The organism is Nocardioides sp. NPDC023903 (assembly GCF_040639295.1).
In the GTDB taxonomy this organism is placed as follows: domain Bacteria; phylum Actinomycetota; class Actinomycetes; order Propionibacteriales; family Nocardioidaceae; genus Nocardioides.
Genome location: NZ_JBEZZS010000011.1, coordinates 1 through 110,027, shown reverse-complemented (window position 1 = coordinate 110,027; position 110,027 = coordinate 1). Strand labels below are relative to the sequence as shown.

Below are 110,027 nucleotides of genomic sequence, written 5' to 3'. Positions count from 1 at the left end.
TTGCCCTTGGTGGTGAGCCGGGCCGAGGTGTAGCCGCTCCCGCTCTGGCGAGCGGTGATGACCAGGTTGCCGTTGCCGTCGAGGGCGGAGTTGTCGCGGGAGTCGGTGTAGGTCTGCAGCTCGTTGTTGCCCCAGCCCCCGCCTCCGGTCTCGAAGTTCCAGTTGGCGCCGTTCGGGGCGCTGCCGGCCGGCCCGTCGAACTCGTCGGACCAGGTCAGGGCGGCCGCCTCGACGTCTCCGGTGCGGGGTGTTGCGCCGCCGGCATCGGGGCCGGGCACGGCGGCCGGCGCGGCCAGCGGGGCGACCAGGACGAGAGCCAGAGCGGCGGTCGCCGTGAGTGTGGTGCGGATGGTGCGGATCCTCGAGCTACGCATCGAAACGCTCCTTCATGGGGGTTAACTGTAAGGCGACCTTACTGTTATTTGCCGTCCGGCGGAACGGAAACGCCGGGCGACGTCCGGTCACCGCGAGAACCCGCTCGATGCGCTCTAATTGGTGCCCGGAGCGGGGCCATCCGGGGGCCCTGCAGGTGAGGTGATCGCATTGGCACGGGATCCATACAGGCCACGGACGCCGATCATCGGCATGACGATGGTGTTCCTCGCGTTGGCGATCGTCGGGGTGACGGCATACCTGCATCTCGGCTGGTGGTCGCTGATCGGCTACGCCGTCGCGGCCGTCGTCGCCGTGATCGGCGGATGGCTGCTGTTCAAGGACGTGCCCGAGCCACCTCACTCCGGAACGGGAGCGAGCCGATGACCGACACCGAAGACCAGACCAGCGGCCCGGCCAGCAATCAGGTCAGCGGCCTGACCGACGAGGACGAGGGCTACCACAAGAGCCTCAGCCCGCGGCAGCTGCAGATGATCGCGATCGGCGGCGCCATCGGCACCGGGCTGTTCCTGGGAGCGGGCGGCCGCCTCCATGAGGCCGGGCCGGGCCTGTTCCTCGTCTACGCCCTCTGCGGAGTGTTCGTCTTCCTCATCCTGCGCGCGCTCGGCGAGCTCGTGCTGCACCGGCCGTCGTCGGGATCGTTCGTCTCCTACGCCCGGGAGTTCCTGGGCGAGCCCGCCGCGTTCGCCGCGGGCTGGATGTACTTCCTGAACTGGGCGATGACCTCGATCGTCGACGTCACGGCGATCGCGACGTACATGCACTTCTGGGGCACGTTCGAGGTCGTCCCGCAGTGGGTGATCGCGCTCGTCGCGCTCGCGGTCGTGCTCTCGATGAACCTGATCTCGGTCAAGCTCTTCGGCGAGCTGGAGTTCTGGGCGGCGCTCATCAAGGTGGTCGCGCTGCTGGGGTTCCTGGTGCTCGGGATGATCGTGCTCGCGAGCGGTGAGGAGCTCAACGGCCAGGAGACCGGGATCGGCATGGTCATCGACAACGGCGGGCTGTTCCCCGTCGGCGCGCTTCCGCTCGTCATCGTGATCTCCGGCGTCGTCTTCGCGTACGCAGCGGTCGAGCTCGTCGGCACCGCCGCCGGCGAGACGGCCGAGCCGGCGAAGATCATGCCCCGGGCGATCAACTCGGTGATCGCCCGGATCGCGGTCTTCTACGTGGGCTCGCTGGTGCTGCTCGCGCTGCTGCTGCCCTACACGTCCTACCGGGCGGACGAGAGCCCGTTCGTGACGTTCTTCGACCAGCTCGGGATCGCGAACTCCGGCACGATCATGAACCTCGTGGTCCTGACCGCGGCGCTCTCCTCGCTCAACGCCGGCCTCTACTCGACCGGGCGCATCCTGCGGTCCATGGCCATGAGCGGGAGCGCGCCGACCTTCACCGCGCGGATGTCGAGGAACGGGGTGCCGTTCGGCGGGATCCTGCTCACCGGCAGCATCACGCTCCTCGGCGTCGGCCTGAACGCGATCGTGCCGGGGCAGGCGTTCGAGATCGTGCTGAACATGTCCGCGCTCGGCATCATCGCGTCCTGGGCGACCATCGTGATCTGCCAGATCCAGCTCTACCGGCGCTGGAAGAAGGGCCTGATGTACCGGCCCGAGTTCCGGCTCTGGGGATCACCGTGGACCGGCTACGCCACCCTCGCGTTCCTCGCGACCGTGCTCGTGCTGATGGGCTTCGACTACCCGATCGGGACCTGGACGCTCGCCACCCTGGTGATCATCATCCCGGCGCTGATGATCGGCTGGCGGCTCGTCCGCGACCGCGTCCAGCAGATCGCCCTCGAACGCGAGGGCTACACCGGCGCGATCCCGATCAGGGCGGAGCGTCCGCGCTCCGACGAGGACGGACCGAGCAGCTGATCCTGGTCAGGCGACCGGACCCTCGCCGAGCGTCACGGTGACGGTGTGGGCCTCGCCGGCGGCATCGGTCCAGCTGACCGAGATCTCGTCGCCGGGCTCGTGGTCGCCGAGGACCGAGGTGATGTCGTCGATGCTCGCCACGGCGGTCCCGCCGACCGAGGTGATCGTGCTGCCCTCGGTGATCCCGCCGGCCTCGGCGGCACCGTCCTCGACGACACCGACGACCAGCGTCGACCTGGTGGTGTCGACCTGCACCCCGAGCGCGGCGGCCGAGCCACCGATCTCGACGTCGCCCGACTCCTCCCCGGCGAGGATCTGGGCGGCGATGTCGAGCACGGTGTCGATCGGGATGGCGTAGCCGGAGATCTCCGCTGAGCCTGAGGTCGCGGCGACGTTCATCCCGATGACCTCGCCGTCCTGGTCGAGCAGCGCGCCGCCGGAGTCGCCGGAGACGACATCGGCGTCGGTCTGGATCAGGTCGCTGAGGTCGGAGGCGGTGCCGTCCTCGTTGTTGACGGTGATCGCGGTGCTCGGGTCGGTGACCGTGCCGCCGGCGGCCGAGAGCGAGCCCTGGCCCTCGGCGTTGCCGACCGCGGTGACCTCCTCGCCCTGGGCGGCGGCGTCCCGGTCGGTCGCGACCGTCGAGAGCCCCGAGGCGTCCTCGAGCTGCAGCACCGCGACGTCGTGGACGTCGTCGTAGCCGAGGACCGTCGCGGCGTACGTCTCCCCCGTGCTCGGGTCCGTCACGGTGATCGAGGTGGCGCCCTCGACGACGTGGTGGTTGGTCACGACGATCCCGTCGCCGGTGATCGTGAGCCCCGTGCCCGCGCCCTGCCCGCTGCCGTAGCCGACCGCGGTGTTGATCAGCACGACCCCGGTCGACTCTGCCTCGGTCGCCGGCTCGGAGTCGACCGTCGAGGTGCCGAGGCTCTGCCGGTAGGGGGCCACGAGCCCGCCGCCATAGGCGCCGTCGTAGCCGTAGCCATAGCCGTACCCCGAACCGGACTCAGCTGCGTACATCCTGGTGGCACCGACCGCGGCCACCGCGAGGGCCGGGGTGGCGAGCGGGATCGCGACCAGCGGGATCGCCAGGGCGGCGACGAGAGAGCGACGAATACGGCGGGAGCTGGACATCGGGTCCTCCTTGAGGCGGTTGATGCCTCAAGATTCCGCCCGCCCGCTGTGGGCTTCCTGTGAGGAAGGCACGGACTGGCTGGGAATGTCAGCGCGGCTCGGAATGAAGCTGCGCCGGATGGGGTACCTCTGGGCATGCCCGAACCCACCCCACAGCAGGTCGGCGGTACCCCGTCATCAGTCGCGGGCGCGCAATGCGTCGGCGCCGAGCTGAGCGATCGGATCCAGCCTGGTGACCTCCCGGGTCTCCAGGTCGACCATCACCGCGGTGTCGGCGGGCACCGGGGTCCAGCCGGGCTGATCAAGCCCACTGGAGACGATCTCCAGGCCGTAGTCGGTCCGGCGGTAGTCCATCGCGAAGTACTCCGTGGTGTGCCGCGGCGGGATGTCGCCCTCGTCGTCGAAGAGCTCGCGCAGCGCGCGCAGGGGCGAGTCGGCACGCGAGTTGATGTGGATCGCGAACATGTGCGTCCGGGTGAGCATCAGCGCGTTCAGGCTGCATCGCGGGAACTTCTGGACCAGCGTGGCCAGCGCTCGGGTGACGCCCTCGGCCTCGTCGCCGTACTTCTCGACGTTCTGGTGCACGAAGTGGAAGTAGCGCTCGCTGTCTGTGTCGCCGCGCAGCCGCATTCGGGACTCCGGGGTCAGCAGCGCCTCGAGATCGGCGATCGGCGAGATGTGGCCGTTGTGCGCGAACGCCGCGCCGTCGGTCAGGAACGGGTGCGTGTTCTCCGGACGTACGTCGAGCCCACCCGTCGCCCAGCGAAGGTGCACGAAACCGGCGTGGGAGAGCGGGGCCTCGACGAGCCTGCGATAGGTGTCGTCGATGTCCGCCGAACGCGGCGAGCTCGTCGTACAGGTGCCCTCGGGCGTGTGCCAAGACATCCCCCAGCCGTCGGAGTGCACGGTGGTGAGCGAGGTGAACGCGGCCAAGCCCTCCTCCCCGAGAAGGTCGGCTACGGCACACGGGGACTCGGTCACATATCCGAACAGGCGACACATCGTCGAGTTGCTCCTTCCAGAGGCAGGTGTGAGCAGTGAAGAGCCACTATTCGAGCAGTACCCATCACCAGCTCAGGACAGTCGGCGTCGAGGAGGAGCTCCTCCTCGTCGACGCCGAGACGGGCGCACCGCTGTCAATGGCCAGCGAGGTGCTGCGGGTAGCGAGGCAGCACGGCGACACCGAGGTCGAAGCCGGTGAGGCCGGTGGCTCGGTGGGGCCGGAACTGCAGGAACAGCAGGTCGAGACCGACACTCCGGCGGAGGAGTACCTCGGGCTCCTCGAGCACGACCTGAGGCGGTGGCGCGACAAGGCGCGCGCGGCCGCGTCCGAGGTGGGCGCGCTGACCCTGGCCAGCGGCACGACCCCGTTGCCGGTGCGTCCCCGGACCTTCGACAGCGAGCGCTATGCGGCGATGACCGAGCGGTTCGGGCTGACCGCCACCGAGCAGCTCACCTGCGGCTGCCACGTGCACGTATCGGTCGACTCCGACGACGAGGCAGTGGGGGCGCTCGACCGGATCCGCGCCTGGCTGCCGGTGCTGCTCGCGGTGAGCGCCAACTCGCCCTTCTGGCAGGGCGGCGACTCGGGCTACGCGAGCTACCGGTCCCAGGCGATGACCCGGTGGCCGACGAACGGTCCGACCGAGATCTTCGGCAGCGGCCAGGCGTACGCCGATCACCTGCGCCGGCTCGTCGACACGGGGGTCCCGCTGGACGAGGGCATGGCGTACTTCGATGCCCGGCCGTCCCGCCACTATCCGACGCTCGAGATCCGGGTCGCCGACGTCTGCCTCGACTCTCGCGACGCCGTGCTCGTCGCGGCGCTGGCGCGGGCGCTGGTCGAGACCGGCGCGAGGGAGTGGGCCGAGGGCAGGCCGCCAGATCCCGTTTCGGTGGCCGTGCTCCGGCTCGCCATGTGGCAAGCCGGCCGGCACGGAATCAACGGCGATCTGCTCGACCCGCAGACCCACCGCCCGAGGCCGGCTCGTGAGGTGGTGGATCTCCTGCTCGAGCACATCGGCCCGGCGTTGCGTGACACCGGAGACCTGGTGCGCGTCGAGAAGGGCATCGGCCGGATCTTCACCAGCGGCACCGGCTCCTCGACCCAGCGACGGATCCACGACGAGGAGGGTCGTCTTGACCGAGCAGTGGTCCGACTGGCCGAGCTCACCTGAGTTTTCCACCCCTGAACAGGAGGCACCTGCTGTCATGATCCGCTTCGGTCATCTCGACATCGACTTCGACGATCGCGTGCTCACCCCGCGTACCTGGACCGTGCGTCAGTCCGAGTGGGCGGCCAAGCTGGCCGCGGAGCTGCCGGACGGGCCGATCCTCGAGCTGTGCTCCGGCGCCGGCCAGATCGGCCTGCTCGCGGCGGCGCTGACCGGCCGCCGCCTGGTGTGCGTCGACGCCGATCCGGTCGCCTGTGAGTTCGCCCGGGCCAACGCCGAGCGCGCCGAGCTGGCGCACCTGGTCGAGGTACGCGAGGGCAGCATGGAGCAGGCGCTGGACCCGGACGAGCGCTACTGGCTTGTGATCGCGGACCCGCCGTGGGTGCCGACGGCCCAGGTCGAGCGGTACCCCGAGGATCCACTGATGGCGATCGACGGCGGCGCCGACGGGATGCTGGTCGCCGAGATGTGCCTGGCGACGACCGCCCGGCACCTCTCCCCCGGCGGCGCGGCTGTCCTCCAGCTCGGCACGACCGGTCAGTCCGATCGCGTGCTGGAGATGGTCGAGGGCAGCGACCTGACGATCGAGGAGGTCCGCGACTCCGCCGGCGAAGGAGTGCTCGTGCACATCGCCCGGGCACCGCGGCCGAGCATGTCGGATCCGGCTGTCGGGTACCGGACGGCCTGAGGGAAAGGTGGGCGTAGATGCTGCCGAAGTCGCGTGGCACCCTGAGTGCCGCTGTGTTCACCGCGCTGCAGAGCGGCGCGACCGCTGACCTGGAGCCGACTCCGGAGTCAGCGGAGGACGCCCAGATCGCTCTGTGGGCGCTCTACGAGCTCCACTACCGGGGCTTCGACGAGGTCGATCCCGACCTCGAGTGGGACGCGGACCTGCTGCGTCTGCGCCGCGGTCTGGAGAGGTCGTTCGAGGCCGAGCTTCGTCGGCGCTGGGAGCACAGCGGCTTCCAGGAGGATCGCGAGCTGGACCTGCCCGGTCTGGTCGCCCGGCACGACGGACCGTCGCTGGCGCGGTTCGTGCAGCGCCGGGCCGACCGGGAGCAGGTGCTCGAGATCCTGAAGCACCGCTCGCTCTACCACCTCAAGGAGGCCGACCCGACCAGCTGGGTCATCCCCCGGCTCGACACCCGGCCCAAGGCCGCGATGATGGAGATCCTCTTCGACGAGTACGGCGACGGTGACCCGAACCGGCTCCATCACCACCTCTTCCGCCGCGGCATCGAAGCGGCCGGTCTGCGTACCGACCACGCCTGCTACGTCGACGAGGCGCCGCTCGAGATCCTCGAGATGAACAACGCGTTGTCGCTGTTCGGGCTCCACCGCCGGCTCCGCGGAGCGGCGCTCGGCCACTTCGCCGCGTTCGAGTCGACCAGTTCGGTGCCGTCGCGGCAGCTCGCCCAGGGCCTGCGTCGTCTGGACTTCCCCGAGGAGATGGCGGCCTACTACGACGAGCACGTCGAGGCCGACTCCGTCCACGAGCAGGTCGCCGTGCGTGACGCGTGCGGCGCCTTCGTCGAGGAGAACCCGAGCGAGCGGGACCAGGTCTTCCTCGGTGCGTTCACGTGCCTCGACCTGGAGGCCCGCTACGCCCGGACGATGCTCGACCATTGGGGTGCCTCATGACCGACTTCGAGCACGCCTCGATCGTGATGTGCCCGGCCGGGCCGATGCTGCTGCGCGGGAAGCACGAGATCCAGGACGCCGACGGAAACATCCACCACACGGTGCGCCCGGTCAGCGCGGTGTGCATGTGCGGCGGGTCCGCGATCAAGCCCTGGTGCGACGGTACGCATCGGCTGCTGGCCGCGAAGGCGCGCGACAGCGACGAGACCAGCCGGTGAGAGGAGCCCCTGGTGGTCCGACTTCGTCGGGTCTCGACGGAGGAGCCGGGGTGGACCCGCCGTCGCGCGGGTCGCGGCTTCGTGTACCTCGACGACTCCGGTGACCGGTTGCCGGAAGAAGCGGTCGAGCGGATCCGCGCCCTGGTCATCCCTCCCGCCTGGGAGGACGTCTGGATCTGCCCTCGTGAGAACGGGCATCTGCAGGCCGTCGGGACCGATGCGGCCGGCCGCCGCCAGTACCTCTACCACCCCGAATGGCGGGCGAAGCGCGACCAGGAGAAGTTCGAGCGGGTGCTGGAGCTCGGGGCCGTTCTGCCCCGCGTACGCGAGCGGACGGAGCGGGACCTCACCACCGCCGGGATGAGCGATGCCCGAGCATCAGCGCTCGCGGTGCGCCTACTGGACCTGGGGTGCTTCCGGATCGGCAGCGACGCCTACGCCGACGAGAACGGTGGGTTCGGCCTGACGACGCTGGAGCGTCGCCACGTACGCAAACGGGGCGACGCCTACGTCTTCGACTTCACCGGGAAGTCCGGCGTCCACCACTCCATCAGCATCGACGACCCGATCTCGGTAGACGCGATCGCGCAGCTACGTCGCCGCCGCGCCGGTTTCGAGGAGCTCCTCGCCTACCGGCAGGGCCGGCGCTGGCAGCGGCTGACACCTGCCATGGTCAACGACTACATGCGCGAGCTGAGTGGCCTGGAGGTGTCGGCGAAGGACTTCCGGACCTGGCACGCCACCGTGCTCGCGGCGCTCGCGCTGGCCGAGGACCCGCACGCCGCGGGGCGCTCGACCCCGACCGCCAGGTCTCGCCGTAAGCAGCAGGTCGCGGCGATCAAGGAGGTCGCGGAGTACCTCGGGAACACACCGGCGATCGCCCGCAGCTCCTACATCGACCCGCGCGTGCTCGAGCTGCACGAGCAGGGCTGCACGATCCGCGTACGCGACGGCGTGAGCAAGGACCCACAGGCGCGCCAGGCCGCGGCCGAGCGCGCGGTCCTGCGCCTGTTGACGAAGGACACCTGAGGCGCCGGGCCAGGCGTACGACCCGGGTCAGCCCTCGATCCCGGTGGTGTCGTGGGAGGAACCCACCGGCTTGCTCTCGGGTGATCCGCGTTGCCTGAGGTAGATCGAGAGGACGGCCATGGAGCCGACCGCCAGGAACTCCGACTGCCAGTTCTGAAGGGTGCGCGCCCAGAAGTCCGAGTGCGTCAGATAGGACGCCCAAGAGATCGGGTCGCGGAGCTGTCGCAGCCTGGACTCGTTGTACGAAGCCCACCCCGCCACCGACTGGACCAGCCAGGACAGCAGGAAGATAGCCCCCATGGTGATGCCGAGAGACCGGGAGTAGAGCGCGGTCCGCAGACCGCCGGCCCGGGCCAGCTTGGGCGAGTCAGGACGGGCGTACGCTCCGACCTTCTGCCTCTCGTCGGACTCCTGACCGGCGTCCTCGAGCGGCTTGGACTCCGGGGAGCCCCGCTGCACCCACCAGACGGTCAGCATGACGTAGAGCAGGAACTGGAGATACTCGCTCTGCCAGTTCTCCGTCACGTCCACGGCGAAGCTCGCCGAGGTCAGATAGCCGCCCAGCGTGATCTGGTGGAGACCGTCGGCGAACAGCTCGTCGTTGAGCTGGTGCCAGCCGGCGATGGCCTGACCGGCGAGGCTGGCCAGGAAGAGCGCCCCGAAAGCGAGGCTCAGTGAGTTCTCTCTGAGGAACCGGCGCATCGAGGCTCCTCACCCGTGCCTCAGCGCGAGGACGAACGTGTAGATCAGTCCGATACCGATGACCGCCAGGTAGGCGACGTACATGACTCGCATCTCAGCCTCCGTGCAGGGCGCAGTCGTAGGGCTTGGGCTGCTGCGGCGTACAGCCGGCCGCGAACATCCGCCAGCCGTCGGCGAACCGGGTCAGGAACAGGGTCTCGCCCTGGTAGCGCACCTCGGCCATGGTCCCGAAGACGTCCACATCGTCCGGGGCACCCGGAGCGGACAGATCCTCCTCGGCCAGCGCGCCGTCGCAGGGCAACTTGGCGGCGGACTCCAGCTCGGATCTCGTCTCCGGGGCCAGCAGCGCGCACGCCTGAGCCCAGTCCTGGGCGTCGACCGCTTCATAGAAGGTGGCGGCGCTGTCGCGCACCGCCTCGTCCTGTCCCGAGCCGCATCCGGTGAGGACCATCGGGAGGAGCAGCGCCAACGCCGTGAACCACCACCGCATGCGGACCCCTCAGTCGTGGGCGGCTCGTGCCGCGCCCGCCTCCGTGGCCTCACCGCTGGTCTGCAGCTGGCCGCCCTGGTCCTCGAGGTGGGCGCGTACGAACCAGTGGAAGAGCTCGAGCTGCTCGGTCTGACCGATCAGGATGTCCTGGGTCACCAGGTCGATGTCGTCGAGGGTCTTGATCGCCTCTCGGTAGGAGCCGATCACGCCCTGATAGGTGACGTCGAGGGCGGCGAGGTGCTCCTGGGTGGTGGCCCGGCCGATGCTGTAGTCGTTCCACTCCCGCTCCTCGACCAGAGCGCCCGGGGTGCCTCGCGGGGCACCGCCCAGGGTCGCGATGCGCTCGGCGAGCGCGTCTGCCATCGCGCGTACCGCGTCGACCTGCGGGTCGATCATCTGGTGAACCGCGATGAAGTGGGGTCCCACGACGTTCCAGTGCACGTGCTTGAGGGTGAGCTGGAGGTCGTTCGTCGCATGAAGGCGCGACTGCAGCAGGCCGATGGTCGTCCGCGCAGCATCCTCGTCGAGGCCCGGGATCGTGTAGTGCAGCTTGTCGGTCGTCATGTCGCAAGCGGTACCCATAGCCGCCCGATTCATACAAGTACACGGGTGCGAATAAACTTCTCCGCGTGTCCGCACTTCTGAGCTCGCCGTCTCGTGTCTACCGGATCGTCGCCACCGCCGAGGCGGTGACCTGGGCCGGGCTGCTCAGCGGCATGTTCCTGAAGTACGTCACCAAGACGACCGAGCTGGGAGTCAGCATCTTCGGGATGCTGCACGGGATCGTGTTCATCACCTACTGCGTGACCACGATCGTGATCGCGATCGACCAGCGCTGGTCGCTCGGCCGGCTCGTCGCCGGTCTCGCCTCCTCGATCCCGCCGTTCCTCACGCTCTGGTTCGAGCGCTACGCCGAGCGCCGCGGCCTGCTCGCCCCGGCGTGGCGACTGATCGACGAGTCCCCCACCCGCTCGCTCGAGCGTCCGCTCGCGTGGCTACTCCGCAACCCGGTCCGCGGCCTGGCCGCCGGCCTCGCGAGCGTCGCCGCGATGACCGTGGTCGCCCTCATCGCCGGGCCGCCGGTCGGCTGAGTCCTGGCCGCACCGCGCGGCCGAATCAGTGCGCGGCGTCTGCGATCTGGACCTCGCCGCGGCGTACGACCTCCCCGCAGGCCTTGCAGGCCAGCACGGGGTGAAACTCCGAGCCACAGGAGTGCTCGAACCTGGCCGGTGGGCCGTCCTCGCCGGCCAGGTGACGATCGCCGAACTCGCGCATCGTCTCGATGATCGGCGCGAGCGAGCGCCCGAGGTCGGTCAGGTGGTACTCGAACCTCGGCGGGCGCTGCTCGTACTGGACCCGGGTCACCAGTCCGTGGGCCTCGAGCCTGCGTAGGCGGTCGGTGAGGATGTCGCGCGGGCCGCCCGTGAACCGGGCGATCTCCTCGAACCGGCGACTCCCGAGAAACAGCTCGCGAACGACGAGCAGGGTCCATTTGGAGCCGACGAGCTCGAGCGTCCGCGCCACCGAGCACTCACGTACCTGCGTCATCATGGTTCGATCCTAATCGAGTTGGAAAACCAAACCAACCCGAGTACGTTGGAAAAACCAACTCATCACGGAGCGGCGCCCGCGCCGTCGAACAGGAGAACCACATGCCCACTCTCGCGAACGCGGTCGTCCTGGTGACCGGAGCGAACGGCGGCCTCGGCACCCACTTCGTCAACCAGGCGCTGGAGCGCGGCGCCGCCAAGGTGTACGCCGCGGCCCGCAAGCCCCGCGATTGGAACGACCCGCGCATCGTGCCGCTGAGGCTCGACGTGACCGACCACGACTCGGTCACCGAGGCTGCTGCGGCAGCTGGAGACGTCACTGTCGTCATCAACAACGCCGGTGCCTCCAACGGCGCCAGCGTGACCGGTGACCTGGGCGCGGCGCGCGACCTCTTCGAGACCAACTTCTGGGGAGCGCTCGACGTCACCAACGCCTTCCTCCCGTCGCTGCGCGCCAGCAAGGGGGTCGTGGTCAACGTGCTCTCGGTCCTGAGCTGGTACGGCGTCGGCGACGCCTACAGCGCCACCAAGGCCGCCCTGTGGTCGGCGACCAACACCCAGCGCCTCGCGCTGGCGGGTGACGGCATCCATGTCGCGTCGCTGCACCTGGGCTACACCGACACCCCGATGACGGCCGGCATCACCGACCCGAAGAACGATCCGGCCGACGTGGTCCGCAGTGCCTACGACGGCCTCGAGGCCGACGCGTACGAGATCATCGCCGACCAGATCAGCGCCGACGTCAAGGCCGGCCTCGCCCAGCCGATCGAGGCGCTCTACCCGCAGCTGGCCCGCTGAGCCACGCACAGGAGACGCTGATGACCCTCGAGTTCGACGCCTTCTACCTGCCGACCGACGAGGACGGAACGTACGAGTCGACCGCGGCGACGGCCAGCCCCTGGGACCAGTCGTTGCAGCATGGCGGCCCTGCCGCTGCCCTGCTGGCCCGGGCGATCGAGTCCGTACGCTCCGACCCGGCCCTGTCCATCGCCCGATTCACGGCCGACATGCTCGGCGGCATTCCTCAGGGGACCATGCGCGTCGAGGCGAACGTCGTGCGGCCGGGTCGTCGGGTCGAGCTCATCGAGGCCTCGCTGTGGGCAGGCGACCGGCTCGCCGTCAAGGCGAGCGCCTGGCTGATCCGGTCCACGCCCGGGTCGACCCGCGATCACTGGCGTGAGGAGAAGGTTCCCGCCATCCCGGCGGCCTCCTCCGAGCGCTTCTTCGACGGAGTCAGCCCGGACTGGGGCTACGGCCGTGCCATCGACTGGCGGTTCATCAGCGGGGGTTACGAACCCGGTCCGGCGACGGTCTGGGCGCGCCTGCGCGTCCCGCTGGTCGCCGGTGAGCAGGCCTCCCCGGTGCAGCGTCTCCTCACCCTGGCCGACTCCACCAACGGCCTGTCCGGCTCCCTGCCGATGAGCTCGTGGTACTTCATCCCACCGACCGTGACCGTCACCATCGAGCGACCGCCCGTGAACGAGTGGATGCTGCTCGACGCCCGCAGCACCATCGGCCCGGACGGTATCGGCCTGGCTCAGGGCGACATGGCCGACGAGCACGGCACCTTCGCCAAGGTCGCGCAACCTCTGATGGTCGCGCCTCGCTGAGCCCCGCTCCAGCACGTTCGCCGTTCCGACCCGACTCGCAACCCACCGCTTGAACGAGAAAGAGGACCACCATGCCGAACGCCTTCATCGTCGACGCCGTCCGTACGCCCGTAGCCAAGGGCAAGCCCGGCGGCGCCTACTCCGAGATCCACGCCGTCGATCTCCATGCGCACACGCTCGCCGCGCTGGTCGAGCGCACCGGCATCGACCCGGCCGTCGTCGATGATGTGATCAGCGGCGCGGTCGGACAGGTCGGCGAGCAGTCGGGCAACACCGCCCGCTGGGCCCTGCTCGGCGCCGGATTCCCGGAGTCGGTTCCCGGCGTCACCGTCGACCGGCAGTGCGGCAGCTCGCAGCAGGCGCTCCACTTCGCCGCGCAGGGCGTGATCGCCGGCGCGTACGACGTGGCCATCGCCTCCGGCGTGGAGTCGATGAGCCGCGTTCCGATGGGGTCGCAGTTCGCGGGCAAGGACTTCTACGGCAGCAAGGTGAACGCCCGCTACGACGGTGGCCTGGTCCTCCAGGGCATCTCGGCCGAGCTGATCGCCAACAAGTGGGACCTCTCCCGCGCCGAGCTGGACGAGTTCGCGGCGGAGTCGCACCAGCGGGCCGCGGCGGCGTGGAAGAACGGACACTTCGACTCGCAGGTCACCTACGTCAACGACCTGCGCGTCGACGAGACGATCCGCCCGTCGTCCACGGCCGAGTCGCTCTCGGGTCTTCGACTGGCCTTCAAGGACGAGGACTCCGTGGCCAGGTTCCCCGACATCGACTGGCGCGTCACGGCCGGCAACAGCTCGCCCATCAACGACGGTTCCGCCGCGCTTCTGGTCGCCTCCGAGGAGGCCGCCGCGCGCCTCGGTCTGACCCCGAGGGCACGGGTCCACTCCTTCGCGGTCGCCGGAGACGACCCGATCTTCATGCTCACCGGCATCATCCCGGCGACCCAGAAGGTGCTGGCCCGCGCCGGACTCTCCATCGACGACATCGACGCCTTCGAGGTCAACGAGGCATTCGCCTCCGTCGTACTCGCCTGGCAGAAGGAGACCGGTGCCGACCTCGCCAAGGTCAACATCAACGGCGGGGCCATCGCCATCGGGCACCCGCTGGGCGGGTCCGGCGCCCGGCTGATGACCACGCTGCTGAACAACCTGGAGCAGACCGGCGGCCGCTACGGGCTGCAGGTCATGTGCGAGGCCGGCGGACTGGCGAACGCCACGATCATCGAGCGGATCTGAGCGGCCATGACCCAGGACACGACCCAGGACACGACCCAGAACACGAGCTCCGAGCAGCCCCGAGCCGTGCGCGAACGCACCTACTCATGGGCCGACCCACAACTCTTCGCCACCGCCGCCCGGGAGCTCGACGGGCTCGACTTCTTCAAGCAGCTGGGAGACAGCGAACTCCCGCCGCCGCCGATCAACGCGACCCTCGGCATGGCCCTGGTCGAGGTCAGCGACGGCCGGGCCGTCTTCGAGCTCACGCCCGAGGAATGGCACTACAACCCGATCGGCACCGTGCACGGCGGCATCCTGGCGACCCTCGCCGACTCGGCTCTCGGGTGTGCGGTCCACACCAAGCTGAAGGCGGGCACCGGCTACACGTCCCTCGACCTGACCATCAAGTTCACCCGCGCAGCCACGCTCGACAGCGGCACCCTCACCTGCGTGGGACGCGTCGTGACCATCGGGCGCCGCGCCGCGACCGCCGAGGCCGAGATCACCGACAAGACAGGTCGCGTCATCGGTCACGCGATCGCGACCTGCCTCATCATGTCGGGGAGCTGACCGCTTCCGCGGCCGTACGTCAGCTGTCGGCGTGCTGATCGAGCGTGCGCTTCAGGTCCTCCTTGCCCTTGTCCCCGACGGGGATGTCGGCGTTGGCGGCCTGGCGGCGCAGCTCGTCACGGCTGATGTCCTGGGGCATCTCGCCGAGATGCTCCTGCCGGCTCTTCAGGAAGGCCTTGCCCAGCTCGGCGCGACGGGCATCGTCGAGACGGTCGCGAATGCCCGGCAGCACGGTGCTCTCCTCCTCCTCGACGTGATGGGAGACCGCCTCGACCACCTCCGCCAGCTTGTCGCCGTACTCCGTTGAATAGGGGTCGCACTCGCTGAGCTCGGCGAGGAGGCGGTCTGCCAGCAGGTGCTCCTCCTGGCTGTGCGCGACGTCCTCCGCCTCCCCCGCCTCGTCCCGGGCGACCGGGTAGACCTCGGCCTCCTCGGCGCGGCTGTGTGCGGCCAGGAGGGTCACCAAGATCGGGGTCAGCCCGGCACGTACGTCCGGATCTCGCTGAAGCTTCTCGAACAGGCTCTCCACCTCGCGGTGGTCCTGCATGATCAGGTCGGTCACGTCTTCGGACACGGCAGCTCTCCTCTGTGTTGAAAGGGATCCGGCGTTGGAAGGGATCCGGCGTCCACCGGTACCCCCGAAGACGCAGAATCAGCCTCAGTCAGGGGGCTCGTCGACGACGTGCACGGCCGCTTCCTCGGCCGAGGCGCCGGCCCCGTCGATGCCCTCGTCGTGCCCGATGAGCTTCCCCTCGTCGTCCTCGCGCACGCCCTCGTCGGGGCTGGTGAGCCGACCGGCACGTGCCTCGCCCACCTCCCCGGTCACCGGCCCATCGAGGATGTCGGCGTCGGCCTCGGCCTCGGCCTCCTCCCAGACCTCCGGCTCCTCCTGAGCGCGCCGTTCGTCGATGGTCTCCCCCTCGATCTCCTCCCGCGGCGTCACGCCCTTCGCGGTGACACCGCGCGGCCGCTCGGGCGGCGAATAGCCCTCGTCCAGGACATCGTCGACACCACGGTCGTCGAGGGTGTCCTCCGGCTGAAGCTGCTCTTCACTCATGACTCGACCGGTAACCCCCGACACGACCTCCCATGCTCCGCGAGTCGGTTGGTTCGTACGTAACCTGGTTCAGGGAGGCCGTGCTCGACCTGCAACGCGACGAATCGGGGCGACGTAGCTATGACTGCCGACCTTGCCTACGTGGTGATCGGCGCCAGCCTGTTGCTGGCCATCGTGCTTCCCGACCTCCTCAACCGGTGGGCGATCTCGGCTCCGATGGTGTTGGTCGGTGTCGGGATGCTGATCGGGCTCACGCCGCTCCCCGACGGTCTGCCGCTTGACCCGCAGACCAATCGGGTCGCGATCGAGCACGCCTCCGAGCTGGTCATCATCGTGGCTCTGATGGGGGTCGGCCTGGCGCTGGACCGGCCGCTCGAGCTCCGCGATCCGAGGACCTGGCGCCGGTGGTCGTCGACCTGGCGGCTGCTGGCGATCGGGATGCCGATCACCATCGCCGCCATCGCGCTTCTCGGGTGGGCTGCCGGACTGGCACCGGCTGTGGCGATACTCCTGGGCGCGGCGCTGGCGCCCACCGACCCGGTGCTCGCCTCCGACGTACAGGTGGCCGGCCCACAGACCGGTGACCACGAGGTCGATGAGCGCGACGAGCTCCGGTTCACCCTCACCTCGGAGGCGGGTCTGAACGACGGCCTCGCCTTCCCGTTCGTGTACGTGGCGATCCTGCTCGCCACCGAAGGAGCCGTCTCGAACTGGGCGCTGGAATGGGTCGGCTTCTATCTGCTGGCCAAGATCGTGATCGGCGTCCTCGCCGGGCTGGTGGTGGGGAAGGTCCTCGCCTACATCGCCTTCCGGTCCAGCAGCCGGTCTCTGCGCGTGGCCGAACGGGGTGAGTCGCTGCTCGCCCTCGCGGCTCTGATCGGGTCGTACGGCGTCGGCGAGGTTCTCGGCGGCTACGGGTTCCTCTCCGTCTTCGTCTGCGCCATGGCCTTCCGTTCGGCCGAGCGCTCACACGACTACCACGCAGCCATGCACGAGGTGGCCGAGCGGCTCGAGCGCCTGCTGACTCTCTTCGTCCTGCTCGTCCTCGGGATCGCGCTCACGCGGGGCCTGCTCGAGGCTCTCGACTGGCGTGGGATCGCCATCGGGCTGGCGCTGATCCTGGTGGTGCGTCCAGCGGCGGGGATCCTGGCCCTGGCGCCGTGGCCGGGCCGGGGAGGGCGCACCTCGCCCCTCACCCGGCACCAACGCTGGGCCACGGCGTTCTTCGGTGTCCGCGGGGTCGGGTCCATCTACTACCTCGCCTACGCCGCGGGGCAGGACGAGGCGCTGGCTCAGGACTGGTTGTGGTCGACGGTCGCCTTCACCGTCGTCGCCTCGGTGCTGATCCACGGAGTGCTCGCCACCCCGGTGATGGCACGCGTCGATCCCGTCCGGGGATGACGACGAGGTTCGTACGTCAGGCAGGGCCGCCTTCGCCGCTGTCGGCGGCGAGCAGGTCGACGTCGACGTCCTCCTGACGCGAGATCCGGTCCGTCACGAGCTCCTGCTGCTCCTCGGTGAGGGTCACCCCGGTCTCGTGCAACGCCTTGGCCAGCTCGTCCCGGATGGTTCCCTCGGGCGCGGTCTCCTGCCATGCGTTCACTCGTTCGACCACACCCTGAAGTGCCTGTACGCGAGCTTCGTCCTGGTTCATCTCAGTCATCTGCTCGCGGTACCCGACCCGGTCGAGGTCATGCAGGGTCGCGCTTGCGCTGGTAGTGCCGTGCGACGCGGGCACGGTTGCCGCACTCCGCCGAGCACCACTCCCGCCGGGAATGGCTTCGGTGGAAGTAGAGGACGCACCCGGGCCCGCCGCAGGCCCGCAGCCCTTGGCCGGCCAGCAGGTCTGCCCCCTCGAGCGCCAGCGCGGCGAGCTCCCGCCGGAAGGGGCTGGCGCCGTCCTCCTGCCAACCGCGGCTGAAACCCTGACCCTCGTGGCGCAGCACCGGCGTGCAGTCCGCCAGGAAGCTGTTCGTCACGGCCACCGCCGTCTCGATTTCGACGTCCGCACTCACCGCTCCTCGGCGATCATCGTGGGTTGCGTCGGCGGCGAGTCGGCGCAGCGCGTCCCGGAGCTCTCTGGCCAGGGCGAGGTCGGACTCGTCGAGTTGACCGTCGCCGATGCCCGCCCGCTCCGCCCACAGCTGCAAGTGACCGAGCGTCTCGAGCGAGTCATGCACGCTGGTTCGGTCGGCCCAGACGGTGTTCATCAGACGTACCGCCTTCGGCTGCGTCAGATAGAGGACAGGTACGTCGTCCATCGCAACCTCCTCATCCGGCATCTAGGAACGCGCCTCGGCGAGCTCGGCCTCGAGCCGCGCGACCTGTCCGGCCAGCTCCTCCACCGTGTTCCTCACCACGTCCAGCGGCACCAGCTTCGGGATGTGCTGGCGACAGTTCCAGTCCAGCGCCTCGATCTCGATCAGCACGGCGCGTTCCACCTTCGCGTTGTAGTCCGGAGGGACGAGCGAAGCGACCAGCGCGGCATCGTCCTCAGGCTCGACGACGCGCGCTCGCCCGAAGATCTTCATCCGGGCCTGGTGCAGGTAGTCGATGAGGAAGAGGGACACCCGCTCGTCGTGGTCCACGTTGCCCCGAGTGATGTACTGCCGGTTCCCGCGGAAGTCCGCGAACCCCAGTGTCTGCTCATCGAGCACCCGGAGGAAGCCGGGCGGCCCGCCACGGTGCTGGACGTACGGCCAGCCGGTCTCGCTGACCGACGCGATGAAGAAGCTGTCCCGCGACTGGATGAAGTCCGCCTCATCGGCGCCGAGACGATCGGAGCCGTCCCCGGAGGCAGCCATCCGGGCGTACGCGTCGGCGCTCCCGTGGGCGGCTTGGTGACTGGTCACGAGCGGCGTGAAAGCCACCTGTGCGTAGTGCCCGGTCATGCGGTGTTCCTCTCGTCGAGGGCCGCCCGAGCGGCTGTGGTTCTAATGCTTATGAAGGTAAGAAGCATTAGAACCGCAGCGGTATTCCCGTCGACAGGAGACTTCTCCGATCAGCGGTCAGCCGGCAAAGGCGGCGCGGCCCTGCATGGCGGAGGGGCCGAGGTCGCTCTTGGCGAGCGGCTTCTGGTCAGCCACCGCTTCCGTCCAGGCCTCGGTGCTGGCGACGGCGGCGAAGTTGGAGTGCAGGAGGACGAGCAGGGTCTGGTGGAGCTGGTCGGCCGAGACCTTGCCGGCCTCGTTGGCCAGGTGGATGGCACCGCTCGCGTCGGAGAGGATCTCGGCGGCCAGGCCGAGCTCCTCGGCACTCACCGCCGTGGCGATGTCGCAGTTGTTGGTCATGAAGCCGACGATGGTGATGGTGTCGACACCCTGCTCTGCCAGCCACTCGGCGACGTCGGTGCCCGCGAAGACGCTGCTCTTGTCCTTGGTCACTCGCTTCCAGGACGGCTTGAGGCGCCGCTCGATCTCGGAGTGCAGAGACCAGCTGGGGCTCCCGACAGCGAAGACCGGAGCGTCCTCGGGCAGCTCGTGCCGGACGACGACCACGGGAAGGTCCTCGCGGTCGGCGACATCGAGCGCGGCCACGATGTTGGCGAGCGCCTGCTCCCGGTCCGGGGACTGGATCTGCAGGATCCCGTCGAAGTACTCCTGCTGGACATCGACGACGATCAGGGCGCGGCGGGGCGTGGTCATGGCTGGATTCCTCTGTTCGGGGTGGCGTTGGCCTTCCCCTTCACTCTGGCCGATCCTCGGCGGTATCGTGAGTGGCACAAATGACGACTTACGATGAGATCGGGCCAGGATGCGCATCGCCGTACACGCCTTCGACGGCATCACCATGTTCCACCTCGCCGCACCCTTGATGGTCTTCGGCGAGGTCGGCCGCCTGGGCCTGGCCGAGGGGTGGGATCCCGTGGTGTGGACCGAGAACGGGCGCGGCGTACGAACGGCCGAGGGGCTGCGAGTCGACGACGTCGCGGGCCCCGATGTCGTCGAGGACGCGGAGCTCGTGGTCCTGCCGTCGTGGCCGAGCGACCTCCCGCCAGCCAGTGCCGCCCTGACCGGCAGGATCCGCGCAGCGCAGACGCGGGGCAGTCGAGTCGCAGGCCTGTGCCTCGGTGCGTTCCCCGTGGTCGACAGCGGCGTCCTCGACGGAAGAGATGCCGTCACCCACTGGGGCGCGGTCGACGAGCTGGCCCGCCGGCGCCCGGCCGTCACTGTCACTCCGGCAGCGCTCTACCGCGACCACGGCGACGTACTCACCTCAGCCGGCACCGCATCAGCCATCGACGCCTGCCTGTCGATCGTACGCACGCACCTCGGCTCCACCGCGGCAGCCACCGTGGCCCGCCACCTCGTGGTCGCACCCCACCGCGAGGGCGACCAGGCCCAGTACGTCGACCGCCCGATGCCCGAGTCAGGAGGCGTGGGCGACCTAGGACCGACGATCGACTGGGCCCTCGCCCACCTCGACGAACGACTCCACGTCGACGACCTAGCAGCCCACGCCCGGATGAGCCGGCGCAACTTCACCCGCCGCTTCGCCGAGGTCACCGGGACCACACCCGCGCGCTGGGTCCTGACTCGCCGCCTCGACGAAGCGCGCCGTCTTCTCGAGACCACGACCTGGCCCATCACCCGCATCGCCGAGGCGTGCGGGTTCAGCAGTGCCGTGACGTTCCGGCAGAACTTCGCCACGGCGTTCGCAACGACGCCCACCTCCTACCGCAGGCGGTTCGCCCCCTCTGCCGATGCGGCGATCTCTAAGCGCACCACGACGCCCTTCGAGGTCGGGGTGTTGCTGCCCTCGGCAACGCTGTCGAGCGGCACGAGCACGTTGGTCTCCGGATAGTACGCAGCCGCCGAACCCCGGCTCGCCGGATAGGCGACGAGCGTGAACCCGGGGGCGCGCCGCTCGACACCGTCCTCCCAGACCCCGACGATGTCGACGCGGTCACCGTCGGCCAGACCCAGCTCGGCGATGTCGGCCGGGTTGACCATCACGATGCGGCGGGCGTTGTGAATGCCGCGGTAACGGTCGTCCATGGCGTACGGGATGGTGTTCCACTGATCGTGCGAGCGCAGCGTCTGCAGGATCAGATGACCCGGCGGGGCCTGCAACCACGTCAGGTCGTTGCGCGTGAAGACGGCCTTGCCGCTGGGCGTGCGATAGACACCGGAGTTGACCGGGTTCGGGAGAACGAAGCCGGTCGGATTCTTGATCCGCTCGTTGAAGTCCTCGAACCCCGGCACCACTCGGGCGATCCGATCGCGGATCCGGCCGTAGTCCGCCTCGAAGTCCGCCCAGCGGATGCCGTACCGGCCGCCGATCGTGGCCTGCGCCAGGCGCGAGATGATCGCGACCTCGCTGAGGAGATGCTCCGAGGCGGGCTGGAGCTTGCCGCGGGTGCCGTGCACTGAGCTCATCGAGTCCTCGACGGTGACGAACTGCTCACCACTGGACTGGACGTCGATGTCGCTGCGGCCCAGCGTGGGCAGGATCAGCGCGGTCTCCCCGACCACGGTGTGCGAGCGGTTCAGCTTGGTGGAGACCTGGACCGTCAAGCGGCAGTTCCTCAACGCGGCCTCGGCGACGTCGCTGTCCGAGATCGCCCGGACGAAGTTGCCGGCCACGCCCACGAAGACCTTCGCCTTCCCGTCCCGCATCGCCCGGACACCGTCCACCGAGTCATACCCGTGCTTGCGTGGTGGGTCGAACCTGAACTCGGCGCCCAGTGCGTCGAGGAAGGAGTCGGGCATCTTCTCCCAGATGCCCATCGTCCGGTCGCCCTGCACATTGGAGTGACCCCGGACCGGGCAGACCCCGGCCCCGGGCTTGCCGATGTTGCCCCGCAGCATGAGGAAGTTGACCACCTCGCGGATCGTCGGCACACCGTGCTTGTGCTGGGTCAGCCCCATCGCCCAGCAGACGATGACCGAGCGGCTGGCCAGCACCTGCTCGTGGACCGCCTCGATCTCCTCGCGGGTCAGGCCGGTCGCCTCGAGCGCAGTCTCCCAGGTGATCGTGCGGGCGTGCTCGGCGAAGGCGTAGAACCCGGTCGTGTACTCCGCGATGTACTCCCAGTCCAGCACACCTCCACCCTCGGCCCGGTCGGTCTCGAGCAGCCGACGGTTGAGCATCTGGAACAGCGCGAGGTCGCCGCCTGGGCGGATCTGCAGGAACTGATCCGCGATCTGGGTGCCGCGACCCACCACTCCGCGGGCCTTCTGCGGGTTCTTGAACCGCATCAGTCCCGCCTCGGGCAGCGTGTTGACCGCGATCACCTTGCCGCCCCGCTGTTTGGTCTCCTCCAGCGCCGACAGCATCCGCGGATGGTTCGTGCCCGGGTTCTGGCCAACCACGAACACCAGGTCCGCGCTGTAGATGTCATCGAGCTGGACGCTGCCCTTGCCGATCCCCAGCGTCTCGTTGAGCGCCGAGCCGCTCGACTCATGACACATGTTGGAGCAGTCGGGCAGGTTGTTGGTGCCGTACGCGCGGGCGAAGAGCTGGAGCAGGAACGCGGCCTCGTTGTTGAGCCGGCCGGAGACGTAGAACATCGCCTCGTCGGGAGAGTTCAGGCCGTTGAGCTCCTGAGCGATGGTGTGGAACGCGTCCTCCCAGGTGATCGGCTCATAGTGCGTCGCACCTGGCCGCTTGACCATCGGCTCTGTCAGCCGGCCCTGCTGGTTGAGCCAGTAGTCCGACTTCCCGTCCAGCTCCGAGACCGGGTGACGCGCGAAGAACTCGCGCGTCACCCGGCGCGACGTCGCCTCGTCGGCGATGTGCTTCGCACCGTTCTCGCAGTACTCGTTCCGGTGCCGGCGACCCGGCTCGGGCCACGCACACCCCGGGCAGTCCATCCCGTCGGCCTGGTTGAGGTTCAACAGCGTCAACGCCGTACGCCGCACCGATGTCTGCGTCAGCGAATACTCGATCGCCTTCCGCACCGCCGGCACGCCGGCGGCCCAGGTCTTCGGCTCGGTGACGCTGAGTGCGTCCACCGGTTCTTCCACGGCGTACGAGCCGTTAGCGTCTTGTTTCACCTCAACCGTTCCTTCGCGACTCGAGCTAGCTGGCCGACAACTCGGTGTCCTCGTCATCGGCCGATTCGTCGGCGGGCGCATCGGGATCACGGGAGACCTTGATGACGAAGTCGTCACCGTGCTCCGAGACCCCGTAGACGACGGCCTGCTCGACGGCCCTCGAGGCGTACTGGGCACGCACGACCAGCGGGTCCTCCCGAAGATCCTTCACCAGGGACACGCACAACGCGATCATGACCAGCACGAACGGGACCGCCGCGACGATCGTGATCGTCTGCAGCCCGCTCAGCGCGTCGGAGCCGCCGACCAGGAGCATCACTGCAGCAACGGCACCCGTGGCGACGCCCCAGAAGATCACCGTCGGCCTGCCCGGCTCGATGGAGCCGCGCTCGGAGAGCGTGGCCATCACGATCGATGCCGCGTCCGCGCCCGAGACGAAGAAGAGCGCGACCAGGATCATGACCACCACGCTCGCCACGGTGGCCAGCGGGAAGGACTCGAGGGTCGTGAACAGCTGGGTCTCCACGCCACCCGCGCCGCCGATGTCCACACCCTTCTGCTGCAGGTCGATGGCCGCGCCGCCGAAGACCGCGAACCAGACCAGGCTCACCAGCGACGGGACTAGGAGCACACCGGTCACGAACTGGCGAATGGTGCGGCCGCGCGAGATCCGGGCGATGAACATGCCGACGAACGGAGTCCACGAGAGCCACCAGGCCCAGTAGAAGACGGTCCAGCCCGAGAGCCAGGCGGCGGTCTCGGATCCCTCGGCCGAGGTACGCGCCGACATCATCGCAACCTCCTGGAAGTAGCTTCCGACGGTGGTCGGGATCAGGCTGAGGATGAACACGGTCGGACCGACCAGGAAGACGAACAGGGCGAGCCCGACGGCGAGCACCATGTTGATGTTCGAGAGCCACTGGATCCCCTTGGCGACACCCGAGACCGCCGAGAAGACGAACGCGACCGTGAGCACGGCGATGATGGCGACCAGGATGCCGTTGCCCGTCGTACCGAGCCCGCCGACGATCTCGAGTCCGCTGCGGATCTGAAGAGCGCCCAGGCCGAGCGAGGCGGCCGACCCGAAGAGCGTCGCGAAGATCGCGAGCATGTCGATGACCTTCCCGCCGGCGCCGTGCGCGTGACGCCCGAGGAGAGGCTCGAAGACCGAGCTGATGAGCAGGCCCCGGCCCTTCCGGAAGACGCTGTACGCGATCGCGAGCCCGACCAGGGCATAGATCGCCCACGGGTGGATCCCCCAGTGGAAGAGGGTCGTGGCCATGGCGGTCTGGATCTTCTCGGACTCACCATCTCCCACCGAGCCCGGCGGAGGTGTGATGTAGTGGCTGATCGGCTCGCTGACGCCGTAGAAGATCAGGCCGATCCCCATTCCGGCGCTGAACATCATCGTGATCCACGAGACCGTACGGAACTCCGGCTCCTCGCCGTCGCGGCCGAGCGGGATGTTCCCGAACTTGCCGAACGCGAGCCACAGTACGAAGCCGACGAAGGTCGATGCCGCGGTGACGAAGAGCCAGCCCAGGTTGGCCATCACCCAGGACAACGACTTCCCCGAGACCGACGCCAGCGACTCCGTGCTGACGAATCCCCAGACCAGGAAGCCGATCGCGATGACCGCGGTCACGCCGAAGACGACGCGATCAAGACCGCCGGCATCCTTGGCGGGCTCCTCAGGAGGACAGTCGAGGGCCGGATGGGTCGGGCTTCCGTTCTGGCCGACAGATTTGTGGCGCGGCGCTACCGGTGAAAGGTCTCCGCTACGTGCAGATGATCTCATGACGCACTCCGATCAAGAGCTCTTGGGATGAGCAGCATCTGTCGGTGCCAGAGAGGCTCCGGGTGGCGGCACTACAGTGGGGCGCTACGCGGCCAGACGCTGATATACTAGTTACCTTATATGTGATGCATCACACAAGGCAAGGGTCGATCTCGACGACGAGCTCGAGCTCGACCGGGGCATCCAGAGGCAGGGCCGAGACCCCTACCACGGAGCGCGCATGTCGCCCCGAATCGCCGAACACCCGGCCGAGAAGCTCCGAGGCACCATTGGCGACCAGGGCCTGCTCCGCGAAAAGGGTGCCGGAGGCGACGTACACGACGACCTTGACGACTCGCTTCACCTGCCCGAGATCACCGATCTCCGACTTGATCGCGGCGAGCGCGTTGAGCACGCACCATTGCGCGCAGGCCTGACCGTCGGTGACACCAAGTGCGTCACCGACCCTGCCCGTGGCGAGGAGCTCGCCTTCCCGGATCGGCAGCTGGCCAGAGGTGAAGACGAGCGTTCCCACGCGCACCGCGGGAACAGGAGCCACAACAGGCGCGACCTCACGAACGGACAGGCCGAGCTCGGCCAGCACCACGTCCTGCTGCGACGCAGCCACGCTGAGCCCCCGGGGGCTCAGCAGGCGCAGCACCCGGCCCGCACGATCCGTCATACCCTGAGGCTATCACTGATATACTAGTTGTCGTTAGTGTGAATTTTAGAGAGCTGGCGCACATGCACGACATTGCTCCGCGGGTCGTGGTCGTCGACCACTACGACTCCTACACCTGGAATCTCGTCCACCTGATCGCCGGTGTCACGGGAGCACTCCCGGCAGTGGTCCAGCACGACACGACGACCGCCGACCACGTGCTCGGGTTCGACTACGCCGTCCTCTCCCCCGGCCCGGGGCACCCGGCGAATCCTGGCGACTTCGCCGTCGGCGGCGAGGTGCTCCGCGCAGGAACGGTTCCTGTGCTGGGTGTGTGTCTCGGCATGCAGGGCGTCGTGACCACCTACGGAGGGCGGGTCGACCGGCTTCCACCCGCACACGGCGACGTGGCGCGGGTCCGGCACCGGGGCGACCAGCTGTTCGCCGGCGTACCCTCCTCCTTCTCCGCGGTGCGCTATCACTCCCTCGCCGCGACGAGCATCCCGCCGGAGCTCCAGGTCATCGCCGAGACGGAAGGCGATGGAGATGACCCGGTGGTGATGGCCGTACGCCACCGGTCACTTCCACACGTCGGCGTGCAGTTCCATCCCGAGTCGATCCTGAGCGAGCACGGAGCCGCGCTGATCGCGAACTTCCTCTCGGCCACGAGATGACCGCCGAGGAGCGGTTCGCCGAGATGGCGAACACGCAGCCCCGCTGCTTCTGGCTGGACGCAGGGCCCGGGCAGACCTCCCGGTCGATCATGGGAGCCTTGCGCGACGACGACACCTCCCTCACCTACGACGCCGGGCGAGGTGAGGTGCTTCGACACCGCGGCGGAGATGTCAGCCTGGTGGGCACGGACATCTTCACCGTCCTCGGGGACGAGCTCACCCGCACGCCCGAGGATGAGATCTGGGTCGGCTACTTCGGCTACGCATGTCGTCCGGACCTGCCGGCCCGGATCAGTCGCGCCGGCGACTCGGCGATGCCTGACGCGATCTGGATGCGCACCCGCAACGCGATGATCGTCGACCGGCCGCCCGCGCACCCGGCCCGCGCCGCCGCACGTGTCTTCCCTGCCCAGTCCGCGAGCGCCGCCCCGACCGCCTACACGCGAGCGTTCGACGAGGTGCAGCGGGAGCTGCAGGCCGGCAACACCTACGAGGTGAATCTGACGCACCGGATCGAGGTGCAGGACCCCATCGACCCGGCCGTCGCATACCTGCGTCTTCGCGAGCTCAACCCGGCTCCGTACGCCGGCTTCATCCAGCATCACGACTTTCGGCTGCTCAGCTCATCACCCGAGCGCTACGCCACGATCGACCAGCACCGTCAGATCGAGACCCGGCCGATCAAGGGCACCACCCCGCGCGGCACGTGCGCCGACGAGGACGAGGAACTGCGCCGGGACCTGGCAACGAACCCCAGGTTCCGGGCCGAGAACCTGATGATCGTCGACCTCCTCCGCAACGACCTGGCGATGGTGTGCGACCCCGGCTCGGTGACGGTTCCATCGTTGATGGCGGTGGAGTCCTACGCCTCGGTGCACCAGCTCGTGACGACCGTGCGCGGCCGGCTGCGTGACGACGTCACCGGCATCGAGGCGCTGCGCTCCCTCTTTCCGACCGGCTCGATGACGGGTGCCCCGAAGCTGCGGACCATGGAGATCATCCGAAGCGTGGAGACCACCCCGCGCGGCGTCTACTCCGGCGCCTTCGGATGGATCGCACCTGACGGCCAGGCTGATCTCGGTGTCGTGATCAGGAGCCTCACCACCACAGGCAACGGCACCTGGGAGCTCGGCACCGGAGGCGGAATCACAGTCCGATCGACCGCGCAGGACGAGTACGCCGAGTCGGGCTGGAAGGCGGAGAGACTGCTGCGGGTGTTCGGCACGCCATTGGCCCGTGACTGATGTATCAGACTAAGATGGTAAAAAGCGAACAGATCGGAACAGACAAGTGGGGCTCGAGCTCAATGACGGTTGACGAGATTCTGGCAGCAACGGAGCATCCTCCCGCCACCTCGCTCGCCGAGCAGGCCTACCTGTACATCCGTGAGCGCCTGGTGATGCTCGACATCCGCCCGGGGGCGCCGATCAACGACGGCCAGATCGCAGAGGCGATCGGCATGGGGCGTACCCCTGTCCGCGAAGCGATCAAACGCCTCGAGGCCGATCACCTGGTCCACTCCTTTCCGCGCCGCGGCACCTTCGCCACGACCATCGACGCGACCGAGCTCAGCGCCATCGCCGAGATCCGGCGCCAGCTCGCCCCGTACGCCGCCCGCGCGGCCGCGGAACGCGCGACGACACAGCAACGTGAGCAGATGCGCGCCCTCGCAGCCCAGATCGGCAAGGGGAAGCTGGGCGACGGAGATCGCACCTCCCTGATGCGCGTCGACAAGGCGGCGCACGGCCTGATCTACCAGTCGAGCGGCAATGCCCACCTCGAGGACATCCTGATCAGGTACGACAACCTCGCCATCAGGATCTGGTGGATGGTGATCGATCGCCTGCCCGACCTGGCCCACCACGTCCTCGAGCAGGCCCAGCTCCTCAACGCGGTCGCAGACGGTGATGCCGACCGCGCCGAGAAGCTCACCCTCGAGCACATCGGCAGCTTCGAGAGCGAGATCCGCCAGGTTCTCTGACGCCTCCGTACCCCTCAGCAGTCCAGCTGGATGTCACCCAGAGGCTTCGAGCAGCAGATCAGTACCTTCTGGTTGGCGATCTCCTTGGGCCGGATGCCGCCGTTGTGCTGCATGTCGACCTCCCCGGAGAGCATCGACACCTTGCAGGTCCCGCACATGCCCTGACCGCAGGCCGCCATCGGCCGCATGCCGGCCGCCACCGCCGCCTCCAGGATGGTCTCGTCCGGACCGCAGGTGATCATCCGGCCGCTGCGCGCGAACTCGACCGAGAACCCGGCTCCGGCCTCCTCCTCGGAATCCTGCTCGACCGGCGGTGCCGCCGTCGGAGCAGGGACCGCGGGAGCGCCGAAGTCGAAGCTCTCCTCGTGGTACTTCTCCATGTCGTAGTCGAGCTCTTCGAGCAGCGACTTCGCCGCCGCCATGTAGCCCGCCGGACCGCAGATGAACGTCTCACGCTCGTTGAGGTCAGGGGCCAGGATCTCGAGCACCGGCTTGGAGATGCGACCCTGCAGCCCCATCCATCGCTCGGTGGGGGCATCGCCCTCGCAGATCTCCACCACTCGCAGGTTGGGCATCAGGCGTGCCATCGCCTCGAGCTCGCCGCGGTAGATGATGTCGGCCGGCGTACGCGCGCTGTGCACGAAGAGGATGTCCGCCTCAGAGCCGAGGTCGTACAGCGTCCTCGTCATCGACAGCACGGGGGTGATGCCGCTGCCGGCCGAGAGGAAGAGGTACTTCGGCGCGTCCTCCTCCGGCAGGACGAACGCACCTGCCGGGGCGTGCATCGAGATCCAAGCCCCGGGCTCGAGGTTGTCGTGGAGCCAGTTCGAGACCACGCCGTCGGGGACCCGCTTGACCGTGATGGCCAGCCGGTCGGGCCTGGTCGGCGGCGAGGCGATCGTGTAGCAACGGGTCATCAGCTCGCCGTCGATCTCGACCCGGATGGTGATGAACTGGCCCGCCTCGAAGTCGAAGGGACGTCGCTCGGGCGTCGTGAAGACGAAGGTCTTCACGTCGTGGGTGACCGCCAGAACCTGGCTGCACACCAGGTCCATCACGTCGCTCTCGGCCCAACAGGGCTCCAGCATCCGCCGACTGCGCACGGGCGCCGGGCGGCCGTTCTGCAGACCGAACGAGTTGGGCTCCGACACCTTGGGGATGTCGGTCTCCATGATGGTCATGTTTCCTCCCGAACTCCGGCTAGGCACTGGCTTGGATGCGTTGGACGTACCAGGTGACGAAGGCATCGACTTCACCCTCGACCACGGAGTACGGACCAGGTACGTAGCCCGGGTCCGCCACTCCTCGCTGCGTGCCCTCGACCAGGACACGGTCCTGGTCGTTGGTGGCACGCCAGACGGAGGTGAGCGACTCGACCGAGTAGTCGACCCCTTCGACAGCCTCCGGGTTCACCAACCAGGTCGTCCGGACCAGCGTCCGGTCGACCGCCAGCGGGATCACCGAGAAGACGACAGCGTGGTCACCGAGGAAGTGGAACCACGAGTTGGGCTGCATGTGCAGCGACAGGTCTCCGAACCTGGGGTCCTCGATGGAGCCCATCAGCTTCGCGCAGAGCTGCTGCCCGTCAGGACCGAACGAGGCCCCTGCGCCGTCGAGCGGCAGGTGCGAGAGCTGGAAAGCCGTCGTACGACCCTCGAGCTCGCAGCGCTCCTCGTGCGGGAAGCCGATCGCGTCGCGGGCCTTCTCCAGCTCCGCCTGCGCGTCCTGATAGCGCTCGAAGACCGACTGCATGCGCGGTGGCACGTCCGCGGCTTCGTAGCGGCTGATCGGGAAGTACGCCGTCACCAGCTCCGGGTGGGAGGCGTCGCAGTGGTGGCACTCCCGGTTGTTCTCCATCACCAGCTTCCAGTTGCCCTCCTCGACGATGTCGGTCTGGTGGGCGACCTTCGCCGAGGCGAGCGAGTATGGCTTCAGGTAGGGCTCGATGAACTCGCTGACCTCGTCGAAGTCGGTCGGCGGCTCGTCGGAGAGGCAGAGGAAGATCAGGCCGCCGACCGCTCGGGCGTTCACCGGCTTGAGCCCGAACTTGTCGTACTCGAACGTGTCCGCCTGCGACTCGGCGAAGATGAGGCTGCCGTCGACGCGGTAGGTCCACTGGTGGTAGGGACACACGATGTTGCCGATCGAGCCGCACGCGGACTCGAGCAGTCGTGATCCACGGTGCCGGCACACGTTCCTGAAGGCGCGAACGTTCTCGTCGTCGTCTCGAACGACGATCACGGAGTGGGCGCCGACATCGATGGTGACGTAGTCACCCGGGTCCGGGATCTCCGCCTCGGCGACAGCGAAGATCCAGTGCTGACCGAAGATGACGTCGAGATCCTGCTCGTAGATCTCCGAGCTGGTGTAGAAGGGCGCCTCCAGGCTGTAGCCGGATGCTCGCCTGTCCGCCAGGGACGCCAGCTCCACCGGCGTCGTTTCGATGCTCATACGCGTCACGTTGATGTCTCCCACGCTCAAACCGGGCAGATTCCGGGTTCAGATACGGCGGTCCGCCAGACGGCGGTTGTTTCACTCTGCACAACTACTGCGTAGCGTGAAACGATTCTGCCGCGCCAAAGAAGACGCTGTCAACGGGTCGATCTGGATTCGTCCTCAGGATTTACGCGGGCTTTACGACGTACGCGAAGTGGCCCGCATGCACGAGGCATGCGGGCCACTTCGAGGGTGCCGATTCGTCGCCTCGGCAGGCGCGGATCACTCAGCCTTGGGGAAGCCGTTCCGCTCGGAGATCGCGGCGGCGGCGGCAAGCACATGCTCGGCCAGCTCGGGCACCTTCTCGGAGGTGATGCGGAACGACGGACCCGAGGCCACCACCGCGGCGATCACCCCGCCACCCAAGGAGCGGATCGGCGCCGCCACGCCGGCGAGGCCGATCTCGTGCTCGTCGACCGAGTAGGCGTAGCCCAGCTTCCTGACCTCGGCGAGCTGCTCCTCGAGCTTGGCCGGATCGATCACGGTCTCCTCGGTATAGCGCTCCAGCCCACCCTCGAGGATCTCCCGACGGTCCTCCGGCGACATGGTCGCCAGGAAGACCTGGCCGGAAGCGGTGGTGTGCAGGGGGCTGCGCTGCCCGACCCAGTTCACCGACGTGATCTCGGCGCTCCCGATCACCTGGTCGATCGTGATGGCCTCCTCACCGTCGTTGATGACGATGTTGACGGTCTCGCCGACCGCGTCAGCCAGCGCCATACAGATCGGGCGACTCGTGACCGAGATGTCGTGCTTGCGGGTCGCGCCGGCGGCCAGCTGGATGACGCCATAGCCGAGTTGATAGTGCCCCCGGCTCGCGTTCTGCTCCACCAGCCCGCGCGCCTCGAGGGTGGCCAGCAGACGGAAGACCGTCGACTTGTGCACCCCCAATTCCTCGGAGATCGGCGTGACTCCGACAGCCCCCCGACGGGCGAGCACCTGGAGGATGGAGATGGCTCGGTCCACTGAGTGAACGGTCGTGCTCCGTGTTTCGCTCGTGTTGCTCATGCTGAAACAGTATGCCTCCTTGTCAGATCCCCTCCTTCGCCCCTACTGCCGGGTAGCCGCGGCGCGAGCGAGCAGACACCCTCCGCAAGAGCCCTGAAATCGGTCGAAACAGGGTCTTGATGCCAATGCCGTCGACGGTCTACGTTGTTTCATATAGCGCTCTTGTTTCGCTATGAGAAACATCCCCGCAACTGAGCAAGCCGGACGCCCCCATCCGGGGCAGGAAGAAGAGACGCCATGGCAGACAACAGAGTCGTCGTCTACAAGGGGCCGGGCGAGGTGGCCGTCGAGTCCATCGAGTACCCGAAGCTGGAGCTCCCCCAGGACGTCGTGAGCGGCCTGGGCATCAAGCGCGCCGCGCCGCACGCGGTCATCCTCAAGCTCGTGACCAGCAACATCTGCGGCAGCGACCAGCACATGGTGCGCGGCCGGACGACCGCCGCTGTGGGTCAGACGCTCGGCCACGAGATCACCGGCGAGATCGTCGAGATCGGCGACGACGTCCTCTTCCACGAGGTGGGCGACATCTGCTCGGTCCCGTTCAACATCGCGTGCGGTCGTTGTCGTATGTGCAACGAGGGCAAGACCGGCATCTGCCTCAACGTGAACCCGGCACGGGCCGGCGCGGCGTACGGCTATGTGGACATGGGCGGCTGGATCGGTGGCCAGGCGGAGTACGTCATGGTCCCGTTCGCCGACTTCAACCTGCTGAAGTTCCCCGACCGGGACCAGGCCCTGGAGAAGATCCTCGACCTGACGATGCTCTCCGACATCTTTCCGACCGGCTACCACGGCGCCTACACCGCCGGCGTCACCACCGGGTCGACGGTGTACGTGGCAGGCGCAGGCCCGGTCGGGCTCGCCGCGGCGTACTCAGCACAGCTGCTCGGTGCCGCCACGGTCATCGTCGGCGACATGAACGCGGACCGGCTCAAGCAGGCCGCCAGCTTCGGCTGCGCTACCGCGGACCTGTCCTCCGGTGACGCCCTCGCGGACATCATCGCGGACATCGTCGGGGAACCCGTCGTGGATGCGGCGATCGACGCGGTCGGGTTCGAGGCCCGTGGCCACGGCCGCGACGCCGCCGAGCAGCCCGCCACCGTCCTCAACGACATCATGGACGTGGCGCGCGCGGGCGCCTCTCTGGGCATCCCCGGCCTGTACGTGACCGGCGACCCGGGTGCTGTCGACGATGCCGCCAAGCAGGGGCAGATCGGCGTCCGGCTCGGCCTGGGCTGGGCCAAGTCGCACACCTTCGTGACCGGCCAGTGCCCGGTCAAGCAGTACAACCGGCAGCTGATGAACCTGATCCTCGCCGACAAGGCCCACATCGCCGACGCCGTCAACGCGAAGGCCATCAGCCTCGACGAGGCGCCGGAGAGCTACGCCGCGTTCGACCAGGGTGCGGCCACCAAGTACGTCATCGATCCGCACGGCATGGTGAACTGACGCAACCGGGCTTCTGAGAAGGTCCTCCCCCCTGGCCACGTCGGCCAGGGGCAGGGCCGTCTCACATACCCAACAGGCGGCGCGCTTCCCCCACGGTGACGACTGAGCCTGTGACCAGCACCTGAGCCGGGTATCCACCCTCTTCGGAGAGAGCCGAGGCGGCTCTGGTGGCCTCGAGGAGGGCGCCGGCGAGGTCGTCGATCTCGACGACCCGATCCGCCCCGAGCACCCCGCGCGCCGCGGCGGCGGTGTCGCGGGACGACAGCGACCTCGGGCTGCTGTTCCGGGTGCAGATCATCGTCGACACCACGGGATCGAGCTCGGCGAGCATGCCGTCGAAGTCCTTGTCGCCCATCGCAGCGACCACGGCGACCGTCGGCCGGCGGCCCAGATCGGAGAGGCCGGCGGCCAGGGCCCGGGCGCCGTCGGGATTGTGGGCTGCGTCGAGGATCACCGCGGGCGTGCCGGGCAGCACCTCCAGCCGCCCGGGCGAGCTGGCCGAGCCCAGCGCCCGTCGCAGTGCGTCCAGCGGGATCACGTCTTCCAGGAGGGCTTCGACGCTCGCGATGGCGAGCACCGCGTTGTGCGCCTGGTGGCGGCCGTGAAGTGCCAGTGGGACCTCGGGATAGGGACCGGCGAGGCCGTTGACCGAGATGATCTGACCATTGCCGAACGCTCGTCTGCCGCTCAGGCGGAAGTGACGGCCTTCGACCATGAGCCTCGCGAGATACGCGTCGGCATGGGCTCGGAGGAGCTGCTCGACATCTGGGGTCTGCCGAGCCGTGACGGCCAGCGCACCCGGCTTGATGATCCCGGCCTTCTCCGCCGCGATGTCGAGCGTCGTCGGCCCCAGGTGATCGACATGGTCGAGGCCGATGGGGAGGATCGCGGCGACCGGGGCGTCGATGACGTTGGTCGCATCCCACATGCCACCCATGCCGACCTCCACCGCCGCGACGTCGATGGCCGCGGTCGAGAACGCCTGGTAGGCCATGGCGACCGTCATCTCGAAGAACGACAGCGGAGTGGGACTCTCGCGGTCCACGGCCTCGGCCGCGGGCAGGACATCGCGGTAGGCCTGGACGAAGCCATCCTGCGGGATCGGCTGGCCGCCGATGCTGATCCGTTCCCGGATGTCGGCGAGATGGGGGCTGGTGAACCGGCCGACCGCCGAGCCCAGCTCGAGCAGGATCGCCTCCACCATCCGCGCGGTGCTCGTCTTGCCGTTGGTTCCGGTGATGTGGATCGACCGGTAATCGCGTTGTGGCCGGCCGAGCGCGTCCGTCACCGCCCGGATGCGCTCGAGGGACGGGGCGATCCTGGTCTCGGGCCAGCGGGCGAGGAGCCGCCGCTCCACCTCCTCGATGTCGAGGTCGAAGCCGGTGCCGGTCACTGGGGTCCTCCGCCCAGGCGGGCCAGCAGGTCGCGGCGCCAGGCCTCGGTCTCGGCGACCTGGTTGAACGTGAACAGATGCAGACCGGCGATCGCGGCCTCCGGCTTGTCCAGCTCCGGCGCCGCACGGGTGAGGAACCGCTCCGGCGAGTAGCCACCGGGCGCGGCGATGCGTGCGAACAGACCCTTGTTCTTGGCGAGGAACCTCGTCGACTCCCCCACCCCGATCTTGGTCGCCATGGTGAGGAGCTTGGCGCGCTCGACCGGGCCGGGCAGCCCGACGATGATCGGCGTCGTGACCCCGCGGGCGCGCACGCGGCGTACCCAGTCGGTGAGGGCGCTGTGGTCGAAGGTGAGGTTGCTGACGATCTCAGTGGCGTGGTGGCGCTTGTCCCACATCGCCTGGACCAGGCGGTCGTGGATGATCGTCGGATGGTCCTCGGGATAGCCGGCGACACCGACGTGGCTGAACGGGTCGCCGAGATCGACGAGCGCCTCGAGGAGCTCCAGCGCGCTGGGGAACGCTCCGGGTTGCTGCGCGTCGCCGGCGGGCACGAAGATCTTGTCGATGCCGGCCGCCTTCAGGCGACCGACGATGTCGGCGAGCTCGGCTCGGCCCGAGACCATGCGCGCGGCGAGATGGGGTACGACCTCATAGCCGTGTCCGGCGAGGCGGATGGAGAGGTCCACAGTTCGTTCGAGTCCCTTGGCCGGTGAGGCGGTCACGGTGACGGTTCGGCCGACGGGTAGGGACGTGGTGACGACCTCTTCGATCGTCGCGGTGGGCAGGACCTCGTAGCGGGCGTCGTGCAGCAGCCTCCGTACGGTCGCGGCGGCCGAGCGACGACTCATCGCCGCCCTGTTCGGACGCCGACGACGTCGGCTGCGACCGCGGATCCACGCAGGCGCGCGGCCACCCTGGAGGCGGCAGCGGCACCGGACACCGAGTGCACGCGCACTCCCCAGGCGCCTCCCGCGGCAGCGATGGCAGCCACGGCGTCCGACGCCTCGTCCCGGTCAGCCGGGACATCCGGGTCACGCCGTCCGTACGTCGCCACCTCGGTGAGGAACCGCTTGCGGGAGGCTCCGACGAGGAGAGGGAAGCCGAGGTCTCTCAGCGTGCCGAGGGACGAGAGCAGCTCCCAGGACTGGGCGCTGTTCTTCGCGAACCCCAGGCCGGGATCGAGGACGATGCGCTCGGGACGTACGCCGACGTCGAGCGCGGAATCGACCCGGCCGCGGAGCTCGGCGCACACGTCGTCGACGACCGAGCCGTAGAAGCAGAAGTCGTCCATCCGCGTGGAGTGGGCGCGCCAGTGCATGAGAACGCAGGTGACCTCCGCATCGGCCACGAAGGGCAGCATCCTGGGATCGGCGAGCCCGCCGGAGACGTCGTTCACGATGACGGCCCCGGCCTCGACGGCTCGCTGGGCGACCGAGGCGCGCATGGTGTCGACCGAGACCGGCAACCCCTCCCGGGCCAGGGCCTCGACCACCGGGATCACACGGGCGATCTCCTCGGCCGCGCTGACCCGCTGGGCACCGGGCCGAGTGGACTCGCCTCCGACATCGAGGAGATCGGCGCCGTCGCGCATGAGCTCGAGGCCTCTGCGTACGGCGGCGTCGACGTCGAGGAACCGGCCGCCGTCGGAGAACGAGTCGGGGGTGACGTTGATGATGCCCATCACCTGACAACGCCGAGCTGCCTCGGTGAGCAGCTGCGTGGCACTCATGTGCGAGCCCCGGCGATGGCCTCCCTGGCAGCCAGATGCTGTTCGGCGATCTCGACGATGTTGGTCAGCAGCATGGCGCGGGTCATGGGTCCGACCCCACCCGTGGCACCGCTCATTTTGCCGGCGACGACGTCCACGTTCGGGTCGACGTCGCCCAGGATCCCCTCGATGGTGCGAGTGATCCCGACGGACAGGACCGTGGCGCCGGGGCTGACCCAGTCGGGCTTGACCAGGTGAGCGACACCCGCCGCGGCGACGATGACGTCCGAGGCCCGGGCATGGGCGGCGACGTCACGGGTCTCGATGTTGCACAGCGTGACGGTGGCGTGCTCGGTGGGGCGGGTGAGCATGAGCCCGAGCGGCCGGCCGACGGTCAGACCGCAGCCGATGACGCAGAACCGCTGTCCGGTGATCGGTACGTCGTGCTGCCTCAGGAGCTCGATGATCCCGCGCGGCGTGCACGGCAGCGGAGCAGGAGTGCCGAGCACCAGCTTGCCGAGGTTCGTGGGGTGGAGCCCGTCGGCATCCTTGTCCGGGTCGATGAGCTGCAGGACCCGATGGGTGTCGACGTGGGGCGGCAGTGGCAGCTGGACGATGAAACCGGTGCACGTCGGATCGTCGTTGAGCTGTTGCACCGCTGCCTCGATCTCGGCCTGCGACGCGCTGGCGGGGAGCTCGATCCGGATCGAGGCGATGCCCACCTCGGCGCAGTCGCGGTGCTTGCCCGCGACGTACGAACGGGAACCAGGGTCGTCACCGACGAGGATGGTGCCGAGGCCGGGGTCGATCCCGGCCTCGTGCAGTGCCTTCACCCGCACGGCGAGCGCGGTCTTCAGATCAGCAGCGACGCGCTTGCCGTCGATCTTTGCTGCGGTGGTCATGCACTTCTCCTTATCGCGAGACCCGTGACGTCAGCATTCGATGACGTTGACGGCGAGGCCTCCGCGGGAGGTCTCCTTGTACTTGATCTTCATGTCGGCCCCGGTCTCGCGCATCGTCTTGATCGCGGCGTCGAGGGAGACCCGGTGGCTGCCGTCGCCGCGGGCGGCGATGCGGGCGGCATTGATGGCCTTGTTGCTGGCGATGGCGTTGCGCTCGATACAGGGGATCTGCACCAGGCCGCCGACGGGGTCGCAGGTGAGCCCGAGGTTGTGCTCGATCCCGATCTCGGCCGCGTTCTCCACCTGCTCCGGGGTGCCTCCGAGCACTTCGCACAGGGCTCCGGCAGCCATGGCGCAGGCCGAGCCGACCTCGCCCTGGCAGCCGACCTCGGCGCCGGAGATCGACGCGTTGATCTTGAACAGGATCCCGACCGCGGCGGCGGCGAGGAGAAACCGCACGATCCCGTCCTCGTCCGCGCTTGGCACGAACTTCTCGTAGTAGTGGAGTACGGCCGGGACGATGCCCGCCGCGCCGTTGGTCGGCGCGGTCACGATCCGACCGCCCGACGCGTTCTCCTCGTTGACGGCGAGCGCGAAGAGGTTGACCCAGTCCATCGCCCTGAGCGGGTCGGTCTCGTCCGTGGAGCCCTGGAGGTGGAGATAGAGACCAGGGGCACGTCGGGGAACCTTCAACCCACCCGGGAGCGTGGGTTCGGTGCGGGTGCAGCCGTTGTGCACGCACTCCTGCATGACCGACCAGATGTGCAGCAGCTCGGCGCGCACCTCCTCCTCGGTACGCCACGCCAGCTCGTTGGCCATCATCACGTCGCTGATCCGTTTGCCTGACTCGGCGCAGACCGCGAGCAGCTCGGCCCCCGTCGTGAACGGGTACGGGATCGGGGTCGCGTCCTCGACGATCCGATCGGCGCCGGCCGCCTGCTCGTCCACGACGAAACCGCCGCCGACCGAGTAGTAGGTGCTCTCCAGGAGCACCTTCGTGTCGGCGTCGTACGCGCGGAAGATCATGCCGTTCGGATGCGCGGGAAGGGTCTTGGTGCGGTGCATGACGACGTCGTCGGCGTCGAACTCGATGTCCCGGGCTCCGGAGAGTCGCAGGCGCCGAGTGGCGCGGACCTCGGCCACGCGGGCGTCGGCGTTGTCCGTGTCGACGCTCTCGGGCCGGTTGCCCTCGAGTCCGAGGATCACCGCCTTGTCGGAGCCGTGGCCGTGACCGGTGGCACCGAGGGAGCCGAACAGCTCCACCTGGGTACGGGCGACGGCGTCGAGCAGTGAGCCCGCCTTCAGGGCATCGATGAACTGCGCCGCCGCGCGCATCGGGCCGACCGTGTGGGACGACGACGGCCCGATGCCGACGGAGAACATGTCGAACACGCTGAGAGCCATCAGCCTGATCCCAGACGCCGCATCGAGCTTGTCGAGATGACCTTGAACTCGGCCATGGCGTCGATCAGCCAACGGCCCAGGTAGTCGGCGTACGAAGCACGCGGGAGGATCCGGTAGGAGTCCGAGTCGAGTTTCCAGAGGATCACCGGAACACGTCCGATCGTGCTGGCGACCGCCGTGCCCGGCGTGAAGGCCCTCGGGTGGAGGTCGAGCGGACAGCCCTTCTCGAGGACCGCCTGCGCGGAAGCTCCCTCGAGCCGGAAGGTGGTGCGGTTGGCCGACAGGTCGACGACCGCGGCACCGCCTCCCGAGACGCCTGCGCGCAGGTACGACACCAGGGTGGACCCGGCCACGCTCTGCGAGATGACCAGGTACTCGTCGGGCGAGAGCCACAGGATGACCACGTCGTGGCCGGTGGCGACCTCGCCGCATCGTCCGGGGAGCTCGGTGCCGAGGATCTGGGCCAGGCGCGTCCGGTCGGGCGACCCGATCGGCACCCGCAGACCCACCATGGTGAGGAACTGCTCCTCGCGCACCCGCACCCCGAAGGCGCCCGATACGCCGGCGTCGACGAAGTCGCCGTGGAGGTGTTGGGCCGGGCTGACACGCAGAGCGGAGATCTTCTTGTCGAGCGGCTCGATCGTGGTCTCAACCATCGCGGCGGCTCCCTTCCGGGTCGTAGAGGACGGTTTCAGCGACGACGACGTCGACCAGTCGGTCCCCGACCGGCGCGACGAGGGTCTGGCCGATGCGGTTGCGGCCATCCTTAATGAGCGCCAGGGCGAACGAGCGCCCGAGCGCGGCACTGTGGTAGCTCGAGGTCACGTGCCCCAGCATCGGCACCGGTCCGTCGGCAGGGGTGATCGGCGTACCGGACTCGACCAGCTGGGTGCCTTCGGGCAGCCTGAAGCTGGTGTCGACGGGAAGCACCGAGACGAGGTGCTTTCGGTCCGTACGCGCGGTGTCGGCACGGTTGTAGGACCGCTTGCCGACGAAGTCCTTCGCCTTGGAGACGATCCACTCCATGCCGGCATCCTGTGGCGTGACCGTGCCATCGGTGTCCTGGCCGACGATCGGGTAGCCCTTCTCCGCGCGGAGCACGTGCATGGTCTCAGTGCCGTACGGGGTGATCGCCCACTCCTGGCCGGCGGCGTGGATCTCCTCCCACACCTGCTGTCCGAACCAGGTCTCGACGTTGACCTCGAAGGCGAGCTCTCCGGAGAACGAGATCCGGCACACCCGCGCCGGGACGCCCGAGGCGAGCGTCGTCTCGCGGAACGTCATGAACGGGAACGCCTCGTTGCTGACATCGAGCTCCGGAGCGATCTTGGCGATCACCTCGCGTGACTTCGGGCCGACGACGGCGATCGTGGCCCACTGCTCGGTCACCGAGGTGAAGCTGACGTCCAGGGTGGGCCACTCGGTCTGGTGCCACTCCTCGAGCCAGTCGAGGACCTTCGCGGCGCCGCCGGTGGTCGTCGTCATGAAGTAGCGGCCCTCTTCGATGCGGAGCGTGACGCCGTCGTCGAAGATCATCCCGTCGGGCGTGCACATGACTCCGTAGCGCGCGGATCCGGGGGCGAGCTTCTTGAAGGCGTTGGTGTAGATCCGGTTGAGGAACTCACCGGCGTCACTCCCCCACACCTCGATCTTGCCCAGCGTGGTCGCGTCCATCATGCCGACGGACTCGCGGACGGCGGCGCACTCGCGGAGAACGGCCTCGTCCAGGGACTCGCCGTTCTGCGGGTAGTACCACGGTCGCAGCCACTGCCCCACGATCTCCATCTCGGCGCCGTGCGCGACGTGCCAAGGATGGATCGACGTCAGCCGGGCCGGGTCGAACAGGTCACCCCGCTCGCGGCCCGCGAGAGCGACGAACGGGACCGGAGCGTACGGAGCACGGTACGTGGTCGTGCCGATCTCGCCGGGGCTGCGACCGTCGTTGAGCGCGGCCGCGATGACTCCGATCGCGTTGACGCCGGAGGTCTTGCCCTGGTCGTTGGCGGTGCTGATCGAGGTGTAGCGCTTGATGTGCTCGACGCTGCGCATGCCGGCTCCGGTCGCACGCAGTACGTCGTGCACCGTCTGGTCGCGCTGGAAGTCGACGAAGTGGTCGACCAGATCGTCGAGCGGAACGCCGCCCTCGGCAGCGAGCCACAGGGCCCGGGTCGTACCGTCACCCGTCGCTGCGGCGAGCGGCCCGGCAGGGGCCTCGGCCTCGCCGATGAAACCTGCGGCCAGGAGCGCCGTCGCTGCCGCGTGCCGCCCCTCGGCGAGACACGCATCGAGGGTGTAGCTGCCCCGGGCCGACCCCACGATCTGCTGACCGGCGACCACGCCGTCAGGGACGAACCCGGCCAGGTCCTCGTCCCAGCGGACCTTGCCCTGCCGCTGGCTGTGCAGGTGGACCACGGGGCTCCATCCGCCGGCGACGGCGACGACGTCGCAGGCGATGTCGCGCTGTTCTCCAACGGCGGCGCCGTCGGTGTCGATGGCCGACACGGTGGCGGCGGTGACTCTCGGGTCACCGTCGGTGTCGAGGACGGCGGAGCCGAGGATGACCTCGATGCCTGCCGCCTCGGCGCGACGGGCGGCGTCGGACTGCTCGGCGCGAGCATCGACGACGGCCGCCACGGCGACTCCGGCCCCGATCAGATCGGCGGCGACCTCGTAGGCGCTGTCGTTGGTGGTCGCGAGCAGGACCCGTGTGCCTGCGGCCACGCCGTACCTGTTGAGGTAGGTGCGGACCGCGGAGGCGAGCATGACGCCGGGGCGGTCGTTGTTGCCGAACACGAGGGGACGCTCGTGAGCGCCGGTCGCGATGACGACCTGCTGCGCCCGGATGTGCCAGAGGCGCTGACGCGACAGCCCCGTGAGCGCCTCCTTGGCGGAGGCGTCGAGGTGGTCCAGCCGGCTCTCGAGCGCGATCACGTAGTTGGCGTCGTAGCTGCCGAAGGCGTTGGTCCGGGTGAGGACGGTGACCTCGGGTGAAGCCGCGAGCTCCTCGGCTGCGCCGCGCAGCCAGGTGTCGCTGTCCACGCCGTCGATGCTGAGACCGCGCGTGGAGAGAAGGGACCCGCCGAGCTCGGTCTGGTCGTCGATGAGGATGACGCGGGCACCGGAGGCGGCGGCGGTGCGGGCCGCGGTGAGCCCGGTCGGGCCGGCGCCGATGACGAGGACGTCGGTGTGGACGTACTTCTTGTCGTAGATCGCGGTGTCGTCGGCGGGGTCGAGCTCGCCGAGGCCGCTGAGGTAGTCGGCCTCGAGCCCGTCGACGAGCTCGACGGTCGTGGCGGGGAGCATGGACTCGGTCACCGAGTCGCCCGGGCGCCTCAGCTTGACCAGCGCGTTGGACTCCTCGAGCCCGGCGGCGAGGACGCCGCGGGGGCGCTGTCGGTACAGCGAGGGGCCACACTCGAGCACGCCGTTGGCGATCAGTGCCGAGGCGAGGGTGTCACCGGCGTGGCCGGCGTACTCCTGGCCGTCGACGCTGAAGGTGAGACGGGTCGATCGGTCGATTCGGCCGCCGTCTGCGAGGCGGTGCGACGTCGTGCTCACTGCGAGCCTCCATCCAGGGTGGGACGCGGTTCGCCGGCCCGGTAGACGGCGGCGATGCGGTAGGTGACGGTGTCGCGAAGAACGTTGAACCACTTGCGGCAGCCGGAGCTGTGGACCCAGCGCTCGGCGAAGATGCCCTTGGTGTTCTCGCGGTAGAACAGATAGCGACCCCACTCCTCGTCGCTGAGGGTGTTCGGGTCCTCCGGGTAGGGGACGTGGGCCTGACCGCCGTAGTGGAACTCGGTCTCGTCGCGGGGCCCACAGTTGGGACAGCTGATGAGGATCATCGTCCGCTCCTTTCAGTGGGCCACGGCGGCGGCGCCGTGCTCATCGATGAGGGCACCGGTGCTGAATCGCTCCAGTGCGAACGGTGCGTTGTACTCGTGGGGCTCGTCGTAGGCGATCGTGTGCGCCATCGTCCAGCCCGCTCCGGGGGTGCCCTTGAAGCCGCCGGTCCCCCAGCCACAGTTGACGTAGAGCTGGTCGATCGGCGTCTTGCTCACGACCGGCGAAGCGTCCGGCGTGACGTCGACGATGCCACCCCAGGTCCTGAGCAGATGCGCACGGGCGAAGATGGGGAACAGCTCGACGGCCGCCGCCATCTGCTCCTCGATCACGTGGAATCCGCCACGCTGGCCGTAGCCGTTGTACGCATCGACACCAGCACCCATGACCAGCTCGCCCTTGTGGGCCTGGGAGACGTAGACGTGAACGTGGTTCGACATCACCACGGTGGGATGGACCGGCTGATGGAGCTCGGAGACGAGCGCCTGGAGCGGGTGCGACTGGATCGGCAGGTCGAAGCCGGCCATCTCGGCGAGGACGCTGGAGTGCCCTGCCGCGCACAGCGCGACCTTGCCGGCCGCGATCGTGCCGCGGCTCGTCTGTATGCCGACCACCCGGTTGCCGTCCTTGACGAACCCGGTCACCTCGCAGTCCTGGATGAGGTCGACGCCGAGCTCGTCGGCCTTGCGCGCGAACGCCCAGGCGACGTGGTCGTGCTTGGCGATGCCCGCGCGAGGCTGGTAAGTCGCGCCGAGGACCGGATAGCGGATGTTGTCGCTGACGTTGATGATCGGGCAGACCTCCTTCACCTGGTCGGCGTCGAGCCACTCCGCGTCGATCCCGTTGAGGCGGTTCGCCTCGCAGCGCCGCACGGAGTCGCGTACGTCCTGCAGCGTGTGGGCGAGGTTGAGCACGCCACGCTGGCTGAACAGGAAGTCGTAGTCGAGCTCGTCGGGGAGCACCTCCCACTGCTTGAGGGAGTGCTCGTAGATCGCCGCGGACTCGTCCCACAGGTAGTTGGACCGGATGATCGTCGTGTTCCGCGCCATGTTGCCGCCCGCGAGCCAACCACGCTCGAGGACCGCGACGTTCGTGATGCCGTGGTTCTTCGCCAGGTAGTAGGCCGTCGCCAGACCGTGTCCGCCGCCGCCGATGATGACGACGTCGTAGGAGGACTTGGGCTCCGGGTTGCGCCAGAGGAAGTCGGGGTGCTCGGGCAGCAGGTCTGCCATCACTCTGCTCCGTTCGACTCGAGGAGGTGGGGGTAGAGCGGGTACTTCTCGGCGAGGACGGTGACGCGGCTGCGCAGCGCATCTGCCGTCTCCTCGGTGAAGTCGTCCTTCAACGCGGCCGCGATGATGTCGGCCACCTCGCTGAAGTCGGAGTCGCCGAACCCGCGCGTGGCCAGAGCGGGCGTACCGATCCGCAGGCCGGAGGAGACCATCGGCGGACGCGGGTCGAACGGGACGGCGTTGCGGTTGACGGTGATGCCGATGCGGTGGAGCCGGTCCTCGCCGTCCTGGCCGGTGAGCTTGGAGTCGCGCAGGTCGACCAGCACGAGATGGACGTCGGTGCCACCGCTGACCACCGAGACTCCCGCGGCCGCGACGTCGTCGGCGAGCAGCCGCTCGGCGATGATGCGGGCACCGCGCAGCGTACGCTCCTGGCGCTCGCGGAACTCGGGCTCGGCGGCGACCTTGAAGGCGACCGCCTTGCCGGCGATGACGTGCTCGAGCGGCCCACCCTGCTGGCCGGGGAAGACCGAGGAGTTGATCTTCTTGGCGATAGCCGGGTCGTTGGTGAGGATGACTCCCCCACGCGGGCCGCCCAGGGTCTTGTGCGTCGTCGAGGTGACTACGTCGGCGAAGGGCACCGGGTTCGGGTGGAGGCCGGTCGCGACCAGGCCGGCGAAGTGCGCCATGTCGACCATGAGCCGAGCGCCGACCAGGTCTGCGATCCGGCGGAACTCCGCGAAGTCCAGCTGCCGGGGATAGGCCGACCAACCCGCGACGATCAGCTTGGGCCGGTGCTCGAGGGCGAGGCGCTCGACCTCGGCCATGTCGATCAGGAAGTCCTCGCGGCTGACCTCGTACGGAACGACCTGGTAGAGGCGCCCGGAGAAGTTGAGCTTCATGCCGTGGGTGAGGTGGCCACCGTGGGCCAGCGAGAGGCCGAGGATGGTGTCGCCGGGCTCGAGGAGGGCGAACATCGCGGCGGCGTTGGCCTGGGCACCCGAGTGCGGCTGCACGTTGGCGTACTCCGAAGAGAACAGCGCCTTGAGGCGGTCGATGGCGAGCTGCTCGATGACGTCGACATGCTCGCAACCGCCGTAGTAGCGGCGGCCGGGATAGCCCTCGGCGTACTTGTTGGTGAGGACCGATCCCTGAGCCTCCATCACGGCGGCGGGAGCGAAGTTCTCCGAGGCGATCATCTCCAGCGTCGTCTGCTGGCGGCTCAGCTCGGCGTCGATCTGCTCGCTGACCTCGGGATCGAGGTCTGCGAGCGAGGCGGTCAAGACGTCAACCACGATGAACTCCCAAACTCTTGAAGTACGATTGATATATCAGTTCGGGATCAACAGTATGCTGGGTAGCGAAGACCTGTCAACGGCCCAGATCAGAAAGCGGTGACTTGGTATGACCGACGTTCAGGCGCCCGCCCCGCCGGCGATCGGCGCAACGATCTCGCTGGCGCAAGCGGCCTACGAGCGCATCCGGGATCGGCTGATCATGCTGGACATCAGGCCGGGCGAGCCGATCAACGACGGCAGGCTCGCGGACTCCCTCGGGTTCGGCCGCACTCCGGTGCGAGAAGCCCTCAAACGCCTGGAGACCGACCATCTGGTCGTCTCCTACCCGCGCCGCGGCACGTTCGCGACGCCGGTCGACGTCACCGAGCTGGGCGCCATCTCCGACCTGCGCCAGCAGCTCGAGCCGTTCGCCGCCAACCGAGCAGCGACCGCCGCGACCGATCAGATGCGAGCCGAGTTGCGCGCCATGGCCGAGAAGGTTCGCGGTCTCGATCCGTCGGGCGACGACCGGCCCACCCTGATGCGGCTCGACATGTCGGTGCACCGAATGATCTACCGCGCCACGGGCAACAAGCACCTCGAGGACGTCCTGGTCCGCTACGACAACCTGGCGACCCGGATCTGGTGCCTGGTCGTGGACAAGCTCCCGGACCTGGCGTCCCACATCTCCGAGCACGCCCCGCTCCTGGAGGCGATCGCCGACGGCGACGCCGAACGTGCCGAGCGGCTGACCCGTGAGCACATCGACAGCTTCGCCATGGAGATCCGCCGCGTTCTCTGACTGCGTTCTCTAAACATGAGATCGGGCGCCGGCCCACCCGCGGCCGGCGCCCGATCTCGACCAGTCGGTCAGCCGCGCAAGCGACTCATCTCCGGGTCGAAGAGCGGCTCAGGGGTGACCGTCGCGGGGATCCGCTGGCCGAAGTACTCGATCTCGACCTGGTCGCCCTCTCCGATCTCCGCCGGCAGGTAGGCATAGGCGATCGGCTTGCCGATCGTGAATCCGTACGCCGCGCTCGTGACGTACCCGACCGCGGTCTCGCCCGACAGCACGGGCTCCTTGCCGAGCACCATTGACTTTCCGTCGTCGACGGTGAGGCAGCGCAGCCGGCGAGCCGAGGTCTCCACCGAGCGACCTTCGAGGGCGGCCTTGCCGACGAAGTCCTCCTTGGCGCGCTTCACCGCGAACCCGACGCCGGCCTCGTACGGGTCGTGCTCGGTGGTCATGTCGGCGCCCCAGGACCGGTAGCCCTTCTCCAGCCTGAGCGCGCCGAACGCGGCCCGGCCGGCGGCGACGACACCGTGCTCCTGGCCGGCGTTCCAGAGCACGTCCCACAGCTTCTGGCCGTTCTCGGCGGAGGCGTAGATCTCCCAGCCGAGCTCGCCGACATAGGACAGCCGCAGCGCAGTGACGGGGATCCCGCCGATGGTGGCCCGCTTGCCGCGGAAGTACTTCAGACCGTCGTTGGTGAAGTCGTCCGCGCTGACCTTGGCGATCAGGTCCCTGGCCAGCGGCCCCCACAGGCCGATGCAGCAGGTGCCGCCGGTGATGTCGCGGACATGAGCAGCCAGGGCGGGATCCTCGGCCCGCAGCTTGCGGGCCTCCCGGCGGAGGTACGCCAGGTCGACCGTGCCGTTGGCACCGACCTGGTAGACCTCGTCTTCGAGCCGGGCGACGGTGATGTCGCTCTTGATGCCACCCTGCTCGTCGAGGAACAGGGTGTACGTCACCGCACCGGGCTTCTTGCTGACGTCACCGGTGGTGAGCCGCTGAAGCAGGGTCTCGGCGCCGGGTCCGGAGACCTCGAGGCGCCGCAGCGGCGTCATGTCGTACATGGCGACCGCGGTGCGGGTCTTCCACGCCTCGACGGCCGCGATCGGCGAGTGGTAGCGGGCCGACCAGTCGTCGCGCGTCGGCGACTTCCACTCCTCCGGCAGTTCGTCCAGCAGGGCTGCGTTGGCCTCGTACCAGTGCGGCCGCTCCCAGGTCCCGGCCTCGAGGAAGAAGGCGCCGAGCTCGACCTGACGGGCGTGGAACGGGCTGACCCGGATGTCGCGGGGCGAGTCCTTGGGCTGCAGCGGGTGGAGGATGTCGTAGATCTCGACGAAGTTCTGCTGCGAGGTCTCGCTGACGTACGCCGGCGCCAGCTGGGTCTCCTCGAAGCGGTTGAGCTCGAGGTCGGCGAGGTCGTACTGGGACCGTCCGGTGGTCAGCACCTCGGCCACCGCCCGGGCGACGCCGGCGGAGTGGGTGACCCAGACCGCCTCGGCCACCCAGAAGCCGTCGACGTCGCGAGACTCACCGACGAGCGACCCGCCGTCGGGCGTGAACGAGAAGATGCCGTTGAACGACGACTCCGCGATCTCCGCCTCCTGGAGGCACGGGAGCAGCTTGCGGCACTCGTCCCACGGGCCCTCGAAGTCCTCGGGCGTGAAGTCGAGCCGCGACGGCATGTTGTCGTGGTCGACGTGCTCCGGGGTCGGGCCGAGATCGGTGGCGACGTACGGCATCGGCTTGTGGGCGTACGAGCCGATCCCGTAGGCATCGCCCCACTCCCGGAAGTAGAGGTCCTGGTCCTGGTGTCGCAGGATCGGTAGGGTCGCGCCGTCGGGTGCCTCGTGCTTGCCGCTCAGCACCGGGACGGGAGTGGTCTTGATGAACTGGTGGGCGAGCGGGAGGAGCGGCACGTCGGTGCCCGCCATCTTCCCCACCTCGACGCCCCAGAACCCGGCGCAGGAGACGACGATGTCAGCCTCGACCACACCGTTCGTGGTCTCCACACCGGTGACGCGACCGCCCTCCTGGAGGACGCCGGTCACAGCGGTGTGCTCGAGGTAGGTGACGCCGGCCGCCTGCGTACGCTCGATGAGCAGATCGACGGCGTGCGCCGCCCGGGCCAGGCCGTCGGTGGGGATGTGCAGCCCCGCGAGCACCTGCGACTCGTCGATGTGCGGGTAGAGCTCTTTGCACTCGGCGGGGCCGATCACCCGGGCGTCGATCCCCCAGGACTTCGCGTAGCCGAGCTTGCGGTAGAGCTCAGCGACGCGGGCCTCGGTGGTCGCGACCTCGAGGCCACCGACCTGGTTGAAGCAGCTCACCCCGTCCTTCTCCAGGGACAGGAACTTCTCCACGGTGTACTTGGCGAACAGGGTCATCGTCTTCGACGGGTTGATCTGGAAGACGAGACCGGGTGCGTGCGAGGTCGAGCCACCAGGCAGGCTGAGTGGGCCCTGTTCGATGACCGTGATGTCGGACCACCCGCGCGACACGAGTTCGTCCGCGAGGTTGGTGCCGACGATGCCGGCGCCGATGATGACTGTGCGGGGCGAGGACGTCATGAGCAACTCCTGAGATTCTGGGTTGGTGGTCAGCGGAACACGACGGTGCTGGAGCCGTGCATGAAGACGCGGTGCTCGCAGTGCCAGCGGACCGCGCGCGAGAGCGCGAGGCACTCGGCGTCCTGGCCGACCGTGGCCAGCGCCTGCGGTGTGTAGGTGTGGTCGACCCGGTTGACCTCCTGCTCGATGATGGGCCCCTCATCGAGGTCTGCGGTGACGTAGTGAGCGGTGGCACCGACGAGCTTCACGCCACGTTCGTGAGCCTGGTGGTAGGGCTTGGCCCCCTTGAAGCCTGGCAGGAACGAGTGGTGGATGTTGATCGCGCGACCCTCGAGCTGGCGGCAGAGGCCATCCGAGAGGATCTGCATGTAGCGGGCGAGCACGACCAGGTCGACGTCGTACTCCTCGACCAGGTCGAGCATGCGCTGCTCGGCCTGCGGCTTGGTCTCGGCCGTGACCGGGATGTGGATGAACTCCAGGCCGGCCGCCTCCGCCATCGGGCGGAGATCCTCGTGGTTGGACGCGACGACAGCGATCTCGGCACCCAGAGTCCCACCACGCCACCGGAAGATGAGGTCGTTGAGACAGTGGCCGAACTTGGAGACCATGACCAGCAGTCGCGGCTTGCGCTCGTCATGGAACGCGTACGACATGCCGAACCGGTCCGCGATCGGCCCGAACGCCGCGGTCAGCTCGTCGACATCGGCCCCGTCGACGGACGCGAACGCGGTCCGAAGGAAGAACAGCTCCCCCACCCGGTCGTCGTGCTGCTGGTGCTCGAGGATGTCGAACCCGCGGTCGTACAGGAAGCTCGTGACCGCCTGCATGATCCCCGGGCGCTCCTGACAGGACAGCGTCAGCACGTTGGCCGTCGCAGTGGGGGCGGTCGCCACGGACGCAACGGCGGTCGAGCTTGGCGGGCTGATGGTCATGCTGGGCTCCTGGTTGCCGGTAATGATACACAACTCATATATCAGAATGATCGTAGAACGGCTCTCAGATCGCCGTCAAGGGCTTCGCGCCCTGGACAATGGGCCTGAGCACGTTGTGGGAACCCGCCGCGATTGGCCCGAGATCCGGCGCACGCATCCGCAGCGAACACCGATGCCCGGATGAAAGGCGGGAGATCCAACCCACCGTCGAAATGAAGAAAGCCTCTGACCAGTTCGTTTTACCTGGTCAGAGGCTCTTTAGGTGGCTCCCCCGGTTGGACTCGAACCAACAACCTTCCGCTCTGCTGGGCCGATCAGTCATGGGAATCTTTCCGAACGCGTGTGCCTTGGCGCAGAGCTGCCGGTGCACCTGCAGGAACGCTGGGAAGCTTCGGCGGCACCGGCGCCAGTCGCCGGTAGGGCTGTGATTGCGTGGGGCGCTGGTCGGTCTCGCCCTTGTTCGGCCACAACGAGAAGGCGCGTTCGGCCTGGGCGGTGATGGTGAGTGACGGGTTCACGCCAAGATTTGCGCTCACCGCAGCCCCATCGACGACGGACAAGCCCGGGTAGTCGAAGATCCGGTGATACGGGTCGATCACACCTTCCTCGGCAGTCGCCCCGATCGGCGCGCCGCCAAGGAAGTGCGCGGTCATCGGCATGCCGAAGACCTCGCCCCAGGGCCCACCCGCCACGCCCCCGATGCGCTCGGCGGTACGCAGCGTCGCCTCGTACCCGACTGGGATGAACGTCGGGTTGGACTGCCCGTGTCCGGCCCTCGAAGTGAATCGTCGTCGTCCGAACAGTCCATGCTTGGTGTAGGTCGTGATCGAGTTGTCCAGACTCTGCATGACGAGCAGCATCACGGTCCGCTCACTCCAGCGGCGTGGGTTGACCAGGCGGAGCCACCTCACTGGGTGGCGCAGCATCCCGGTCAGGGCCTGCACGAGCCGCGGTGTGCGACGCGATCCGTCCGTGGCCACCGTCTGCAAGAGGCTCATCACGTTGCTTCCACGGCCGTATCGCACCGACTGAACGTGGGTGCTCTCATCGGCGTAGAAGGAAGATGACACAGCCAGCCCACGGCTGAAGTCGTGGTCGGGGTCGAGCGAGGTGCGGCCGGCCATGACGATGTTCTCCGAGTTCGTCCTGGTGAGGTCGCCGAGACGGTTCGACAGGAGCGGCAGCACGGTGCGGTCTTTCATGCGGTGCAGCAGTCGCTGGGTGCCCCAGGTCCCGGCGGCGAGGACGACGTGATCGGCAGTCAGCGTCTCGTGCCGACGACGCGGCCACGAACCGGTCCGGTGGACGTCCACGGCGAAGGATCCATCAGGCCGGAGTCGTACGGCGTCTGCGGTGGTCATCGCCCGCACCTGTGCGCCGTGCTTTTCAGCCAGGTAGAGGTAGTTCTTGAGCAGTGTGTTCTTCGCTCCGACCCGGCAGCCGGACAAGCACGACCCGCAGGAGGTGCAACCGGTTCGTGATGGGCCGGCGCCTCCGAAGAAGGGATCCGGGTCCGTGCGTCCGGGGGCTCCGAAGTGCACTCCGACGGGTGCGGCGTGGAAGGTGTGCCCCATCCCGAGATCGTCGGCGACATTCCGCATGAGCTGATCGGTGGGCGCGGGCTCGGGATTGGTGATCACCCCGAGCATGCGGCTGGCCTGGTCGTAGTGCGGGGCCAGCTCGGCCTCCCAGTCCGTGATGTGCGCCCACTGCTGGTCGCCGAAGAACTGCTTCCCGGGTCGGAACAGCGCCGCTGCATATACCAGGGAACCACCTCCGACTCCGGCGCCGGCCGCCACCAGGACGTTCTTCAGTGGGTGCACCCGCTGGATGCCGAAGCACCTCAGCGCGGGTGCCCACAGGTACCGCCGGAGGTTCCAGTTGGTCCGCGCCAGCTCGTCGTCCTCGAACCGGCGACCGGCTTCGAGCACGAGCACGCGGTAGCCCTTCTCCGTGAGGCGCAGTGCGGCCACGCTGCCGCCGAAGCCGGACCCGATGACGACGACGTCGTAGTCCGGGGCGCTCGAAACCGTCATGGCGCCGAAGCCGCCGCGTCGGTTGCCGGATCGGTGGCGGCGCCTTCACGCAGCACGTTGCGACGGATCTTGCCGCTCTGGGTCCTCGGGAGATCCTCGATGATGACAACCCGTCGCGGCACCTTGTACGCCGCGAGCCGGGTGCGGGTGAAGGTGATCAGATCTTCGGGCGCAACCACGGCGTCAGCGACCAGCGAGACGTACGCCGCGACGGACTCGCCGCGGTAGTCGTCCGGTTCACCGACGACCGCGGCCTCGCGGACGAGGGGGTGCTGGTAGAGGACGTCCTCGACCTCGCGCGGCCAGACCTTGTATCCGGAGACGTTGATCTGGTCCTTGAGCCGGTCGACCAGATAGATCCAGCCTGCCTCGTCGATGATGGCGACGTCGCCGGTGCGCAGGCGACCCTCGGGCATCGCGGCATCCGTGGCTTCCCGCTTCTGCCAATACCCCGGCACGACCTGAGGGCCACTGATCTCGAGCTCCCCCTCCTCCCCCGCCGGCAACGGCTTGTGGTCGGCGTCGAGCACTCGGACGCTCAGCCCGGGAAGCGGTACGCCGACGGAGAGAGTTCCGCTCGGCTGATGGACGGGGGCGCGCGTGCCCGGCGGCACCGCGACGACGCACGACGTGGTCTCGGTCAGGCCGTAACCGTTGTGCAGGTAGACCCCGAAGCGCTCCTCGAAGCGCTTGACGGTCACGGGTGGGATCGGGGCACCTCCCGAGAAGAGGTACTTGACGCTCGCGAACCGGTCAGGACCGGCCGTGGGCACTTGATACATCGCGTTGTAGGCCGTGATGGACCCGATCGTGAAGGTCACCGCATGCTCGGAGAACGTATCGAGCGCCACCTCGGGGTGGAACCGGTTCGCCAGGACCAGCGTGGTGTCGTGGAGCAGCGCGAGCGCGGCGTTGGCCACGGCACCGGTGATGTGGAAGAGGGGTGCCATGCCGAACACGACATCGCCGGCGGCGACATCGGCCCACGCACCGTAGGTCGATGCGACGGCAAGGACGTTCCCGTGGGTGTTCATCGCGCCCTTGGCCGGCCCGGTGGTGCCAGATGTGTAGGTGAGCAGTGCGACGTCGTCGGCGGTGACTTCGACGGCCGGAGGGCGAGAGCCCCGGTGAGCTGCGACCAGCTCGAGAAGATCCCCGTGCTGAGCGACCTGGCCTCGGGCGGCACTGGAGAAGACCCGCGGATCGTTGCGGGTCTGGAGATCGAGCGCGGAGGTGCTGACAACCCAGCGGACCGGCGAACCGGCGAGCGTCGTCGACATCCGAGCGACCTCGGTGTCGTCACCGACGAATCCGACAGCGCCCGAGTCGTCGACGAGCTTGCGGAGCTCGGTTCCCTGATACATCGGGTTGAGGATCACCGCGACAGCGCCGAGCTTCCAGAGCGCGATCAGCGTCAGCGCGTACTGAGGGATGTTCTGGAGGTGAATGGCGACCCGGTCGCCGGTCCGCGTGCCCAGCTCGTGCATGGCGACGGCGAGCGCGTCGGACATCTCATCCGCTTCGGCAGCCGTGAGCTTTCCGTCGAAGTACGCGATCGCGACGCGGTCGGGGTTCATCGACACCCGAGACCGCCACGCTTCAGCCAGCGACGTCATGGCCGGCTCTCTCCTGCAAGGGCACCTGCCTCGCCGCGTACCGCCCTCCCGGCCAGCTCGCGCTTCAGGATCTTTCCTGTGGAGGTCATCGGCAGGGTGTCGACGAACTCCACGACGCGGGGGTACTTGTAACCGGCGATCCGCTCCTTGGCCCACGCGATGAGATCGGCTTCTGTGGTCGTCTCCCCTGCGTACCTCACCACGAACGCCTTCACCTCTTCACCGTGCGAGGGGTGCGGTACGCCGATGACAGCAACGAGCGAGACAGCCGGGTGCTGCATGAGCGCGTCCTCGATCTCGCGTGGGTAGACGTTGAAGCCGCCGCGGATGATCATGTCCTTGGACCGGTCCACGATGTAGTAGAAGCCGTCCTCGTCCTTCCGAGCGAGGTCACCGGAACGGAACCAGCCGTCCCGGATGGCTTCAGCCGTGGCCTCTGGCCGGTTGTAGTAGCCCTTCATGACGTTGTCGCCACGAATCGCGATCTCGCCGATGGCGTCCGGCCCGTCGGCTGTGTCTGACCAGTCGGTGCTGATGAGCTTCATCTGAACCCCGTCGATCGGAACTCCGACCGATCCAACCCGGGGTTCCTCCCCTCGACGGGCGAAAGAGGCGATGGCTGCGGTCTCCGACAGTCCGTATCCCTCGAGGATGGTCACGCCGAATCGCTCCCGGAACCGTCGGTGGATCTCCGCAGGGAGTGCGGAGCCGCCGGCAACTGCTACTCGCAGATCGGCAGGGAGGCGGGTGACGTCGACGTTGTCGTCGAGGGCGTTCAGGAGCGCCCAGTACATCGTCGGCACGCCACCGAAGAAGGTCACCTTGTGCGTCTGCATGAGCTCGAGCGCAGCGTGAGGTTCGAACCTCGCCTGGAGCACGAGCGTGCCCCCGAATGCCAGCGCTCCGTTCTGCAGGACGACCTGGCCGAAGGAGTGGAAGAGCGGCAGGACGCAGAGGTAGGTGTCTGGTCGCTCCTCATCGGCGCCGTAGAGCAGGTCTGCGCCGCGCGAGTTGTGGTAGACGTTGCGGTGGCTCAGCTCCGCGCCCTTGGGCTTCCCCGTTGTGCCTGAGGTATAGAGGATGACAGCGGTGTCGTCGTCCTCGCGTCCTTCGGGAATGAATGCGGTGGACTGCTCCGCTACGGCCGGCCCATAGAGGTCGGGCCCGTCTTCGCCGCCCAGGCTGCTGCCGTCGCCGATCAGGATGAAGTCGGTGCACGTCTGGGTGGCCCGGAATCCGTCCCAGGCAGTCTGTCCGATCGGCAGCTCGGCGGTGCCTTCGAAGGCGAAGTACGCAACAGCATCGGAATCGCGGAGGTGGTAGGCGACCTCGCCGGATTTCAGGAGCACGTTCAGTGGCACCACCACCGCCCCGACCTTGAGGATCCCGAAGTAGATCTCCACGAACTGCGGGATGTTCGGCACGGAGAGCGCGACCTTGTCCCCCGCCCGCACACCTCGCGCGACGAGGAGGTTGGCCACGCGGTTGGTCGCCGCGTCGAGCTCGGCATAGGTCATCTGGGCGGTGCCGAAGATGACAGCGGTGCGGTTCGGGTAGCGACCGACCGAGTCGGTGAGCAGTCGGGTGACGTTTCGGGTGGGCATCAGGTGGTTCCTGTCATGGCTGGAGAGTGGGCAAGAAGTCCCTCAGGAGGTCCGCCACGACCTCCGGGGCCTCGCTGGGCGCCAGGTGCGCGGCGCCAGGGATGACCTCGAGTCGCGCGCCGGGGATGCGGTCGGCGAGCTCGGTGAAGTGTGGGCTGGGCAAGGCTGTGTCCTCGGCGCCGCCGATGACGAGGGTCGGGACGGTGAGTGCCGACAGCTTGTCGACCACACTCGTGCGGCTGACCAGGACGGAGCGCACCGCGACGGCCAGACCCTTGGGATCCAAACCGTCAGCGGTGCCGACCACGTTGGCGACGAGCTCTGGGTTGTCTCGTCGAGACTGCGCGCTGAGCATCCCAGACGCGATCAGCTTCCCTGGCCCTCCAGGCAGGCCGATCCGCAGGAGCCACGAGAAGACCAGGTCGCGTCCACGCAGCCGAAGCGGTGCGCGTCGGGCGCTCGTGTTGGACAGCACCAGACCGCTCACGCGCTCCGGTTCGGCGAGGGCGACCCGCAGCCCGACGAACCCGCCCCAGGACAACCCGAGGATCGCGGCGCGATCCACGTGGGAGGCGTCGAGAATCTCGAGCGCGGCGCGCGCGCAGTCCTCCATCGTGAAGGGCCGCCGGGCAGAGGGGCTACGTCCAGTCCCCGGCGGATCGACGAGCAACGTACGCCATCCGAGCTGGTGCAGGACGCCGAGCTGCGCTCCCCAGCTGGTGGGCCCGTCGCTGAAGAGGCTGGGCCACATCAAGGCAACGGGGCCGTCCTTCGGCCCGGCGTCCCGGAAGCGGATCGGCCCCAGGATCGTGGTCGCGACCTGGTCGGAGAGAGCGTACGTCACAGGTATCGCTCCAGCCAGGCGAGCGCGTCCTTGCTGCCTTGGTCGTAGCCCTCGAAGTAGATCCCGTAGTGAGTGATCCCGGGGATGATCTCGTGGTCGATCTGGCTGCCCGGGATGGTTCGAAGGATCTCGGCGGCCCGAGCTCCGTTGTCGGCGACGGGGAACATCTCCTCCTCACCGGCGTCGCGGATGAGGGTCGGGACGCGCAGGCGGTCGACCTGGGAAAGCGGGTCGAAGTGGGCGAGGGCACCGAGGTGCGGGGTGCCGGTCAGGTTCGGCCAGGCGTCGACGCCCTGCGGGACCGCAGGAGCGTCGCCGCGCGCCATCTCGATCGCTCGCTTTCGCGCATAGGTGCGGTTCGGCTCGCCGAGCGGCGCGATGGCCGGCACCTGCAGCGCGAGCACCTTGACACGTGGGTCGTGCGCCGCGTGGTGAACCGCGATCCCGCCGCCGAAGCTGGTCGCCCAGACCCCGATCCGCGTCGGGTCGACATTCGGCTCGCCTTCGACGTAGTCGATGGCGACGCGCAGGTTCGCTGCCCAGGCGTACGGGTCGACCAGGTCGCGGATCAGTCGCACGCGTGCGTCCGTCTGGTTCGTGTCGTCGGCGGCCGGCACGTCACCGACGAGCTCGAGCGGTGACCCGGAGCCGTACCAACTGCTCTGGGTGAACGTCAGGGCGATCATGCCGGCGGAGGCGAACAGTGCTGCGTAGCGCTCGGCGGTGAGCTTGCTGCCTCCCCAACCGTGGCAGAGGACCACTGCCGGCAACGACGTCTCGGCCTCCAGGTGGATGGGGCGGTAGACGTCGGCATCGAGGGCGACACCGCTGCTGTTCCAGACGGTCCTCTGGTGACGTTCCACCCCGTCGGGCATGACCAGGGCGGGGTACTCGGGCTCAGGCACGGGACTCACCTGCCTCTGCGCGCGGCCAGACGGCATCGAGCGTGTCCTCGTTGGTCCCGGTGGCTTGGATGCCGACGACGCGCCAGCCCTCCTCGGACTTGGCGACCTCGAAGTGGGTGGCCCACCGCTGGATCTCCACGTCGTCGGCGCTCCGCCGCGACCAGATCACCTCGATGGCAGCACCCACGTCGCTGTAGACGAAGACGCGTCGGTCCGGCACCACGGTGTGGCTGTATCCAGCCTCGCGCAGAGGCGCCCAGTTGAAGTCGAGGAACGCGAGCACGCTCTCGTTGTCGAGACACCAGAAGGACGTGCCGAGCCCGGTGACGTGCATCGGGGTTCCCCAGTACTGATGGATGAACTCGGGGCCCTCGGCTCCGGTTGCTGCCGCGACCCAACGGGGCAGGTAGTCCTCGAAGAACCAGGACGTCACCTCGGCGCGGGTTGCGCCGATGCTGTTCTCAGGAATTGTCGTCATCGTGGTCAAGTCCTTCTGCGATGGCCTAGCGGCCGGTGAATTCGAACTGGCCTCGGGCAGTGCCCGCGGCGTCGGCCTCGACTGCGGCAGCGACGCCGTACGGCGCGTCGCTGGTCCTCAGTAGCGAACCCGCCAGCTCAGGGATCAGGGCGTCAGCGGCGTCGATCCCGCCGCTGGCCCAAGCCCTGAGGAGCGCCTTGTGCGTCGCGTGCGCCCGCGTGGCGCCCCGAGCGAGCCGTGCGACCCACTGGTCGACGACCTCTGGGAATTGCTCGTCCGGGACCACCTCCGCGACCACGCCGGCCTCGAGTGCGTCGGCCGCGGTGACCTTCTCGGAGGTGATCGCCCAGCGGGCTGCCCGTGCTCGGCCGGCGCGCTCGGCCACGCGTTGCACTCCACCGAGCAGGGTGAACATCCCGATCCCTGCCTCGGTGTGACAGAACCGTGCCGACTCGGAGGCGATGATCAGATCAGCACGCAGGGCGATCTCGAATCCCCCGCCGAAGCAGTTGCCGTGCACCGCCGCGAGGACCGGAACGTCCAGCTGCTCGAGGAGGTTGCTGACCTGGAGGCCGATCTCGAACAGCTGCGTCAGCTGGTCCGGATCGCTCATGTCCCATGAGGCGATGTCGCCGCCGTAGGAGAAGTCGGGTCCCTCCGCGCGGATCACGACGACCCGAACGCTGTCGTCGCCCTTGATCTGCTCGACGGCCGCTGCGAATCCCAGCATGAGCTCGGTGTTCAGACGGTTGTGGGGAGGGTTGTCGAGGGTGAAGGTGGCGATGCCATCGCGTACGACGTGCTGGAGTCCCATCACTCCACCACCGATCCGGCCGGTGTCCAGGTGGGCCCGTCGATGGCGGAGTACGTCTCGCCCTGTCCGTCGAGTCGCTTCATCCGGCGGCCGGTCAGCTCCACGAGGAGATCTTCGGCGAGCGGTGGGACGAAGGCGTTGTCGACGAGGGTGTACTCAGCCGCCAGCCTGCCGACCGGATGGATGCCGCCGAAGTCGACCCGCCCGTTGACGTAGAGGTCGTCGCGGATGTGGAACCCCACCACGTCGCCGATCACGAAGTTGCTGAGTCCGTCCGGCGACGGCACGATCATCGACACCTTGCACTCCAGCGCGACCGGAGCCCCCTTGATCCGTGGCGTCTTCACGAACGTCGACTCCTCCCGCTCGACGCCCACGGCCTCGAACTCGTCGACATCGGGCTCCCACTCGATGGCACTGCGGTGGAGAGCCGTCACCTGGGGAAGCGTGGCCAGGTTGGTCACGAACTCCTCGGTGTCACGGATGTTGACGAAGGTGTCCTTCAACGTGACCCTGTCGGTCCGCGGCTGGATCGACAGCGCGACCCGGGGAGGCTTGCGACCCACGCAGGTGAAGAACGAGATGGGGGCAATGTTGCCGACCCCCTCGGTCGAGATCGTGCTCACCCAGGCGATCGGTCGCGGGATGATGCTCCCGATCAACAGCTTGTAGGCCGAGGTCTCGTCGAGATCGTCCGAGTCGATGATCATTTCTGACTGCCTTTCGTTCGAGTGGTGCTGGGTCTGAGGCGGCGACGCCGTCAGGTGATCCGTCTGAGAACAACGCCCTTGACGGGGTTTAGGGCGGATAGACGAGGCGCGTGACGTCATCCGGCCCCCTACGTCTGCCATCTCAAGCTGGCTGTGGCCGACGTTACACGCGAAGTGCACTGCGTGCAATACGCAGCATGAAGTGCAAGCAGGTAGCATGGGGTGCATGACTGGACCTGCCGTGCCCATCCGGATGCAGACGCGGGCCGTGGTCCGCTCGCTCCTCGCCCGCACCGCCCTCGAGCTCTTCGCAGCCCAGGGGTACGACGAGACGACCGTCGACGAGGTGGCCGCGGCAGCAGGGGTCTCGCGTCGCACCCTCTTCAACTACTTCCGCAGCAAGGAGGACCTCGCCCTCAGCGGCCTCGCCGAGCAGGGTGAGCAGATCGCAGCGCGATTCGCCGAGCGCCCTGACGACGAAGACATCTGGGTGTCGCTGCGCGCGGCCTTCCAGGTGTTGGACGAGATCGAGACTGCTCCGGAACACCGTCTCGCGGTCGTGAAGCTGCTCTTCAGCAACGACTCCCTGCGGGCCGGTCACGCCGAGAAGCAGGCGCGATGGACGGACATCCTCGCCCCACTGATCGAGAACCGCCTCCCCGCATCACCGCAACGCGCCTTCGCCGCCCGCGCGATCGCGGCCACCGGCATCGTCTGCCTGCAGACCGCCATGCAGGAGCTGGCACGCCTCGATGGCCAGGGCGACGCCTACGCGCTCTATGACGCCGCCATCGCCGCCGTGACGGGCCAGCCGCTGGCCTGAGCAACACCCAGCCACCACAGAGACGAGCACATTCCAGCCCGATCGACTCGCTCCGCCCGACCTGCCCAACCTCCTTGACGCGCTGAGAACCGAGCGAGCCGAGCTGCTGGACTTCACCCGATCACTCACCGATGAGGAATGATCGCACCGAGCGCGGCCGCAGGCTCCGCATCTCCGACGTCGTGGCTCATATCGGCGCGACCGCACGCAGCTTCTAAGCCCCCTGCCAGGCTCGACACGATCGGCGCGGCCAGCCTCGAGAAGCTGAACGAAGACCCTGTGGACCGCCGCCGCGACTGGTCACGAGCGCGCATGACGGCGGGCTTGTAGGCGGGTTACGCCCGTACGACTGGGGCTGGCTGGCGACGGGGCCCGTTGGAGGCGGTACGTCATGGCGTCTTCGTTCTCCTGCGGTTCGCGCGTGTCGAGAGGGGCCGAATTCAGACCGAATGGCGAACGGCGCGCACGGCCTGGTCATAGAACTCCAACAGGTCGATCTGTCCACCTTGGCGTACCCACTCTTCATTCGCCGCCTGGAGGCAGGTGATGGCGACGGCCGCGATGGTGCGTGCCTGGAACGCTCGGTCATCAGTGAACGGCAGACGCGGCTGGATCAGCGGGGCGAGCAGGTCTTGCCAACGCGCCTGCTTCTCGGCGTGGCCGGCTCGCAGGCTCTCATGCTCGAACAGGAGCGTGACCATCTCGAGCCGCTGTTCGCCCCTGATCTCAATCTCCTCCAGGACCTGGAACGCCGCGCGCAGCGAGACCCACGGGTCCTCGTCCGCCGGGCGTTCGGCGAAGCGCGCCGCGATCTGCGCGCCCTGTTCGGCCAGGCTGCTGAGCGCGAGGTCTTCCTTGTTGCGGAAGAAGTTGTACAGGGTCCGCCGGGAGACACCGGCGGCCGCGGCCACCTCGTCCAGCGTCGTGTCGTCGTACCCCTGGGATGCGAACAGCTCGATCGCGGTCCGGGCCAGCAAGGAGCGGACCACGTTGCGGGTCTGCTCGCGAAGGGGGGTCTGCTTCTGGTTCATGCATCGATGGTAAGGTGGTTCACTTTATGTAGCAACTTGCACTTCGTGCACGTCCGTGCCTAAAGTGTACTCATGACCAACATCGACTACCACAACCAGACGACCATCGTCACCGGGGCCAGCTCGGGCCTCGGCGCGGAGTTCGCCCGTCAGCTGGCCAGCCGCGGCTCGGATCTCGTGCTCGTCGCCCGCAGGGCAGACCGGCTCCAGGACCTGGCCGAGGAGCTCACCCGCGCCCACAGCGTCACCGTGCACGTCGTGGCCCGCGACCTGGGGCAGCCCGACGCCGGACGTACACTCCGCGCCGAGCTCGAGTCGCGCGGCATCTACGCCACCGGCCTGATCAACAACGCGGGCTTCGGCACCCACGACGCCTTCACGAACGAGGACCCCGAGCGGCTGCAGAGCATGATCGCGCTCAACATCGCATCCCTGGTCGACCTCAGCCGCGCCTACATCGAGCCGCTGACCGCTGCCGGCAACGGATTCCTGATCAACGTCGCGAGCCTGCTGGGCCACCAGCCCACCCCCTATATGGCCACCTACGGCGCCACCAAGGCCTTCGTCCTCAGCTTCACCGAGTCCCTGTGGGAAGAGACCCGCGGCACCGGGCTACGCGTCCTCGCGCTGTGCCCCGGCGCCACCCGGACCGAGTTCTACGACGCCGCCGGAAGCCAGACCGCCGACTACGGCGCCCGCCGCGTCACCCCCGAAATGGTCGTCAAGACGGCTCTCGACACCATCGGACGCCGCTCCGCACCGCCCTCAGTGATCACCAACGGCCGACCGGTGGCCCTACTCACCAAGCTGCTCCCGCGCCGCCAGGCCGTCCGGCTCATGGGCCGGCTCGCGCGCCACTGACCCGCCCGCCCGGACCAGCCCCGCACCAGCCTCACTAGAGCGAAGGAACAATGACATGACTTCCACAGCCCAGCGCACGGATGCCGAACGCTTCGGCGACATCCTCGCCGTCCAGCGCGCCGCCTATCTCCGCGACGGGGCACCGTCACTGGCGCAACGACGCAGCGACCTGAAGAAGCTCAAGACAGCACTGATCGCCCACCGCGGCGCCATCGAGGACGCCATCAACACCGACTTCGGCAACCGCTCCCGCCACGAGACCGCGATGATGGAGGTGACGGGCGTGGTCCAGGGCATCGACTACCTGGACCGCCGTCTGCGCCGGTTCATGCGGCCCAGCCACCGACACATCGCGCCCTACATGCGACTGGGCAGCAATCGCGTCGAATACCAGCCCCTCGGCGTGGTCGGCGTCATTTCGCCGTGGAACTACCCCGTGAATCTGTCCCTGATGCCGGTCATCACCGCCATCGCCGCCGGCAACCGGGTGATGCTCAAGCCGTCGAAGCTGGTGCCGGCGACCAACGCCGTCCTCGCCTCGCTCCTGAGCCAGACCTTCCCCACCGACCAGGTCACCATCGTCGACGGAGACGGCTCAGCATTCTCCTCCCTGCCCTTCGACCACCTCGTCTTCACCGGAAGCACCGCGGTCGGCCGATCCGTGATGAAGGCCGCCAGCGAGCACCTCGTCCCCGTCACCCTCGAGCTCGGCGGCAAGTCACCGGCCATCCTCGCCAAGGGCAACATCAAGGACCAGGCCGTCTCCGACATCGTCTTCGGCAAGTTGCTCAGCGGCGGGCAGACCTGCATCGCGCCGGACTACGCCCTGGTGCACGAGTCCGACGTCGACGCCTTCCTCGCCAGCTACGACCGGCTGGTGAAGGCCGCCTACCCCGACGGGCCGACGAGCAAGGACTACACCTCGATCGTCAACGACAAGGAGCACCAGAACCTGGTCGCCCTCATCGAGGACGCACGCGCCCACGGGGCACAGATCATCGAGGTCGGGCACCGGCCGGGCGACGCATCACGCCGTCCACACACGCTCGCCCCGACCGTCGTGCTCGGCGTCACCGACGACATGCGGATCGCCCACGAGGAGATCTTCGGCCCCATCCTGCCGATCTTCGCCTACGGCCACATCGACGACGCGATCGACTACGTGAACGCACGGCCAAGGCCGCTTGCGCTGTACTACTTCGGCGCCAACGACACCGACCGCCGCAAGGTCCTCGACCAGACGACCTCGGGCAACGTCACCATCAACGGCACCATCATGCACGTCGGGCAGGACGACCTCCCCTTCGGCGGCGTCGGCGCCAGCGGCATGGGCAAGTACCACGGCATCGAAGGCTTCCGCACCCTCAGCCACCCCAAGGGCATCTACACCCAGGGCCGCTTCAACAGCATGCGGCTCATGCACGCCCCCTTCGGCAAGACCGCCGACACCGTCCTCAACTTCCTTCTTCGCTGATCACCCACCCCCGAACAGACATGGAGTCAGATCTCATGACAACCAATTCCCCAGCAGCCACCGTGGTACGTGGCTCCTGCAGCTGCGGCGCGAACACCTTCGAGGTGAAGGCAGGTGTCGGCATGCAGCGGTTCTACTGCCACTGCCTGTACTGCCAGGAGTTCATGGGCAAGCCGTACACCGACGTCACCTTCGTGCGCGCCAAGAACGTGGTGATCAACGGCGAGCACGCGACGTTCAACAACCCGAAGCTGCTGCCCCCCGGCTTCGCCCACGGGCGCGGCTCGCGGTTCGGCCACCCCGACAAGGGCCGCTTCGCCAAGTGCGCCAGCCTGGACCGCGGCCGGTGTAACGACTGCGGACAGCCGTTCATCGAGACCGTCGGGGGATCCGCCGGGATGGTGTTCATCCCGAGCGCCAACTTCGAGGACCAGGACGCTCTGCCACCCGTACAGCGTCACATCTACTACCGCCTGCGCGAACAGGACGTCGCCGATGACCTGCCCAAGAACCACTACTTCGCCAGCAGCCAGCTCGCGGTCACACGAATGATCGGACGCGTCCTGCGCCGCGGTTGAACAGTCTCGGACGCCACGGCGACCGCTTCCCCGCGCCGACCTCAAAAGTGTGACAAAGCCTCTGAACCGGGTAAAACAAGTAACTCCGCCTGTCCTGTTTAACCAGGTCAGGCGGAGTTTTCTTGCTCCCCCGGTTGGACTCGAACCAACAACCCTCCGGTTAACAGCCGAATGCTCTGCCAATTGAGCTACAGGGGAATTGCACCTTGCGGCGCGGGTGAAACCTTAGCAACCCGGCGGCGGCGATCGGAAATCGGCAGGCCGTCACTCGGCGACCAGGTTGCGGAGGCCGCGGCGGTGCTGTTCGAGGGCGGCGAGCTGGGCGAAAAGACGGTTGTAGGACTCGGGGTCGGCGGCCGCGTCGGAGCGCTGAAGACGGCTCTTCACCTCGGCGATGCGGCGCTGGTCGAGGAGCTCGAGGAGGCGTACGACGTACTGCAGGACGTACGCCGAGTCCGGCTCCTTCGCGGTGGGGATCGGCTCCACGGCGAGCTCGGCGAGGATGCGGCTGACGAGCGGGTCCGAGGCGGCGGCACCGAGCTTCTGGGCCCAGCCGGCGTCGCCGGTGCCGGCGCCGGGGCCACCGAGGCCGGCGATGATCTCCCACAGCGCCCGGTAGAGGGGGTGGGTGAAGGCCTCGGGGGTGATCTCGCCGGTGGTGCGTCCCAGGGCGACGGGGTGCTGTACGAAGAGCTTCAGGGTCTCGCGCTCGACCGTGAAACGCGGCTCACGAGGGTGCGGCATGGGCGGGCGCTGCGGCGCGGCAGGAGCCTCGGACGCCGCGACGGCCTCGCGCCGTGGCGGAGCAGCCGAAGGAGCGGGACGGCCGGCAGCGCGGCGTACCTCTCTGGCGGCCTCGTCCGGATCGACGCCGAGGAAGCGCGCCAGGTCGCGGGTAAAGCCCATCTTCTTGGACTCGTCCCGCACGGAGGCGACCAGCGGGGCCGCCTCACGGAGGGCGTCGACCCGCCCGTCGGCACGGTCAAGGTCGTACTTCGAAGCGACGTTGCGCAGCACGAACTCGTAGAGCGGAACCCTGTTGGCGAGGAGCTCGCGGACCGCCTCGTCGCCCTTCTTGATCCGCAGGTCGTTGGGGTCGAGGCCGTCGGGCTCGACGGCGACGTAGGTCTGCGAGGTGAAGTTGCCGTCGCCCTTGAACGCCTTCAGCGCCGCGGCCTGGCCGGCGGCGTCGCCGTCGAAGGTGAACACGACCGCGCCGCGCAGCTGCTGGTCGTCGGAGATGAACCGGCGCAGCACCTTCGCGTGGTCGTCGCCGAACGCGGTGCCGCAGGTCGCCACGGCGGTGGTGATCCCGGCGAGATGGCAGGCCATCACGTCGGTGTAGCCCTCCACGATCACAGCCTCGCGGGTGCGGGCCATCTCCTTGCGGGCCAGGTCGATGCCGTAGAGGACGTGCGACTTCTTGTAGATCGGCGTCTCGGAGGTGTTGAGGTATTTCGCCTCGATGCGGTCGTCGTCGAAGAGCCGCCGCGCGCCGAAGCCGATGACGTCGCCGCCCGACTCCCGGATCGGCCACATCAGCCGCCCACGGAACCGGTCGTAGTGCGACCGACCGTGCCCCACCAGCCCGGCAGTGACGACCTCCTCGTCCGAGAACCCGCGCGCACGCAGGTGGCGGTAGAGGTCCTCGCCCCCGCGCGGCGAGAACCCGACCCCGAAGTGCAGCGCCGCGTCGCGGTCGAAGCCCTTCTCGGCGAGGAACTGCCGGGCGACGACGGCGTCCGGGGTCAGCAGTTGCTCGGCGTAGTACTCGGCGGCGACCTTGTGGGCCTCGACCAGCTTGCCGCGACCGGGTCCGCGCCGGACCGGCGCCTCGTCGCCCTCCTCACGCTGGACCTGCACGCCGACCTTGTCGCCGAGCCGCTCGACCGCCTCGAAGAAGCTCAGTCCCTCGAGCTTCATGACGAAGTCGATGACGTCGCCGCCCTCTTGGCAACCGAAGCACTTGAAGAAGCCCCGCGACGGGTTCACGTTGAACGACGGCGACTTCTCGTCGTGGAACGGGCACAGGCCCTTGTAGGTCCCCGGGCCGGCGCGGCGCAGCGTGACGTACTGGGAGACGATGTCGTCCAGGCGTGCCTTCTCGCGCACCTCTTGGATGCTCGTCTCCTTGATGCGGCCCGCCACAACGTCTGATCCTACGGGGCGGTGGACCGGGCTGAGATGCTTGACCTGATGTCCACCACCACACCGGCCCGACCGCGGGCCCGCCGGGCGACTTTCTGGCTCGGCCTCGCGATGGTTCTGGCCGGTGTGGCGCTCCTCGGCTACGCCGCCTGGGAGCTCTACGGCACCACAATCGTCAGCAAGCAACGCCAGCAGGAAGCGACCACGAAGATCGAGAAGGCGTGGGACTCGGGCCGGGCCGAGGCCACGACCGAGTTCGGTTCGGCCGAGGCCCTCATCGAGATCCCCCGCTTCGGCGAGAACTACCGAATTCCGGTCCTCGAAGGCACCTCGGACCGGGCCCTGGGCGCCGGCTTCGGACACTTCTCCGGCACCGCCGGGCCGGGCGAGGTCGGCAACTTCGCGCTCGCCGGCCACCGGATCACCCACGGCGAGCCGCTGCGCGATCTCCCGAAGCTCCGCGAAGGCGATGAGATCCGCGTTCTGACCAGGGAGAAGACGTACGTCTATGCCCTCACCAGCGACGGCGACGACCTGATCGTGCCGTTCACGTCCGTCTGGGTCACCGACCCGCTTCCCGACAACCCCGACCGCGGTGGGGTGGAGCCCGAACAGATCGCGGGCCGGAGCCTGATCACCCTCACCACCTGCTCCGAGCTCTTCCACACCGACAACCGGATGATCGCCTTCGGCAGGCTCATCGCCGAGGAGCCGGCCGGCTGACAGGACGGCTAGAGGCGGAGCGTACGCCGCGGGCCGAGGTCGGCCCGGTGGTCGGCCCACATCCGCTGCTCGTCCCGGACGCGCGCGACCTCGGCCGGGTCGATCGTGGCGACGACCATCCCCGGGGTGGCGTCGTCGAGCCGCTCGACCGGCCGGCCGAGCGGGTCGTAGACCGCCGAGCCGCCGATGAGGCCCAGCGACCCGCCGACGAGACCGGCGAAGGCGACGTACATCGAGTTGTCCAGCGCCCGGGCGGCGTAGTGCAGGTCGCGCCGGTGACCGCCACCGGGGAAGTAGGCACCGGTGTTGAGGTAGAGGATCGCGCCGTCGGCGGCTGCGGCGGCGGCGTGCTCGGGGAAGTTGGCGTCGTAGCAGACCGAGAGCGCCACCCGGACGCCGTCGATCTCGATCGTCGTGCCGTGCTCGCCAGGCTCGAAACGCTCGACCTCGGGCGGGTAGAGGTGCTGTTTGTCGTACGCCGCAACCGGCTCCTCCCCCGGCGCGATGACCAGGCTGGTGATCGCCCGTCGTCCGGCCTGGGCGAGGGGCGAGTTGAGCACGAGCACCGCGCCGGTCTCGTCCACCGCGGCCTGCGCGGGGGCGAGCCAGGCGGTGTCGTCGAGCGAGGGCAGCGGCCCGCCGAAGGCGTCGAGGTCCCACGAGGTCGTGAACGTCTCCGGCAGCGCGACCAATCTGGCGCCCATCGCTGAAGCCAGGCGGACCCGGTCCGCGGCCGTCGCGACGTTGGCCACCACGTCGCCCGGCACCGCCGTCTCCTGGACGACCGCGATTCGCAGCATCAGTAAGCGCCCGACATCACGTTGGCCAGCGGCTCGCCGGCGGCGAACCGCTCGAGCTGCTCGCGTACGACCCGGTAGGCACGGGGCCACATCGCGCTCGAGGCACCGCCGACGTGCGGAGTGATGAGCAGGTTGGGCGAGCTCCACAGGGGGCTCTCCGCCGGGAGCGGCTCGGCCTCGGCGACGTCGATGGCCGCATGGATCCGCTTCGTGGCGAGCTCGGCGACCAGGTCGGCAGTGACGACGACACCGCCACGGGCGACGTTGACCAGCAGTGCGCCGTCCTTCATCCGCCCCAGGAACTCCTGGTCGACCAGTCCGCGGGTCTCCTCAGTCAGCGGCGTGGCCAGCACGATCACGTCGGCCTCGGGCACGAGCGTGTCGAGCTCGTCGAACCCGTGCACCCCGTCCCGGGCGGTCCGCGCGACCCCGACCACCTCGGTCTCGAAAGGAAGCAACCGCGCCTCGATGGCCCGGCCGATCGCTCCGTACCCGACGATCAGGACCCTCTTGTCGGCCAGCGACGGGAACCAGCCCGGCCTCCAGGCGTGCTCGTCCTGATGGCGTACGTGTCCCGGGATGCCCCGCAGCGACGACAGGATCAGCGTGACCGCGAGCTCGGCAGTCGAGGTGTCGTGGATGCCGCGGCCGTTGCAGAGGGTCACGCCCTCCGGGATGTGGCCGCGGGCGGCGTCGACTCCCGCGGTGAGCAGCTGCACCACCTGGAGCGAGGTCATCTGGCTGACGACGTCGAAGATGCGCGAGCCGAGCATGTAGGGCGGCAGATAGAAGGCCACCTCACCGACCGAGTCGGGCACCTTCACCTCGCCACCGGTGAAGCGGGTGTGGTCGAAGAGCTCGAATCGGAGGCCTGCGGGCACCTTGCCCAGCTCGGACGGGTCGAAGGGCAGCCAGACGAGGGGATCGCTCACACCGGGAGACTCTCCCATACCCCGGGAGGGGTGACCTGAATCACATCCCGTCGCTAGGGTGACCGCCATGGATCCGCTGGCCCCCGCTCACCCCACCTGGGTGATGCTCCTGATCGCCGCCGTCGCCGTCGCCGTACTCCTCGTCCTGATCGTCAAGGTCAAGCTGCACGCCTTCATCTCGCTGGTGCTGGTCAGCGCGGTCACCGCGGTCGTGGCCGGCATCCCGGTCGCCGACGTGCCCGCGGCGATGCTGGCAGGCTTCAGCGCCACGCTCGGCTCGGTGGCACTGCTGGTGGCGTTCGGGGTGATGCTCGGACGGCTGCTGGAGGTGACCGGCGGCGCGCAGGTGCTCGCCGACACGCTCATCGGCGCGTTCGGCGAGAAGCGTGCCCCGCTCGCACTCGGCGTCGCCGCACTGATCTTCGGGTTCCCGATCTTCTTCGACGCCGGCCTGGTCGTCTTCCTGCCGATCATCTTCGCGGTCGCGCGGCGCTTCGGCGGCTCGATCCTCATCTACGCCCTGCCCACCGCCGGTGCCTTCGCGGCGATGCACGCGGTCGTGCCGCCCCACCCGGGCCCGGTCGCCGCCGCCACGGAGCTCGGCGGCGACATCGGCCTCACCCTCCTGATCGGCGTCCCGGTCGCCGTCCTGGCCTGGATCCCCGGCGCCTACCTCGTCGGCACCAGGCTCGGCGCCCGATACAACCCGGAGCCGCCCAACGTCTTCGCGACCGGTGAGACAGACGACGTGTTGGAGAGCGGCGCCACTCCCCCGCCGTTCGCCACCGTCGTGCTCCTCCTGGCTCTGCCCCTCGTCCTGATCGGCCTCAACACGGTCGCCAGCACGCTGGTCGCCGCCGGGACGGTCAGCGAAGACGCCACCTGGGCCAGCGCCCTGATCCTCATCGGCCAGACCCCGATCGCGCTGCTGATCACCGTCCTCGTCGCGATCTTCGTGCTCGCGCCTGGCCGGTTCCCCATCGGCCGGGCGAGCGACATCGTCGACAAGGCGCTCGGCCCGATCTGCGCGATCATCCTGATCACCGGCGCCGGCGGGATGTTCGGCGGCGTGCTGCGCATCAGCGGGATCGGCGAGGCGCTGTCCACCTCGCTCTCCGGTCTCGGGATGTCGCTCATCGTGCAGGCGTTCCTGATCTCGACCCTGCTCCGGGTCGCCCAGGGCTCCGCGACCGTCGCGCTGACCACCACCGCCGGCCTGATCTCCGCGCAGGTCGCCGCCGCGGGGCTCGGCAACTTCGACATCGCCCTGCTCGTCTTCGCCATCGCAGCCGGCGCGACCGTCCTCTCCCACGTCAACGACTCCGGATTCTGGCTGGTCAGCCGCTTCTTCGGGATGGACGTCATCACCACCCTCAAGACCTGGACGGTCCTGGAGACCACCCTCGGCCTCTCGGTCTTCGTGATCGCCTCGGCGCTCTGGATCGTCGTTCCCTAGCCGGTACGCCGCACCCTGCTCTCGAGCGTCGCCAGCCCCGGCCCGGTGAGCTCGGGCAGGGCGACGGCGCGTCCGCAGACCGCCATCAGCAGCGCCTCGGCCGGCCCGGTGACCTCCTCGCCGCTCCCGTGGGACCAGTCGAGGTCGGTGGCCACCAGACGCAGGCCGCGTACGTTGCGCCTGGCCGGCAGCGGCGGGGCCATCAGCGCGAAGTCGAGCACCGGCGCGAGCCGTTCGGCCGGCACCTCGCGCGGCCGCCCGAGCGCCCGGCGGATGTCCTGGTGATGGATGAGGCCATCGGTCAGCCCGATCCTGGCATCGGCCATCGCCGTCGGTCCGGACGGTCGGGCATGCGCCCGCACGTAGGCGACCAGCTCGGCCGGAGCCCGGGCACCGAACTCCTCGAGCCGGCGGGCGTTCATCCGGCCGAACCGGAACCCGGCGCGCAGGAATCGTCCGGCGAACTCGCCCAGCCCGATCTCCTCGTAGCTGATCAGGTGCGCGACGACGTCCCGCACCGTCCACTCGCTGCACAGCGAGGGCCGCTCCCAGTGCTCCGGCTCGAGCGTCTCGAGGAAGTCGGCGAGATCCTTCCGCTCGGCCGTCGCGAGCGCGGTGCGGTCCACCCCGATCACGCCTCCGCGAGCGCCCGGAAGCGCTCCAGGTAGATCCCCCAGGCATCCCCTCCGGCGGCCCGGTCACGCCAGCCCTGCCACCCGGCGCCGTGCCGGTCGAGATGCCGGTGCTCGAGGCGTACGTGGGTCTGTTCCGCGCCCACCGCGGTGAAGGTGAACTCGACCTCGCTACAACGTGCCGGATCGGGCTCGAGCTGGAATCCGGGAGTGATGTCCCAGGAGATCACCAGCCGATGGGGCGGCTCGACGGCGAGGACGCGCGCCCACTGACAGGTGCTGCCGTCGACGCCGCGGTCGTAGACGCGACCGCCGACGCGAGGCTCCAGCACCGTCTCGGCGATCTCGACGGGAAGCATGTTGTGCTCGCGCGGCTTGATCCGGTCGAAGTCCTCGGTGAACACCTTGAAGGCGTGCTCGACCGGGACATCGACGGTGATCTCCAGGTCCACGGAGGTCTTTTCGCGGGTGGTGCTCATGCCTGCTCCTTCGCTGCCCGGTAGCTGTCCTCAGCCACCTGCTTGAACGAATGCAACGCCTCGGTCCAGTACGTATCCAGCTCGGCGCGCAGCTCGGCCAGGCCTTCGAGCCGGGCCTGGTAGATCCGCCGACGACCGGCCGGCGTCATCGACACCAGCCCGGCCTCGCGCAGGATCTTGAGGTGCTGGGACACCGCGGCCATGCTCACCGGCAGAGCGTCGGTGATCTCACCGACCGAGCACGGCCCGGCGGCCACCCGGGCCAGGATCTGGCGGCGGGTGGAGTCGGAGACGGCGTACCAGGCATCGGTCACGACATTTAAGGTAGTGCTTAAATGTCGTGACCGCAATGGCGCTCAAGCGCGGCGGCAGAGCCGTTCGTGCCAGGACAGCGCAGTGATGTCGGTGAGCGAGGCGACCTGGTCGATCACGACGCGGAGCCGGGCGGCGTCGTCGGCCGCGTCGCGCCAGTCGTCGGCGAACTGCCGGTCGAGGTCGTCGGGCCCAGTGGAGACGAGGTGCTCGAGGAGCTCGCCGAGCAGATTGCGCTGGCGGTCCATCTTCACGGCCCGCTCGTCGGTGCGCATCACGTAGTGCGCCGCGATCCCCTTCAGCAGCGCGATCTCCAGGCGGGTCTGCTCCGGCACCATCAGGTCGGCGCCGTAGCGGACGTAGGGACCGCCGCCGGCGGCGTACGTCGCCTCCCGCACCGCCCCGCAGAACCGGCCGATGACGTCGGAGGTCAGGTTCTTGAGCATGGCGCGCGAGCGACGAGAGGCGTCGTACGCAGCGCCCTCGGGGATCCAGCAGCCGGCGGCGCTCAGGTCGGCGATGGTCGAGACCGCGAGGGAGCGGTCGAAGCCGGGGACGTACCAGTCGGCCACGGTCGCTGCGACGCCGTCGAGGTCGAGCCGCGCGAGGTCGACCTTGCCGGCGACGATGCCGTCCTCGACGTCATGGACGGAGTAGGCGACGTCGTCGGAGAGGTCCATGATCTGCGCCTCGACGCACTGCCGCTGGCCCGCATCAGCCGCGCGCAGCCAGGTGAAGACCGGCAGGTCGTCCTCGTAGACCCCGAACTTCGCCCCCTTCCGCTCACCGAAGCCCCACGGATACTTCGTGCAGGCGTCCAGCGTCGCCCGGGTCAGGTTGAGCCCGACCGAACGCCCGTCGGCGTCGAAGGTCTTCGCCTCCAGCCGGGTCAGGATCCGTAGCGTCTGCGCGTTGCCCTCGAACCCACCGATGCCCTTCGCCTGCTCGGCGAGCACGTTCTCTCCGTTGTGCCCGAACGGCGGGTGCCCGAGGTCGTGCGCGAGGGCCGCGGTCTCGGCGATGTCGGGCTGTGGCGAGTCCGGCCCGTTCAGCGCACGCGACAGGTCCCGCGCGACCTGGGCGACCTCGAGCGAGTGGGTCAGCCGGTTGCGTACGAAATCGTCGGCCTGCGGTCCCACGACCTGAGTCTTCGCTGCCAGCCGCCGGGTCGAGGCGGCATGCACCACACGGGCGCGGTCGCGCTCGAACTGCGTACGCTCCGGCGCGACCACCCGCTTGGGCGGCTCGGCGACGATCCGCTCGCGGTCGGCGGCCCCATATAGCTCCACATCCAGGAGGCTATCGGCTACAGCGGGATCGCCGTGGTCAGCACCCCGATCGCCAGCATCGTGAGCGACACCGCGGCGGCACGCCACAGCACCTTCTTGTGGTGGTCGGCGAGCGACACCCGCGCCAAGGTCACCAGCAGCAGGATGGCAGGCACGAGCGGGCTCTGCATGTGGAAGGTCTGACCGGTGATCGAGGCGCGCGCCATCTCCTCCGGAGCGATGCCGTAGGTCGAGGCTGCCTCGGAGAGCACCGGGAGGACGCCGAAGTAGAAGGCGTCGTTGCTCATGAAGAAGGTGAACGGGAGGCTGAGTACGCCCGCGATCACCGCCATGTGCGGGCCGAGCGCGGGCGGGATGATGTCGATCAGCCATCGTGCCATCGCCTCGACCATGCCGGTACCCTGGAACACCCCGGTCAGTACGGCCGCGGCGAAGACCATCGCCACCACGGAGACGATGCTCGGGGCGTGCCTGGTGATCGCCTCCTGCTGCTCCTTGACCTGCGGGAAGTTCACGACCAGCGCGATCGCGGCGGCGACCATGAAGAGCACCAGGATCGGCAGGATGTCGATCACGAGGACGACCAGCAGCGTGGCGGTCAGGAGCGCGTTGAACCAGAACAGCCCCGGTCGCAGCGTCGAGCGCTTCGGGTCGAGCCCCTCCGCGAACCAGTCGGCGTCGTCGTTCTCCTCGTCGCGACCCGAGCCGCTGCCCGAGCCGCCGCCCGCGGCAGCCGTGCCCGACGCAGGCGCGCCGGCACCGACAAGCACGCGCTCCTCGGTCATCTCGGTCAGCTCCAGCGAGCCGATCCGGCGGCGCTCGAGGTATCCCAGGTGGACCGCGAAGGCCAGCACGACGACCAGGCCAGCGATCATCGCCGGGATCATCGGCACGAACACCTCGGACGGCGAGACACCGAGCGAGGCAGCGGCCCGGGCGGTCGGGCCACCCCACGGGAGAATGTTCATCGCCCCGTTGGCGAGGCCGGCCACGACGGTGAGGACGACCGGGCTCACCCCGAGCTTCAGATAGAGCGGGAGCAGCGCGGAGGTCACGATGATGAACGTGGTCGACCCGTCGCCATCGAGCGAGACGACCATCGCGAGGACGGCGGTCCCGACGACCAGACGCATCGGGTCGTGGCCGACTATGCGCAGGATCAGCTTGACCAGCGGGTCGAACAGACCGACGTCGATCATGATCCCGAAGAAGATGATCGCGAAGAACAGCATCGCCGCGGTCGGCGCGAGCTCCTTGACCGCGTCGATGATCATGTCGCCGATGCCAAGCCCGGCGCCCGCTGCGATGCCGAACGCCACCGGCACCGCGATGAGGCCGACGACCGGGGTCGCCCGTCTGGACATGATCAGGAACATGAAGAGGGCGACCATCATGAAGCCGAGTGCTACGAGCATTGCCGATCCTGGTTCTCTACGCCGTGTGCTGACCGTCACGTGGTGACACCCGAGACTGTGGGTGACGCCCACCACAGGTCAACGTTGCCGTCGTAACGGACGTTGTGGTCGTTGCGGTCAAGCGCGAGAACGGCCCTCAGGGCAGCAGGATCGCGAAGTCCTCAGCCTTGAAGCCGGCTGTCGACATCACGTCGTCGAGCGTGATCCCCGAGAGCTCGTCGAGGACGGCGCGGGCGACCCGGCGGTCGAGGTCGACGAGGACACCCTGGATGTTGGCGCCCACCGCGCAGGCGGGGTTGGGGCCATGGATGCCGAGGACCTGGTCGTCGCCCTGCAGCACCTGCCACACCTGGGCGAGGTTCACCGTCTTGGGGTCGACCGCCAGCTCCCATCCCCCGTGGGCACCAGGACGGGACCGAACCAGACCGGCCGTACGCAGCGGCCCGAGCACCTTGCGTACGTGGACCGGGTTGACCGCGGTGCTGCCAGCGAGCTCGTCGGAGCTGACAGGGGTCGTGCGGCCGGCGGCAGCGCACGAGGCGAGGTAGGTCAGGACATGGACGGCCACCGCGAAACGGGTGTTCGTCGGGGCGGCCATACCCCCATCTTGCCTTATTGCCATCGGTATGACTACATTTATGAAACCGTCACCGCCGTGGCTACAGTTACGGCACTACCGATAGGACTTCCATGACCATCGCCATCACCGGCGCCTCCGGCCAGCTCGGCCGCCTCGTCGCCGACCAGCTCCTCACCACCGTCGACCCCGCCGAGGTCGTGCTCCTCACCCGCGACCCCGCCAAGCTCGCCGACTACGCCGAGCGCGGCGCCGACGTCCGCGCCGCCGACTTCAGCAAGCCCGACGAGCTCGTCGACGCCTTCGCCGGCGTCGAGCGCGTACTGCTCATCTCGACCGACGCCGTCGGCGCCCGCGTCGAGGGCCACCTCGCCGCGATCGACGCGGCCGTCAAGGCGGGTGTGCGCCACATGGCCTACACCTCGGTCTCCGGGCCGACCGCGGACAACCCTGCCGGCGTCGTCGCCGACCACGCCGCCACCGAGGAGGCGCTGCGCGAGAGCGGTCTGGCGTGGACCATGCTCCGCAACAACCTCTACGCCGACATGCAGGTCGACTCCGTCGCCCAGGCCGCCGCGACCGGGCAGCTGGTCACGAACTTCGGCGATGGCGGCGCGGCCTACGTCACCCGTGCCGACTGCGCGGCCGTCGCCGCCGGGGTCCTGACGGGCGAGGGACACGAGGGCAAGGCGTACGACGTCACCGGCCCGCACGCCTACACCGCGACCGATCTGGCCGAGCTCGCCACCCAGAAGTCCGGCAAGCCGGTCGAGGTCGTCCAGGTCGACGACGAGGCCTACACCGCGGGCCTGGTCTCCGCCGGGCTCCCGGACTTCATCGCCCCGCTGCTCACCTCGTTCGGCACCGCGACCCGGCTCGGCAAGCTCGCCACCGTCACCGACGTCGTCGAGCAGGTCGGTGGCCGCAAGCCCACCCCGCTGAGCGCCCTGGTCTGATCTCACCTTGGCGGCCCGGCGTAGATTTGGGGTGACTGACCGGACCTGAGGCCTCCATCCGGACACCGCTTCATGCCGGTCGAGAGGCGGGCATCATGGCCGGCATCGTCCTTCGCGTACGGCTCATCGGCGGTGACAGCATGGACGTCATCTACGACGACGTAGAGACGGCGAGCGAGGCCGAGGCGATCGACCATCTCGCCACCGTCCTGTCGAGCGACACCGGCGTCATCCGCTGCAGGCACGGCGACCAACTGCTGCTGTTGTACGCGCGCGGGATCTCCACGGTGGAAGTAGCGCCACGAGGCGCCGTCCTCTGAGCGACAACCCCCGCCGAGTCGGCTAGTCCTGACCAGAAATCCCGCCGAGTCGGCTCGTTATGACGAGCCGACTCGGCGTGGTTTTGAGTCAGGATGAGCCGACTCGGCGATTCAGTTGACGGCTACGTGTACGTGGTCGTAGTGGTTGGCGGTGGGGTCGCCGCGGTCCTCCATCGGGCGCCAACCCTCGTCGGCGCGGACGGGGGTCCAGATGCGCTGGTACCAGATGATGTCGTAGATGTTCAGCGCGGCGGCGTGCTCCTGGACGAAGGCGGCGATGGCGTCGCCGAGCTCCTTGTCGTCGGTCATGAAGTCGAGCGCCTTGCCGCTGATGTGCTCGCCGTGGGGGTCGTAGCCGTACGTGGTGCCGGAGGCGACCGCAGGGAAGGCGTTGCAGACGGCGCGGTAGAGGTCGACCGCGTCGGAGACCAGACCGTCCTCGACCGAGGAGTCACCGCAGGCGGAGAAGTCCAGCCCCGCCGAGGCGTCCTCCGACGGCGTCGGGGAGGGCGTCGGCGTCGGCGTCGGAGTGGGCTCGGGCGGGGGTTCGGGCTTGGTCTTGCCGAGGTTGCCCTCGGGGATCCACACCGGGTTGCCCTCCAGGACGATCTCCTGGCGGCCTCCCTCGTCGCGGCCGGTGTAGTAGACCGCGCGCCCGAGCTCCAGCTCGCCGAGCTCCTTGGCGCGCTTTCCGTAGGAGGCGTAGACGGTGACGTCCTCCTGGACGTAGCGCAGCACCGCCTTCTGCGCGCCGCCGCTGACCGACGTCGGCCGCTCGATCAGCGACTCGATCGTCGCGACCTCGCTCAGCGCGTTGGTCGTCGTCCCTCCCCCGCGTTCGCCGCTGCGGCTGACGGTCGTCTCCCGGCCGGTGAGCTCACGGCGGTCGTTCGACATCCGGGTGTCCTCCCGGGTCGTCGGCAGCGCCGGGATCTTCGCCATCGCCTTGGCCTCGGCCTCGATACGCCGATCGGCCGGCGACGGCAGCCGGAGTCCGGACTTCTCCTCCACCTCGGAGATCACGACGCCGGGGTTGGCCGCGGCCGCCCCGGCGGCCATCGCACCGCTGGTCGCGAACGTCACGATCCCTGCGGTCGCCACGGCGTTCTTGGTTCTACGGACAGCTCGATAATCGCCTTTGTGGCTGGTGGCCACTGTGCAATCCTTCGCTCGACAATGTGGGGGTATCGCCCGAGAGCACCCTTCGCCACTTCCGCTGAAGCTGGGTCGTGAGCCCGGGCACAGCGCCTGAGTCAAGCACACACCTGCGGGGGTATCCCAACGCAGGCCTGAGACTTTTGCGAAGTTGTTGACCTGCCGATCGCCGAAAACGCAGTTCGGCCCGGGCTCTTTCGAGCCCGGGCCGAACGCGATTCGAGACCGACGGATCAGTTGGTGGAGACGTGCACGTGGTCGTAGTGGTTGGCGGTGGTGGACCCGCGGTCCTCCATGTAGCGCCAGCCCTCCGAGGCACGCACCGGCGTCCAGATCCGCTGGTACCAGATGATGTCGTAGAGGTTGAGCTCCGCTGCGTGCTGCTGCAGGTAGGCGGCGATCGAGTCGCCAAGCGCCTTGTCGGAGGTCATGAAGTCGAGCGCCTTGCCCGAGGAGTGCTCGCCGTGACCGTCCCAGCCGCCGACGGTCATGGACTCGACCTCGGGGAAGGCGTTGCAGACCGCGCGGTAGACCGTGACAGCGTCGGAGACCAGACCGCTCTCGACCGAGGGGTCACCGCACGCAGCGGTGCTGACGCCGGCTGCGACACCGGTCTCCTCGGGCTTCTCGTCGACGAGGTGACCGGCGGTCACCCAGGCGACCTCGCCGTCGACGAGGATCTCGTCGCGGCCGGATTCGGTGCGACCGGTCGCGTAGACCAGCTCGCCGGCCTCGATCTCACCATTCTGAGCGGCGTGCTTGCCGTAGGCGGACCAGAGGTTGAGCGTCTCGTCGGTCCAGCGCTTGACTGCCTTCGCGGTGCCGGTCTCGACCTGCTCGGGACCCTTGGTCAGCGTCTCGACCGAGGAGACCGACTCACGGTCGCCTCCGTCACGGCTGACAACGGTCTCACGACGGTCCCCGGCGACGCGCGCGTCGTCACGGGTGCTCGGCACGTTGGCCTTGGTCGAAGAGAGGGAAGCGCCTGCGTTCTTGGCGACCAGGGAGGAGGTTGGCTCCGCGAATGCGGCTCCGGCGCCGACTGCGGCACCTGTCGCGAGAACCGCGACCCCTGCGCTGACAACTATGGATTTGGTCTTACGGACGGCCCGAGTGTCGCCTCTGTGGCTGCCGGCCACACGCAATTCCTTTGCTCGACTACATGGTCTGCGCCAGAGCTGTTCCCATGGTTTCAACGGATGAAAACCGTCGAGGGTTGTGCTGGTGGGGGCTCGGCACGGCAATGAGTACAACACACACGAGAGGGGGTATTCCAATTCCCTTACCGAGTTTTTGCGTAGTTTTGTACCTGTCGAGCGACTGATTCCGAAGGCTCGAAACGCCCCTCGAGACCCCTTCGAACGGGCCCTGGAGGCTCAGCCGCCGGAGGTCTCCGACACGTTCTCGGCGAACCCGCAGCCGCGCCCGTCGGCGTCGTCGAGCCACCCCTCCGGGAGGACCACCTTGTCCCGAGGCGCACCCTGCCGTCCACGCGGCGCACCCAGCTGTGACGAGGGGAAAGGCTCGTCCCGGTCGAGCTTGGCGAGCATCTCGTCGAGGTCCTGGAGGCTGTTCACCAGGCCGAGGGTCCGGCGCAGCTCACCACCGGCGCTGAAGCCCTTGAGGTACCACGCGATGTGCTTGCGGATCTCCTTGCAGCCGCGCTCCTCCCCCATGTGCTCGCAGAGCAGCTCGGCATGGCGCCGCATGATGTCGGTCACTTCGCCGAGATTCGGCAGAACGTTGACCGTCTCACCGGCGAATGCGGCCGCCAGGTCGCGGAAGAGCCAGGGGCGCCCGAGGCAGCCGCGGCCGATGACGACACCGTCGATACCGGTCTCCTCGACCATCCGGATCGCGTCGGCCGCCTCCCAGATGTCGCCGTTGCCGAGCACCGGGATCTCGACCGCGGCGGCGAGCTCGGCGATGGCGTCCCAGTCGGCGGTGCCGGAGTAGGCCTGGGCGACCGTACGTCCGTGCAGCGCGATCGCGGCGGCGCCGCTCTCCTGGGCGATCCGGCCGGCGTCCATGTAGGTCAGGTGGGCGTCGTCGATGCCCTTGCGGGTCTTCATCGTCACCGGTACGTCATAGGGCTCCGCCGCGCGTACAGCGTGCTCCAGGATCTCGCCGAGCAGGCCGCGCTTATAGGGCAGCGCTCCCCCGCCGCCCTTGCGGGTCACCTTGGGCACCGGGCAGCCGAAGTTGAGGTCGACGTGCGCCACCCCGTACTCGGCGCAGAGGATCTCGGTCGCCTTGCCGACGTAGACCGGGTCGGTGCCGTAGAGCTGCACGCTGCGTACGGTCTCGGCCTCGTCGAAGACGAGCATGTCCTTGGTGTGCTGGTCGCCCTCCACCAGGCCGCGGGAGGTGATCATCTCGCAGACGTAGAGGCCGGCGCCCTGCTCGGCGCACAGGCGCCGGAAGGCGGCGTTGGTGACACCGGCCATCGGCGCGAGCACCACAGGGGTGTCGACGGTGAGGCTGCCGAGCTTCAGGGGGCCAGGGAGGGACATGCCTTCCATTGTCCGGCCAGCGGCGCGCCGTACGAAATCAAGCAGTCGGCGTCAAGGAGTCGGCGAGGCGGACGGCGATCCGGAGGGCTTGGGCGCGACGTACGGCGTCGGCTCGCTCTCCCAGGTGATCGGGTCGAACTCCTCGTAGGGCCGGAAGCTCACGCCGACGAGCTTGCCCTGGTCCGGGACGAGCATGACCAGGCAGGCGTTGACGCTGGCGCCCGGCGCGAACGGCTTGGGGAACGTCTTGCCGTCACAGGGCTTGAACGGCTCCTTGAACGAGGCGGCCTCGACCAGGCTGCCCTGGTCGTCGAGACCCCACAGCGGTACGTCGTAGCCACCGAGGTCGGTCTTGCTGTCGTTCTTGATGGTGGCGCGTACGAAGTAGGGAGCGCGCGCCAGCGTCGCCTCGTCGAGCTTCCATCCCGAGAAGGTCTGCTTGTAGGAGGTCGACTCGAGCTTGGTGACGGTGATCGAGAGCTTGCCGTCGACACCCTCCTTGGGCGCCCACTCGACGGTCGCGGTCTCACCGAGCTTGCGGTCGGCACCGGGCTCGGTGAGCGCCCCGGCGGAGGGCGATGCCGACGCCGAGGCCGATGCGGAGGGCGAGGCGGATGCGCTCTCGGACGGCTTGGGCGCGTTCGTCCTCGGCGCGGTGCCGCTGCACCCCATCACTGACATGACCATGACCGCACCCGTGACGGATGCGGCGAGTACGGACCCCGCTCGTTGCATGGGGACATCCTGCCGCACGAGTCTTGGAAACATGCGGCAGGACGCCCTTTGCGACGTTTACGACGCGGTAACGGGTGTTGCTCAGGCGCCGATCAGACGCTCGGCGAAGTAGCGGCTCACGCCCTCGAGCGGGATGCGCTCCTGCTTCATGGTGTCGCGCTCGCGGATGGTGACCGCGTTGTCCTCGAGGGTGTCGAAGTCCACGGTGACGCAGTACGGCGTACCGATCTCGTCCTGGCGGCGGTAGCGCTTGCCGATCGACTGGGAGTCGTCGAAGTCGACGGCCCAGTTGGCGCGCAGCTCGGCCGAGAGCGCCTTCGCCTTCGGCGAGAGCGCCTCGTTGCGGCTGAGCGGGAGCACGGCGATCTTGACCGGCGCGATCCGGTGGTCGAGCCGGAGCACGACCCGCTTGTCGACACCGCCCTTGGCGTTGGGCGCCTCCTCCTCGGCGTACGCGTCGACGAGGAAGGTCATCAGCGCGCGGGTCAGACCGGCCGCGGGCTCGATGACGTACGGCAGGTAGCGCTCGTTGTTGGCCTGGTCGAAGTACTGCAGGTCCTGGCCGGAGTGCTTCATGTGGGTGCCGAGGTCGAAGTCGGTGCGGTTGGCGATGCCCTCGAGCTCGCCCCACTCGCTACCAGGGAAGTTGAAGCGGTACTCGATGTCGACGGTGCGCTTGGAGTAGTGGCTCAGCTTCTCCTTGGCGTGCTCGTAGTGACGCAGGTTGTCGGGGTTGATGCCGAGGCCGGTGTACCACCGGGTGCGCTCGTCGATCCAGTACTGGTGCCACTCCTCGTCCTCGCCCGGCTTGACGAAGAACTCCATCTCCATCTGCTCGAACTCGCGGGTGCGGAAGATGAAGTTGCCCGGCGTGATCTCGTTGCGGAAGCTCTTGCCGGTCTGGGCGATGCCGAACGGGGGCTTCTGGCGGGTCGAGGTGACCACGTTGGCGAAGTTCACGAAGATGCCCTGCGCCGTCTCCGGACGCAGGTAGTGGAGGCCCGACTCGTCCTCGAGGACACCGAGGTGGGTCTTGAGCATGCCGGAGAACTCACGCGGCTCGGTCCAGGCGCCACGGGTGCCGCAGTTCGGGCAGGCGACGACCTCGTTGATGACGACGGTGTCGGGGTCGTCGATGCCCTTCTTCTCCGCGTACTCCTCCTGGAGGTGGTCGAAGCGGTAGCGCTTGTGGCACGACTGGCACTCGACCAGCGGGTCGTTGAAGGTCTCGACGTGCCCGGAGGCGACCCAGGTCTGGCGCGGCAGGATGATGCTCGAGTCGAGGCCGACGACGTCGTCGCGCTGCTGGACCATCGCCTTCCACCACTGGCGCTTGATGTTCTCCTTGAGCTCGACACCGAGGGGGCCGTAGTCCCAGGCACTCCGGGTGCCGCCGTAGATCTCGCCGCTGGGGAAGACGAATCCGCGCCGCTTGGCGAGGGAGACGACGAGGTCAAGGGTCGATGCTGGCGGCTTTGCCACGATGAATGCTCTCTGCTCGTTGCGAGCCCGGCCGGCTGCCGGGCCTCGGTGCTAGGGGATCTGCGGAAATCCTATCCGCGGTGTCATCTTGTTATGTACGCCGCCCGCGGGGCCAATTCGCTCGGCCGCTCGGGCGGGTCCCGATACCGTCCTGGCATGGAATCGAACGCGCGTCGTCTGTGGAAGCTGCTCGAGCCGATCCATGCGGTGGGTTACTTCTCACCCGAACCGATCGCCCTGCTCAAGGAGGCCGGCTACCGCGGCTACTGGATGGGCTACTTCGCCGCTCGGTCCGCTCCGCTGGGGGCTGTTCCGGCCGAGGTGGTCCATGCCGTCTTCTACAACTTCGCCTTCTCGCACGTCTCCCGGGCGCTTCCCGACGCCTGGGGTTTCGCGCCGCCCGAGGCCGCTCACGAGGCCCGCCGCACTGGCGCCGTCGCCGCGCTCCGCCGTCACCTCGGCCCGCTCGCCGATGACGTCGACCGGGCTGCCTCGCTCGCCTCGCGAGCAGCTCTCGGCGCCCCGTCGGAGGGACGGGCCCTGTACGCCGCGCTGTGCTCGCTCCCCGTCTCCGAGGACCCGCTGACCCTCCTGTGGGACGCGGCGACCCTGCTGCGGGAACACCGCGGCGACGGCCACGTCGCCACCCTCCTCTCCGCCGGGATCGGCGGCCGCGAGTCGCACGTCTTCCATGCCCTCGCCAACGGCACCTCCCCGTCGGTCTACGCCACCTCCCGCAACATCCACGAGACCGAGTGGGACTCGCTCGTCTCCGGGCTGCAGTCCCGCGGGCTCGTCACCGACGACGGCCAGTCCCTCACCGATGCCGGCCGGGAGACCAAGGCCGGGATCGAGTCGACGACCGACGCGCTTGCGGCCACGGCGTACGCGACCCTGGAGCCGGCCGAGGTCGACGAGCTCATCGCGCTGCTGCGGCCACTGGCCAAGGCCGTGGTCGCCTCCGGCGAGATCCCCGGCCAGTCGCCGATGGGGCTGAACCTCGACGATCTCGACCGCTGACCCCGGCCGGGATGAAACCCGGTTGAGCCTGCGCCTCGCTCGGATCAGACTCGACCCATGAGCACCCCCGACCTCGACCCTCGTCTCCGCCCCGTGCTCGGCCTGGCCGAGGAGGCGGCGGCGCGACCGGGCACCGAGGCGGACCTGGAGACCCTTCAGGAGATCTTCGCCGAGGCCGCGATGCTGCTCGACCTCGGCGACGTCCTCGAAGGCCTCGACGAGCAGGACGCTCGAGCCGTCGTCGACGGCCTCTGCCGAGACCTCCTGACCGAGGATCCCTCGCAGAGCATCCGCGCCCACGCCGAGTCCGTCCTCCAGGACGACTCGTCCCACGACCCTGAGAGCGTCGCCGTGGCGTACCGGATGGCGGCGTACGCGCTGCAGCTGTGATCCGCCAGAACCGCGCACATGTGGGGTTCTGACGCACCGGCAGCGGTTCCGGCGCTCAACTTCCATGCACATGCACGGTTATTGCGTTGAGCTCGGGTCGTTGAGGGAGAGGATCTGGCGGCGCTCGGCGTCGGTCAGATCGGCGGCGGCGAGGACCTTCTGCAAGACGTCGGACTTGCGGGCGATGTAGGTGTCGATGTCCATCGCCGGGTCGGCGGCCAGCGCCAGCTTCACGGCTGCGTACTCGTCGCGCAGATCGTCACGGCGGCGCAGAACGTCGCGGACCGCAAGATGGTTGCGTACGTTGAGCGTCCCCGCGGCGCAGACGTAGACGTGGCGTCTCGGCTCCTCATCAGGGGCGAAGAACGCCTCGCGGCCGGCGACGCCGAGATCGCCGCGGTGGCGGTAGCCGATGCGTACGAGCGCAGCGACCGCAGCGGGTACGTCCTCCGGCGCCACGATCACGTCGATGTCGAGGATGGGCTTGGCCGCCAGCCCCGGGACCGAGGTCGAGCCGACGTGCTCGATGCTCGCCGGCGGGCCGTCGGCCAGCGCACCGCTCAGCGCCGCGGCGACCTTCTCGAACCGGTCCTGCCAGGACGGGTCGTACGCCACTACCTCGATGCTCACAGGAACCAGATTCTGGCAGGTCGGCTCAGGCTTCGGCGGCAAAAGGCCGAGGCCGAAGGCGCTGGCCGGTGACGAACCCGGCGACGGCGTCGGAGAGCGCGAGGACGAGCGCCGCAGGGGTCGCGGCGACGACCAGGAGCGCGGCGGTGACCGCCGGGCTCCCGGACAGGTCGAAGAGGAGCCAGGCGAACCAGGTGGCTCCGGCGGTGAGGAACACGAGGGTCGCGGAGCCGGCGAGGACTCCCTTGAGGCCACCCACGACGCGCGCAGCGAGTGCCGCGGGCGCGGCGATGGCCACACAGAGCGCCCCGACGGCAGCGCCGAGAAGTACGAGCACCGGCCCCGCGAGCGGCCCGCCCATCCCCTGGTTGCCGGTCACGGACGCGACCAGGAGACCCACGTAGACCAAGCCGGCGAGGACCGGGTAGGCGAGCCCGACGAGCACCATGGTGACGACGAAGGAGGCGGTACGAACGGCGGTCACGGGCACACTCATGCGCTCATGATGCCCGGCACCGCCGCGCGTGGCCTCAAATGTTGGCCCTTCGTTGACGAACCGTCGTCAGACGCGCCCGCGGACCATCCCGATGAGACGGTCCAGGACCTCCTCGGGGGCGACCTGGACGCCGTTGTGGAGGTGGGCGTTGGTGATCCACGGGCGGAGGGTGGGGACCAGGTCGGCGGTGGCGAGGGAGTGCTCGCGCAGGACGTACGGGTCGTCGTAGTAGACCGCCGCGGCACATGGGACGTCGACGGCGGCGAGCGCGCTCGGGTCGTAGAGGCTCGGCCACTCGCGCTCGGCCAGCAGGTCCGCGGTCTCGGCGAAGGGAGCCAGCAGCGGGTCCTCGGTCAGGTGCCACGGGAAGAGGTGCTCGGCGGTGAAGAGAGTCGGGTCCTCGTACGCCGCGGGCTGGACGCGCGCGGAGGCCCAGCGAGTGGCCTGGGCATCGGCGTAGCAGGCCTCGTGGACGAGTACGTAGAGCGGCGAGTGTCCGCTGAAGGGCAGCAGCGACGCGACCTCGTGACCGAAGCCGAGTCCGGCCGGGTCGCGCTCGAGAAGGTAGTGGATCTGCTCGGAGCCGCCGGTCATGCCGAGCCGGTTGCCGATCCCGCGCGCCTGACGGGCGGAGAGCAGGCCGCCGTGCGGGAGCCGGATGTCGCCGGCGTCGCAGCGCTCGACCAGCGCTCGCATCCGGTCGCGGTCGCCGGGGAAGCGGGCGTAGTGGCGCTCGGTGAGCTCGATCGTGCGGGCGAAGGTCGCGGCGTAGATCTCGTCGACGGGCAGTCCGACCGGCGGCACTCCCCCGGTGAACATCACCTCGCGCAGCGACTCCGGGTGGGTCGAGAGATAGCGCAGCGAGCAGAAGCCGCCGAAGGACTGGCCCAGGAGCGACCACCGATCGATGCCCAGGTGGGCGCGGAGGAGCTCGGCATCCTCGACGATCGAGTCGGCGCGGAAGTGGGCCAGGTAGTCGGCCTGCTCCTGCGGGCTCATGCCGGTCATTGCGGTGAGCGGTGTCGACCGCCCGGTCCCCCGCTGGTCGAGGAGGATCAGCCGATAGTCCTCGAGAGCCCGCTCCAGCCAACCCGGAACCATCGGGAGGTCGATCGGGCGCGGGCTCTCTCCGCCCGGGCCGCCCTGGAGGAAGAGCAGCGCGTCACGGTCGTCGCGATCGCCCGGACGACGCACCTCGCGGGCGAAGACGGTCAGCGTCTCCGGCCCGCCGCCGAGATGGTCCAGCGGCACCTCGATCTCGTGCTCGATCAGGACCAGTCCGGGGATCGTCTCGATGCGCACGAGCCGATCCTAATGCCGGTCAGGTGGACGGCGACGTTGCGGTACGGCCCGACAGAACCTAACCTGAACACCGTTCAACTGAACGTTGTTCAGGTAGCCATCCCGAGGAGACTCCCGCATGACGACAGCCTTCGACCAGCTAGCCGACCGGATCCTGTCCGGCGGGGCCGCCACCGCCGAGGACGCAGTGGCCGTGCTGCGTACGCCCGACTCGGAGCTGATGAGTGTCGTCGCCGCGGCGGGACGACTGCGGCGCGAGCACTTCGGCAACACCGTGAAGGTGAACTACCTGGTCAACCTGAAGTCCGGCCTGTGCCCGGAGAACTGCAACTACTGCAGCCAGGCGCTCGGGTCGCAGGCGCCGGTCCTGAAGTACTCCTGGCTCTCCAAGGACGAGACCCTCGAGCAGGCCGGCGCCGGGCTGCGTGGTGGCGCCACCCGCGTCTGCATGGTCTCCTCGGGCCGCGGACCCTCCGAGCGCGACATCGACAAGGTCGTCGAGATGACCTCCGCGCTGAAGGACGCGCACGAGGGCGTCGAGGTCTGCGCCTGTCTCGGGCTGCTCAAGGGCGGCCAGGCCGAACGGCTCAAGGCAGCCGGGGTGGATGCGTACAACCACAACATCAACACCGCCGAGTCCAACCACGACAACATCGTCCAGACGCACACCTACGAGGACCGCATCGACACCATCGGCAAGGCCAAGGACGCCGGCCTCTCGCCGTGCTCGGGCCTCATCGCGGGCCTGGGCGAGACCGACGAGCAGCTCGTCGAGGCCCTCTTCGCGCTCAAGGAGCTCGACGCCGACTCGATTCCGGTGAACTTCCTGATGCCGTTCGACGGGACGCCGTACGAGAACACCTGGGAGCTCTCCCCCACCCGCTGCGTGAAGATCCTGGCGATGGCGCGCTTCGTCTGCCCGGACAAGGAGATCCGGATCGCGGGCGGGCGCGAGATGCACCTGCGCTCGCTGCAGGCCACGGCGCTGCAGGTCGCCAACTCGATCTTCCTCGGCGACTACCTGACCTCCGAGGGTCAGGACGCGCTGGCCGACCTGGAGATGCTGCGCGACAACGGCTTCGTCATCCTCGGCATGGACGAGAGCGCGTTCGACGAGCTCATCGAGGAGCACCGCACCAAGGCCGCCGGTCGCGTCGCGGGCGGTGGCTGTGGCAGCAGCTGCGGCGACGGGTGCGGCAGTGCCTCTGGCGGGGCCTGCGGTGGCCACGACGAGCAGGACGGCCCGGTGATCCGGCGCCGCGGAGCGGGGACCGATGTCGCTGCCAACGCTTGACAGGGGCCACGATCTGCTCGCCTTCGACCGCGAGCACATCTGGCACCCCTACACCTCGATGACCGACCCGGCGCCGGTGCGGCTCGTGACCGGCGCCGAGGGCGTACGCCTCCACCTCGACGACGGCGGCGACCGCCTCGAGGTCGTCGACGCGATGTCGTCGTGGTGGTCGGCGGTCCACGGCTACCGGGTGCCCGAGCTGGACGCCGCGCTCGCCGAGCAGACCGGCCGGATGGCGCACGTGATGTTCGGCGGCCTGACCCACGCACCGGCGGTCGACCTCGCCGAGCGGCTCGTCTCGATCACCCCGGATCCCCTGCAGCACGTCTTCCTCGCCGACTCCGGGTCGGTGAGCGTCGAGGTGGCGATCAAGATGGCGCTGCAGAGCCAGCGAGGCCGCGGGCGGCCGGAGCGTACGCGCCTGCTGACCGTGCGCGGCGGCTACCACGGCGACACCTTCGGCTGCATGAGCACGTGCGACCCGGTCGGCGGGATGCACTCGATGTTCACCGAGATGCTCGCGCCGCAGGTCTTCGCCGAGCGCCCGCCGGCGCCGGGTGGCGACGTGGAGGCGTGGGCCGAGGGCGTACGCCGCCTGGCGGCCGAGCACGCCGACGAGCTCGCCGGGATCATCCTCGAGCCGCGGCTCCAGGGCGCGGGCGGGATGTGGGTCTACGACGACCGGTGCCTGGTCGTGCTCCGCGAGATCGCCGACGAGCACGGACTGGTGCTGATCTTCGACGAGATCGCCACCGGCCTCGGCCGCACCGGCGACCTCTTCGTGTCCTCGCTGGTCACCCCGGACATCCTCTGTCTCGGCAAGGCGCTCACCGGCGGCTACATGACCCTGGCCGCCGTGCTGACCACCTCCGAGGTCGCGCACGCGATCTCCCGGAGCGAGTCGGGTGTGCTCATGCACGGGCCGACCTTCATGGGCAACCCGCTCGCCTGCGCGGTGGCGCTGGCCTCCCTGGACCTGCTGGCCGCCCGCGGCTGGGAGCAGGACGTGTCCCGGGTCTCCGCCGCGCTCTCGACGGGCCTCTCCCCGCTGGCTGCCGCTCCGGGTGTCAGCCAGGTCCGCGTCCTCGGCGCCGTCGGCGTGGTCCAGCTCGACCATCCGGTGGATGTCGCCAAGGCCACCGACGCCGCGCTGCGGGAGGGCGTCTGGATCCGGCCGTTCCGCGACCTGATCTACACGATGCCTCCCTACATCACCGGCGAGGACGACCTCGCCCGCATCTGCCGGGCCGTCGCCGCGGCCGCGGAGGTGGCCTGACATGGGGTGGCAGACCTGGCTCGAGGAGGCCGCCACGGCGCGGGAGGCGGCCGGGCTGACCCGGCGGCTACGGCCGCGTGGACCCGACGACGGCGTCGTCGACCTGGCCGGCAACGACTACCTGGGCCTGTCCGGTCACCCGGACGTACGCCGCGCCGCGGCCGAGGCGGCCATGCTCTGGGGTGGTGGCGCGGGTGCGTCCCGCCTGGTCACGGGCACCTTGACGCTGCACGGCGACCTGGAGGCCGAGCTCGCCGACTGGCTCGGGCAGCCGGGCGCGCTGACCTTCTCCACCGGCTACCACGCCAACCTCTCGGTCGTCGGAGCCCTGGCCGACCGGACCGCCCACGTCGTCTCGGACGCGCACATCCACGCCTCGCTGATCGACGCCGTACGGCTCTCCCGGGCCCAGCTGACGGTCGTGCCCCACAACGACGTGGCGGCGGTCCGGGCGGCGCTCGCGGCGCGTCCGGGCGTACGCAGCCTGGTGCTGGCCGAGTCCGTCTACTCCGTCCTCGGCGACGAGGCGCCGCTGACGGCACTGGCGGAGGTCTGCGCGGAGCACGGCGCGCTGCTCGTCGTCGACGAGGCCCACGGCGTCGGCGTGCACGGGCCGGGGCTCGTCCACCGCCACGGTCTCGCCGGGCGGCCCGACGTGCTCGTCACCGCGACGCTCTCCAAGAGCCTGGGCAGCCAGGGCGGAGCCGTACTGGGGCCGCGAGCGGTCCTCGACCACCTGGTCAACACCGCCCGCCCGTTCATCTTCGACACCGGCCTGGCCCCCGCCTCCGCCGCCGCGGCCCTGGCCGCGGCGCGGATTTCGCGTGCTCGCCCGGACCTCGCCGACACCATCCGCTCTCGCGTCACCGAGCTGGCCCGGACCCTCGGCGTCCCGGCTCCCGCCGGCGCGGTCCTGTCGGTGCCGATGCCGTCCCCCGAGGCTGCGGTCTCCGCACAGGCGGACCTGCTCAGCGAGGGCGTACGCGTCGGCTGCTTCCGCCCGCCGTCGGTCCCCGACGGGGTCTCCCGGCTGCGGATCACCGCCGGAGCGGGTGTCACCGACGAGGAGTGGGATCGGGCGACCAAGGCCATCGACACGATCGTGGGTGAGGTCCGGTGAGCGGGCGGGTGGTGATCGTCACCGGCACCAACACGGGCGTCGGCAAGACGGTCGCGACGGCGACGCTGGCGGCCCGGGCGCGCACCAACGGCGAGAAGGTCACGGTCGTGAAGCCGGTGCAGACCGGCACCGCCGACGGCGACTGCGACGCCGCCGAGATCCGCCGGCTGACCGGGATCGAGGTCCACGAGCTCACCAGTCTGGAGGAGCCGCTCGCGCCCGACACCGCCGCCCGGCGGGCCGGGGTGGAGATCCCGGCGGTCGCTGCGTACGCTCCGACCATCTCTGCCCTGACCAGCGAGAACGACCTCGTCCTCGTCGAGGGCGCAGGCGGCCTGCTGGTGCGTCTGGACACCGACGGCGGCACGCTCTTGGACGTGGCCGACGCCCTTCTCGCCGAGGGCGTACCGACATCGTTCGTCGTCGTCACGGCGGCCGGTCTTGGCACCCTCAACCACACCGAGCTGACCGTGGCCGCGTTGCGCGCTCGTGGGTACGAGCCCGACGGGTTGATCATCGGCTCCTGGCCGGGTGATCCAGGGCTTGCCGAACGGTGCAACCGCATCGACCTCCCCCGGGTGACCGGCGTACCCCTGCTGTTCGGCATCCCGGAAGGAATTGACAACCATTCTCAACTAGCCTGAGAATGGTTCTCATGACCCCCGCTACCCGCTCCGCTGGCCTCCTTGCCGCCGGCGCACTCCTGCTCACCTCGGGCTGTGCCGCCCTCTCCGACGACTCCGGTTCCTCCGCCTCCGGATCCGACTCGGGGAAGGTCCAGGTCGCAGCGGCGTTCTACCCTCTGGAGTTCGTCGCGGAGCGGGTAGCGGGTGACCTCGCCGAGGTCACCCCCCTCACCAAGCCGGGCGTCGAGCCGCACGACCTCGAGCTCAGCATCAACCAGACCGCCGCGCTGCAGAGCGCCGACCTGATCCTCACCGAGCACGGCTTCCAGCCCGCCGTCGACGACGCGGTCGAGCAGGACGTCAAGGGTGACGTCGTCGACGTCGAGAAGGTCGTCGAGCTCCGCCCCGCCGAGGAGGGCGGGGACGAGCACGCCGAGGAGGAGGCAGAAGGTCATGCTGAGGAGGAGGACCACGGCGAGTTCGACCCCCACTTCTGGCACGACCCGCTGCTGATGGCGCAGTACGCCGAGGGCGTACGAGACGCGCTTGCCAAGGCGGACCCCGACAACGCCGAGACCTACGAGGCCAACGCCAAGTCCCTCACCGAGGACCTGACGAAGGTCGACGAGGAGTTCAAGACCGGCCTGGCGCAATGCAAGATCAAGGAGGTCGTGGTCTCTCACGACGCCTTCACCTACCTGGACAAGTACGGCGTGGAGTTCGAGCCGATCGCCGGCCTGACCCCCGACGCCGAGCCCAACCCGGCCCAGCTCGCCAAGATCGGCGAACAGGCCAAGGAGCACGGCGTGACCACGATCTTCTCCGAGCGCCTGGTCAGCACCGCGCTCGCCGACACCCTCGCCGACGACCTTGGTCTCAAGACCGCCGTGCTCGACCCGATCGAGGGCCTCTCGGCAGACACCGAGGGAGAGGACTACCTTTCCCTCATGCGCCAGAACCTCGACGCCCTGAAGGCGGCCAACGGTTGTCAGTGAGCAAATCAGGGACCAAAAACAGCACGGTCCCCGCCGATGTCCCCGTGCAGCTCCTGCACGGGGATGTCGCCCTGTCCGGACGCCCCGTCCTGCGCGAGGTTGACCTGACGGTCAAGCGCGGTGAGTTCGTCGCGCTGATGGGTGCCAACGGCTCCGGCAAGTCGACGCTCGTACGCACCCTGGTCGGCCTCAACCCGCTCTCGGCCGGTCGCCTGGAGCTGTTCGGCCGCCCCTTGGCCGGCTTCCACGACTGGTCGCGGGTCGGCTACGTGCCGCAGCGAAGCACAGCCACCGGCGGCGTACCCGCCTCGGTCTGGGAGGTCGTCGCCTCTGGCCGGCTCACCCACCGCAAGCTGCTGCGGCCATTGCGCAGCGCCGACCGGACCGCGATCCGGGCGGCGCTCGAGGTGGTCGGGATGGATGCGTACGCCCACCGTGGGGTCGCCCAGCTCTCCGGCGGTCAGCACCAGCGGGTGCTGATCGCGCGGGCGCTCGCCGGCCGCCCCGAGCTGCTGCTGCTCGACGAGCCCACCGCCGGCGTCGACCTGCCCAACCAGCATGCGCTGGCAGGGGCTCTCGGCCGGCTCAAGGACGACGGCGCCACGATCGTGCTGGTCGCCCACGAGCTCGGGCCGCTGGCTCCGCTGGTCGACCGCGCCGTCGTCATGCGCGACGGGCGCAAGGCCTACGACGGCCAGCCGCTCTCCGACGCCGACGTCCACGCCCAGGGCTTCGACGCCGGGTACGTCCACTGCGACACTGGGCTCGATTCAGCTGGCTCGACCGCCGCGCCCAACGCCGCCGTCCCGACCCCGCTGAAGGAGCTCTAAGTGACTCTCCTCGAGCTCTTCTCGGTGCCGTTCATGCAGCGGGCCCTGATCGCGGCGTTCCTCGTCGGGATCGCGGCACCGGCGGTCGGCACCTACATCGTGCAGCGACGACTGGCGCTGATGGGTGACGGCATCGGCCACGTCGCCGTCACCGGCGTCGCGATCGGCCTGTGGACCCAGACCTCACCGACCTGGGCCGCGGTGGTCGTGGCCATCGCCGGGGCCGTGGTCATCGAGATCGTACGCGAGCGCGGCCACGCCGAGGGCGACGTCGCCCTGGCGATGCTCTTCTACGGCGGGCTCGCCGGCGGCGTCTTCGTCACCGGGCTCGCCGGCACCGGCGCCTCCCGGCTCCAGGAGTTCCTCTTCGGCTCGATCCTGACGATCTCGGTCGACGACCTGCTCGTGACGATGGCCCTCGCGGTCGTGCTGATCGTGATCTGCGTCGGCCTCTCGCCGCAGCTGTTCGCGGTCTCCCAGGACGCCGACTACGCCAAGGTCGCCGGACTGCCGGTGCGGTTCTACTCGATCCTCGTCGCCGTGCTCGCTGCCCTGAGCGTGGTGATCGCGATGCGCACCGTCGGACTGCTGCTCGTCTCCGCACTCATGGTCGTGCCGGTCGCGATCGTGCAGCAGCTGACCCGGTCGTTCCGGATGACGCTGCTCGGCGCGATGGGCGCCGGCCTGGTCGCCTCGGTCGGCGGCCTCGGGCTGGCGGCCGCGCTCTCCCGCACCGGCGCCAACGTCCAGCCCGGCCCCAGCATCGTGCTGGTCGCGCTGGCCGGGTTCTTCCTGGTCTGGCCGATCGGCGCCTGGCTGCGCCGCCGGCGGGCCCTCGTGGCCCCGTTCCCGGAGACCGCCCCGATGGAGAAGCCGGTCGACGAGGCACATCCGCATCACCACGGCGAGAAGTGCGGCCACGTAGCGGTCGAGCACGGCGACCACGTCGACTACATCCACGACGGCCACCGGCACGCGGCGCACGTCGGCGCGGAGGGAGAGCACTATGACGAGCATTGATCCTTCGGCGACTGAACCGTCCAGCGCCCTGCGCCCCACCAAGCAGCGGCTCGCCGTCGCCGAGGCGCTACGGACGTACGACGGCTTCCACTCCGCCCAGGAGATCCACTCCCGTCTCGACGGTGCCGTCGGCCTGGCCACGGTCTACCGCACGCTGACCGCGCTGGCCGAGGCCGGCGCGGTCGACGCGATGCGCTCCGAGGACGGCGAGACGATCTACCGCCGCTGCTCCGACACCCACCACCATCACCTGGTCTGCCGTCAGTGCGGCCGGACCGTCGAGGTCGAGGGCCCCGCCGTCGAGCGCTGGACCAAGACCATGGCCGAGGAGAACGGCTTCACCGACGTCTCCCACACCCTGGAGATCTTCGGCACCTGCACCGACTGCCGCTAGAGCTGGACCGGGTTCGGCAGCGCGCCGCCGTAGCGGCGGTCCCGGGAGGCGTACGTCTCGATGGCATGCCACAGGTGGCGGCGGTCGACGTCGGGCCACAGCACGTCGGTGAAGACGAACTCGGAGTAGGCGGCCTGCCAGAGCATGTAGTTGGAGAGCCGCTGCTCGCCGGAGGTGCGCCAGATGAGGTCGGCGTCGGGGAGGTCGGGGACGTAGAGGTAGCGCTCGAAGGTCTTCTCGGTGATCTTCTCCGGACGCAGCTTCCCGGCGCGTACGTCCTCCCCCATCCGCCGCACGGCGTCGGTGAGCTCGGCGCGGCCGCCGTAGTTGACGCACATCGTCAGCGTGCAGACGGTGTTGTCCTTCGTCATCTCCTCGGCGATCTTGAGCTCGTTGATGACGGACTTCCACAGCCGGGGCGCGCGACCGGCCCAGCGCACCCGGACACCGAGCTCGTTCATCTCGTCGCGGCGGCGGCGGATGACGTCGCGGTTGAAGCCCATCAGGAACTTCACCTCGTCGGGCGAGCGCGACCAGTTCTCGGTGGAGAACGCGTAGGCCGAGATGGCCTTCACGCCGATCTCGATGGCTCCTTCGACGACGTCGAAGAGCGAGGACTCACCCTCTTCGTGGCCCTTGGTCCGGGGGAGGCCACGCTCCTTGGCCCATCGGCCGTTGCCGTCCATGATGATCGCCACGTGGTGCGGGACGAGGTCCTTGGGGACCGGGGGCGGGGTAGCCCCGGACGGGTGGGGTGTTGGGGTACGGACCGGCTTGCTCACGAGGTGCAACCCTAGTCGGGCGATAGCCGGGAGGCGGCTGCGGCCCGGGAGGCTGCGGCCGGGGCGGGACCATCGGGCGCCGGGGCGCGTCGTACTCCATCTCCTCCGGGCCACTGGCCGGGCCAGGGAGGGTCAGCGCGCCGATGATCGTCGTGATCGGCATCGCCAGGACCACCCCGATGCCCGCCGCCATCGTGGCGACGATCTCGCCGGCCATCTGCTCGGTCGTGAGCAGCGAGAAGAAGGTGCGGTCGTAGAGCTGGATCACCAGCAGCAGGGTGAGCGCGCTGCCGACGTAGGCGAACACGATCGTGTAGATCGTCGAGGCGACGTGGTCGCGGCCGATCCGCATCGCGCCGCGGAAGATGTCCCAGCGCGAGGTGGAAGGTCCGGCGGCGCGCAGCTCCCACACCGCGGAGGCCTGGGTGATGGTGACGTCGTTGAGCGCGCCGAGGCCGGCGATGATCACCGCGGCGACCAGCAGGCTCTGCAGGTCGAGCGCGGCGTCGAGCGAGGAGAGCGTCTGACCGCTCTCCGAGCCCAGGCCGCTGAGCCGGCTCGCGCCGATCGCGAAGGTGCCGATCAGCGCGGTCACCGCGACCCCGGCCAGGGTGCCGGCGAGCGCCACCGACGTACGCACCGAGAACCCGTGGGTCGTGTAGAGCACCACGTAGAGGATCAGCACCGAGGAGATCAGCGCGACCCACGCCGCGGGCTCGCCGGAGAGCAGCGCGGGCAGCAGAAACAGCCACACCACCGCTCCCGCGAACCCCAGGCCGAGCACCGCCATCAGCCCGCGCAGGCGCGCGACGGCCACGACACAGACCACGAAGAGGCCGACCAGCAGGAGCAGCGGCGGCCCGCGCTTGACGTCGAAGAAGGCGTACGTCGCCTCCCCCTCCTTCTCCGTGCGGGACAGCTCCACCTCGTCACCGGTCTCCAGCCCGGAGCGGGCCATCGGGGTCGAGATCTCCACCGCGACCTCGGTGCCGGTGTCGGGTCCGCTGGTCAGCGTCGCGCCGGCGGTGTTGCAGCCCTTCGGCGTGCCCTCGGCGCTGCACGGCTCCGCGACCGAAGTGACCTCTGCCGTCTCGAAGACGACGCCGTCGGCGACGAACTCCTGCGACCCCTGGAGCTTCTCGACCGCGGCACGGTCGGGCCACCACAGGGCCACGCCGACGACGGTGATGACGGCGACGAGCACCAGCGAGACGGTCAGCACCATCCGCGGCACGGCCTCGACCTCCACCTCGGCGTCGTGCCCACCGTGGGAGTGGCCGTGGGAGTGGGCCATCTTTTCTCAGCTCTCGACGTATTCGAGCGAGCGCAGGTTGCGGTCCAGATGCCAGGAGAGGTACGCAGCGACCAACCCGCTCGCCTGCCTGCTGGTCCGGTCCTCGGCGCCGCCGACGGTATCCCAGTCACCTGAGAGCAGCGCACCGAGGTGGGCGAGCGTCTCGGGCGAGGGCGTCGCCGAGCCCGGCACCCGGCAGGTCGTGCACAACGCGCCGCCCATGGAGACGTTGAACCACCGGTGCGGACCCTCCAGCCCGCAGCGCGCGCAGGCCTCGAAGCTCGGCGCGTAACCGGCAACGGCCAGCGAGCGGAGCAGGTAGGAGTCGAGGACGTGGCGGGGAAGCCGATCGCCCTGGGCGAGCACCCGCAGCCCACCCACGAGCAGCAGATACTGCTGCGGCGCCGGCTCGCCCTCCTCGTGGACCAGCCGGTCGGCGGTCTCGAGCATCGCGGTGCCGGCGGTGTAGCGGTCGTAGTCCAGTCCGATCCCGGCATGGAACAGGGTGAGGGTCTCGGCCTGGGTGATCGTGTCGAGGTTGCGCCCCTCGGCGAACTGCAGGTCGACGTGGGTGAACGGCTCCAGCCGCGAACCCCACCGCGAGGTGGTACGCCGCACGCCCTTCGCCACCGCACGCACCCGGCCGTGGTGGCGGGTGAGCATGGTGATGATGCGATCGGCCTCACCCAGCTTGTGGGTGCGAAGCACGATGGCCTCGTCGCGGTAGAGGGGCACGGTCCCATTCTGCAGCACTCGCCTCACCATCGGGCGGCGCCCGGTCCGCGTCGGCGAGAAACCAGATAATCCGGCGAGAAACCAGATGTAATCCCGCCATGACCAGGTTCAGCCCTCGGTCCACCTTCGCCGTGGCCGACGTACGGATTCGAAGGCTGACCTTCGACCAGCTCAGCCTGTTCACCATGCTCTGGGCGGGACAGGGTCTGATCCAGCTCCTCACCTATGAGTACTTTCCCCGCGACGCCCTGTTCGGTCTGCTTCTGGTGGCAACGCTCGCGGCGATCGTCCTGCCCAATCGCACCCTGGCGCTCGCGACGATGCTCGTGCTCAACCTGGCCTATTCCTGGGCACACATGCCCTATCAGGTCAATCATCATCTGCTCGAGGACTGCATCAATCTGATCCTGCTCGGCGCGTTGGCCATCGCGTGGATGCGGCGCCGACGCGGTCGAGCCGACATCGGCATCCGCTCGGCGACGTACGAAGCCTTCGCGGGTCCGGCCCGCGGTGCCGTGGTCGTCATGTACGTGTGGTCGGGGATCGCGAAGGCCAACACCGACTTCTTCGACCCGATGGTGGGTTGCGCAACCACGCTGCTCGGCACTGCCCTCCATGCCGAGCAGAACAGCGCGATCGTGGCGTGGCTCGCGACTCCGGTCACGGCCGGCACCTTGGTCACCGAGATCGGCTTGGGGCTGCTGCTCGCCTTCCGCAGAACGCGGTTCCTCGCCATTCCGATCGGGCTGTTGTTCCACCTCTCCCTTGCGGTGGTCCCGATCGCGGCGATCCAGGCGTTCAGCTACGTCGCCGTCGCGACGTACGCCCTGTTCATCAGCCCCGAGGTCGCCACCGCAGCCAGCGACCTGGTCGGCAACAGCCTTCGTTGGCTACGACGCCACCTGGTCGCCACCGTCGCGAGCGGTGCGGTGGCGGTCAGTGTCCTGGTGGTCGCCGTGACACTCGCATCCAGGACCATCGGGAACGACGAGGCCTTCACCTATGCCCGGGTGGGTCTGTGGTTCCTCGGCCTCGTGGTTCTCATCGTCGTATATCTTCGGTCCCTGCTCGCGGTGGTACGCCGCGACGGGCCGCGTGCCATAGCCGTCTCTGATCCGCTGTTCACCGGATCGCCCGTGCTGTGGGTCGTGACCTTGCTCGTCCTGGTGAACGGCAGCCTCCCCTACCTCGGTTTCAAGACGCAGACATCGTTCACGATGTTCAGCAACGTCTGGACCGAGGACGGCCGGACGAACCATTGGTTCATCAGCCCGGCCATCCAGATCGGCGACTATCAGGGCGACCTGGTCAAGATCATCGAGACCGATGACCCCGAGCTCGCCGAGGTCGCTGACGCCGGCCACTCGTTGACCCGGTTCGAGTTCGAGCGGGCCTTGAGCGAGAAGGACGACATATCCGTGGAGTGCAGCTGTTATGGGCAGATCCGTCGCATCGAGAAGGTCGATGGCGAGTTCATCGGATATGAACCCCGCTTCTCCTACACCCCGTTCTTGGGCAAGGTGATGTCGTTCCGCTCGGTCCCGGACGGCAAGGTCGCCTGCACCCAGTGACCACGCTGCCGACCTCACGTCGCAGCCACACGATGGCAACGACGCGTGTGGGTGGTCGTGATTGGTCGGCTCGTCTCCTATCGTGCGGGTCATGAGCTCAACAGGCATCGCGACCGTGCCGACCCGCCCCGCGCACCACGACCGCGAGCCCGGCACCGCCGCCGGACCGCCGGTCACCGTCGTCGACTGGCTGATGCTGGTGCTCGCGATCATCTCGGTCGTTCTGCTGGTCTGGATCACCTTCTGGGATGTTCCCCAGCCCTGGGAACGCCGGGTGATCGTCGCCGACTACGTGATCTGCGGGATCTTCTTCGTCGAGTTCTGCTTCCGGTGGCGCAGGTCCGGTCTGGGCTGGAAGTTCCTGGCGCTCTACTGGTACGAGATCCTCGGCATGATCCCGCTCTCGGACCCGGCCTTCCGTGCCTTCCGGCTGCTGCGGGTGGTCGTCATCTTCCTGCGGCTGATGCGCGCCGCCGACCGTGCCTTCGGTGACCGGGTCTCGGCGTACGTCGTGGGGAGGTTCTCCGGATCGATCGTCGACGCGATCCGCAAGCCGATCACGGTCGCGGTGCTCGACGAGGTGATCGCGGTGATCCAGACCGGCAACTACACCCGGCACATCTCCAGCGCGATCGAGGAGAACCGCGCCGAGATCGACAACCTCATCATCGACCTCATCCGTCAGGACCAGGCGGCCGGGAAGCTGAGGTACCTCCCCTTCCACGACGACGTCGTCCGTCTCGTGGCCGACACCGTGCTTCGTCTGGTCGACGAGGGCCTGGCCGACCCGCGGGTCCACGAGATCATCTCCGACGCCATCCGCGAGTCCGCCAAGGAGCTGCGGGAGAACATCGGCTCGGACGAGCACGCCGCGGTCAAGCTGGATCAGGAGCGGTTCGGGAAGTAGGTCTCGATCTAGGAGATCAGTGCAGCCAGCCGCCTGACCGCCTCCCGGAGGCGGTCAGGGGTCGTCGCCGCGTAGCCGATCACCAGACCCGGAGGACCCTCGCCCTCGCGGTGCCGGCTCAACGGGTGGACGGCGATGCCCGCCTCGAGCGCGGCCGTGGCGACCGCCGCGTCGTCGACTCCGTCGGGGAGCGTCGCCAGTACGTGCAGTCCGGCCGCGATGCCTCGGACCCGCACAGTCGGCAGATGCTCGGCGAGCGCCTCGAGCAGGGCGTCCCGTCGCGCCTTGTGCCGTTGCCGGACCAGTCTCAGGTGCCGCTCGAAGGTACCCGAGCTGAGCATCCGCGCCAGGGTGATCTGGGGTAGCGCCGGGCTGGCCAGGTCGAGCCAATAGCGCGCCTCGACCAGCTCCTCCTGCATCCCGGACGGGGCGACCAGCCAGCCGATCCGCATCGCGGGCGCGAGCGTCTTGGAGACGCTGCCGAGGTGGACGACCTGGTCGGGTGCGAGCACCTTCACGGCCGCGACCGGCGGTCGGTCGTATCGGTGCTCGGCGTCGTAGTCGTCCTCGATCACCAGCCGGTGCGGCGCCGCCCGGACCCACTCGACCAGCTCCCGGCGCCGCTGCGGGGAGAGCACGACCCCGGTCGGGAACTGGTGGGCGGGGGTGACCACGACGGCATCGACACCGCTGGCGTCGAGCGCCGCCACGTCCAGACCGTCGTCGTCCACCGGCACCGGGACCATCGTCATCCCCCACCGCTGCAGGTGCACGCGGCCGCCGTACGACCCCGGCTCCTCGAAGCCGACCGTGGTCCTGCCGCGCTCCTCCAGCCAGCGTGCCAGGAGCACGAGCCCCTGGGCGACGCCGTTGATCACCAGGATCTCGTCGGGCGAGACCGTGAGGCCGCGGGTGCGGCCAAGCCAGACCGCGAGCGCCTCCCGGAGCACCGGCACGCCGCGCGGGTCCCCGTAGCCGAGGTCGGCGCTGCCGATCTCGGCGATCACGTCCCGCGACGCCTTCGCCCATGCGGCTCGCGGAAAGGCCGAGAGGTCGGGCACTCCCGGGGAGAGGTCCAGATCGGGCGTCGGCAGCCGGGTGGCGGCACCGAGGCGGCGTACGGCTCCGGGGACCGCGCTCACCCGCGTGCCGCCGCCACTGCGCGCCGAGAGCAGCCCCTCGTCGGTCAGCCGCTGGTACGCCTCGACCACCACCCCGCGCGAGACGCCGAGCTGGGTGGCGAGGGTGCGCGATGCCGGCACCCGGGCACCGACCGCGAGCCGGCCATCGGCGACTGCGTCGCGCAGCGCACCGGTGAGCCAGGCCGCCAGCCCACCCGGCGGCACGCCGGCCGGGTCGAGCTGGAGGAAGTCCGCACCGGTCACTTGGTCCACTCTGCCACGTCTCGTTTGGATCTGTCCGCCAGACCAAGTTCGGGCGAACCTCGTAGACATGACCACCGAAGCCCTCCCACACCCCGACACCGCTGGCGGAGCAGCACCGCACCGCGGCACCCTGCTCGGCATCGTCTTCGCCGCCGCCGGGATGGCCTGCGTCGGCAGCAGCGTCGCCGTCTCCGCCGCGATCACCGACGCCCCTCTCTTCACGCTGCAGAGCGTCCGGTACGCCCTCGCCGCCATCCTCCTGCTCGCCGTCGCACGGGTCACCGGCTGGCGGGTGCCGCGACCGCGCGGTCGTGAGTGGCTCTGGCTGGCCGGAGTGGCGACCGCGGGCCTGGTGCTCTTCAACGTCGGCGTCGTCCGAGGAGTCGCCCATGCCGAGCCCGCGGTGATCGGCGTCGCCGTCGCCGCCGTCCCGATGCTGCTGGCGATCGTCCCGGCGATCGCGACCCGCACCCTCCCGGCTCGCACCGTGATCATCGGGGCCATGGTCGTGACCGCGGGGGCGGTCGTGGTCGAGGGCTTCGGGAGGACCGACGCGGCGGGCGTCGGCTACGCGCTCCTGGTGCTGGTCTGCGAGGCGGGCTTCACGCTCCTGGCGGTGCCCGTCCTCCCCCGCCTGGGCGCCTTCGGTGTCTCGTTCCACTCGGTTTGGATGGCCACCGCGGGCATGGCCGTCATCGGTGTCGCGACCGAGGGTCCGACCGCGGTCACCACCCTCGACACCGTCGATCTGCTCGCGGCGCTTCACCTGGCCGCGGTCGTCACCACGCTCGCGTTCCTGCTCTGGTTCACCGCGGTCCGGCGCCTCGGCTCCGGGCGCGCCGGCCTGCTGACCGGCGTCGTGCCCGTGTCCGCGGCCGCCCTCGGCGTACCGCTCAACGGAATCGTGCCCGGCCCGATGGTGTGGGTGGGCACCGCGGTGGTCGCGCTGGGCCTGGTGATCGGGCTGCGCGGGTCGCCGCTGCGGGGTCGCCCCCGCAGCGGCGCCGACGTCAGCCGCGCGGGATCGTGACCGCCTGGGCGCGGTTGGCCGCGCAGACGACGGCCCGCAGCGAGGCGGTGACGATGTTCTCGTGGATGCCGATGCCCCACACGATCTCGCCGGCGATCTCGCACTCGACGTACGCAGCCGCGGCCGCGTCGCCGCCGGCGGAGAGCGCGTGCTCGGCGTAGTCGAGGACCCGGATCTCGGCGCCGGCCTCCTTCAGCGCGTCGACGAAGGCGGCCACGGGGCCGTTGCCGACGCCCTTGTAGGTGCGCTCCTCGCCGCGTACCCGCAGGTCGACGATCTGCTCGTCGCCACCCTCGGCGTCGGTCACCGAGGACCAGCTCTCCAGGGCGTACGGCTCCTCACGGGCGAGGTACTCGGCAGAGAAGATCGACCAGATCTCTTCGGGGCTGACCTCGCCACCCTCGGAGTCGGTGTGCTGCTGGACCACGCGGCTGAACTCGATCTGCGCACGACGCGGCAGGTCCAGGGAGTGCTCGGTCTTGAGCAGGTAGGCCACGCCGCCCTTGCCAGACTGGCTGTTGACCCGGATGACGGCCTCGTAGGTGCGGCCGACGTCCTTGGGGTCGATGGGCAGGTAGGGCGCCTCCCACGGGATCTCGCTGGTCGACTTGCCGGCCTCGGCGGCGATCCGGTCGAGGTCCTCCAGGCCCTTCTTGATGGCGTCCTGGTGGGAGCCGGAGAAGGCGGTGTAGACCAGGTCGCCCGCGTAGGGGTGGCGTGGGTGGACGTTGATGTTGGTGACGTACTCGACCGTACGGCGGATCTCGTCGATGCCGCCGCCGACGGTGAAGTCGATCTGCGGGTCGATGCCCTGGGAGAAGAGGTTCATGCCCAAGGTGACCAGGTCGACGTTGCCGGTGCGCTCGCCATGACCGAACAGGCAGCCCTCGACGCGGTCGGCGCCGGCCATCAGGCCGAGCTCGGTGGCCGCGACCGCGGTGCCGCGGTCGTTGTGCGGGTGGAGGCTGATGGCGGAGTGCTCGCGGCGGGTCAGGCCCCGGCCGAAGTACTCGATCTGGTCGGCGTAGGTGTTCGGGGTGGACATCTCCACGGTGGCGGGCAGGTTGAGGATGATCTCCCGGCCTGCCTCCGGCTGCCACACGTCCGAGACCCGCTCACAGACCTCGAGCGCGTAGTCGGTGTCGGTCTGGGTGAAGATCTCCGGGCTGTACTGGTAGCCGAAGTCCTCGGTGCCGATCAGCTCGGGGACGTGCTCCTCGGCGTACTTCATCACCATCTCGGTGCCACGCACCGCGATCCCGATGCACTCGGCCGGGGTCACGTTGAACACGACCCGGCGGAACAGCTCCGCGGTGGCGTTGTAGAGGTGGATCGTGGCGCGCGGGGCGCCGGCGATCGACTCGGCGGTGCGCGAGATGAGGTCCTCGCGAGCCTGGGTCAGGACCGAGATCTGTACGTCATCGGGGATCCGGTCGTCCTCGATCAGCTTGCGCACGAAGTCGAAGTCGGTCTGCGAGGCCGACGGGAAGCCGACCTCGATCTCCTTGTAGCCCATCGCGACCAGCAGCTCGAACATCCGCAGCTTGCGGGCCGGCGTCATCGGGTCGATCAGGGCCTGGTTGCCGTCACGCAGGTCGGTGGAGAGCCAGCGCGGAGCCTTGGTGACCTTCTTCGCGGGCCAGGTGCGATCGGGTACGTCGACCGGCACGAACGCGCGATAACGCTGGTGCGGCATCCCCGACGGCTTCTGCTGGTTGCGGGAGTTGCTCAGGTTGGTCATGCGGAATCCTCATCAGATGGAAGCGAGTGCCGGCGCACGTCAAACCTCCGCAGCGAGGGAGTCCGGCTTCTCAGACCCCGCTGCGGCAGCTAAGGAGGAGGCTGCGCATCATGACTCGGTAACAATAACAGAACAGAACTGGCAGACTGGCCGGGCAGGCGATTGATCCTCAAACACTGAGACGCAGAAGTGACGACGAAGGGGAGGAATGGGCGTGGCCCAACTGGCAGAGCTCACGGTCGAGGAGTCCTGGCGGCTCGCGGCGGACATCCAGGTCTCCCGGATCGGATGGACCGGCCCGCGCGGCCCGGTGGTGCTACCGGTCAACCACGTCGTGCACGAGGAAGCGCTCTGGATCCGCACCTCGGCCCACTCCTCGATGGCCGAGCAGATCGACGAGAGCGCCGTCGCGCTGCTGGTCGACGATCTCGACCCCGACACCCATGTGGGCTGGTCGGCGCTGTTCAAGGGACGCGCGGAGATCCTCTACCGCGAGGACCAGATCCCCGACCTCGTCAAGAACCTCCACCCCTGGCCGGCCGGCCCTCGTCCGTTGTGGGTGCGGCTGCGCCCCAAGGAGGTCACCGGCCGCCGTCTGGGCGCTGACGGCTGATGCCTCGCCTGCTCGTCGTCCACCACTCCCCCACCCGGTCCCTGAAGCGGCTGACCGATGCGGTCGTCTCCGGCGCCAACGACCCCGAGATCGAGGGCGTCGAGGTCGTCGTACGTCCCGCTCTGGAGGCGACAGCCGAGGATGTCTTGGCCGCCGACGGCTACGTACTCGGCACGACTGCCAACTTCGGCTACATGTCGGGCGCCCTGAAGCACTTCTTCGACTCGATCTTCCTGGACGTGGGCGGCGCGCTCGACCCCTCCGGCGGAGCCGGAGAGTCGGCTGGTGCCACTGCCAAACGTCCCTATGGCTTCTATGTCCACGGCCGCTACGACACCACCGGCGCGATCCGCTCGGTGCAGTCCATCGTCGGCGCCCTCGGGTGGGCCCAGTCCTACGACATCCTCGACGTCCTGGGAGACGTCGAGGACGCGCATGTCGAGGCGGCGTACGAGCTCGGAGCCACGCTGGCCGCCGTCCTCGACTGATTGTCCTTTCGGCCTGCTCATGGATTCGCAAGTAGAGTCGATCCCCGTGATCGGCCATACCCCCAGACGTACGACATCTTTGTCGCTCCTGATCGTGGTGCTCGCCGTCCTCGCGCTCAGCGGGTGCGGCGGTGATCGGGCGGCTGCCAAGGGCGAGGACCCGAAGCAGGTGGACTCGACGGCGCTGCCCGAGGTCGGCAAGTGCCGCAACCTCACCCACGAGGATGTCGCCGAGGCCTACAACTTCGACAAGTACGTCCCCTGCGACGAGCCGCACAACGCCGAGACCTTCGGCGCCGGACCGCTCCCGGACGAGTTCAAGGACGCGGAGTACGGCGACGAGAAGGTCAACGAGTGGGCCTTCAGCCAGTGCCGCAAGCTGCTGGAGAAGTACGTCGGCTCCGACCAGAGCCTCTTGATGCGCTCGATGCTCTCCCACGTCTACTTCGGACCCTCGGAGAAGGCCTGGGACGAGGGCGCGCGCTGGATCCGCTGCGACGTGGTCGGCGGCGGCCAGCAGGGGGCCGAGTACGTCGACCTGCCGACCACCACCCGCAACCTGCTCAAGGTCAAGAAGGTCGAGGACGTCGAGGACCGCTGGATGGTCTGCGCCGAGGGCAAGAGCGTCGCCTCCGCGAAGGTGCCCTGCTCCGAGCCGCACCAGATGCGTGCGGTGACGACCATCAAGCTGGGCGAGGCCAAGACCAAGTTCCTCGGTGTCGCGGAGTCCAAGAAGAAGGCCACGCAGTACTGCAAGGGCTCGGTCCAGGCCTGGTTGGGTTACCCGGAAAGCTTCGACTACGGGTACACATGGTTTGGAGAGAAGGAGTGGAACGCCGGCAACCGCTGGGCGGTCTGCTGGGCGGTGACCGAGGAGTGAGCATGCGAGACACGCTGAAGCGGAGCCCGAAGCGATCGGCGCCGTTGTGGGGGGCTCTCGTCGTCGTGGGGGCCATGGCTCTCGCCGGTTGTGGTGGCGGCGAGCCGAAGTCGGCTCCGTCACCGTCATCCGCGCCTCCGTCCGCCTCCGCCTCGGCGGCACCGTCCCCGAAGGAGGGGGCCTGCTACAACCTCACCTACGACGAGGCACTCGCCCCGACCGCCGGCGGCACCGCGGTCACCTGCAAGGGCAAGCACACCACCCAGACGTACGCCGTGGGCCGGCTGAGGAACGTAGTCGACGGCCACCTCGTCGCGGTCGACTCGGAGCAGGTCGCGGCCCAGGTCGCCGAGGCGTGCCCCAACAAGGTCACCAAGTACCTCGGTGGTGACGCCGACGACCTGCGCCTCTCGATGCTGCGCCCGGTCTGGTTCACGCCGACCATCAAGGAGTCCGAGGCCGGCGCCAACTGGTTCCGCTGCGACGTCATCGGCATCGCCGGCCCCAAAGCCCTGATGACCCTCAAGGGCAACATGAAGGGCGTCCTGGGCGACTCCAAGACCGCCGAGCCGTTCCGCATGTGCGGCACGGCCTCGCCGAAGTCCGAGTCCTTCAAGCGCGTCCCGTGCTCGCTCAAGCACAGCTGGCGAGCCCTGTCGGTCATCGACCTCGGCTCCGGAAAGTACCCCGGCGAGGCGAAGGTCAACAGCGCCGGCGCCGAGGACTGCAAGGCCGCTGCCGCCGAGGTCGCCGACGACCCGCTCAAGTACGAGTGGTCGTGGGAGTTCCCCAGCGCCGAGCAGTGGCAGGGCGGGCAGTCGTACGGGATCTGCTGGGCGCCGGCGTAGTCGGGCGGTTGGGATACCCGGTTAACCGGGTATTCCTGCACTTCTCGGGCATTGCAACACCCGAGAAGTGCAGGAAACACCGGAGCGCTGTGACCGGTGAGACGCGTGGGACTAGAACCCGAGCTTGCGCAGCTGCCGAGGGTCCCGCTGCCAGTCCTTGGCGATCTTGACGTGCAGGTCGAGGTAGACCGGCATGCCGAGCAGCTCCTTGATCTGCAGGCGCGCACGCTGACCGACGTCCTTGAGCCGTGAGCCCTTGTGGCCGATCACGATGCCCTTCTGGGAGTCGCGCTCGACGTAGAGGAAGGCGTGGATGTCCATCAGCGGCTTGTCCTCCGCGCGGTCCTCACGCAGACGCATCTCCTCGACGACGACGGCGATGGAGTGCGGGAGCTCGTCGCGTACGCCTTCCAGGGCCGCCTCGCGGATGAGCTCGGCGATGATGATCTCCTCGGGAGAGTCGGTGAGCTCGCCGTCGGGATAGAGCGGCGGGCCCTCGGGGAGGAGCTTGATCAGTAGGTCACCGAGGAGGTCAACCTGGTCGCCCCCGACGCTGGAGACCGGGACGATCTCGGCCCACTCGATGCCGAGGTCGACCCCGAGTGTCTGGATCGACATCAGGTGCTCGCCGATCTGCTCGGGGGTGGCGAGGTCGGTCTTGGTGGCGATCGCGACCCGCTTGATGCCCTTCTTGAGCTTGTTGGCGTTCTCCGCGATCCGGCGGTCACCGGGGCCGATCTTCTCGTTGCACGGGAAGCAGATCGCGACCACGTCGACCTCGGTCCAGGTGGCCTCGACCAGGTCATTGAGGCGCTCGCCGAGCAGCGTACGCGGCCGGTGGATGCCCGGGGTGTCGACCAGGATCAGCTGGCCGTCGGGCCGGTGGACGATGCCCTTGACCACGGTTCGGGTCGTCTGCGGCTTGTCGGAGGTGATCGCCACCTTGGTGCCGACCAGCGCGTTGGTCAGGGTCGACTTGCCCGCGTTGGGGCGTCCGACGAACGACACGAAGCCGCTCCGGAAAGCTGGCTCGGTCACTGTTGCTGCTCCTGTTGCTCGTCGTATCGCTGCCAGATCTGCTCATCGGTGAGCCCCTGGGCCTTGCCCTCACGCCACACCGGTCCGGGATCGACCGAGCGCGGCTGCCGCTTCTGGCCGCCACCGCGCCAGTAGCCCATCACGTCGTAGGCGTGGGAGTCGAGCTTCCGCTCGCGCATCAGATGCTTGCGGATCGCCCGCATCTGGCTGGACTCACCGGCCATCCAGAAGTAGCCGTCGCCCGCCGGCCACTCGATCTTCTCCACGGCCGCCGCCAGGTCGGAGGAGGTCTCCGACGGCGGGACGGACCAGGTGACCTCGGCGGTGTCGGGAAGATAGCCGGGCAGGTCGTCGGGCACCTCGGCCCAGATCCGCGTCGGCAGCGTGGTGGTCTCGGCGATCCGCGCCATGGCCGGCATCGCGGTCAGGTCGCCGACCAGCAGCAGCCACTGCGCGCCGTCGGGGGCGGCGTAGGAGCCCTTGGGCTCCGTGATCGTGACCGTCTGCCCCACCGGGTCGGTGCGCGTGGCCCACTCGGTCACCAGCCCGACGTCATGGACGACGACGTCGAGGGTCAGCTCGCCACCCTGCCACGACCGCACGGTGTAGTAGCGCGACTGGAACTGCCCCGGGACGATCAGCCCGACCCATTCGTCCGGGATCCCGGCGGACTCGAACCCGGCCAGGCCGGGACCGCCGAGCACCAGGCGTACGAGGTGGGGCGTGATCTGCTCGCGCCGCAGCACCTCCGCGGCGTACTGCTGGGCCTTGACACTCATCGCCTCAAGGTTATCCGCGCAGACGCGGCCCGCCTGCATCAGCGGCGCACTCACTCGTGGCTGATGGCGAGCAGAGCCTCCCGGGTCGCGTCGTCGGCCGGGAACATCGCCTCCACCGCGATCTCGTCGACCGTCACGTCCCGAGGCGCGCCGATCACGGAGAGGACGTAGAGGAAGGAGAGGTCGCCAAGGCTCGTACGCAGCAGCAACGGCAGCACCGGCAAGGCACCGTCTCTCGCCGTGACCGCCGGTGCCTCCACGTCGGCGCCGCGCGGGGCCGGATAGCCCTCCACGTCCTCGAGGAGCTCGGCCAGCCCGTCGGCCGCGGTGCGGTCGAGCTGCCGGCGGATGCGGCCTACGACGTGGGCTCGCCACTGGGTGTAGTTGCGCACCTGCGCCGCCAGGCCGTCGGGATGCAGCGTCGCACGCAGCATGTTGAGCCGCGGCTGCCGCAGCGCGTCCGACAGTGGAGCCAGGAAGAGCTCCATGGGCCGGTTGGTCGCCACCATGTCCCAGCGGACGTCGACCGCACAGGCCGGATAGGGCTCGTGGGCGGTGAGCACCGCCTCGACGGCGGACCTGGCGACCCCGAGGTCGTCGAGCGGCCGCTCCTGGTAGACGGGCGCGAACCCCGCCGCGAGATAGGGCCTGTTCCGCTCGCGCAGCGGCACCTCGAGCTCCTCACAGAGCCGCTCGATCATCGTCCGGCTCGGACCCGACCGGCCCGTCTCGATGAAGCTGAGATGGCGGGCCGACACGTCGGCCGCGATCGCCACCTCGAGCTGCGAGCGACGGCGACGCTCGCGCCAGTCACGAAGCAGCTCTCCGACGCTCAGCTGGGCCGTTGTCATGCCCCCAGGCTGCCGGGCGGAGCGCCGCCCGGCAACTACCCGAGAGGTAATCGACAGGGCTCGCCCAGACGGGCGATCGTCATCACCATGACCACGGAAACGACACCCATCTCACCTGCTGCCACGGCCGAGGCGTACGTCTCGTTCTGGAACCTCTCCGCCGACGACCAGCGCATCCTCGGCGCGGCCCTGTTCACCTCGGACGTCGCCCGCTCCACCCCGATCGGCGAGTCCACCGGCCTGGAGCCGCTGATCGCCTTCACCCGCCAGTTCACCGAGGGCGTCGGCGCCTACACGTTCATGGCCCGCACCGAGCCCGATGCGCACCACGGGCATGTCCGGGTGCGCTGGGAGATCCGCAAGGAGGAGGGCTCGTTCGCCGAGGGTACGGACGTCCTCGATCTGGACGAGTCCGGACGGATTGCCGCGATCACCGCGTTCATCGATCGCGCCCCCGATGGCTTCGACCCCGAGGCCCACCACGAGGAGGCCTGACGTGTTCCTGATCGAGATCGCCGCTCCCGCCGACGCACTGACCGACGGCGACCGCGCGACACTGAGGAGGGCGGTGACCGGGCTCCTCAACGAGAGCGCCACCGCGCCCGAGGAGACGATGGCTCGAGGCCGAGCGATCACCCACATCGCCTTCCGGGAGCTCGCCGGGTGGACGACCGGGGACGGAGCGTGGAGTCCGCCGGCCCCGCCGCCGTTGGTCATCACGGCCACCGTTCCCGAGGCATGGCGCGAGGAGATGTCGCGCCCGTTGTCCGGCGCCATCCGTGCCGGCGTACGCAGGGTCGACCGCGACCACGGCTGGACCAGACCGGGCGGGCACCTCTGGATCAACCTGGTCGGCATCGCGGACGGCAGCATCGGGCTCAACGGCCGACCGGCGACGGCGGACGAGCTGACGAGCTGGATGACCGAGGAGTTCCGGGCGAGGCAGAGCGCGGGCGAGGTCGACCTCCCCGAGGGCGTCGTCATCGATCCGATGTGCGGTATGCAGGTCACCCTCGGCCCCGGAGCGATCACTTTGGAGCACGGCAGTGAGACCAAGGGCTTCTGCGCGGCGTCCTGCCGGCGTGCCTACGCCAAGGAGCACGGTCTCCCGACCCCAGCCTGATCAGGCGGGGCCACCGCCCAGCCCGACCTCGTTGCCGTCGGGGTCGCGGAAGATGGTCTTGCGGACGCCGTTCTCGTACGTCTCCTGCGACTCCGGCCGCAGGCCGCGGTCGGCGATCGCGGCGAGGCGGGCGTCCAGGTCGTCGACGAAGAGGGTGACGAACCCGCTCCCGGCGAGAGCGGGCTTCACCTCGATGTAGACGTACCCGTGCTCGACCACCTCGAAGACGGCCTCGACGTCGTTGGGGTAGAAGGCCGGCGGGCCGCCGAGCAGCACCTCGTACCAGCGGGCCGCTCGCGCCAGGTCCGCGACCGGAAGTCCGGCGAACAGCTCGGTCATCAGAACCTCCAGCGGGTCGCGCCGTAGGGCTCGACGGTCGCGACCGCGTGGGCGGAGGTCGCGTCGATGCGGAAGACGTGCCAGGGCGCCGGGCCCGCGCTCTGCGCGTTGAACGGTGCGGTGACGGCCTCGCCCGACTCGTCGACCTCGGCCGGCCAGCCCTCGTCGTCGTGGTAGTGCTTGGCCACGCGCTCGAGCTCGTCGCCGAGGACCCGCGTCACGCGGCCCTCCACGACCAGGTCGAACTCACGCACCGAGAGCGACAGCGCGCACCGGGGATCGCGGGCGAGGTTGCGGCCGCGCCGCGTCCCCGGCCCGGTGACCAGGTAGAAGCTGCCGTCGAGCCAGACCGCGCCGACGGCGTTCACATGCGGACCGCCGTCGGCGTTGATCGTGCTCACCCAGGTCGTGTAGCGCCCAGGCTCGCCCTCCTGCGACCCGGGCCCCTGGTTGAACCCCTGGTCGAGGCGAGCGGTGACCTCCTCCCAGGACATGGGCGGAGCGTCGTACATCTCGGCGAGGTTGTAGGTCTCCATGACTGTCTCCTTCAGTCGGAACGGGATGTTTCACCTACTCCACGAACAGAAGGCGCGGATTTCGACACCGTGCCACAGCCGAGTGGGCGACCAGGGATGTCGGTGGTCGCGAGGATGCTGAGCCGCATGGATCTCATCGATATCGAAGGCCAACCCCTCGAGGACACGTCGACGGTCTTCACGGGCGACCCACCGCGAACGACCACCCGCCGACGACGTCCGCGACAACCTCGGCGGCGGGGCCCGACCTGGGAGCGGGTCGGGAACGGCGTGTACGTGCCAGCGGGGCTCGACGGTGACTCCCGGTGGCGAGCCGAGCTGGCGGCATGGGCGGAGGTCCTCCCCGGGTCGGCCGTGCTCACCGGGTTGACGGCCATGCAGCTCCACGACCTCTGGCTCCCTCCTCTGCCGGACGATCTGTCGATCTTCATGGCGCTGCACGAGTCCTCGGTGCGGATACGCCGCCCCGAACTGCGGATCAGTCGACACCCGCGACCACCGGCAGCCATCTCGCTCGACAATCTTCGGGTCGCGCCGGTGCCTGATGCGGCTCTGGCCTGCGCACGCGACCTCGGCGTCTTGGATCTGGTTGTCCTGATCGACAGCGCCCTCCACCTGGAGAAGTGCACGCTCGCCGATCTCCAGGCCGCCGCAGCCACTGGTCGACCGGGCTCACGTCGGCTGAGCGAGGCGTTGCGCTGGTCCGACCGTCGCTCCGAGTCCGCCTGGGAGTCCGTCCTGCGGATCATGCACACCGCGTGCGGGGTCGAGGTCGAGCCACAGGTTGATATCCACGATGCCCGTGGCGTCTTCATCGGGCGAGCCGATCTCATGGTGACCGGGACCAAAACGCTGCAGGAGTACGACGGAGCACAGCACCGTGAGCGCGGCCAGTACCGCCGCGACCGGGGAAGGGACGCGGACCTCGCCAAGGCCGGATACGTACGCCACGGTTGGATCGCGAGCCAGGTCCGCAACGACAGCTGGCTGATCCTCCGGGCGGCGACCGATGCGCTCGGCCGAGACCTAACCGTCGATGACATCCGACCATGGTGGAAGCTCTTCGAGGCGTCACTCTTCTCGAAGCCCGGGACGGCGGAGATGCGACGTACCTGGCAGTTGCCCGAAATCTCATAGCGAGTGGGCGAAAGTGGCAGCCGGACCGCGCGGCAGCGGCCCGAGCGTGACCGCACGGGCCTCGGCATCGTGGACCGCCGATGGCAGATCGGCCGCTACCCGGGC

112 protein-coding genes, 1 tRNA gene and 2 pseudogenes (1 of these 115 running past the window's edge) are annotated in these 110,027 nt (G+C 68.9%); 47 read left to right on the top strand and 68 right to left on the bottom strand.

Translation table 11 applies throughout. The annotated features are described in order from the left end of the window. Positions 1 to 374, bottom strand: partial view of a glycoside hydrolase family 16 protein gene (locus AB0F44_RS14260; protein WP_357356393.1) — the 5' portion only. The gene continues 496 nt to the left of window position 1, outside the view; only the first 374 of its 870 coding nucleotides appear in the window; its start codon is at positions 372 to 374; its stop codon lies beyond the left edge, outside the window. 211 nt (positions 375 to 585) lie between these two features. Between AB0F44_RS14260 and AB0F44_RS14255 the strand changes: the two genes are divergently transcribed. Continuing rightward, positions 586 to 759, top strand: coding sequence for a hypothetical protein (locus tag AB0F44_RS14255; RefSeq protein WP_357356391.1), 174 nt, complete (start codon positions 586 to 588; stop codon positions 757 to 759). After that, a complete protein-coding gene (locus AB0F44_RS14250; RefSeq protein ID WP_357356390.1) occupies positions 756 to 2,264 on the top strand; it encodes an amino acid permease in 1,509 nt (502 codons plus the stop codon). The genes AB0F44_RS14255 and AB0F44_RS14250 overlap by 4 nt, the downstream gene beginning before the upstream one ends. A 6-nt stretch (positions 2,265 to 2,270) precedes the next feature. Here AB0F44_RS14250 and AB0F44_RS14245 read toward each other — a convergent pair whose 3' ends face one another. Together AB0F44_RS14245 and AB0F44_RS14240 are read right to left on the bottom strand one after the other, a co-directional pair. Then, entirely contained in the window at positions 2,271 to 3,398 is a 1,128-nt protein-coding gene (locus AB0F44_RS14245) for a trypsin-like peptidase domain-containing protein (protein ID WP_357356388.1), read from the bottom strand. A 177-nt stretch (positions 3,399 to 3,575) separates the two neighbouring features. After that, positions 3,576 to 4,400: a class II glutamine amidotransferase gene (locus AB0F44_RS14240; RefSeq protein ID WP_357356386.1), complete on the bottom strand. Its 825-nt coding sequence runs from the start codon at positions 4,398 to 4,400 to the stop codon at positions 3,576 to 3,578. Positions 4,401 to 4,435: 35 nt separating this feature from the next. Here AB0F44_RS14240 and AB0F44_RS14235 point away from each other — a divergent pair, with 35 nt between their 5' ends. The 5 genes from AB0F44_RS14235 to AB0F44_RS14215 are packed head-to-tail and all read left to right on the top strand — an operon-like array spanning position 4,436 to position 8,460. Continuing rightward, entirely contained in the window at positions 4,436 to 5,575 is a 1,140-nt protein-coding gene (locus AB0F44_RS14235) for a glutamate--cysteine ligase (protein ID WP_357356384.1), read from the top strand. Between the two features lie 34 nt (positions 5,576 to 5,609). Further along, complete coding sequence (locus tag AB0F44_RS14230) at positions 5,610 to 6,260, top strand: class I SAM-dependent methyltransferase (RefSeq protein WP_357356382.1); 651 nt, start codon at positions 5,610 to 5,612, stop codon at positions 6,258 to 6,260. A 17-nt stretch (positions 6,261 to 6,277) separates the two neighbouring features. After that, entirely contained in the window at positions 6,278 to 7,213 is a 936-nt protein-coding gene (locus AB0F44_RS14225; protein ID WP_357356380.1) for an iron-containing redox enzyme family protein, read from the top strand. Then, on the top strand, positions 7,210 to 7,431 hold the full coding sequence (locus AB0F44_RS14220; protein WP_357356378.1) for a CDGSH iron-sulfur domain-containing protein: 222 nt from the start codon (positions 7,210 to 7,212) through the stop codon (positions 7,429 to 7,431). The genes AB0F44_RS14225 and AB0F44_RS14220 overlap by 4 nt, the downstream gene beginning before the upstream one ends. Positions 7,432 to 7,443: 12 nt before the next feature. Continuing rightward, positions 7,444 to 8,460 carry a DNA topoisomerase IB gene (locus tag AB0F44_RS14215; RefSeq protein WP_357356376.1) on the top strand — a complete coding sequence of 339 codons (1,017 nt, stop codon included), beginning with the start codon at positions 7,444 to 7,446 and terminating at the stop codon, positions 8,458 to 8,460. Positions 8,461 to 8,487: 27 nt separating this feature from the next. Here the strand turns inward: AB0F44_RS14215 and AB0F44_RS14210 are convergent, their stop codons facing one another. The 3 genes from AB0F44_RS14210 to AB0F44_RS14200 form a co-directional block, all read right to left on the bottom strand. Then, entirely contained in the window at positions 8,488 to 9,162 is a 675-nt protein-coding gene (locus AB0F44_RS14210; protein ID WP_357356374.1) for a DUF6766 family protein, read from the bottom strand. 94 nt (positions 9,163 to 9,256) lie between these two features. Then, positions 9,257 to 9,652, bottom strand: a complete 396-nt coding sequence (locus AB0F44_RS14205) for a hypothetical protein (protein ID WP_357356372.1) — start codon at positions 9,650 to 9,652, stop codon at positions 9,257 to 9,259. A 9-nt stretch (positions 9,653 to 9,661) separates the two neighbouring features. Further along, positions 9,662 to 10,216: a DNA starvation/stationary phase protection protein gene (locus AB0F44_RS14200; RefSeq protein ID WP_141805601.1), complete on the bottom strand. Its 555-nt coding sequence runs from the start codon at positions 10,214 to 10,216 to the stop codon at positions 9,662 to 9,664. A gap of 65 nt (positions 10,217 to 10,281) precedes the next feature. On the opposite strand from AB0F44_RS14200, the gene AB0F44_RS14195 reads away from it, so the two are divergent. Further along, positions 10,282 to 10,743, top strand: a complete 462-nt coding sequence (locus AB0F44_RS14195) for a DUF3817 domain-containing protein (RefSeq protein WP_357356369.1) — start codon at positions 10,282 to 10,284, stop codon at positions 10,741 to 10,743. Positions 10,744 to 10,768: 25 nt separating this feature from the next. Here AB0F44_RS14195 and AB0F44_RS14190 read toward each other — a convergent pair whose 3' ends face one another. Then, positions 10,769 to 11,203 carry a helix-turn-helix domain-containing protein gene (locus AB0F44_RS14190; protein WP_357356367.1) on the bottom strand — a complete coding sequence of 145 codons (435 nt, stop codon included), beginning with the start codon at positions 11,201 to 11,203 and terminating at the stop codon, positions 10,769 to 10,771. A gap of 101 nt (positions 11,204 to 11,304) precedes the next feature. Between AB0F44_RS14190 and AB0F44_RS14185 the strand changes: the two genes are divergently transcribed. The 4 genes from AB0F44_RS14185 (at position 11,305) to AB0F44_RS14170 (ending at position 14,602) form a co-directional block, all read left to right on the top strand. Further along, positions 11,305 to 12,000: an SDR family oxidoreductase gene (locus AB0F44_RS14185; protein WP_357356365.1), complete on the top strand. Its 696-nt coding sequence runs from the start codon at positions 11,305 to 11,307 to the stop codon at positions 11,998 to 12,000. 20 nt (positions 12,001 to 12,020) lie between these two features. Continuing rightward, positions 12,021 to 12,812, top strand: a complete 792-nt coding sequence (locus AB0F44_RS14180) for a thioesterase family protein (RefSeq protein WP_357356363.1) — start codon at positions 12,021 to 12,023, stop codon at positions 12,810 to 12,812. Positions 12,813 to 12,883: 71 nt separating this feature from the next. After that, positions 12,884 to 14,050, top strand: coding sequence for an acetyl-CoA C-acyltransferase (locus tag AB0F44_RS14175; protein ID WP_357356361.1), 1,167 nt, complete (start codon positions 12,884 to 12,886; stop codon positions 14,048 to 14,050). Positions 14,051 to 14,056: 6 nt separating this feature from the next. Continuing rightward, positions 14,057 to 14,602: a PaaI family thioesterase gene (locus AB0F44_RS14170; protein ID WP_357356359.1), complete on the top strand. Its 546-nt coding sequence runs from the start codon at positions 14,057 to 14,059 to the stop codon at positions 14,600 to 14,602. Positions 14,603 to 14,621: 19 nt separating this feature from the next. On the opposite strand, the gene AB0F44_RS14165 is transcribed toward AB0F44_RS14170, so the two are convergent. Further along, positions 14,622 to 15,176 carry a hemerythrin domain-containing protein gene (locus tag AB0F44_RS14165; protein WP_357356357.1) on the bottom strand — a complete coding sequence of 185 codons (555 nt, stop codon included), beginning with the start codon at positions 15,174 to 15,176 and terminating at the stop codon, positions 14,622 to 14,624. Positions 15,177 to 15,260: 84 nt separating this feature from the next. Then, positions 15,261 to 15,659 carry a DUF5709 domain-containing protein gene (locus AB0F44_RS14160; RefSeq protein ID WP_357356355.1) on the bottom strand — a complete coding sequence of 133 codons (399 nt, stop codon included), beginning with the start codon at positions 15,657 to 15,659 and terminating at the stop codon, positions 15,261 to 15,263. Positions 15,660 to 15,779: 120 nt separating this feature from the next. On the opposite strand from AB0F44_RS14160, the gene AB0F44_RS14155 reads away from it, so the two are divergent. Continuing rightward, the gene (locus AB0F44_RS14155; RefSeq protein WP_357356353.1) at positions 15,780 to 17,060 is read left to right on the top strand and encodes a cation:proton antiporter; all 1,281 of its coding nucleotides are present in this window, start codon (positions 15,780 to 15,782) and stop codon (positions 17,058 to 17,060) included. Between the two features lie 16 nt (positions 17,061 to 17,076). Here AB0F44_RS14155 and AB0F44_RS14150 read toward each other — a convergent pair whose 3' ends face one another. The 4 genes from AB0F44_RS14150 to AB0F44_RS14135 all read right to left on the bottom strand — a co-directional run bounded on the left by AB0F44_RS14150 (position 17,077) and on the right by AB0F44_RS14135 (position 19,303). Next, positions 17,077 to 17,322, bottom strand: a complete 246-nt coding sequence (locus tag AB0F44_RS14150; RefSeq protein ID WP_357356351.1) for a hypothetical protein — start codon at positions 17,320 to 17,322, stop codon at positions 17,077 to 17,079. A 28-nt stretch (positions 17,323 to 17,350) separates the two neighbouring features. Continuing rightward, positions 17,351 to 17,920, bottom strand: coding sequence for an ABATE domain-containing protein (locus AB0F44_RS14145; protein WP_357356349.1), 570 nt, complete (start codon positions 17,918 to 17,920; stop codon positions 17,351 to 17,353). 21 nt (positions 17,921 to 17,941) lie between these two features. Next, positions 17,942 to 18,550: a pyridoxamine 5'-phosphate oxidase family protein gene (locus AB0F44_RS14140; RefSeq protein ID WP_357356347.1), complete on the bottom strand. Its 609-nt coding sequence runs from the start codon at positions 18,548 to 18,550 to the stop codon at positions 17,942 to 17,944. A 117-nt stretch (positions 18,551 to 18,667) separates the two neighbouring features. After that, on the bottom strand, positions 18,668 to 19,303 hold the full coding sequence (locus AB0F44_RS14135; RefSeq protein ID WP_357356345.1) for an isochorismatase family protein: 636 nt from the start codon (positions 19,301 to 19,303) through the stop codon (positions 18,668 to 18,670). Positions 19,304 to 19,412: 109 nt separating this feature from the next. Between AB0F44_RS14135 and AB0F44_RS14130 the strand changes: the two are divergent. After that, positions 19,413 to 20,285: pseudogene (locus AB0F44_RS14130) on the top strand (helix-turn-helix domain-containing protein); the annotation flags it as partial. Between the two features lie 47 nt (positions 20,286 to 20,332). Here the strand turns inward: AB0F44_RS14130 and AB0F44_RS14125 are convergent. The 3 genes from AB0F44_RS14125 to AB0F44_RS14115 form a co-directional block, all read right to left on the bottom strand. Continuing rightward, entirely contained in the window at positions 20,333 to 22,657 is a 2,325-nt protein-coding gene (locus AB0F44_RS14125; RefSeq protein ID WP_357356343.1) for an FdhF/YdeP family oxidoreductase, read from the bottom strand. A 25-nt stretch (positions 22,658 to 22,682) separates the two neighbouring features. Further along, positions 22,683 to 24,455, bottom strand: a complete 1,773-nt coding sequence (locus AB0F44_RS14120; protein WP_357356341.1) for a BCCT family transporter — start codon at positions 24,453 to 24,455, stop codon at positions 22,683 to 22,685. Positions 24,456 to 24,585: 130 nt separating this feature from the next. Further along, positions 24,586 to 25,116: a RidA family protein gene (locus tag AB0F44_RS14115; protein ID WP_357356339.1), complete on the bottom strand. Its 531-nt coding sequence runs from the start codon at positions 25,114 to 25,116 to the stop codon at positions 24,586 to 24,588. A gap of 62 nt (positions 25,117 to 25,178) precedes the next feature. Here AB0F44_RS14115 and AB0F44_RS14110 point away from each other — a divergent pair, with 62 nt between their 5' ends. From AB0F44_RS14110 to AB0F44_RS14100, 3 genes are all read left to right on the top strand, one after another. Continuing rightward, positions 25,179 to 25,769, top strand: a complete 591-nt coding sequence (locus tag AB0F44_RS14110; protein WP_357356337.1) for an aminodeoxychorismate/anthranilate synthase component II — start codon at positions 25,179 to 25,181, stop codon at positions 25,767 to 25,769. Between the two features lie 23 nt (positions 25,770 to 25,792). Next, positions 25,793 to 27,013, top strand: coding sequence for an anthranilate synthase component I family protein (locus tag AB0F44_RS14105; protein WP_357356335.1), 1,221 nt, complete (start codon positions 25,793 to 25,795; stop codon positions 27,011 to 27,013). A 62-nt stretch (positions 27,014 to 27,075) separates the two neighbouring features. Continuing rightward, positions 27,076 to 27,750, top strand: a complete 675-nt coding sequence (locus AB0F44_RS14100; protein WP_357356333.1) for a GntR family transcriptional regulator — start codon at positions 27,076 to 27,078, stop codon at positions 27,748 to 27,750. A gap of 14 nt (positions 27,751 to 27,764) precedes the next feature. On the opposite strand, the gene AB0F44_RS14095 is transcribed toward AB0F44_RS14100, so the two are convergent. The 3 genes from AB0F44_RS14095 to AB0F44_RS14085 all read right to left on the bottom strand — a co-directional run bounded on the left by AB0F44_RS14095 (position 27,765) and on the right by AB0F44_RS14085 (position 31,209). Next, entirely contained in the window at positions 27,765 to 28,931 is a 1,167-nt protein-coding gene (locus AB0F44_RS14095) for a hybrid-cluster NAD(P)-dependent oxidoreductase (protein WP_357356331.1), read from the bottom strand. A gap of 19 nt (positions 28,932 to 28,950) precedes the next feature. Beyond that, positions 28,951 to 30,201: an aromatic ring-hydroxylating dioxygenase subunit alpha gene (locus AB0F44_RS14090; RefSeq protein WP_357356329.1), complete on the bottom strand. Its 1,251-nt coding sequence runs from the start codon at positions 30,199 to 30,201 to the stop codon at positions 28,951 to 28,953. Positions 30,202 to 30,468: 267 nt separating this feature from the next. Then, positions 30,469 to 31,209 carry an IclR family transcriptional regulator gene (locus AB0F44_RS14085; RefSeq protein WP_357356327.1) on the bottom strand — a complete coding sequence of 247 codons (741 nt, stop codon included), beginning with the start codon at positions 31,207 to 31,209 and terminating at the stop codon, positions 30,469 to 30,471. A 279-nt stretch (positions 31,210 to 31,488) separates the two neighbouring features. Here AB0F44_RS14085 and fdhA point away from each other — a divergent pair, with 279 nt between their 5' ends. Beyond that, a complete protein-coding gene (gene fdhA, locus AB0F44_RS14080) occupies positions 31,489 to 32,700 on the top strand; it encodes a formaldehyde dehydrogenase, glutathione-independent (RefSeq protein WP_357356325.1) in 1,212 nt (403 codons plus the stop codon). Positions 32,701 to 32,761: 61 nt separating this feature from the next. Here fdhA and AB0F44_RS14075 read toward each other — a convergent pair whose 3' ends face one another. The 10 genes from AB0F44_RS14075 to glyA are packed head-to-tail and all read right to left on the bottom strand — an operon-like array spanning position 32,762 to position 44,480. Beyond that, complete coding sequence (locus tag AB0F44_RS14075; protein ID WP_357356323.1) at positions 32,762 to 34,093, bottom strand: folylpolyglutamate synthase/dihydrofolate synthase family protein; 1,332 nt, start codon at positions 34,091 to 34,093, stop codon at positions 32,762 to 32,764. Next, complete coding sequence (locus AB0F44_RS14070) at positions 34,090 to 34,944, bottom strand: methylenetetrahydrofolate reductase (RefSeq protein ID WP_357356321.1); 855 nt, start codon at positions 34,942 to 34,944, stop codon at positions 34,090 to 34,092. Before AB0F44_RS14070 ends, AB0F44_RS14075 begins: the two co-directional genes overlap by 4 nt. Continuing rightward, positions 34,941 to 35,825: a dihydropteroate synthase gene (gene folP / locus AB0F44_RS14065; protein ID WP_357356319.1), complete on the bottom strand. Its 885-nt coding sequence runs from the start codon at positions 35,823 to 35,825 to the stop codon at positions 34,941 to 34,943. The genes AB0F44_RS14070 and folP overlap by 4 nt, the downstream gene beginning before the upstream one ends. Then, a complete protein-coding gene (locus tag AB0F44_RS14060) occupies positions 35,822 to 36,706 on the bottom strand; it encodes a bifunctional methylenetetrahydrofolate dehydrogenase/methenyltetrahydrofolate cyclohydrolase (RefSeq protein WP_357356317.1) in 885 nt (294 codons plus the stop codon). Before AB0F44_RS14060 ends, folP begins: the two co-directional genes overlap by 4 nt. 30 nt (positions 36,707 to 36,736) lie before the next feature. Then, the gene (locus AB0F44_RS14055) at positions 36,737 to 38,110 is read right to left on the bottom strand and encodes an L-serine ammonia-lyase (protein WP_357356315.1); all 1,374 of its coding nucleotides are present in this window, start codon (positions 38,108 to 38,110) and stop codon (positions 36,737 to 36,739) included. Then, positions 38,110 to 38,766, bottom strand: a complete 657-nt coding sequence (locus AB0F44_RS14050) for a sarcosine oxidase subunit gamma family protein (RefSeq protein ID WP_357356313.1) — start codon at positions 38,764 to 38,766, stop codon at positions 38,110 to 38,112. Before AB0F44_RS14050 ends, AB0F44_RS14055 begins: the two co-directional genes overlap by 1 nt. After that, positions 38,759 to 41,668 (bottom strand): sarcosine oxidase subunit alpha family protein, encoded by a 2,910-nt coding sequence (locus tag AB0F44_RS14045; RefSeq protein ID WP_357356311.1) that lies wholly within the window; start codon positions 41,666 to 41,668, stop codon positions 38,759 to 38,761. Before AB0F44_RS14045 ends, AB0F44_RS14050 begins: the two co-directional genes overlap by 8 nt. Then, positions 41,665 to 41,955: a sarcosine oxidase subunit delta gene (locus AB0F44_RS14040; protein ID WP_357356309.1), complete on the bottom strand. Its 291-nt coding sequence runs from the start codon at positions 41,953 to 41,955 to the stop codon at positions 41,665 to 41,667. Before AB0F44_RS14040 ends, AB0F44_RS14045 begins: the two co-directional genes overlap by 4 nt. Before the next feature lie 12 nt (positions 41,956 to 41,967). Further along, entirely contained in the window at positions 41,968 to 43,185 is a 1,218-nt protein-coding gene (locus AB0F44_RS14035) for a sarcosine oxidase subunit beta family protein (protein ID WP_357356307.1), read from the bottom strand. After that, the gene (gene glyA / locus AB0F44_RS14030; protein WP_357356305.1) at positions 43,185 to 44,480 is read right to left on the bottom strand and encodes a serine hydroxymethyltransferase; all 1,296 of its coding nucleotides are present in this window, start codon (positions 44,478 to 44,480) and stop codon (positions 43,185 to 43,187) included. The genes AB0F44_RS14035 and glyA overlap by 1 nt, the downstream gene beginning before the upstream one ends. A gap of 109 nt (positions 44,481 to 44,589) precedes the next feature. On the opposite strand from glyA, the gene AB0F44_RS14025 reads away from it, so the two are divergent. Continuing rightward, a complete protein-coding gene (locus tag AB0F44_RS14025) occupies positions 44,590 to 45,264 on the top strand; it encodes a GntR family transcriptional regulator (RefSeq protein ID WP_357356303.1) in 675 nt (224 codons plus the stop codon). Positions 45,265 to 45,332: 68 nt separating this feature from the next. Here AB0F44_RS14025 and AB0F44_RS14020 read toward each other — a convergent pair whose 3' ends face one another. From AB0F44_RS14020 to AB0F44_RS13975, 10 genes are all read right to left on the bottom strand, one after another. Continuing rightward, a complete protein-coding gene (locus AB0F44_RS14020) occupies positions 45,333 to 47,822 on the bottom strand; it encodes an FAD-dependent oxidoreductase (RefSeq protein WP_357356301.1) in 2,490 nt (829 codons plus the stop codon). A 29-nt stretch (positions 47,823 to 47,851) separates the two neighbouring features. After that, positions 47,852 to 48,754, bottom strand: a complete 903-nt coding sequence (gene purU / locus AB0F44_RS14015) for a formyltetrahydrofolate deformylase (RefSeq protein WP_357356299.1) — start codon at positions 48,752 to 48,754, stop codon at positions 47,852 to 47,854. A gap of 314 nt (positions 48,755 to 49,068) precedes the next feature. Further along, positions 49,069 to 50,790 (bottom strand): GMC family oxidoreductase, encoded by a 1,722-nt coding sequence (locus AB0F44_RS14010; protein ID WP_357356297.1) that lies wholly within the window; start codon positions 50,788 to 50,790, stop codon positions 49,069 to 49,071. Beyond that, positions 50,787 to 52,406, bottom strand: coding sequence for an AMP-binding protein (locus AB0F44_RS14005; RefSeq protein ID WP_357356295.1), 1,620 nt, complete (start codon positions 52,404 to 52,406; stop codon positions 50,787 to 50,789). The genes AB0F44_RS14010 and AB0F44_RS14005 overlap by 4 nt, the downstream gene beginning before the upstream one ends. Further along, the gene (locus AB0F44_RS14000) at positions 52,403 to 54,010 is read right to left on the bottom strand and encodes a long-chain fatty acid--CoA ligase (RefSeq protein ID WP_357356293.1); all 1,608 of its coding nucleotides are present in this window, start codon (positions 54,008 to 54,010) and stop codon (positions 52,403 to 52,405) included. The genes AB0F44_RS14005 and AB0F44_RS14000 overlap by 4 nt, the downstream gene beginning before the upstream one ends. A 13-nt stretch (positions 54,011 to 54,023) precedes the next feature. Next, the gene (locus AB0F44_RS13995) at positions 54,024 to 54,854 is read right to left on the bottom strand and encodes an alpha/beta fold hydrolase (RefSeq protein ID WP_357356291.1); all 831 of its coding nucleotides are present in this window, start codon (positions 54,852 to 54,854) and stop codon (positions 54,024 to 54,026) included. Continuing rightward, a complete protein-coding gene (locus AB0F44_RS13990; RefSeq protein ID WP_357356289.1) occupies positions 54,851 to 55,759 on the bottom strand; it encodes a dienelactone hydrolase family protein in 909 nt (302 codons plus the stop codon). The genes AB0F44_RS13995 and AB0F44_RS13990 overlap by 4 nt, the downstream gene beginning before the upstream one ends. Beyond that, positions 55,752 to 56,237 (bottom strand): hypothetical protein, encoded by a 486-nt coding sequence (locus tag AB0F44_RS13985; RefSeq protein ID WP_357356287.1) that lies wholly within the window; start codon positions 56,235 to 56,237, stop codon positions 55,752 to 55,754. The genes AB0F44_RS13990 and AB0F44_RS13985 overlap by 8 nt, the downstream gene beginning before the upstream one ends. A 25-nt stretch (positions 56,238 to 56,262) precedes the next feature. After that, entirely contained in the window at positions 56,263 to 57,051 is a 789-nt protein-coding gene (locus tag AB0F44_RS13980; protein ID WP_357356285.1) for an enoyl-CoA hydratase/isomerase family protein, read from the bottom strand. Continuing rightward, on the bottom strand, positions 57,051 to 57,761 hold the full coding sequence (locus AB0F44_RS13975; RefSeq protein ID WP_357356284.1) for a flavin reductase family protein: 711 nt from the start codon (positions 57,759 to 57,761) through the stop codon (positions 57,051 to 57,053). The genes AB0F44_RS13980 and AB0F44_RS13975 overlap by 1 nt, the downstream gene beginning before the upstream one ends. 226 nt (positions 57,762 to 57,987) lie before the next feature. Here AB0F44_RS13975 and AB0F44_RS13970 point away from each other — a divergent pair, with 226 nt between their 5' ends. Continuing rightward, a complete protein-coding gene (locus AB0F44_RS13970; protein WP_357356282.1) occupies positions 57,988 to 58,584 on the top strand; it encodes a helix-turn-helix domain-containing protein in 597 nt (198 codons plus the stop codon). Positions 58,585 to 59,024: 440 nt separating this feature from the next. Here AB0F44_RS13970 and AB0F44_RS13965 read toward each other — a convergent pair whose 3' ends face one another. Next, positions 59,025 to 59,615 (bottom strand): TetR family transcriptional regulator, encoded by a 591-nt coding sequence (locus tag AB0F44_RS13965; protein WP_357356280.1) that lies wholly within the window; start codon positions 59,613 to 59,615, stop codon positions 59,025 to 59,027. A 72-nt stretch (positions 59,616 to 59,687) separates the two neighbouring features. Here AB0F44_RS13965 and AB0F44_RS13960 point away from each other — a divergent pair, with 72 nt between their 5' ends. The 3 genes from AB0F44_RS13960 to AB0F44_RS13950 are packed head-to-tail and all read left to right on the top strand — an operon-like array spanning position 59,688 to position 62,528. Further along, the gene (locus AB0F44_RS13960) at positions 59,688 to 60,476 is read left to right on the top strand and encodes an SDR family oxidoreductase (protein ID WP_357356278.1); all 789 of its coding nucleotides are present in this window, start codon (positions 59,688 to 59,690) and stop codon (positions 60,474 to 60,476) included. 55 nt (positions 60,477 to 60,531) lie between these two features. Next, positions 60,532 to 61,950, top strand: a complete 1,419-nt coding sequence (locus AB0F44_RS13955; RefSeq protein ID WP_357356276.1) for a coniferyl aldehyde dehydrogenase — start codon at positions 60,532 to 60,534, stop codon at positions 61,948 to 61,950. A 35-nt stretch (positions 61,951 to 61,985) separates the two neighbouring features. After that, positions 61,986 to 62,528 carry a hypothetical protein gene (locus tag AB0F44_RS13950; RefSeq protein ID WP_357356274.1) on the top strand — a complete coding sequence of 181 codons (543 nt, stop codon included), beginning with the start codon at positions 61,986 to 61,988 and terminating at the stop codon, positions 62,526 to 62,528. Positions 62,529 to 62,653: 125 nt separating this feature from the next. On the opposite strand, the gene AB0F44_RS13945 is transcribed toward AB0F44_RS13950, so the two are convergent. Together AB0F44_RS13945 and dnaG are read right to left on the bottom strand one after the other, a co-directional pair. Then, a tRNA-Asn gene (locus tag AB0F44_RS13945) sits at positions 62,654 to 62,726 on the bottom strand. A gap of 66 nt (positions 62,727 to 62,792) precedes the next feature. Next, positions 62,793 to 64,676: a DNA primase gene (gene dnaG / locus AB0F44_RS13940; RefSeq protein ID WP_357356272.1), complete on the bottom strand. Its 1,884-nt coding sequence runs from the start codon at positions 64,674 to 64,676 to the stop codon at positions 62,793 to 62,795. A gap of 48 nt (positions 64,677 to 64,724) precedes the next feature. On the opposite strand from dnaG, the gene AB0F44_RS13935 reads away from it, so the two are divergent. Beyond that, positions 64,725 to 65,399: a class E sortase gene (locus AB0F44_RS13935; protein WP_357356270.1), complete on the top strand. Its 675-nt coding sequence runs from the start codon at positions 64,725 to 64,727 to the stop codon at positions 65,397 to 65,399. An 8-nt stretch (positions 65,400 to 65,407) separates the two neighbouring features. Here AB0F44_RS13935 and AB0F44_RS13930 read toward each other — a convergent pair whose 3' ends face one another. Further along, positions 65,408 to 66,199 carry a carbon-nitrogen hydrolase family protein gene (locus AB0F44_RS13930; RefSeq protein WP_357356268.1) on the bottom strand — a complete coding sequence of 264 codons (792 nt, stop codon included), beginning with the start codon at positions 66,197 to 66,199 and terminating at the stop codon, positions 65,408 to 65,410. Beyond that, positions 66,199 to 67,131, bottom strand: a complete 933-nt coding sequence (locus tag AB0F44_RS13925) for a 2-hydroxyacid dehydrogenase (RefSeq protein ID WP_357356266.1) — start codon at positions 67,129 to 67,131, stop codon at positions 66,199 to 66,201. The genes AB0F44_RS13930 and AB0F44_RS13925 overlap by 1 nt, the downstream gene beginning before the upstream one ends. A 67-nt stretch (positions 67,132 to 67,198) precedes the next feature. Here AB0F44_RS13925 and AB0F44_RS13920 point away from each other — a divergent pair, with 67 nt between their 5' ends. Next, positions 67,199 to 68,587, top strand: a complete 1,389-nt coding sequence (locus tag AB0F44_RS13920) for a GntP family permease (protein ID WP_357356264.1) — start codon at positions 67,199 to 67,201, stop codon at positions 68,585 to 68,587. Here AB0F44_RS13920 and AB0F44_RS13915 read toward each other — a convergent pair. The 6 genes from AB0F44_RS13915 to AB0F44_RS13890 all read right to left on the bottom strand — a co-directional run bounded on the left by AB0F44_RS13915 (position 68,584) and on the right by AB0F44_RS13890 (position 73,312). Next, entirely contained in the window at positions 68,584 to 69,213 is a 630-nt protein-coding gene (locus AB0F44_RS13915) for a maleylpyruvate isomerase family mycothiol-dependent enzyme (RefSeq protein ID WP_357356262.1), read from the bottom strand. The two genes, AB0F44_RS13920 and AB0F44_RS13915, sit on opposite strands and share 4 nt — an antisense overlap. 5 nt (positions 69,214 to 69,218) lie before the next feature. Continuing rightward, positions 69,219 to 69,698: an SRPBCC family protein gene (locus AB0F44_RS13910; RefSeq protein ID WP_357356260.1), complete on the bottom strand. Its 480-nt coding sequence runs from the start codon at positions 69,696 to 69,698 to the stop codon at positions 69,219 to 69,221. Further along, positions 69,695 to 70,012: a metalloregulator ArsR/SmtB family transcription factor gene (locus AB0F44_RS13905; protein ID WP_357356258.1), complete on the bottom strand. Its 318-nt coding sequence runs from the start codon at positions 70,010 to 70,012 to the stop codon at positions 69,695 to 69,697. The genes AB0F44_RS13910 and AB0F44_RS13905 overlap by 4 nt, the downstream gene beginning before the upstream one ends. 42 nt (positions 70,013 to 70,054) lie before the next feature. Further along, complete coding sequence (locus AB0F44_RS13900; protein ID WP_357356256.1) at positions 70,055 to 71,299, bottom strand: deoxyguanosinetriphosphate triphosphohydrolase; 1,245 nt, start codon at positions 71,297 to 71,299, stop codon at positions 70,055 to 70,057. 17 nt (positions 71,300 to 71,316) lie between these two features. Further along, positions 71,317 to 72,714, bottom strand: coding sequence for a citrate:proton symporter (locus AB0F44_RS13895; RefSeq protein WP_357356254.1), 1,398 nt, complete (start codon positions 72,712 to 72,714; stop codon positions 71,317 to 71,319). A 136-nt stretch (positions 72,715 to 72,850) separates the two neighbouring features. Beyond that, a complete protein-coding gene (locus tag AB0F44_RS13890) occupies positions 72,851 to 73,312 on the bottom strand; it encodes an Rrf2 family transcriptional regulator (RefSeq protein ID WP_357356252.1) in 462 nt (153 codons plus the stop codon). A gap of 92 nt (positions 73,313 to 73,404) precedes the next feature. On the opposite strand from AB0F44_RS13890, the gene AB0F44_RS13885 reads away from it, so the two are divergent. Together AB0F44_RS13885 and AB0F44_RS13880 are read left to right on the top strand one after the other, a co-directional pair. Continuing rightward, positions 73,405 to 74,247, top strand: a complete 843-nt coding sequence (locus tag AB0F44_RS13885; protein ID WP_357356250.1) for an SDR family oxidoreductase — start codon at positions 73,405 to 73,407, stop codon at positions 74,245 to 74,247. A gap of 95 nt (positions 74,248 to 74,342) precedes the next feature. Then, a complete protein-coding gene (locus AB0F44_RS13880) occupies positions 74,343 to 74,567 on the top strand; it encodes a hypothetical protein (RefSeq protein WP_357356248.1) in 225 nt (74 codons plus the stop codon). Positions 74,568 to 74,678: 111 nt separating this feature from the next. On the opposite strand, the gene AB0F44_RS13875 is transcribed toward AB0F44_RS13880, so the two are convergent. From AB0F44_RS13875 to AB0F44_RS13855, 5 genes are all read right to left on the bottom strand, one after another. Then, complete coding sequence (locus AB0F44_RS13875; RefSeq protein ID WP_357356245.1) at positions 74,679 to 75,668, bottom strand: mucin-2 protein; 990 nt, start codon at positions 75,666 to 75,668, stop codon at positions 74,679 to 74,681. Between the two features lie 287 nt (positions 75,669 to 75,955). After that, positions 75,956 to 76,678, bottom strand: coding sequence for a mucin-2 protein (locus tag AB0F44_RS13870; protein ID WP_357356244.1), 723 nt, complete (start codon positions 76,676 to 76,678; stop codon positions 75,956 to 75,958). Positions 76,679 to 77,098: 420 nt separating this feature from the next. Continuing rightward, complete coding sequence (gene dusB, locus AB0F44_RS13865) at positions 77,099 to 78,235, bottom strand: tRNA dihydrouridine synthase DusB (RefSeq protein WP_357356242.1); 1,137 nt, start codon at positions 78,233 to 78,235, stop codon at positions 77,099 to 77,101. A 51-nt stretch (positions 78,236 to 78,286) separates the two neighbouring features. After that, positions 78,287 to 78,970, bottom strand: coding sequence for a hypothetical protein (locus AB0F44_RS13860; RefSeq protein WP_357356240.1), 684 nt, complete (start codon positions 78,968 to 78,970; stop codon positions 78,287 to 78,289). Between the two features lie 81 nt (positions 78,971 to 79,051). Continuing rightward, positions 79,052 to 80,452, bottom strand: a complete 1,401-nt coding sequence (locus AB0F44_RS13855; protein ID WP_357356238.1) for a glycine--tRNA ligase — start codon at positions 80,450 to 80,452, stop codon at positions 79,052 to 79,054. 156 nt (positions 80,453 to 80,608) lie between these two features. On the opposite strand from AB0F44_RS13855, the gene AB0F44_RS13850 reads away from it, so the two are divergent. Both AB0F44_RS13850 and AB0F44_RS13845 read left to right on the top strand, forming a co-directional pair. Continuing rightward, positions 80,609 to 81,472, top strand: a complete 864-nt coding sequence (locus AB0F44_RS13850; RefSeq protein WP_357356236.1) for a hypothetical protein — start codon at positions 80,609 to 80,611, stop codon at positions 81,470 to 81,472. Positions 81,473 to 81,529: 57 nt separating this feature from the next. Then, positions 81,530 to 81,862 (top strand): hypothetical protein, encoded by a 333-nt coding sequence (locus AB0F44_RS13845; RefSeq protein WP_357356235.1) that lies wholly within the window; start codon positions 81,530 to 81,532, stop codon positions 81,860 to 81,862. A 78-nt stretch (positions 81,863 to 81,940) separates the two neighbouring features. On the opposite strand, the gene AB0F44_RS13840 is transcribed toward AB0F44_RS13845, so the two are convergent. The 3 genes from AB0F44_RS13840 to AB0F44_RS13830 all read right to left on the bottom strand — a co-directional run bounded on the left by AB0F44_RS13840 (position 81,941) and on the right by AB0F44_RS13830 (position 84,290). Then, on the bottom strand, positions 81,941 to 82,492 hold the full coding sequence (locus AB0F44_RS13840) for a GrpB family protein (protein ID WP_357356233.1): 552 nt from the start codon (positions 82,490 to 82,492) through the stop codon (positions 81,941 to 81,943). 25 nt (positions 82,493 to 82,517) lie between these two features. After that, positions 82,518 to 82,988 carry a hypothetical protein gene (locus AB0F44_RS13835; protein ID WP_357356231.1) on the bottom strand — a complete coding sequence of 157 codons (471 nt, stop codon included), beginning with the start codon at positions 82,986 to 82,988 and terminating at the stop codon, positions 82,518 to 82,520. Positions 82,989 to 83,054: 66 nt separating this feature from the next. After that, positions 83,055 to 84,290, bottom strand: a complete 1,236-nt coding sequence (locus AB0F44_RS13830; RefSeq protein WP_357356229.1) for an alpha/beta fold hydrolase — start codon at positions 84,288 to 84,290, stop codon at positions 83,055 to 83,057. 118 nt (positions 84,291 to 84,408) lie between these two features. On the opposite strand from AB0F44_RS13830, the gene bioB reads away from it, so the two are divergent. Genes bioB through AB0F44_RS13790 form a run of 8 tightly spaced genes read left to right on the top strand, consistent with a single transcriptional unit; the run spans position 84,409 to position 91,845 of the window. Beyond that, positions 84,409 to 85,584 (top strand): biotin synthase BioB, encoded by a 1,176-nt coding sequence (bioB, locus tag AB0F44_RS13825; RefSeq protein ID WP_357356227.1) that lies wholly within the window; start codon positions 84,409 to 84,411, stop codon positions 85,582 to 85,584. Further along, on the top strand, positions 85,565 to 86,860 hold the full coding sequence (gene bioA, locus AB0F44_RS13820; RefSeq protein WP_357356225.1) for an adenosylmethionine--8-amino-7-oxononanoate transaminase: 1,296 nt from the start codon (positions 85,565 to 85,567) through the stop codon (positions 86,858 to 86,860). The genes bioB and bioA overlap by 20 nt, the downstream gene beginning before the upstream one ends. 1 nt (position 86,861) lies before the next feature. Further along, entirely contained in the window at positions 86,862 to 87,980 is a 1,119-nt protein-coding gene (locus tag AB0F44_RS13815; RefSeq protein WP_357356223.1) for an 8-amino-7-oxononanoate synthase, read from the top strand. Beyond that, on the top strand, positions 87,977 to 88,624 hold the full coding sequence (gene bioD, locus AB0F44_RS13810) for a dethiobiotin synthase (protein WP_357356221.1): 648 nt from the start codon (positions 87,977 to 87,979) through the stop codon (positions 88,622 to 88,624). The genes AB0F44_RS13815 and bioD overlap by 4 nt, the downstream gene beginning before the upstream one ends. A gap of 11 nt (positions 88,625 to 88,635) precedes the next feature. Continuing rightward, positions 88,636 to 89,601, top strand: a complete 966-nt coding sequence (locus AB0F44_RS13805; protein ID WP_357356219.1) for a metal ABC transporter substrate-binding protein — start codon at positions 88,636 to 88,638, stop codon at positions 89,599 to 89,601. A 44-nt stretch (positions 89,602 to 89,645) separates the two neighbouring features. Beyond that, on the top strand, positions 89,646 to 90,431 hold the full coding sequence (locus AB0F44_RS13800; protein ID WP_357356217.1) for an ABC transporter ATP-binding protein: 786 nt from the start codon (positions 89,646 to 89,648) through the stop codon (positions 90,429 to 90,431). Further along, the gene (locus AB0F44_RS13795) at positions 90,432 to 91,451 is read left to right on the top strand and encodes a metal ABC transporter permease (RefSeq protein ID WP_357356215.1); all 1,020 of its coding nucleotides are present in this window, start codon (positions 90,432 to 90,434) and stop codon (positions 91,449 to 91,451) included. Next, positions 91,438 to 91,845, top strand: a complete 408-nt coding sequence (locus tag AB0F44_RS13790; protein WP_357356213.1) for a Fur family transcriptional regulator — start codon at positions 91,438 to 91,440, stop codon at positions 91,843 to 91,845. Before AB0F44_RS13795 ends, AB0F44_RS13790 begins: the two co-directional genes overlap by 14 nt. Here AB0F44_RS13790 and AB0F44_RS13785 read toward each other — a convergent pair. From AB0F44_RS13785 to recO, 3 genes and pseudogenes are all read right to left on the bottom strand, one after another. Further along, positions 91,842 to 92,636: an isoprenyl transferase gene (locus AB0F44_RS13785; RefSeq protein WP_350664605.1), complete on the bottom strand. Its 795-nt coding sequence runs from the start codon at positions 92,634 to 92,636 to the stop codon at positions 91,842 to 91,844. The two genes, AB0F44_RS13790 and AB0F44_RS13785, sit on opposite strands and share 4 nt — an antisense overlap. A gap of 139 nt (positions 92,637 to 92,775) precedes the next feature. Continuing rightward, positions 92,776 to 93,585, bottom strand: a pseudogene (locus AB0F44_RS13780) (YibE/F family protein); the annotation flags it as partial. Positions 93,586 to 93,927: 342 nt separating this feature from the next. Next, on the bottom strand, positions 93,928 to 94,656 hold the full coding sequence (recO, locus tag AB0F44_RS13775; RefSeq protein ID WP_357356211.1) for a DNA repair protein RecO: 729 nt from the start codon (positions 94,654 to 94,656) through the stop codon (positions 93,928 to 93,930). Between the two features lie 98 nt (positions 94,657 to 94,754). Here recO and AB0F44_RS13770 point away from each other — a divergent pair, with 98 nt between their 5' ends. Then, on the top strand, positions 94,755 to 96,227 hold the full coding sequence (locus tag AB0F44_RS13770; protein ID WP_357356209.1) for an HTTM domain-containing protein: 1,473 nt from the start codon (positions 94,755 to 94,757) through the stop codon (positions 96,225 to 96,227). A 91-nt stretch (positions 96,228 to 96,318) separates the two neighbouring features. Beyond that, positions 96,319 to 97,134 (top strand): ion transporter, encoded by an 816-nt coding sequence (locus AB0F44_RS13765; RefSeq protein WP_357356207.1) that lies wholly within the window; start codon positions 96,319 to 96,321, stop codon positions 97,132 to 97,134. Between the two features lie 8 nt (positions 97,135 to 97,142). Here the strand turns inward: AB0F44_RS13765 and AB0F44_RS13760 are convergent, their stop codons facing one another. After that, the gene (locus tag AB0F44_RS13760) at positions 97,143 to 98,519 is read right to left on the bottom strand and encodes a PLP-dependent aminotransferase family protein (protein ID WP_357356206.1); all 1,377 of its coding nucleotides are present in this window, start codon (positions 98,517 to 98,519) and stop codon (positions 97,143 to 97,145) included. Positions 98,520 to 98,586: 67 nt separating this feature from the next. Between AB0F44_RS13760 and AB0F44_RS13755 the strand changes: the two genes are divergently transcribed. Further along, the gene (locus AB0F44_RS13755) at positions 98,587 to 99,549 is read left to right on the top strand and encodes a DMT family transporter (protein WP_357356204.1); all 963 of its coding nucleotides are present in this window, start codon (positions 98,587 to 98,589) and stop codon (positions 99,547 to 99,549) included. Here AB0F44_RS13755 and leuA read toward each other — a convergent pair. Then, a complete protein-coding gene (gene leuA, locus AB0F44_RS13750; RefSeq protein ID WP_357356202.1) occupies positions 99,530 to 101,290 on the bottom strand; it encodes a 2-isopropylmalate synthase in 1,761 nt (586 codons plus the stop codon). The two genes, AB0F44_RS13755 and leuA, sit on opposite strands and share 20 nt — an antisense overlap. A 208-nt stretch (positions 101,291 to 101,498) precedes the next feature. Between leuA and AB0F44_RS13745 the strand changes: the two genes are divergently transcribed. From AB0F44_RS13745 to AB0F44_RS13730, 4 genes are read left to right on the top strand one after another with little or no spacing between them, the layout of a single operon-like run. Further along, positions 101,499 to 101,903, top strand: coding sequence for a pyridoxamine 5'-phosphate oxidase family protein (locus tag AB0F44_RS13745; RefSeq protein ID WP_357356200.1), 405 nt, complete (start codon positions 101,499 to 101,501; stop codon positions 101,901 to 101,903). Beyond that, positions 101,903 to 102,391 (top strand): flavodoxin family protein, encoded by a 489-nt coding sequence (locus tag AB0F44_RS13740; protein ID WP_357356198.1) that lies wholly within the window; start codon positions 101,903 to 101,905, stop codon positions 102,389 to 102,391. Before AB0F44_RS13745 ends, AB0F44_RS13740 begins: the two co-directional genes overlap by 1 nt. Before the next feature lie 46 nt (positions 102,392 to 102,437). Next, the gene (locus AB0F44_RS13735) at positions 102,438 to 103,271 is read left to right on the top strand and encodes a septum formation family protein (protein ID WP_357356196.1); all 834 of its coding nucleotides are present in this window, start codon (positions 102,438 to 102,440) and stop codon (positions 103,269 to 103,271) included. A 2-nt stretch (positions 103,272 to 103,273) separates the two neighbouring features. Next, positions 103,274 to 104,119: a septum formation family protein gene (locus AB0F44_RS13730; protein ID WP_357356195.1), complete on the top strand. Its 846-nt coding sequence runs from the start codon at positions 103,274 to 103,276 to the stop codon at positions 104,117 to 104,119. 111 nt (positions 104,120 to 104,230) lie between these two features. Here the strand turns inward: AB0F44_RS13730 and era are convergent, their stop codons facing one another. The 3 genes from era to AB0F44_RS13715 are packed head-to-tail and all read right to left on the bottom strand — an operon-like array spanning position 104,231 to position 106,787. After that, entirely contained in the window at positions 104,231 to 105,157 is a 927-nt protein-coding gene (gene era, locus AB0F44_RS13725) for a GTPase Era (RefSeq protein ID WP_357356193.1), read from the bottom strand. Continuing rightward, positions 105,154 to 105,936, bottom strand: coding sequence for a siderophore-interacting protein (locus tag AB0F44_RS13720; RefSeq protein ID WP_357356191.1), 783 nt, complete (start codon positions 105,934 to 105,936; stop codon positions 105,154 to 105,156). The genes era and AB0F44_RS13720 overlap by 4 nt, the downstream gene beginning before the upstream one ends. Positions 105,937 to 105,986: 50 nt before the next feature. Next, positions 105,987 to 106,787, bottom strand: a complete 801-nt coding sequence (locus tag AB0F44_RS13715; protein WP_357356189.1) for a helix-turn-helix transcriptional regulator — start codon at positions 106,785 to 106,787, stop codon at positions 105,987 to 105,989. Positions 106,788 to 106,874: 87 nt separating this feature from the next. Here AB0F44_RS13715 and AB0F44_RS13710 point away from each other — a divergent pair, with 87 nt between their 5' ends. Both AB0F44_RS13710 and AB0F44_RS13705 read left to right on the top strand, forming a co-directional pair. After that, on the top strand, positions 106,875 to 107,282 hold the full coding sequence (locus AB0F44_RS13710; RefSeq protein WP_357356187.1) for an isomerase: 408 nt from the start codon (positions 106,875 to 106,877) through the stop codon (positions 107,280 to 107,282). Between the two features lies 1 nt (position 107,283). After that, positions 107,284 to 107,910 (top strand): hypothetical protein, encoded by a 627-nt coding sequence (locus AB0F44_RS13705; protein WP_357356185.1) that lies wholly within the window; start codon positions 107,284 to 107,286, stop codon positions 107,908 to 107,910. Here the strand turns inward: AB0F44_RS13705 and AB0F44_RS13700 are convergent, their stop codons facing one another. After that, complete coding sequence (locus AB0F44_RS13700; protein ID WP_357356183.1) at positions 107,911 to 108,249, bottom strand: VOC family protein; 339 nt, start codon at positions 108,247 to 108,249, stop codon at positions 107,911 to 107,913. Then, complete coding sequence (locus tag AB0F44_RS13695) at positions 108,249 to 108,785, bottom strand: pyridoxamine 5'-phosphate oxidase family protein (protein ID WP_357356182.1); 537 nt, start codon at positions 108,783 to 108,785, stop codon at positions 108,249 to 108,251. The genes AB0F44_RS13700 and AB0F44_RS13695 overlap by 1 nt, the downstream gene beginning before the upstream one ends. A 126-nt stretch (positions 108,786 to 108,911) precedes the next feature. Here AB0F44_RS13695 and AB0F44_RS13690 point away from each other — a divergent pair, with 126 nt between their 5' ends. Beyond that, a complete protein-coding gene (locus AB0F44_RS13690) occupies positions 108,912 to 109,922 on the top strand; it encodes a hypothetical protein (protein ID WP_357356180.1) in 1,011 nt (336 codons plus the stop codon). Positions 109,923 to 110,027: the final 105 nt, after the last annotated feature.

What these genes read in the sequence shown, in the direction of transcription:
- AB0F44_RS14050 (WP_357356313.1), bottom strand. Translation starts at nt 38,766, where the DNA reads ATGGTTGAGACCACGATCGAGCCGCTCGACAAGAAGATCTCCGCTCTG.
- AB0F44_RS13985 (WP_357356287.1), bottom strand. Translation starts at nt 56,237, where the DNA reads ATGACGACAATTCCTGAGAACAGCATCGGCGCAACCCGCGCCGAGGTG.
- AB0F44_RS14060 (WP_357356317.1), bottom strand. Translation starts at nt 36,706, where the DNA reads ATGACCACCGCAGCAAAGATCGACGGCAAGCGCGTCGCTGCTGATCTG.
- AB0F44_RS13715 (WP_357356189.1), bottom strand. Translation starts at nt 106,787, where the DNA reads ATGACAACGGCCCAGCTGAGCGTCGGAGAGCTGCTTCGTGACTGGCGC.
- AB0F44_RS14245 (WP_357356388.1), bottom strand. Translation starts at nt 3,398, where the DNA reads ATGTCCAGCTCCCGCCGTATTCGTCGCTCTCTCGTCGCCGCCCTGGCG.
- AB0F44_RS14230 (WP_357356382.1), top strand. Translation starts at nt 5,610, where the DNA reads ATGATCCGCTTCGGTCATCTCGACATCGACTTCGACGATCGCGTGCTC.
- AB0F44_RS13730 (WP_357356195.1), top strand. Translation starts at nt 103,274, where the DNA reads ATGCGAGACACGCTGAAGCGGAGCCCGAAGCGATCGGCGCCGTTGTGG.
- bioB (WP_357356227.1), top strand. Translation starts at nt 84,409, where the DNA reads ATGACGACAGCCTTCGACCAGCTAGCCGACCGGATCCTGTCCGGCGGG.
- AB0F44_RS14070 (WP_357356321.1), bottom strand. Translation starts at nt 34,944, where the DNA reads ATGAGTCGTCGCTCGGCCGCCGCGACCGTACGGAGGCTGCTGCACGAC.
- AB0F44_RS14140 (WP_357356347.1), bottom strand. Translation starts at nt 18,550, where the DNA reads ATGACCGGGCACTACGCACAGGTGGCTTTCACGCCGCTCGTGACCAGT.
- AB0F44_RS13980 (WP_357356285.1), bottom strand. Translation starts at nt 57,051, where the DNA reads ATGGGACTCCAGCACGTCGTACGCGATGGCATCGCCACCTTCACCCTC.
- AB0F44_RS13965 (WP_357356280.1), bottom strand. Translation starts at nt 59,615, where the DNA reads ATGAACCAGAAGCAGACCCCCCTTCGCGAGCAGACCCGCAACGTGGTC.
- AB0F44_RS14170 (WP_357356359.1), top strand. Translation starts at nt 14,057, where the DNA reads ATGACCCAGGACACGACCCAGGACACGACCCAGAACACGAGCTCCGAG.
- AB0F44_RS13895 (WP_357356254.1), bottom strand. Translation starts at nt 72,714, where the DNA reads ATGCTCGTAGCACTCGGCTTCATGATGGTCGCCCTCTTCATGTTCCTG.
- AB0F44_RS14145 (WP_357356349.1), bottom strand. Translation starts at nt 17,920, where the DNA reads ATGGACGACGTACCTGTCCTCTATCTGACGCAGCCGAAGGCGGTACGT.
- AB0F44_RS13950 (WP_357356274.1), top strand. Translation starts at nt 61,986, where the DNA reads ATGACAACCAATTCCCCAGCAGCCACCGTGGTACGTGGCTCCTGCAGC.
- AB0F44_RS14200 (WP_141805601.1), bottom strand. Translation starts at nt 10,216, where the DNA reads ATGACGACCGACAAGCTGCACTACACGATCCCGGGCCTCGACGAGGAT.
- AB0F44_RS14105 (WP_357356335.1), top strand. Translation starts at nt 25,793, where the DNA reads ATGGCGAACACGCAGCCCCGCTGCTTCTGGCTGGACGCAGGGCCCGGG.
- AB0F44_RS13955 (WP_357356276.1), top strand. Translation starts at nt 60,532, where the DNA reads ATGACTTCCACAGCCCAGCGCACGGATGCCGAACGCTTCGGCGACATC.
- AB0F44_RS13975 (WP_357356284.1), bottom strand. Translation starts at nt 57,761, where the DNA reads ATGATCATCGACTCGGACGATCTCGACGAGACCTCGGCCTACAAGCTG.
- AB0F44_RS14110 (WP_357356337.1), top strand. Translation starts at nt 25,179, where the DNA reads ATGCACGACATTGCTCCGCGGGTCGTGGTCGTCGACCACTACGACTCC.
- AB0F44_RS14025 (WP_357356303.1), top strand. Translation starts at nt 44,590, where the DNA reads ATGACCGACGTTCAGGCGCCCGCCCCGCCGGCGATCGGCGCAACGATC.
- AB0F44_RS13835 (WP_357356231.1), bottom strand. Translation starts at nt 82,988, where the DNA reads ATGAGTGTGCCCGTGACCGCCGTTCGTACCGCCTCCTTCGTCGTCACC.
- AB0F44_RS14095 (WP_357356331.1), bottom strand. Translation starts at nt 28,931, where the DNA reads ATGACCATCATGGAGACCGACATCCCCAAGGTGTCGGAGCCCAACTCG.
- fdhA (WP_357356325.1), top strand. Translation starts at nt 31,489, where the DNA reads ATGGCAGACAACAGAGTCGTCGTCTACAAGGGGCCGGGCGAGGTGGCC.
- AB0F44_RS13960 (WP_357356278.1), top strand. Translation starts at nt 59,688, where the DNA reads ATGACCAACATCGACTACCACAACCAGACGACCATCGTCACCGGGGCC.
- AB0F44_RS14250 (WP_357356390.1), top strand. Translation starts at nt 756, where the DNA reads ATGACCGACACCGAAGACCAGACCAGCGGCCCGGCCAGCAATCAGGTC.
- AB0F44_RS13790 (WP_357356213.1), top strand. Translation starts at nt 91,438, where the DNA reads ATGACGAGCATTGATCCTTCGGCGACTGAACCGTCCAGCGCCCTGCGC.
- AB0F44_RS13745 (WP_357356200.1), top strand. Translation starts at nt 101,499, where the DNA reads ATGGGCGTGGCCCAACTGGCAGAGCTCACGGTCGAGGAGTCCTGGCGG.
- AB0F44_RS14175 (WP_357356361.1), top strand. Translation starts at nt 12,884, where the DNA reads ATGCCGAACGCCTTCATCGTCGACGCCGTCCGTACGCCCGTAGCCAAG.
- AB0F44_RS14115 (WP_357356339.1), bottom strand. Translation starts at nt 25,116, where the DNA reads ATGACGGATCGTGCGGGCCGGGTGCTGCGCCTGCTGAGCCCCCGGGGG.
- AB0F44_RS14155 (WP_357356353.1), top strand. Translation starts at nt 15,780, where the DNA reads ATGACTGCCGACCTTGCCTACGTGGTGATCGGCGCCAGCCTGTTGCTG.
- AB0F44_RS13845 (WP_357356235.1), top strand. Translation starts at nt 81,530, where the DNA reads ATGAGCACCCCCGACCTCGACCCTCGTCTCCGCCCCGTGCTCGGCCTG.
- AB0F44_RS13970 (WP_357356282.1), top strand. Translation starts at nt 57,988, where the DNA reads ATGACTGGACCTGCCGTGCCCATCCGGATGCAGACGCGGGCCGTGGTC.
- AB0F44_RS14220 (WP_357356378.1), top strand. Translation starts at nt 7,210, where the DNA reads ATGACCGACTTCGAGCACGCCTCGATCGTGATGTGCCCGGCCGGGCCG.
- bioA (WP_357356225.1), top strand. Translation starts at nt 85,565, where the DNA reads ATGTCGCTGCCAACGCTTGACAGGGGCCACGATCTGCTCGCCTTCGAC.
- AB0F44_RS14135 (WP_357356345.1), bottom strand. Translation starts at nt 19,303, where the DNA reads ATGACCACGCCCCGCCGCGCCCTGATCGTCGTCGATGTCCAGCAGGAG.
- AB0F44_RS14055 (WP_357356315.1), bottom strand. Translation starts at nt 38,110, where the DNA reads ATGGCTCTCAGCGTGTTCGACATGTTCTCCGTCGGCATCGGGCCGTCG.
- AB0F44_RS13690 (WP_357356180.1), top strand. Translation starts at nt 108,912, where the DNA reads ATGGATCTCATCGATATCGAAGGCCAACCCCTCGAGGACACGTCGACG.
- AB0F44_RS13880 (WP_357356248.1), top strand. Translation starts at nt 74,343, where the DNA reads ATGGCCGGCATCGTCCTTCGCGTACGGCTCATCGGCGGTGACAGCATG.
- AB0F44_RS13920 (WP_357356264.1), top strand. Translation starts at nt 67,199, where the DNA reads ATGGATCCGCTGGCCCCCGCTCACCCCACCTGGGTGATGCTCCTGATC.
- AB0F44_RS14190 (WP_357356367.1), bottom strand. Translation starts at nt 11,203, where the DNA reads ATGATGACGCAGGTACGTGAGTGCTCGGTGGCGCGGACGCTCGAGCTC.
- AB0F44_RS13930 (WP_357356268.1), bottom strand. Translation starts at nt 66,199, where the DNA reads ATGCTGCGAATCGCGGTCGTCCAGGAGACGGCGGTGCCGGGCGACGTG.
- AB0F44_RS14120 (WP_357356341.1), bottom strand. Translation starts at nt 24,455, where the DNA reads ATGAGATCATCTGCACGTAGCGGAGACCTTTCACCGGTAGCGCCGCGC.
- AB0F44_RS13935 (WP_357356270.1), top strand. Translation starts at nt 64,725, where the DNA reads ATGTCCACCACCACACCGGCCCGACCGCGGGCCCGCCGGGCGACTTTC.
- AB0F44_RS13695 (WP_357356182.1), bottom strand. Translation starts at nt 108,785, where the DNA reads ATGGAGACCTACAACCTCGCCGAGATGTACGACGCTCCGCCCATGTCC.
- AB0F44_RS13815 (WP_357356223.1), top strand. Translation starts at nt 86,862, where the DNA reads ATGGGGTGGCAGACCTGGCTCGAGGAGGCCGCCACGGCGCGGGAGGCG.
- AB0F44_RS13765 (WP_357356207.1), top strand. Translation starts at nt 96,319, where the DNA reads ATGAGCTCAACAGGCATCGCGACCGTGCCGACCCGCCCCGCGCACCAC.
- AB0F44_RS13860 (WP_357356240.1), bottom strand. Translation starts at nt 78,970, where the DNA reads ATGCAACGAGCGGGGTCCGTACTCGCCGCATCCGTCACGGGTGCGGTC.
- leuA (WP_357356202.1), bottom strand. Translation starts at nt 101,290, where the DNA reads ATGACCAACCTGAGCAACTCCCGCAACCAGCAGAAGCCGTCGGGGATG.
- AB0F44_RS13805 (WP_357356219.1), top strand. Translation starts at nt 88,636, where the DNA reads ATGACCCCCGCTACCCGCTCCGCTGGCCTCCTTGCCGCCGGCGCACTC.
- AB0F44_RS14010 (WP_357356297.1), bottom strand. Translation starts at nt 50,790, where the DNA reads ATGACGGTTTCGAGCGCCCCGGACTACGACGTCGTCGTCATCGGGTCC.
- AB0F44_RS13740 (WP_357356198.1), top strand. Translation starts at nt 101,903, where the DNA reads ATGCCTCGCCTGCTCGTCGTCCACCACTCCCCCACCCGGTCCCTGAAG.
- AB0F44_RS14000 (WP_357356293.1), bottom strand. Translation starts at nt 54,010, where the DNA reads ATGCCCACCCGAAACGTCACCCGACTGCTCACCGACTCGGTCGGTCGC.
- AB0F44_RS14205 (WP_357356372.1), bottom strand. Translation starts at nt 9,652, where the DNA reads ATGCGGTGGTGGTTCACGGCGTTGGCGCTGCTCCTCCCGATGGTCCTC.
- AB0F44_RS14020 (WP_357356301.1), bottom strand. Translation starts at nt 47,822, where the DNA reads ATGACGTCCTCGCCCCGCACAGTCATCATCGGCGCCGGCATCGTCGGC.
- AB0F44_RS13700 (WP_357356183.1), bottom strand. Translation starts at nt 108,249, where the DNA reads ATGACCGAGCTGTTCGCCGGACTTCCGGTCGCGGACCTGGCGCGAGCG.
- AB0F44_RS14185 (WP_357356365.1), top strand. Translation starts at nt 11,305, where the DNA reads ATGCCCACTCTCGCGAACGCGGTCGTCCTGGTGACCGGAGCGAACGGC.
- AB0F44_RS14040 (WP_357356309.1), bottom strand. Translation starts at nt 41,955, where the DNA reads ATGATCCTCATCAGCTGTCCCAACTGTGGGCCCCGCGACGAGACCGAG.
- AB0F44_RS13755 (WP_357356204.1), top strand. Translation starts at nt 98,587, where the DNA reads ATGACCACCGAAGCCCTCCCACACCCCGACACCGCTGGCGGAGCAGCA.
- AB0F44_RS13710 (WP_357356187.1), top strand. Translation starts at nt 106,875, where the DNA reads ATGACCACGGAAACGACACCCATCTCACCTGCTGCCACGGCCGAGGCG.
- AB0F44_RS13885 (WP_357356250.1), top strand. Translation starts at nt 73,405, where the DNA reads ATGACCATCGCCATCACCGGCGCCTCCGGCCAGCTCGGCCGCCTCGTC.
- AB0F44_RS13720 (WP_357356191.1), bottom strand. Translation starts at nt 105,936, where the DNA reads ATGAGTGTCAAGGCCCAGCAGTACGCCGCGGAGGTGCTGCGGCGCGAG.
- AB0F44_RS14225 (WP_357356380.1), top strand. Translation starts at nt 6,278, where the DNA reads ATGCTGCCGAAGTCGCGTGGCACCCTGAGTGCCGCTGTGTTCACCGCG.
- AB0F44_RS14100 (WP_357356333.1), top strand. Translation starts at nt 27,076, where the DNA reads ATGACGGTTGACGAGATTCTGGCAGCAACGGAGCATCCTCCCGCCACC.
- AB0F44_RS13770 (WP_357356209.1), top strand. Translation starts at nt 94,755, where the DNA reads ATGACCAGGTTCAGCCCTCGGTCCACCTTCGCCGTGGCCGACGTACGG.
- AB0F44_RS14035 (WP_357356307.1), bottom strand. Translation starts at nt 43,185, where the DNA reads ATGGCAGACCTGCTGCCCGAGCACCCCGACTTCCTCTGGCGCAACCCG.
- AB0F44_RS14090 (WP_357356329.1), bottom strand. Translation starts at nt 30,201, where the DNA reads ATGAGCATCGAAACGACGCCGGTGGAGCTGGCGTCCCTGGCGGACAGG.
- folP (WP_357356319.1), bottom strand. Translation starts at nt 35,825, where the DNA reads ATGAGTGCCACGCAGCTGCTCACCGAGGCAGCTCGGCGTTGTCAGGTG.
- AB0F44_RS14210 (WP_357356374.1), bottom strand. Translation starts at nt 9,162, where the DNA reads ATGCGCCGGTTCCTCAGAGAGAACTCACTGAGCCTCGCTTTCGGGGCG.
- AB0F44_RS13850 (WP_357356236.1), top strand. Translation starts at nt 80,609, where the DNA reads ATGGAATCGAACGCGCGTCGTCTGTGGAAGCTGCTCGAGCCGATCCAT.
- AB0F44_RS14240 (WP_357356386.1), bottom strand. Translation starts at nt 4,400, where the DNA reads ATGTGTCGCCTGTTCGGATATGTGACCGAGTCCCCGTGTGCCGTAGCC.
- purU (WP_357356299.1), bottom strand. Translation starts at nt 48,754, where the DNA reads ATGACCATCAGCCCGCCAAGCTCGACCGCCGTTGCGTCCGTGGCGACC.
- AB0F44_RS14160 (WP_357356355.1), bottom strand. Translation starts at nt 15,659, where the DNA reads ATGAGTGAAGAGCAGCTTCAGCCGGAGGACACCCTCGACGACCGTGGT.
- AB0F44_RS14255 (WP_357356391.1), top strand. Translation starts at nt 586, where the DNA reads ATGACGATGGTGTTCCTCGCGTTGGCGATCGTCGGGGTGACGGCATAC.
- AB0F44_RS13890 (WP_357356252.1), bottom strand. Translation starts at nt 73,312, where the DNA reads ATGGCCGCCCCGACGAACACCCGTTTCGCGGTGGCCGTCCATGTCCTG.
- AB0F44_RS14150 (WP_357356351.1), bottom strand. Translation starts at nt 17,322, where the DNA reads ATGACTGAGATGAACCAGGACGAAGCTCGCGTACAGGCACTTCAGGGT.
- AB0F44_RS14005 (WP_357356295.1), bottom strand. Translation starts at nt 52,406, where the DNA reads ATGACGTCGCTGGCTGAAGCGTGGCGGTCTCGGGTGTCGATGAACCCC.
- dusB (WP_357356242.1), bottom strand. Translation starts at nt 78,235, where the DNA reads ATGTCCCTCCCTGGCCCCCTGAAGCTCGGCAGCCTCACCGTCGACACC.
- AB0F44_RS14180 (WP_357356363.1), top strand. Translation starts at nt 12,021, where the DNA reads ATGACCCTCGAGTTCGACGCCTTCTACCTGCCGACCGACGAGGACGGA.
- AB0F44_RS13910 (WP_357356260.1), bottom strand. Translation starts at nt 69,698, where the DNA reads ATGAGCACCACCCGCGAAAAGACCTCCGTGGACCTGGAGATCACCGTC.